Source organism: Streptomyces sp. MMS24-W38 (assembly GCF_059889265.1).
The window spans coordinates 4,054,171-4,166,270 of sequence record NZ_JCBCPP010000001.1 but is presented as its reverse complement, the minus strand read 5'-3'; the positions used below and the strand labels follow the sequence as shown (position 1 = coordinate 4,166,270).

Here is a 112,100-nt window from a genome sequence, read left to right as displayed (position 1 = left end):
GGCAGCGATCGTGGTCGGTCGGATACGGCTTTCGGCGAAGGCCAGATCTTCCGGAATCGACGGCTTCAGGTGATGGCACACCATGAGCATGTCGAGGTGCTCGTCGATCGTGTTCACGGTGTGCGGGAGGGTCGGGTTCGTCGACGACGGAAGGATGTGCGGCTCGGAGGCGATCCGGATGATGTCCGGTGCGTGCCCACCGCCTGCGCCCTCGGCGTGGTAGGCGTTGATCGACCGGCCGTTGATGGCCTCCAGGGTGGACTCGAGGAAGCCGGACTCGTTGAGGGTGTCGGTGTGGATCGCGATCTGCACACCGGTTTCCTCGGCGATGCGCAGGGCGTTGTCGATCACCGCGGGGGTGCATCCCCAGTCCTCGTGCAGCTTCAGGCCCCCGGCGCCCCCGCGCAGCTGCTCGGTCAGTGCTTCGCCGCGCATGGTGTTGCCCTTGCCGAGCAGCAGGACGTTCACCGGGACGCCGTCGAGGGCCTGCAGCATACGCCCGATGTTCCAGTCGCCCGGCGTCACCGTGGTCGCCCTGGAGCCGTCTGCCGGCCCGGTACCGCCACCGATCAGTGTCGTCGTTCCCGAAGCCAGCGCGACGTCGATCGATCGGGGATCGATGAAGTGGACGTGGCAGTCGACCGCCCCGGCGGTGAGGATCCGGCCGTTCCCCGTGATGATCTCCGTCGACGGACCGATCACCAGCGCCGGATCGATGCCGTCGGCGGCGTTCGGGTTGCCTGCCTTGCCGATGCCGACGATGCGTCCGTCGCGGATGCCGACGTCGGCCTTGACCACCCCCCAGTGGTCCAGGATCACAGCGCCGGTGATGACCACGTCCGCCGTGCCCTCGGCGCGGATCGCCATCGACTGCCCCATCGACTCGCGGACCACCTTGCCGCCGCCGAACACGGACTCGTCACCGGAACCGTGCGGCCCCAGGCAGCGATCCTCGGTGACCTCGATGAACAGGTCGGTGTCGGCCAGGCGTACCCGGTCACCGGTACTGGGGCCGAACAACTCGACGTAACGTGCACGGTCGATCCGCGGTGTGTTCTCGTCCGAGGTCATCGGTGCCCTTCACCCCTGCCTCCATAGACGAATTCGGTCGGCTGGTGGTCCCGGCTGTCCAGGTCACCGGCCCATTCCAGGCGCAGCCCCCGGATCCTGCGGAGCCCGGCGATGGGGACCAGCATCACCTCCCGCTCGACGCCGGGCTCGAAGCGCACGGCGGTACCGGCCGGAATGTCCAGTCGATGCCCCCACGCGGCCTGACGGTCGAACTCCAGCTCGGGATTGGTGGCGGCGAAGTGATAGTGCGAGCCGACCTGCACCGGCCGGTCCGCGCGGTTCACCACGCGGACCCGCGTGCGGACACGTCCGGGGTTCAACGGCACGGCTTCGTCCGCGGGAATGATCTCTCCTGGCAGCACGGGCCCTCCTAGGCGATCGGCGAGTGGACGGTGACCAGCTTGGTTCCATCCGGGAAGGTCGCCTCGACCTGCACGTCGTCGATCATCTCCGGGACACCGTCCATGACCTGCTCACGTCCGAGAACGCGGCGTCCGCTGGACATCAGCTCCGACACGCTGCGCCCATCACGGGCTCCCTCGACGACGTGCTCGGTGATCAGCGCGATCGCTTCCGGGTAATTCAGCCGCACCCCCCGCTCCAGCCGACTGCGGGCGAGTTGGGCGGCAACGCAAATCAGAAGCTTTTCCTGCTCCTGCGGTGACAGACGCATAGTTCCTTTGTAGTACTGCGAGAGACGATCGCAACTTGAGCTTGGCTCCCACACCGTTGCGTCACTGCCTTCGGCTCGTCAGGGCGAATCTCCGTGAGGCCCCCGAAGGGCTCGGGGCAGTGGCTGTATCCCGTGGTGGGTGAGGTATGCGGAGTGGTCCGGGGCCCGGAGAGAGCGGGCCCCGGAGTCGGCTGCTCGGCCCAGGACAGTTCCGCTCGGCCGAAGAGGAGGGCGTGGCCCGGGGGCAGTTGGTCCAGGATGCGGGTCACCAGGGCGTCACCGACCAGGGGCGGCAGGGCGCCCAGGACCGAGCCGGCGTCCCGGCGGGCGGTGGCCGGGGTCGTGCCCTCGATACGTGTGGCCACCGGGTCGACGAACTCCGCCGCCGTCACTTGACAACCCCGGACCCGACTCACGGCTCCGGCACCCACGGCCCCACTCACGGACTCGGCCCACCCCGGGCGCGGTGCGGCCGGTCCGGGAGTTAGCCTCGGAGTCCTGTGAAGGCTCGCCCTTCAGGCGCGGCAGCAGAAGGCAGGACAGGACATGGCGAAGGTTCCCGGCTCGGTACTGGCCGCGAGTGGACTGGTCGGCGGGTACGGCGTGGCCCGCTGGACGCGGAAGCGGGAGCTGGGCGGGGTCGTGCTCGCCGCCGCCGGGGCCGCCGCCGCGCGGCGGTGGCGGGAGCGGGCCGGAGGGACGGCCGCGGGGGCGCTGTCGGCGGCGTACGTCGCCGCCTTCGCCGGCTCGCATCCGCTCGCGAAGAAGGTCGGCGCCTGGCCGGCGGTGTTCGGAGCGGCGGGGGCGATGGCGCTCGCCTCGTGGGCGGTCGCCGACCGGCGGGGCTGAGTCCGCCGGGCACCACGAGCAGTACCGCGCCCCTACGCCCCCACCACCCGCGCCACCGTGTAGATGGCCAGGCCCGCCAGGGAGCCGACGACCGTGCCGTTGATGCGGATGAACTGGAGGTCGCGGCCGATGTTCGCCTCGATCTTCCTCGTGGTGTGCTCGGGGTCCCAGCTCGCCACGGTGTCCGTGATCAGGGAGGTGATCTCCTTGCGGTAGGTGGTCACGACGTACACCGCGGCGCTCTCCAGCCAGCCGTCGACCTTGCCCTGCATCTTGGGGTCGGCCGCCATGCGCGCGCCCAGCGACAGCAGCGAGGCGCGTACCCGCAGCCGCAGCTCGCTGCGCTCGTCCTCCGCCGCGGAGACGATCATGGAGCGTACGGCGGTCCAGGCGGAGGCGATCAGGTCCTGGACCTCGCCGCGGCCGAGGACCTCGCCCTTGAGGCGTTCGACCCGGGCGCGGGTGTCGGTGTCGGACTGGAGGTCGGAGGCGAAGTCGGCGAGGAAGCGGTCGAGGGCGCCGCGCGCGGGGTGGGTGGGCATGTCGCGCATCTCGGTGATGAAGCGCAGCAGCTCCTTGTAGACGCGTTCGCCGACCTTGCGGTCCACGAACCTCGGGGTCCAGCCGGGGGCCCCGCCGTGCACGGCGTCCATCACGTAGTCGCCGTGCAGCACGAGCCAGTCGTGGGCGCGGGCGACGACGACGTCGACGGCCTTCTTGTGACCGCCGTCGGCGACGATCCTGTCCAGCATCTTGCCCATGCCGGGCGCGATCTCCTGGGCGTTCGCTCGGCGCGTGACGGCCTCGCCGACCACCGCCTGGACGTCGGAGTCGCGCAGCACGGTCAGCGCGCCGCGCAGGGCGGCCGACAGCTCGGCGGTGACCCGGTCGGCGTGTTCGGGCACCGCGAGCCAGGCGCCGAGCCGGCTGCCGATGCCGACGGCGCGCAGCCGCCCGCGGACGACGTCCTCGGAGAGGAAGTTCTCGCCGACGAAGTCGCCCAGGGAGACACCGAGCTGGTCCTTCTTGTTGGGGATGATCGCGGTGTGCGGGATGCGCAGGCCCAGGGGGTAACGGAAGAGGGCGGTCACGGCGAACCAGTCGGCGAGCGCGCCGACCATGCCCGCCTCGGCCGCGGCGGCGACATAGCCCGCCCAGGCGCCGGCGCCCCGGTGGGAGGCCCATTCGGCGAGGACGTACACCACGGCGACGAACAGCAGCAGTCCGGTGGCGGTGAGTTTCATCCGGCGCACTCCGCGCTGCTTCTCCTCGTCCGCCGCGCTGAACGTCGTCATCGCGCGGTTCGTGGCGCCGCCGGGGCCAGGACCCGGAGCGGAGCCGGCACCGGGGCCCGCGCCGGGACCCGCACCGGCGTCCGTGGTGTCCGCCGCCCTCGTCCGCTCGGTCCGTTTCATCCGCTCCACTCGCTCCACCCGCTCCGGCCCGCTGCACCTGTTCGGTGATCCCTCACACATTGTCCCTTCCTGTCCGACTCCCGGAACGGAACAGGAGTTCCCGGCGTCTGTTCAACGGGGGATCCGCAGGAAGTCCTGCCGGGGATCCCCCTCGTCCATGACGCATCATGGGATCGTCCGAACGGAGCCTCGGGCTCCCACCGTCCGAGGAGAACAGAACAGCATGACCCGGGGACGTGACGGGGGCGCGGGGGCGCCGCCCGCGAAGTACCGCGCCCTGCTCGCCGCCATGGTCGCCGCGATCGTGGCCGTTTCCGCCGCCATCTACGTCACGGCTGCCTCCGACGACGGTACGCGACACCGCGGCACCCTCGCCGACGGCCACGGCGCTCCGCAGAACCCGGCCGCACCCGCCTCCACCGGCACCTGGGTCGGCACCTGGGCCGCCTCCCCCGTCGGGGGCGAACCCGGCACCGAGACGACCGGCCTCGCGGGCCGCTCGGTGCGCAACGTCGTGCACACCAGCGTCGGCGGCACCAGCGCCCGGATCACCCTGTCCAACCTCTACGGGCAGTCCCCGCTGACCGTCACCCACGCCTCGATCGCCGTCTCCGCCGGCCGGGGCACCGCGGCGGCGCTCGCCAACACCATGCGGCGGCTCACCTTCGGCGGCCACCCCGCCGTCGTCATCCCGGCCGGCGGCCAGGTGATGAGCGACGCCGTGCGCATCGCCGTCCCGTACGACGGGGACGTCCTGGTCACCACGTACTCCCCCAGCGTCTCCGGACCGGTCACGTACCACCCGCGCGCCCGCCAGATCTCCTACGCCGCCCGCGGCGAGCACACCCGCGACACGGCCGGCGCCGCGTACACCGAGGAGAGCGCCTACTGGCGCTACCTGACCGCGCTGGACGTGCTGAGCAACGAGGCCGACGGCACCGTCGTCGTCCTCGGCGACTCGCTCACCGACGGCGTCACCTCCACCACGGGCGGCAACAACCGCTGGCCGGACGTCCTGTCCGACCGGCTGCGCGCCGCGGCCCGGGCCGGGCGGGACGTGCCGCGCCACGGCGTCGTCAACGAGGGCATCAGCGGCAACCGCGTCCTCGCCGACGGCCTCGGCCGCCCCCCGGAGAACCCCAGCGGCCTGAACCGGTTCGACCGCGACGTCCTCGACCGTACGAACGTCAAGGTCGTCGTCATCGTCCTCGGCGTCAACGACATCCTGCGCGACCGGAACCTCGCCGACCCGGACGCGGTCGTCGGCGGCCTGAACACCCTCGTCGAGCGGGCCCACGTCCGCGGGCTGAAGGTCGTCGGCGCGACCCTGATGCCGTTCGGCGGCCACCGCGGCCACACCGGCCCGCGCGAGGTGGTACGGCAGCAGATCAACGCTCAGATCCGCGCGGGTCGCGTCTTCGACGCCGTCGTCGACTTCGACCGGGCCCTGCGTGACCCGTACGACCCGCGCCGGCTGCGCTCCGACTACGACTCGGGCGACCACCTCCACCCGAGCGACCGGGGGTACGCGCGGATGGCGGAGGTCTTCGACCTGGACGACCTGAAGGGCGGGGCACCGGCCCGGCTGTAGGGAGCGGGCGGCCGCCCGGTGCGGGCGGCGCGGTCCGGCCCGGCGCGGCCCGCTCAGCGGTCACCGTCGCGGCGGGGTTCGCGCTGCTCCTCGCCGTGGCGGCCGTGCAGGGATTCGAAGGAGCCGTACCCGTGCCCGGCCCCGAGGCCTCCGTGGCCCAGGGGTGCCTGACCGGACGAGGAGGGTCGAGCTCGCGGCTGTGTTCCTAGCGGTCCTTGCGTTCCTTGCGTTCCAGCTTCTCGCGGCGGCGCTCCTCGCGCAGCCGCTGCTTCTCCGCCCGGGCCAGCTTGCGCTGGACGCCGACGCCGCCCCAGAAGGCGAACCCCGTGACGATCACCCGCGGGGCCCCCGGATCGCCCGGCTCGCCCTCCTCACTGTGGTCGAAGCCGCCCATGAGGCCGAACCCTCGGACGACGACCTCGACACCTGGCGGGACGATGACGTCCACCCCGCCCATGATCGCGACCGCGTTGATCACGACCTCGCGGTCCGCGAAGTTCGCCTCCCGCAGATCGATCTGCCCGCCGCCCATGAAGGTGAAGCAGTTGAACCGTCGCGGCGCCGTCCAGCGGCCCTTGCGCTGGAACCCCGACATCACGGCGACGGCCCAGGTCGACGTCCCCTCGCTGCCCGGGACCATCCGGTCCGCCCAACTGCCTCCCTGCTCCGGGACCTTGGTCAGGGACACGGCGGGGGCCGTCACGCCCGGGGCGGGCAGATCGCGGGTGATCGGCTCGAGTTCCCGGTAGGTCCGCGCCTTGTACGTCGCCTCCAGCCGCTCCTCGAACTCATCCATGTCGAGGCGCCCCTCCGCGAGCGCGTCCCGCAGGACGTCGGCGACCCGCTCTCGGTCGGCATCGGAGGTGCGGAGGTCCGGGACCGCGTCGTCAGTCATACCCAGCAGCCTACGAGGTCCCCTGCTCGAGGGCTACGAGCGGCCGGGGGCTACGAGACCGCCTGCCCCGCCGCGTCCGCCCGCCCCGTCCCGTCCGCCCGCTCCATCCGCTCCGTCCGCTCCGTCCGCTCCGTCCGCTCCGCGTACATCTTCCCGATCACCGCCTCGATGTCCGGCTCCCGCACCGACAGGTCGACCAGCGGGTACTCCGCCGCGATCCGCGCCACCAGCGGAGCCGCCGACTCCGCCGCCGGGAACGCCAGCCACTGCCTCGGCCCCTCCACCCGCACCACCCGCGCGGGCGCCGGCACGTCGATCGGGGGCAACTCCCGCTCCAGGTCCACCACCAGGGTCCGCTCGCTCTCCCCCGCCCGGTGCAGCCCGGCGAGCGGGCCGTCGTACATCAGCCGGCCGTGGTCGATGACCATCACCCGCGAGCACAACTGCTCGATGTCCTGCAGGTCGTGCGTGGTCAGCAGCACCGTCGTGGCCCGCTCGGCGTTCAACTCCCGCAGGAACTCCCGCACCTTGGTCTTGGAGACGACGTCCAGACCGATGGTCGGCTCGTCCAGGTACAGCACCTCCGGGTCGTGCAGCAGCGCCGCCGCGATGTCTCCCCGCATCCGCTGCCCCAGGGACAGTTGCCGTACCGGGGTGTCCAACAGGGCCCGCAGATCCAGCAGTTCGACCAGCCGCTCCAGATTCGCGCGGTACCGCGCGTCGGGAATCCGGTACATGCGGTGCATCAACCGGTACGAGTCGACCAGCGGCAGGTCCCACCACAGCGTCGTCCGCTGCCCGAACACCACCCCGATACGGTGCGCCAGCCGCACCCGCTCCCGGGTGGGATCGATACCGGCCACCCGCAGCCGACCGCCGCTCGGGGTGAGGATCCCCGTCAGCATCTTGATGGTGGTCGACTTGCCCGCGCCGTTCGGCCCGATGTAACCGACCATCTCACCGCGGGCCACGGAGAACGAGAGCGAGTCCACGGCCCGCACCCGCCGCCGCTCCCGCTTCAGGAAGCCGGTCTTCTTCCGTACGTCGAAGACCTTCTCGACCCGGTCGAGAAGGATGAACCCGCCGCCACCGTCGTCCTTCTCGCCCTCGCGCCGCCCGCCGTCACCGTCGTCGTCCACCGGCTAACTCCCTGTACTCCGATACGAACGAAGCCCCGCCCGCCACGCCACCCCCGCCAGCGCGCAGCACACCGCCGCCACCACCGGCGACACGAACGCCACCCACCCCGGCAGTCCGAGCGGATACGGACGGCCCAACACATAGGAAGCGGGCACCCAGTTGACGAAGGCGAGCGGCAGCACGAAGGTCACCCCGCGCACCAGTTCCTGCGCGAACACCGTCGGCGGATACTGCAACAGCGTCTGCCCGCCGTAGGTGAACGCGTTCTGCACCTCGGACGCGTCCTGCGCCACGAACTGGAACGCCGCGCCCGCCACGAACACCGCGCAGAAGATCGCCGCCCCGCTCACCACCGTCACCGGCACCAGCAGCAGCTTCAACGGCGTCCAGTCCACGTCCAGCGAGACGAGGGCCCAGCACAGGACGATCAGCCCCTGCAACAGACGGGCGACCCGGCGCAGCGCGAAACGGTCCGCGGCCACCTGGGCGAGCACCGGCACCGGCCGCACCAGCAGCGTGTCGAGCGTGCCGTCACGCACCCGGCGCCCCAGCCGGTCCATCGAACCCAGCACCAGGTCCGCGGTCCCGAAGGACAGCATGGACAGGCCGTACAGGAACGCCACCTCGGCCAGGACGTGACCGGCCAGCACATCGACGTGCGAGAACATCAGCACGATGCCGACGAAGTCCAGCCCGGTCACCACCAGGGACCCGACGGTCGTCAGTACGAACGACGCCCGGTACGCCATGGTCGACCGGATCCACATCCCCGCGATCAGCCCGTACGCGCGCACCCCCTGAACCGGCCCGCCACCGTGCACCGGCCCGCCGCCGTCAGCCACCCTGGACCACCACCCGCCGCGTCGCCGCCGACTGCACCAGCCGCCCCGCCGCCAGCAGCACCACCGCCCACCCGCCCTGGAGCACGAAGACCCGCCACGCGCCCGTCTCGCCCATCAGGACGTCGGCCGGCCCCTGGAGGAGCGCCGCCCACGGCAGCACCCGCACGACCTCCCCGAACAGCCCGGGAAAGACGTTCAACGGCAGCACCATGCCCGAGCAGAGCAGCCCCAGGATCATCAGCATCTGCATCACACCCGTGCCGTCCAGCAGCCAGAACGTGCTCAGCGCCACCAGGTACCGGATCGCGAAACTGACCACCGTCGCGAGCAGCACCGTCAGCAGGAACGCCGGCCAGATCAGCGGATCGCCGGGCAGCGCCACCGGGAAGACCAGCACCCCGAACAGGAAGGGGACCACCCCCCGCCCCAGCAACTGGAACCCCGACCGGCCCAGATCGTGCGCCAGCCACCACCACTGCAGGTCGGCCGGCCGGTACAGATCGATCGCGACCTCACCCGTACGGATCCGTTCCATCAGTTCGATCTCGAAGCCGCCGCCCTGAACGGCCAGCGTCGCGTACAGCGCCTGCCCCAGCCACACGTACGTGACCGCCTGCGCCGGCCCGTACCCCCCGAGGTCCGGCCGCTCGTTCCACAACGCCAGATACGTGTACACGAGGATCAGCCCGAAAACGGTGTTGGTGAACACCCCGGCCACCGTCGCCACCCGGTACGTCGCATACCGCCGAAAGCCCCCGGCCACGACGGCCAGATACAACCGAACCGAGCCCCCACCTGCGCGTACGCCGGTACTCGCGGCCACGCCCACACCCGCGCCCCCGGCCGCGTCCACACCTCCGGCCTCGCCCACCACCGCCTCCCGACCGCTCCGCGTCCGACACCGAAGCGCAGGATCGTACTGCCCGCGCCTGACGCCCTGCCAGGCATTTTCCGGCGACCTCGCGGGCAGACGACCCCGCACCGGAACCGGCCGGCCCACGGCCCTGCCCCGCACCTCGAGGGCCATACGTGTGAGAAGCCGCATGCGAGGCCGAGACGCGCCGTCGACAGGGAAGTGAGCGCCGGATGCGACAGTCCTCTATAAGAGGAATGCACGACGCGAATGTGAACTCATCACGCTTACCGCAACGAACACGGCGAAACAGGAGGCCGCACTCGACATGAGCGACGAGCCGCAGCCACAGCAGCACGGCCAGGGCTGGGCACCGCGGGAGCCGCGGGCCGCCGGCACCCCGCAGCACGGAACCGGGACCGGAACCGGGAGCGGGAGCGGAACCGGGGGCAAGCGGGTGCGCACCGGATGGCGCCGGTTCGTCCCCACCTGGCGGACGGTGCTCGGCGGCCTCCTCGTCGCCGCCCTCCTGCTCGTCGGCGGGTTCTTCCTCGGCTACAGCCTGGTGCACATCCCGTCCGCCAACGCCCTCGCCACCAAAGAGGCCAACGTCTACCTGTACGCCGACGGCTCCGTCCTCGCCCGCGACGGCGAGGTCAACCGGGAGAGCGTCAACCTCGACCTGATCTCCGCAAAAGCCCAGCACGCCGTCCTCGCCGCCGAGGACCGCGACTTCTACACCGAGTCCGCCGTCGACCCCCAGGCGATGATCCGCGCCGCCTGGAAAACCGCCACCGGCAAGGGCAAACAGTCCGGCTCGACCATCACCCAGCAGTACGTGAAGAACTACTACCTGCGCCAGGAGCAGACCGTCACCCGCAAGGTGAAGGAGTTCTTCATCGCCATCAAACTGGAACGCGAACAGAGCAAGGACGAGATCCTCGAGGGCTACCTCAACACCAGCTACTTCGGACGCAACGCCTACGGCATCCAGGCCGCTGCCCAGGCCTACTACGGCATCGACGCACAGGACCTCGACGCCCCCCGCGCCGCCTACCTCGCCGCCCTCGTCAACGCCCCCAGCCAGTACGACGTCATCGCCCACCCGGAAAACCGGCCCGCCGTCGAGTCCCGCTGGAACTACGTCCTGGACGGCATGGTCCAGAAGGGCTGGCTGAGCGAGACGGAGCGCACCGGCCTGAAGTTCCCCGAGCCGAAGAAAACCACCACCTCCACCGGCATGTCCGGCCAGCGCGGCTACATCGTGCGCACCGTGAAGGACCACCTGATCCGGAACAAGATCCTCGACGAGGAGGAACTCGACGCCGGCGGCCACCGCATCACCACCACCCTGCACAAGGACAAGCAGGACGCCTTCGTCGACGCCGTCAACGACAACCTGATGGACCGGCTCGACCCGGAGAACCGCAAGATCGACACCTACGTCCGCGCGGGCGGCGCCGCCATCGACCCCCGCTCCGGCAAGGTCGTGGCGATGTACAACGGCATCGACTACGTCAAGCAGTACACCCCCAACGCCACCCGCAGGGACTACCAGGTCGGCTCCACCTTCAAACCGTTCGTGTTCGCCTCCGCCGTCGAGAACGGATCCACCACCCAGAGCGGACAGCCCATCACCCCGAACACCGTCTACGACGGCACCAACGAACGAACCGTCCAGGGCTGGCCCGGCGAACGCTACGCCCCGGCCAACGAGGACGACCGCTCCTACGGCCACATCACCGTCCGCGAGGCCACCGACAAGTCCGTCAACGCCGTCTACGCCCAGATGGCGGCCGACGTCGGCTCCGACAAGGTCCAGCAGACCGCCGTCGACCTCGGCATCCCCGCCACCACCCCCGAACTGACCGCCTCCCCCTCCATCGCCCTCGGAGTGGCCACCGCCAGCGCCCTGGACATGGCCGAGGCGTACGCGACCCTCGCCAACCACGGCGAGCACCGCGCCCACACGATGATCGAGAAGATCACCAAGGACGGGAAGAAGACGGTGCCGCTGCCCGAGCGGAAGACCCGCCGGGCCGTGAGCCGCGAAGCCGCCGACACCACGACCGCCATGCTGCGCGGCGTCGTCCAGAACGGCACCGCCTCCGCCGCCCAGGGCGCAGGGCGCCCCGCCGCCGGCAAGACCGGCACTGCGGAGGAGGACAGGGCCGCCTGGTTCGCCGGCTACACGCCCGAACTGGCCACCGTCGTCTCCGTCATGGGCCAGGACCCCGTCACCGCCGCGCAGAAGGAGCTGTACGGCGCCATGGGCCTGTCACGCATCAACGGCGGCGGCCCCCCGGCCGAGATCTGGGCCCAGTTCACCCGGGAGGCGCTCAAGGGCCGACCCGTCAGCGACTTCGACCTCCGGCTCCAGAGCGGCGCCGAGCACACCGCACCGCCCACCGCGAGCGCCGACCCGTCCTCGAGCACCACGGACGACGCGTCCCAGGAGCCCGGCACGGACGAGAGCGTGAACCGGAACCCGGGCCAGGACGAGGACGGCACCGAGGGCGGGACCCAGGGCCGGACCGACGAAGGCACCACCGGCGACATCCCCACCGGCGGCGGCACGTCGGACAGCGGTACCGCACCCGCCGGTGACACCACGAGCATCACCGGCGGCCCCACGGGCAACACGGGCAACGGCGGCGCCCACGGAGCCAACGGCACGGACGGCACGGGTCGGACGGGCGGACCCCCCGGAACCGGCACGGACACCGGCAGAGGCGACCAGGACAACCAGGGCAACCAGGACGGCCTCACCGGCTTCATCCCGCAGGGCACCCGCAGACAGTGAGCGACCGGGAGCAGGTCACCGGAAACAAGCAACCGGACTCAGTGCCCCGAGGTCACCTTCAGCCCCACCACGGCGACCACCAGGAGAGAGACGAAGAAGATCCGCGCGGCGGTCACCGGCTCCCCCAGCACCACCATGCCCAGCACCGCCGCACCGGCCGCACCGATCCCCACCCACACGCCGTACGCCGTACCGATCGGCAGCGTCTTCGCCGCGTACGACAACAGCACCATGCTCGCGACGATGCCGCCGCCGGTGAGAACACTCGGAACGAGACGGGTGAAACCCTCGGTGTACTTCATACCGATCGCCCAGCCCACCTCGAGCAGACCGGCGACCACCAACAGAACCCAGGCCATGACAGGCACCTCCGGGACACGAAAGGAAACGGGGGTGCGTCGTCTTTGCCTTCACCCGGTACGGCGCGTCTCGTCGGGGCCCGGCGGGCCTCGCCACCAGGTCCGCCCACTCTAGCCAAAAACAGGGAAAAGGGCTGGTGACGATGGTCACCAGCCCTTCTCACCCCAGATCTACAGGTACAGCCCCGTCGAATCCTCCGAACCCTCGAACCGGTCCGCGGCCACGGCGTGCAGATCGCGCTCCCGCATCAGCACATAGGCGGTGCCCCGCACCTCGACCTCCGCGCGGTCCTCCGGATCGAACAGCACCCGGTCGCCCGGCTCCACCGTCCGCACGTTCTGCCCCACCGCGACGACCTCGGCCCACGCCAGCCGACGGCCCACCGCCGCCGTCGCGGGAATCAGGATGCCGCCCCCGGAACGCCGCTCACCCTCGCTCGCGTCCTGCCGCACGAGTACGCGGTCGTGCAGCATCCGGATGGGCAGCTTGTCGTGCCGGGGGTCGTGCTCGTTTCTCTTGGCGCTCACACCTGAAACCTACCTGCCTCCACCACGGGCGCACGCCCTCGGGTCCGGGTCAGCGCCTGCGCCGACGCGTCCCCAGGGTCAGCAGCCCCACGACGCCCACCACCAGGACCGCCACCGGCACGACCCGCTCCAGCCGCGGTGCGCCGTCCTCGTCCACGAACTGCGCCTTCACATCGCTCACCACACGATTGACCCCGACGTACGCCCTGCCGAGCGTGTGGTCGATGTTGGAGGCGACCCTGGCCTTCGCGTCCCCGACGATCGTCTTCGGGTGCACCCGCACACCGATCTCGTCGAGGGTCTCGGCCAGCACCGCGCGACGGCGGCTGATGTCCGCCTCGATCTGCGCCGGGGTCCTGGTGTCCGCCGTGTCCGCCACCGTGTCGCCTCCGAAATCCGCTGAAACCCGTACCTGTGCCGGACAGTCTGTCAGCTTCACGCCGTGCCGTACCGGCAGGGCACCCGGTTACCCTCGATCCCGGCACCTGATCCACCCAGCGCGTACGTACGAGGAGACCAGACCGATGAGCGAACGCCTCCAGCCCTCCGACGTGGCCCCGGCCTTCACCCTGCCCGACGCCGACGGCAACGAGGTGTCCCTGGCCGACCACAAGGGCCGCAAGGTCATCGTCTACTTCTACCCGGCCGCGCTCACCCCCGGCTGCACCAAGCAGGCCTGCGACTTCACCGACAACCTGGAGCTGCTGGCCGGCGCGGGCTACGACGTCATCGGCATCTCGCCCGACAAGCCGGAGAAGCTCGCCAAGTTCCGCGAGAAGGAGTCCCTGAAGGTCACCCTCCTCGCCGACCCCGACAAGCAGGTCCTGGAGGCGTACGGCGCCTACGGCGAGAAGAAGCTCTACGGCAAGACGGTCGTCGGCGTCATCCGCTCCACGATCGTCGTCGACGAGGACGGCAAGGTCGAACGCGCCCTCTACAACGTCAAGGCCACGGGCCACGTCGCCAAGATCATCAAGGACCTGGCGATCTGAGCCGACGAACCCCGACGACGGCTCGTACCGGACCCCCGGTACGAGCCGTTCGCTTTCCACGCGTGACCGTCCGATAAACGGTTCGTTACTCCGTACGAGGCCACGAACGGGTGGCCGGGATCGGAGGGGAACCGATCGGGGCCAGTGCATACACCAAGGAACGCCTGGAAGAGGCGGCTCGGGGGGCGCGGACGTTGTCGGAGGCGCTGGTGCGGTTGGGGGTGGATCCGAGGAGTCCGACGCGGGCTTACATCCGGGGGCGGATGAAGAGATTGGGCGTGGACGTTTCGCACTTCGAGCCCGATGGAGTGCGATGGACCAGGGACATTCTGCAAGCGGCCGTATCCGTCTCGACCAGCATGTGCGAGGTGCTGCGCCGCCTCGGGCTCGAAGTCGTCGGCGGTCAGCACGCGCACATCAGCCGCCGCATCAAGGCGTACGGCATCGACACCTCGCACTTTGAAGTGCCGACCGCGCGCACCCGGACAGGGAGGAGCGTCCTCTTCGAGCAGCCACCCAGTCGGGCCAGAGGTCGCGTCGACGGCAGTCGCCTTAAGCGCGCGATGCTTGAAGCGGGAATGAATGAGCACTGCGCCCTGTGTGGGCTGGAAGCCCTGTGGTTGGGAGAGCCGCTGCCGCTCGAGGTCGATCACATCGACGGCAACTGGCGGAACAACCGGATCGAGAACCTTCGGCTTCTCTGTCCCAACTGCCACTCGACGACGGACAGCTACCGAGGGCGTGGCACGGGACGCGCAAGGAATGGCGCCTGATGGGCAGCGGCGTGCTGTACACCCGTGAGCGCATGGCTGAGGCGGCAGCGCAGTGCTCCGACATCGACGAAGTCATCGTCTTCTTCGGCACTCGGCCCTACGAAACACTTCGGCGATATCTGTACAAGCGCTTCGAGCACTACGACATCGACATCTCGCACTTCCGCCACCAGGGCAGACTCACCAAGGGCCGCACGAGGCCCACAAGCAACGAACTACGCGCGACCGTCACGGCATCCACTTCCATGGCTGAGGTCCTGAGACGCCTGGATCGCCCCGACAACACCAGCCAGCGCGCCATGATGCGGTCATGGATCGCGGAGGAGCAGCTTTCGACCGCGCACTTTCTGGGACAGGCGCACCGGCGGGGGAAGCCAAGCTCCAATCCTGTGAAGAGTGCTGAAGACATCTTGGTCCAGCACAGCAACAAGAACCGCACGAGAACACCACAGCTCCGCCGGGCCCTACGCGAGATCGGTGTACCCGAACGCTGCGCCACGTGCGGCATCGGGCCCACATGGCGCGGCATGCCGATGACCCTGGAGGTCGATCACATCAACGGCGACTGGCGGGACGACCGGCGCGAGAATCTGCGGTTGCTCTGCCCGAACTGCCATGCGATCACCGATACCTGGTGCCGAGGTGGCCAGCGGCGGCATACTTCCGCCCAGTAAGGTAGAGCGGAGCTGGCGCCCGTACGCCAACGGCTGAGCGGCGATCTTTAGGTGGTCGTGTCTGTCGGTTCGAATCCGACCGGGCGTACAGACGGAGCGGCCCTGCACCTCGCCAGAGGTGCAGGGCCGCTCCCGAATCAGCCCAACAGCTCCCGCACCACTGGCACCAGTGCCCGGAAGGCCTTGCCGCGGTGGCTGATGGCGTTCTTCTCCGCGGCGGAGAGCTCCGCGCAGGTGCGGGTTTCGCCGTCCGGCTGGAGGATCGGGTCGTAGCCGAAGCCGCCGGTGCCGGCGGGTTCGTGGCGCAGGGTGCCGCGGAGTTGGCCCTCGACGACGCGTTCGGTGCCGTCGGGGAGGGCGAGGGCGGCGGCGCAGGCGAAGTGGGCGCCGCGGTGGTCGTCGGGGATGTCGGAGAGCTGGGCGAGGAGCAGGTCGAGGTTGGCCCGGTCGTCGCCGTGGCGGCCGGCCCAGCGGGCGGAGAAGATGCCGGGGGCGCCGTTCAGGACGTCGACGCAGAGGCCGGAGTCGTCGGCGACGGCGGGGTGGCCGGTGGCCTGGGCGAGGGCGTGGGCCTTGAGGAGGGCGTTCTCGGCGAAGGTGGTGCCGGTTTCCTTGACGTCGGGGATGTCGGGGTAGGCGTCGGCGCCGACGAGGTCGTGGGGCAGTCCGGCGTCGGCGAGGATCGACCGGAGTTCGGTGATCTTTCCGGCGTTGCGGGTGGCGAGGATCAGGCGGGTCATGGGGCCCAGTATTCCGGGCCCCGTTCCCTCTGTTGACGGCCGCCTCGGGCTACGGCGTGCTACGGCGTGCAGACCTTCGTCAGTTCGCCGGCCGCGTCGGTGACGGGGCTGATGTCGGGGGTGCTGTCGCCGTCCTTGACGGAGGTGCGGACGTCGGCGGTGGCCTGTTCGAGGTCGTCGACGGCCTTGCCGACGTCGGCGTTGTCGGTCTTGTCGCTTATCTCGCCGAGGTTCCGCTCGATGGAGTCGAGGGATTCCTCGAGCTGGGTGACGTCGTCGGAGGCGTTCTCGACGGCTTGTTGGAGTTCGGTGACGCTGTCGGCGATGGCGTCGGCGGTCCGGACACAGTCGAGTGCCTTGTCGACGGCGCTGCAGCCGGTGGTGAGTCCGGCGGTCAGTGCGACGGCCGCCAGTGTGGCGGCGACGGCTGTGGTGCGGCGTCGGCGGCTCGCGGCCATGGAACGGTTCCTCCTTGTCGGGCCGGGCGGCCCTTGTCGCTGGCCGGGCGCCCGGTTCGGTCCGTGCGTCCGTACTCCTTCAGACGCGGCGGTGGCCGGCGCGGTTGCCCGCGTCGGCCACGTCCCTTGGTGCGTCTTTTACCTTTCGAGGACGCTGTCGAGCGCGGCCTGCTGGGCGGTGGTCAGGTCTGCGCAGCCGGCGACGGCGAGGTCGAGGAGGGTGTTGAGTTCGGTGCGGTCGAAGGGGGCCGCCTCGGCGGTGCCCTGGACCTCGACGAAGCGTCCGTCGCCGGTGCAGATGACGTTCATGTCGGTGTCGGCGCGTACGTCTTCCTCGTAGCAGAGGTCGAGGAGCGGGACGCCGTCGACGATGCCGACGGAGACGGCGCTGACGGTACCGGTGAGGGGCTGGCGGCTGGCGCGGATGAGCTTGTTGTTCCTGGACCAGTTGATGGCGTCGGCGAGGGCGACGTAGGCGCCGGTGATGGCGGCGGTGCGGGTGCCGCCGTCGGCCTGGAGGACGTCGCAGTCCAGGACGATGGTGTTCTCGCCGAGTTGCTTGTAGTCGATGACGGCGCGCAGGGACCGGCCGATGAGGCGGCTGATCTCGTGGGTGCGGCCGCCGATGCGGCCGCGGACGGATTCGCGGTCGCCGCGGGTGTTGGTGGCGCGGGGGAGCATCGAGTACTCGGCGGTGACCCAGCCCTCGCCGCTGCCCTTGCGCCAGCGGGGGACGCCTTCGGTGACGGAGGCGGTGCAGAGGACCTTGGTGTCACCGAAGGAGACGAGGACGGAGCCTTCGGCGTGCTTGCTCCAGCCGCGTTCGATGGTGACCGGGCGGAGTTGATCGGGGGTGCGGCCGTCGATTCGAGACATGGCGTCGAGCCTAGTCGCATGCGGGAAGGGCCCCTTCCGGGGTGGCGGGCTCGCCGCTGCCTGGATGGGGCCCTCGAGAATCTGGGGTCTACCGGTTTCCGGGTTCGCCGGGTGTCACATCATGTCTTCGATCTCGGCCGCGATCGGGTCGGCGTCGGTGCCGATGACGACCTGGATGGCGCTGCCCATCTTGACGACGCCGTGGGCGCCGGCGGACTTCAGTGCGGCGTCGTCGACCTTGGTGGGGTCGGTGACTTCGGTGCGGAGGCGGGTGATGCAGCCCTCGATCTCTTCGATGTTCTCGATGCCGCCGAGCCCGGCAACGATCTTCTCAGCCTTGGTGGCCATGTTCGCTCTCCCTGATCCGAACCGCTTTGTCGCAGTAACCCACAGTTGACACATCTTCGCGAGCGACCGTGCCGCCTGCGCCGAAGGATCGCGTCACGACAGCGGAACCGCCCTCGGCTGGTCTACACCACCGGGAGGGCCGCCGCCAAACCCCGCCGCGGACGCCTCCCGTACTCCCGGGTACTCCCGTTGAAGGGGGCCGATGCGTACGCGGAGTCCCGCCGGCGTCGAACCTCCGGTCGGCCCCCTCCGCGAACGCCGGAACCGCATCCTCCAGGGCCCGCAGAAGGCGGGCCGCAGCCCGCAGTCGCCGATCAGGGTGTTGTCGGCGGCGGCCCCCTTTAAAGTGGAGCCGGTCGTTCAGGCCCTCGGACCATGGTTCCGGGGGTCTTTCGGCACCCCCTCGGGGACGGTTCCGGGGGCCGCGGGGCGGGCACTGCGCGTAGTGCTCCGGTTGCGGAATTCGCGGGTTCCTTATGCAGCCTTCATCGTGCTACAACAGGTCTACACCACTGAGTGGTGTAGACCACCACCGACGGAGGAAGTATGAGCACCGCCACCGCATCGGCGGCTCCCGCAAAGAAGCGGGGATCCGGCCTGATCCAAGGCCTGCAGAAGGTGGGTCGCAGTCTCCAGCTCCCGATCGCCGTGCTGCCGGCGGCGGGCATCCTGCTGCGGCTCGGCCAGCCCGACGTGTTCGGCGCCGACGGTCTCGGCTGGGACAAGGTCGCGGCCGTGTTCGCCACCGCCGGTGGCGCGATCTTCGACAACCTGCCGATGCTGTTCTGCATCGGTGTGGCCATCGGCTTCGCCAAGAAGGCCGACGGCTCCACGGCGCTCGCCGCCCTGGTCGGCTTCCTGGTCTACAGCAACGTCCTGAAGGCGTTCCCCGTCACCGAGGCGAAGGTGCAGGCCGGCGAGGACATAGCCGCGACCTACAACAACCCCGGTGTGCTCGGCGGCATCCTGATGGGTCTGCTGGCGGCGGTCCTCTGGCAGCGCTACCACCGCAAGAAGCTGGTGGACTGGCTCGGCTTCTTCAACGGCCGCCGCCTCGTTCCGATCATCATGGCGTTCGTCGGCACCGCGATGGGCGTCTTCTTCGGTCTGGTCTGGGAGCCGATCGGCGACGGCATCTCGAACGTCGGTGAGTGGATCACCAGCCTCGGCGCCGTCGGCGCGGGTCTGTTCGGCCTGATCAACCGCGCGCTGATCCCGGTCGGCATGCACCAGTTCGTCAACACCGTCTCCTGGTTCCAGATCGGCGACTTCACCAACGCCGCCGGCGACGTCGTCCACGGTGACCTGAACCGGTTCTTCGCCGGGGACCCGGACGCCGGAATGTTCATGTCGGGCTTCTTCCCGATCATGATGTTCGGTCTGCCGGCCGCCGCGATCGCCATCGCGCACGCCGCCCGCCCGGAGCGCCGCAAGGCCGTGATGGGCATGATGGTCTCCCTCGCCCTGACCTCCTTCGTGACCGGTGTGACCGAGCCGATCGAGTTCGCGTTCATGTTCATCGCCCCGGCGCTGTACGTGATCCACGCGGTGCTCACCGCCCTGTCCATGGCGATCACCTGGGCGCTCGGGGTGCATGCGGGCTTCACCTTCTCGGCGGGCGCCATCGACTACGGGCTCAACTGGAACCTGGCGACCAAGCCCTGGCTGATCATCCCGATCGGTCTGGTCTTCGCGGCGATCTACTACGCGGTGTTCCGCTTCGCGATCGTCAAGTTCGACCTGCCGACCCCGGGCCGTGAGCCCGAGGAGGAGACCGAGGACACCACGAAGGCGTGAGTGGTCCTCGTCGTCCCCGTACGACAGCGTGACCGAGGCCCCGGAGCCGTCAGGGAGGACGGCTCCGGGGCCTCGGTCGTGCGCGGCCTCAGACGTGCGCGGGCTCAGATCACGTACGTCACGCCGGGCGCCGCCAGTTCCACCGGGCCGTCGTAGACGGCGCGGGCGTCGGCGAGGTTGACCTGGGGGTCGGTCCACGGGGCGATGTGGGTGAGGACCAGCCGGCGGGCGCGGGCGCGGGCCGCCGACTCACCCGCCTCGCGGCCGTTGAGGTGCAGGTCGGGGATGTTCTCCTTGCCGTGGGTGAAGGCGGCCTCGCACAGGAACAGGTCGGTGTCGTGGGCGAGTTCGTCGAGCGCCCGGCACACTCCGGTGTCGCCGGAGTACGTCAGCGACTTCCCTCCGTGCTCGAGACGGACGGCGTACGCCTCCACCGGGTGTGCGACGCGTTCGGTGTGCACGACGAACGGGCCGAGCTCGAAGGTGGAGGGCTTGACCGTGTGGAAGTCGAAGACCTCGCTCATGGAGGAGGCCGAGGGTGTGTCGGCGTAGGCGGTGGTCAGCCGGTGCTCCGTGCCCTCGGGTCCGAAGACCGGGATCGGGTCGCAGGGACCTCCGTACCGGTAGTAGCGCGCCACGAAGTACGCGCACATGTCGATGCAGTGGTCGGCGTGCAGATGGCTGAGGAAGATCGCGTCCAGGTCGTAGAGACCGCAGTGGCGCTGCAACTCGCCCAGGGCACCGTTGCCCATGTCGAGAAGCAGCCGGAAGCCGTCGGCCTCTACGAGGTAGCTCGAGCAGGCCGATTCCGTGGACGGGAACGACCCCGAGCAGCCGACGACGGTGAGCTTCATGAAGCAGAAACCTCCGCTGGCGGGGTGAGGAAAACGGGGGTCGTGCGGTTCGTCGAGCGTAAGACGCAAAACCTTTGGTCGCTCCTCCGCCAGGGGCGGTTGTGGGGGAACTCACCTGTGCTGTCACCGGTTCGGATGGCCGCGGGTCGCGCGAGGCGTGTGAGGGGGCGCACGCCCGCGGTTCACGCCGGTGCCGTCGGGTGCCCGGTACCGTCGGGTCATGGACACGTCGTGGTGGCTCGCACTCGTCGCGGTGGTACTGCTCGCGCTGGTCACCACGCTCGTCGACGGCTGGGGGCGGGGGCACCGGCCCCGCTCCGAACGCCGGTCCGGCGCGCGCCGGACGCGGGCCGTGACGGCGGCGACCCCGGCTGCCCCGGTCACGACCGCGGCGACGGCGGATGCGGACGCGGATGCGGGCGGTGGGCCGCGGCCCGCGGAGATCTGGTGGGCCGACGTGCCCTACGAGGACGGGCCGGCGGCGGGGGCCGGGGCGTCGAAGGACCGGCCGTGTCTGGTGCTGGCGGTGCGCGGGGAGCGGGCGACCGTCGCGAAGATCACGACGCGCTTCCGGGAGGGGCGCGGCGAAGTGATCCCGCTGCCGGTGGGGGCCGTGGGGGATGCCCGGGGGCGGGCGAGCTTCCTGGAGACGGACGAGTTGCGCGAGGTGCCGGTGCGGGGGTTCCGGCGCCGGGTGGGGGTCGTCGACCGGGCGCTGTGGGAGCGGGTACGGCATCTGGCCCGGTGACCTCGTGGCGGGCGGGACGTCAAGAGCGCCGAAGGCCCCGAAGACCCCAGCCCCCTGGAGCCCCCGAAAACACCGGAGCCCCCGGGAACCCCGAAGGGGCCGGAGTGGGTCTCCGGCCCCTTCGCACTGCCCTGGTGGGGGTCACGCCCAGAGCTGGCCGTGGAGCGTGTCGATGGCTTCCTCCGTCGTGGCGGCGGTGTAGACGCCGGTCGACAGGTACTTCCAGCCGCCGTCGGCGACGACGAAGGCGATGTCGGCGGACTCCCCCGCCTTGAGCGCCTTGTTCGCGACGCCGATCGCGGCGTGCAGGGCGGCGCCGGTGGAGACACCGGCGAAGATGCCTTCCTGCTGGAGGAGTTCACGGGTGCGGGTGACCGCGTCGGCGGAGCCGACCGAGAAGCGGGTGGTGAGGACGGAGGCGTCGTACAGCTCGGGGACGAAGCCCTCGTCGAGGTTGCGCAGTCCGTAGACCAGGTCGTCGTAGCGCGGTTCGGCGGCGACGATCTTCACGTCCGGCTTGTGCTCGCGCAGGTAGCGGCCGACGCCCATGAGGGTGCCGGTGGTGCCGAGGCCGGCCACGAAGTGGGTGATCGAGGGGAGGTCGGCGAGGATCTCCGGGCCGGTGGTCGCGTAGTGGGCGCCGGCGTTGTCGGGGTTGCCGTACTGGTAGAGCATCACCCAGTCCGGGTGTTCGGCGGAGATCTCCTTGGCCACCCGCACGGCGGTGTTGGAGCCGCCGGCGGCCGGGGAGGAGATGATCTCCGCGCCCCACATGGCGAGGAGTTCCCGGCGTTCCTGGGAGGTGTTCTCGGGCATCACGCACACCATGCGGTAGCCCTTGAGCTTGGCGGCCATCGCCAGGGAGATGCCGGTGTTGCCGGACGTCGGCTCCAGGATGGTGCAGCCCGGGGTGAGCCGGCCGTCCTTCTCCGCCTGCTCGATCATGAACAGGGCCGGGCGGTCCTTGATCGAGCCGGTCGGGTTGCGGTCCTCGAGCTTCGCCCAGATACGGACGTCGGCGGACGGCGACAGCCGCGGCAGGCCCACCAGGGGGGTGTTGCCCACCGCGGCCAGCGGCGAGTCGTAGCGCATCCGGGATCAGGCCGTACCGCCGGCCACGGCCGGCAGGATCGTGACGTTGTCGCCGTCGGACAGCTTGGTGTTGATGCCGTCCAGGAAGCGGACGTCCTCGTCGTTGAGGTACACGTTGACGAAGCGGCGCAGCTGGTCGCCGTTGCTGTCGTCGACGAGGCGGGCCCTGATGCCCGGGTGCCGGGTCTCGAGGTCGGCGAAGAGGTCGGTGAGGGTCTCTCCGGTACCCTCCACCGCCTTCTGACCGTCGGTGTACTGGCGGAGGATGGTCGGGATACGGACCTCGATGGCCATGGCAGGGGGCTCCTGTCGGTATGTCGTCTGGGCGGTGGGCGCGCGGCGGCGCGAAGGGGTGCGTGGGCATGCCCACGCGGTGGGACCGCCGGGGCTCACGGGCCGTGCGGCGGGAAGCTCGGTGTCAACAGATGGCGCTGGCGAGTCTGCACAGGTCGACGTGCAGCCGCGCCACGAGCAGCTTGCCCGGCGTCTTGTCGCTCACGTCGTGGAGAACCATGAGCTCATCGTATCGATTCCCGATGACGGGAACCGAATGCCGTCTCACACTGCGGATGACTGACGACCGGTATACGGGAACGCGCAGATCGGTGCGTCAGTACGCCTCGACGACCTTGACCTCTTCCTCGGTGACTTCGCCGCCCACGATGCGGAACGAGCGGAACTGAAACTCGCCGAGGCCGTCGAGGTCGGCGGTGGAGACCAGGACGTAGTGGGCGCCGGGCTCGCCGGCCAGGTCGATGTCGGTGCGGGAGGGGTGGGCCTCGGTCGCGGTGTGCGAGTGGTAGACGATCACCGGTTCCTCGTCGTTGTCGTCCATCTCGCGGTACAGCTTGAGCAGGTCCTTCGAGTCGAACTCGTAGAACGTGGGCGAGCGGGCCGCGTTCAGCATGGGGATGAAGCGCTCGGGGCGTCCGGAGCCCACGGGGCCCGCCACCACACCGCACGCCTCGTCGGGGTGGTCCTTGCGCGCGTGGGCGACGATCTGGTCGTACAGGGCCTGGGTGATGGTCAGCATGAGGCTCAGGATAAGCAGAGGGCCGTCCCGTACCGAGGGGTGGTACGGGACGGCCCGGATGCCGGACGCGAAGAGCGCGGGCGCCGGATGTCCGTGTCAGCCGTCGATCTTCTCGAACTCCGGCTCGCGGCGCTCGGTGATGCCCGGGTTGCGGTTCTTGAGGACCGCCCAGCCGATCGCCAGGGCGGCCGCCCAGCCGGCCATCACGTAGAGGCAGATCCTGGCGTCCGCGTCGATCGCGATGAGGGCGGTGACGAAGAGCAGGAACACGATGGCGATGTAGGAGCACACCGAGCCGCCCGGTGCCGGGAAGGAGGAGGCGGGCAGCCGGCCCGCGACCACCTGGCGGCGGTAGAGGACGTGACTGACCAGGATCATCAGCCAGGTCCAGATGCCCGCGGCGGTGGCGATCGACGTGACGTAGCCGAAGGCCTTCTCCGGGACGACGTAGTTCAGGACGACGCCGATGCCCATGAAGACCACGGAGGTGGTGATGCCGAGCGCCGGGGTCTTGGTGGAGGACAGCCGGCGGAAGACGCCCGGCGCCTCACCGTTGTCCGCGAGGGTGCGCAGCATGCGGCCCGTGGAGTACATGCCGGAGTTGCAGGAGGAGAGGGCGGCGGTCAGCACGACGAAGTTGACGATGCCGGCGCCGGCCGGGATGCCGATGACCGCGAACGCCTTCACGAAGGGGCTGGCGTCGGCGGAGAACTCGGTCCACTTCACCACGCACAGGATGACGGTGAGGGCGCCGACGTAGAACAGGGCGATCCGCCAGGGCAGGGTGTTGATCGCCTTGGGGAGCGTCTTCTCCGGGTTCTTGGACTCGCCGGCGGTGACGCCGACGAGTTCGACGGCGAGGTAGGCGAACATGACGCCCTGGAGGGTCATCAGGGACGAGCCGACGCCCTTGGGGAAGAAGCCGTCGAAGGCCCAGAGGTTGGAGACGGCGGCGGTGTCCCCGGCGGCGCTGAAGCCGAAGGTGAGCACGCCGAGCCCGATCACGATCATGCCGATGATGGCGGTGACCTTGACCATCGAGAACCAGAACTCGATCTCGCCGAACAGCTTCACCGAGATGAGGTTGGCCCCGAAGAGGAGGAGCAGGAACACCAGGGCGGTGACCCACTGCGGGATCTGGGGGAACCAGTAGTTGATGTAGATCGCGGCGGCCGTGAGTTCGGCCATGCCGGTGACGATCCACATCAGCCAGTACGTCCAGCCGGTGAAGTAGCCGAAGAAGGGGCCGAGGAATTCCCGTGAGTACTCGGCGAAGGAGCCCGAGACCGGGCGGTAGAGCAGGAGCTCGCCGAGCGCCCGCATGATGAAGAAGATGATCACGCCGGCGAGGGCGTACATGACGATCAGGCTGGGTCCGGCCTTGGCGATGTTCGCCCCGGCGCCCAGGAAGAGACCGACGCCGATCGCGCCGCCGATCGCGATCATCTGGACTTGACGGCTGTTGAGTCCGCGTTCGTACCCTTCGCCGGGTACGGACTCCGTGTCGACCTGCGGTGAGGCCATGTGTCATGCGCCTTTCTCCATGCCGGTCCGGGCCGCTGGTGGGCCCCGGATCGGGTCTCGGTCCCCCCCGGACTGATGGAGCTGAGCGGGTCCGCTCGCACCTGGCCGGCGGTTGCCGGCCCGGTGGCGCACCCGGCGGACGTACAGGTGGTGTTCGCCGGGCGGTCGTGCAGATTTAACACGGCGGCACTATTGACCGGCCGGCCGACCTGTGACGCACACCACAGGGAGAAGCGGGCAAACGGCACCTGAAAAGCGCATAGGCAGCGGATGTTTTGGCATGACCATTGCCCGGATTTGAGCGTCCTCTGAGCGAACGCGTCAACGGACTTTTCCGGACATCCCGACCGGTTGTCCGGCATGGGCGGCGCCGCGCCGCCGAAGGCGCGGGGCGCCCTGCGACGGATGCGCGGTGCGGCCCCGCGACGGGCGCGGCGCGCCCTGCGGCATGAGGGTCGAGCCCTACGGCATGAGGGTCGTGACGAGGGTTTCCTGGAGGCCGCCGAGCCACAGGTACGCCATCACCATGGGCTTGCGCGGGTCCTCGTCCGGGAGGCGGAAGAGGAGGTCGGTGTCGTCCTCGTCGTCGATCTCCAGCCGGGAGCCGATCGCCAGGCGCAGGTCGTTCAGTGCGCCGAGCCACTGCCGGGACCCCTCGGCCGAGAGCTTCAGCACCGCCCCGCCCTCACCGGCCGCGGTGAGCTCGTCCAGGGAGCGGATCACCGCGAGGGCGTTGTCGCGCTTGCCGGCCCGCAGGTCGTTCTCGGTGAAGCGGCGGAACTCCGCGGAGTGCGCCCGCTGCTCCTCGGTGTCCCTGGGGGAGGCGGGTTCCTCGGGGTCGCCGTAGGCGTCCGGGAAGAGCCGGCGCAGCACCGGGTCGGCGGGCGGCTCGCTCGGGCCCTCGGCGAAGAGTCTGGCGAGCGGGTCGCCGGGGGTCTCCTCGGCCGGGCCGGGGCCGAGGAGCTCCATGAGCTGCACGGCCAGGGAGCGGATGATGGAGATCTCGACGTCGTCGAGGGCGACGGCCGCGCCGCCGCCGGGGAGCGGTTCGAAGTGTCCTGACATGGAGGCGATTCGCTACTTCCGGTCACGCGGGCGGGGGCGGGTCATGTCCGGCGGGGTCACTTCCGGTCCTGCTGGAGGGTGGCCCACAGGCCGTAGCCGTGCATGGCCTGGACGTCGCGTTCCATTTCCTCGCGCGTGCCGCTGGAGACGACCGCACGGCCCTTGTGGTGGACGTCGAGCATGAGCTTGGTGGCCTTGTCCTTGGAGTAGCCGAAGTACGTCTGGAAGACGTACGTCACATAGCTCATGAGGTTGACCGGGTCGTTGTGGACGATGGTGATCCAGGGGACGTCTGGCTCGGGTACGGCGAAGGCGTCTTCCGCCGACTCGGTGCGTTCGATCTCCAGGGGTGCGGGTGACGTCACAGTGCCCATGCTGCCACCGGAAGGCGCCGGGAGCACAAACCGGCCCGCGCGGGCCGCCATACGTCCGGGTTTCACCCAAAATTACCCCCGGGGCCGCGTCCGGGGCCGATCTCGGGCCGGTCCGGGACGCGGATAGAAATCGTCAGAGTGACGAAATGGGGGTAGCATTCGTCTCATGAACACAGCGGACCTTGGGCTGCCGGTGACTGTTCCGTCCACGGCGCTCTTCACCGACCACTACGAACTGACGATGCTGCAGGCCGCCCTGAACGGGGGCACCGCCGACCGGCGCAGCGTGTTCGAGGTCTTCACCCGGCGCCTGCCGGACGGCCGCCGCTACGGCGTGGTGGCCGGCACCGGGCGGGTCCTGGACGCGGTGGAGAACTTCCGTTTCGACGGAGCCGTCCTCGACTTCCTGCGCGAGAAGGACGTCGTCGACGAGCGGACCCTCGACTGGCTGGCCGACTACCGCTTCTCCGGTGACATCTGGGGCTACCCGGAGGGCGAGGTGTACTTCCCCGGTTCGCCGATCATGCGGGTGGAAGGCAGCTTCGCGGAGTGCGTGCTGCTGGAGACCGTGGTCCTGTCGATCCTCAACCACGACTCGGCGATCGCCGCGGCGGCCTCCCGGATGTCGTCCGCCGCCGGGGACCGGCCGCTGATCGAGATGGGCGCCCGGCGCACCCACGAGCTGGCCGCGGTGGCCGCCGCCCGGGCCGCGTACCTCGGTGGCTTCACCTCCACCTCGGACCTGGCGGCCGGCTTCCGCTACAACATCCCGACCGTGGGCACCTCCGCGCACGCCTTCACCCTGGTGCACGACAGCGAGCGGGACGCCTTCCGGGCACAGGTCGCCTCCCTCGGCGGCGGCACGACGCTGCTGGTGGACACCTACGACGTGGCCGAGGCGGTCCGCGCGGCCGTCGAGGTCGCCGGGCCGGAGCTGGGCGCCGTACGGATCGACTCCGGTGACCTGCTGCTGGTGGCGCACCGGGTGCGGCAGCAGCTGGACGAGCTGGGCGCCACCGGTACGAGGATCCTCGTGACCTCCGACCTGGACGAGTACGCCATCGCCTCCCTGGCCGCCGCGCCGGTGGACGCGTACGGCGTCGGCACCCAGCTGGTGACCGGCTCCGGGCACCCGACGGCCTCCATGGTCTACAAGCTGGTCGCCCGCGCCGAGTCCGCCGACCCGAAGGCACCGCTGGTGCCGGTGGCGAAGAGGTCCACCGGCGGCAAGACCTCCGTCGGCGGCCGCAAGTGGGCCGCGCGGCGGCTGGACGAGTACGGCGTCGCCGAGGCCGAGGTGGTCGGCACCGGGCGGGTGCCCGACGCGCTGGCCGACCGGCAGCTGCTGGTGGAACTGGTCAAGGGCGGTGAGGTGACCGCGACCGCGCGCGAGCCGCTGGACGTGCTCCGTGAGCGGCACCGGGCGGCCCGCGCCAACCTGCCGCTCTCCGCGACCCAGCTCTCCCGGGGAGAACCCGTCATTCCGACGGAGTACGCGCACGAGGGCTCGGGTAGCTAGAACTGCGTGTCCCGCCGCACGCGCCGCACTCGCCGCGCGCACGGCTCCCCGGCCGGGACCCCGGCCCGGCGTGCCGCACCCCTGTCCGCACCGTTCCACAGCCGATTCCGCATTCGATCCGCACCGATCCGCATCCCATGGGCCCGGAGCCTCACCGGCCGGGTCCGCTTCCCACCCGACCCCACAGCCGAAGGACACCGACCATGCGCCGCGCCTTGATCGTCGTCGACGTGCAGAACGACTTCTGCGAGGGGGGCAGCCTCGCCGTCACCGGTGGCGCCGACGTGGCCGCCGCCATCACCGAGCTGATCGCGCAGGCCCCGGCACCGGCCGGCTACCGGCACGTGGTGGCCACCCGCGACCACCACATAGCCCCCGGCAGCCACTTCGCCGACAACCCCGACTACGTCAGCTCCTGGCCCGCGCACTGCGTCGCCGGGACGGAGGGCGTCGGCTTCCACCCGAACTTCGCCCCCGCGGTCGGCTCCGGCGCGGTCGACGCCGTCTTCGACAAGGGGGCGTACTCGGCGGCCTACAGCGGTTTCGAGGGGACCGACGAGAACGGCGTGGCGCTGGCCGACTGGCTGCGGGAGCGGCAGATCGACGAGGTGGACGTGGTGGGCATCGCCACCGACCACTGCGTGCGCGCGACCGCGCTGGACGCCTCCCGCGAGGGCTTCCGCACCCGGGTCCTGCTCGACCTCACCGCCGGGGTGGCCGCACGGACCACCGAGCGTGCGCTCGAGGAGCTGCGCGGAGCGGGTGTGGAGCTCTCGGGGAAGCCGGTCGTGCAGTAACCGGGACCGCAGGGTCAGGCGGAGGCCGTGGGGCTCCTGCGCAGTGCCCTGATCGGATGCCACAGCTCCACGGCCGGCGCGGTGCCGGGCAGGACGCCGCTGCCGGGTGCCGTGCGCCATATGAGCCCGTCGGGATGGTGCAGCACCGCGGTGATCTCGTCGGGGCTCGGCGGGGCCGCGTTGCCCCGCAGGTAGACGGCGCGCAGGCCCAGGTTGCGCAGCCTGGTCAGGGCGCGCGCCCGGTTGCCCGCGTGCACGAGGAAGCGCACCGAGCCGGCGGGGCCGGTGGCGGGGCTGGGCAGGTTCAGCGCCACCACCACGGTGCCGTTCGGCAGCTTGCAGAAACCTCCTGCGGCCATGGATGTCATACCCCCGTCGGACCAGGTGTCAATAAGAAAGCCACAGGACGCACCTAAACACGGATCGGCGGCAACCCGCCAGGGGGTTACCGCCGATCGCACTCTGACCTGCGAAAACGCTATTTACTTCGCCGCGCGGCCGACCTCGAGGTGGATCGTCGAGCCGTTTCCGGACTCCTTGACGATCTTGATCTTGGTGTTGGTGTCAGTGATCTGGACACCGCCGGTCGGGTTCGCCCCGTCGTAGTAGGTGTTCGTCCGGTCGTTGAAGACCGACACTCCCTTCGAGGAGGGGATCTTGGTCGCGACGCCGTTCTTGTGCAGCGTGATGCCGTCCGTGCGGAACGTGCTGAACGGCGCGTCGTACGTCTGGATGCGGTTGCGCATCAGCGTGCCGTCGGACCACTTCAGCGCGGACGGGTGCGAGTCGACCGGCAGGATCAGGCCCCTGCCCGGGTGGCGGCTGGTGTTGTTGTCGGCCTGGGAGGTGTCCCACTTCCAGATCAACAGGCCGTTCTGGTACGGGAAGTGCTCCACCCAGTCCGGACGGCTGTTCAGGAAGCCGAAGTTGTACGGGCCGACCTTCAACGTCTTGTCGTACGACACGTACTGGCGGTTCTCGGCGATGTAGTACTGCGCGTAGTCCTTGGTGAAGGACGCTCCGATGCGGGAGAAGCCCTTCGCCGTCCAGGCGGCGTCCGCGGTCTCCGCGTTGTCCGTGAACAGGGCGGCGCCGTCCGCCGTCACCGAGATCCGGTCGGCCGCGAAGCCCTTCATCGCCAGGCCGCCGTCGGTCTGGTAGCGGAAGCGCAGGTCGATCCGCTGACCGGCGTAGGCGTCCAGCGGGTACGCCAGCGGCTTGTAGCCGTCGACCGTGCCGTGCAGGGCCGGCTTGTCGCTGCCGTCGCGCGGGATCGGCCGGCCGTCCACCGTGCCGTCCAGGGCGGTCCAGTTGGCGCCGTCGTCGGTCGAGACCTCGGCGTAGAGGAAGTCGTAGTCGGACTCGATCTCGTACCAGCCGTCGAGGGTCAGCTCGGCCGACGCCTTGCCGGTGAGGTCCACCGGACGGGTCAGCGTGTTCCTCAGGTCGTCACCGCTGCCGCTCCACCACTGGGTCTCGCCCTCGGCCGGGACGACGACCTCGGTGGTGACCGCCTTCTCGGGCAGCGCGACCACGAGGGCCTGCTTGTCCCGGGTGTTGTACTCGGCGGGGCCCAGCTTGTGCTTCGACTTCGTCGCGGCCTTGGCCGTGTCGTAGTCCAGCCAGCCCAGCTGGAGCTTGTCCCAGGCGGTCATGTCGCCGGGCAGGTCACCGATCTCGTTCTTGCCGGTGCCGAGCCAGGAGCCGGAGGACATCAGGGTCCAGAAGCCGGTGGAGTTCTCACCGCCCGCGGTGTCGTAGTGGTCCGGCAGACCGAGGTCGTGGCCGTACTCGTGGGCGAAGACGCCGAGTCCGCCGTTCTCCGGCTGGATGGTGTAGTCGCCGACCCAGATGCCGGTGTCGCCGATCTGGGTGCCGCCGAGCTTGTTCTGCTCGGGTCCGGTGGCGCCGGCGTCGGTGCCGAAGGCGTACCAGCGGTGGGCCCAGATCGCGTCCTCGCCCTGGGCGCCGCCGCCGGCGGACTCGTCCTCACCGGCGTGCACGATCTGGAAGTGGTCGATGTAGCCGTCGGGCTCGTTGAAGTCGCCGTCGCCGTCGTAGTCGTAGCGGTCCCACTGGTCGTACCCGGCGAGATCGGCGCTGATCTCGGCGCCGGTCCGGCCGGCCGCCTTCTGGTCGTCGACCCAGGCGTTGACGCCGTCCTGCACCACGTACCAGGCGCAGTTGTCGGGAACGCACTCATTGGAGCCGTAACGGGCCTCGTTGTAGGGGACCTTGACCCAGTCGGAGACCTCGCCCTCGACCGAGTAGCGGCCCGAGGACTGCTTCTCGTAGTACGTCTTGAGCGACTCGACACCCTTGCCGGTGCCGAAGTACATGTCCTCGAAGTGCTTCTGGTCGTAGTCCGCCTGCCACGCGGTGGAGTTGTCCACCCTGCGGTCCGGCTCGGCGATCTCGTTGTGCAGCGGGCCGCGGGTGCCGCCGTAACGGCTGTCGATCTCGTCGCCGAACTCGACCAGGATCGTGAAGATCTTGTCGGTCTTCTCGCGGCCGAGCTCGACGTACTTGCCGGTGCCCTTCTTGCCCTTGCCCTTGAGCTCGACGACCTTCGAACCGTTCCGGTCCTTGACCGCCGCCTGGCCGGATATGACCTGGTTCAGGGCCTCTTCACGCTGCGCCGTCTGCGTCTTGGAGAGCGGCCCCGCGAGGTCGTGCTCCACGTGGTTGTACTCCGCCGGGTCCTGTCGGTCCACGGTGGCGGGCCGGTCGGCCCGGTCGGCCGTGTCGGCCTGGGCCACGGTGAACGCAGAGCAGGTGGCGGTGACCGCCGCGAGCGCCACGCCCGTCGCGGCCGCTCTGAACGTCCAGGGTCTACTGGTCACTTGAGATCCCCTCCCGCGTCCGTGCGCGCGAAAGCAGGGTCCGGGTGATGGATGGTCGCGCACACGTGATCAACGCGTGTAGTCAAGTGACCACATTTGACTAAAGGTTCAGCAGAAAAAACAGACCTTGACTTGAACAAGTCAACTGCATTATGCGGAGGCACGGTTCCCCTCGCGGACCCCTCGGGCGCGGCTTTGTGGACGGCATGACTCCGTGCGCCCCCTGTGCACCGGCCCTGTCGGTCAGGTCACGCTTACCGTGCGTTCCGCTCGGGCACTCTCGCGGTTAGAGTCGCTTGGCGGCACACCGTTGAGCCGGTGGAAAGCCAGGCCGACAGCCCCCCGACTTCCGAGGACACGATGGCCATGCCCCGTCCGACTGTCGCTCAGCTCGCCTACGGTTCGTGCACCGTGGTCTTCTCGACCTTCGTCATGCTGCTGTTGTCACAGACGAGTTCGGGCGTGGGTATCGCGTTCGTCGTCGTCGCGGCACTCGCCCTCGGACTGCTGGTGGCCATGACGGTGCCGCTCTCCGAGCCCGCCCGTCCCGCCCCCGTGACACGGCCCGCGCCGCAGCAGCCGGTACGGGCGACCGTGCCGTCACCGGCAGCCGCGCCGGCCCGCGAGGCGGTGCGGGAACGGGCCGTTTCCTGACACCGTGCCGGGCCGGCCTCCAGGCCTGTCCGGCGGATCAGGTCGCAGGATATCGACGGCGCCTCATCCGCGCTGATCCGCCGGACAGGCCCTGGTCGGCCCGGTGTCATCCTGTGCTCACCACGACCGTCTTGGCCGCCTTGTCGTGCAGGCCCTGCTTGTAGGGCCGGTCGAAGAAACTCCAGCCGCCCGCGATCACGGTCCAGACACAGGCACAGCAGAACGCGAACGGCAGCCAGAGCACGGCGGCACGGATCAGTGACGTCTGCGTGGACGGGGTCGCGCCGTCTGACAGGTCGGCCACCCTCAGTTTCAGCCACTTCTTGCCGAGGGTCTGACCCGTGCGGGCCGTCATGAACGTGTCGTAGGCGATGAAGAGGACCGCGGCGATGAGGGACTGGGTGAAGGACTTCCCCGCGTTGATCTGATCGCCGTTCATGGTGTACTCGCTCACCCCGAAGGGCCAGGTGAGCAGCCAGAGGACGATGCCCACGAGGATCATGTCGATGATGCGGGCGAGGGTGCGCCTGCCGCTGTCGGCGAGCGGTGGCATGCCTGCGAGGGGATCGGTGGGGCCGGGCCCGTAGGGGCTGCCACCGCCCTGGTCATCGCCACCGCCGTACGGGCTTCCGCCACCGCCACCGTACGGACCACCGCCACCACCGTACGGACCACCGCCGCCCTCACCCTGGTGCGGCGGGGGCTGGCTGCCGGGTGGGGGGTGTTTCTTGAACGGGTCGTCGTCCGGCGGCTGCTGACCGGAGCCGGGGGGCGGTTCGGTGCTCATGGCCCGAGTCGACCGCGAACCCCCCGGCATCGCATCCGGCGAGCCGCCGTCCGGAGTACCGGCGCCGGGACGAACCGTCAGAAAAGGTCTGGCGGAAAAGGTTCTAGCCCGCGACGAACGTGTGCGCGGCCTTGTCGTGCCAGCACTGCCGCCACGGCTTGTCGAACAGACACCACAGGACGCCCACCACACCGATGACGAGCAGTCCGGGGATGCTGTAGACCAGCCAACGGCGCAGGGCCGCACCCCACTCCGGCGCCTCGTGCCCCTCGATGTCCCGTACTTCGAGCCCCAGCAGCTTCTTGCCCAGGGTGCGGCCCCACTTGACGGTGGGCAGCACCTCGTAGAGGACACCGCCGACCAGGAGGACGGCGAGGACGATGCCGAGGTAGACCGACGTGGTGCCGTCGAGCAGCCACACCGTGACGGTCTCGCCGGACAGTTTGGCCGCGTCGATCTTCGCTTCGATGTGGTCCGCCGCCGCGATGCCGAGCGGCACGGCGGCCACCGCGGTGACCCCGCCGAGCAGGACCGTGTCCAGCAGCCGCGCGGCCAGCCGCTTGCCGAGCCCCGCGGGCCGGGCCGAGGCCTGGCGCCTGGCGGCGGCCTGGAACACGTCCTCGACCGGCGGCTTCCAGGGCGCGGGCGGCCGCTCGTCCCCGTCCGCCCGCCGGTGCACCTGCTGCGCCCAGGAGGACTGCCCCCCACCGGAGCCGCTCGACAACGGCCCGGCTGCCGGGGCGGGGGCGGGAGTCGGAGCGACGGTCTGCGGAGGGACGGCCGGGGTGGCGGCGGCCGAACTCCCGTTCTCCGCCTGGGCAGAGGCGGCACGGGCGGCGCGCGCTGCGGCCGCCTTGCCGGCCCCGAAACCGGGCCCCCCGGACGGACCCTTGCGCGGGCCGACGGCGCGGAAGGTCATGGTGCCCTCGTCCGCCGGAACACCGCCGGAGGACGGGGCAGACCCTGAAGAGGCGGCAGAGGCGGCGGGCGCGGCGGGCGACTTCGCCGTCGGCGGGCGGAACACGAACTCGTTGTCCGTGGGCGCCCCACCGGCGTCCGGACCGGCCGCCGGATCGGGGGCGTGCGGCACTCTCGGGTCCGCGCCCCAGGAGACCCGGCGGTCCTGGTCGCCGCCGAAGCCCGACTGGCGGGAGCGGTCGGCGCCCCAGGCGGAGGCGGGCTCGGGCCGGCTGCCGTGCTGGGAGTCGGCCGGGGAGGGAGCCGGGGAAGGGGAAGGGGACAGGGACGGGGACGGGGCCGGTTCGTCGGTCGGGTCCTCGTCGAAGAAGTGCGGGCCGGTCTCCTCGACGGAGGGCACTGCCGGGGCGGTGCCGGCAGCCGCCGTACCGGAGGACGCCGCCGGCGCGAGGGGCGCGCCGCCGCCCTCCGGAGCCGGACGGCTCGTGCCCGGCACCCAGGCGGCACCGTTCCAGTACCGGACATACCCGGGAATGGACGGGTCCGGGTAATAGCCTTCGCGCGGCGTGTCGTCGCCGGGGGCCGGGGTTGGGGCGCTCATGTCCGTCGTCCCGTATCTGCTCGGGGGTGGGTCGGGGGAACCACATCTATCAGACGGGCGCAAGCACCACCGCCCGTCCGGCCGGACCCACCCCTTTCGGGCGCCGATCTGGTATCGCGACGAAAAATCTTTCGTATCGGTGCGGTGGGGAAAGGCGGTGCGGGCAGCGGCCGTTCAGAAGAGCTTGCCCGGGTTCAGGAGGTTCAGCGGGTCGAAGGTCCGTTTGACGGCCCGCTGCATCTCCAGGCCCACCGGGCCGATCTCGCGCGCCAGCCACTCCTTCTTCAGGACGCCGACGCCGTGCTCGCCGGTTATGGTGCCGCCGAGTTCCAGGCCGAGGGCCATGATCTCGTCGAAGGACTCGCGGGCGCGGCGCGACTCCTCGGGGTCCTGTGCGTCGAAGCAGACCGTCGGGTGGGTGTTGCCGTCCCCCGCGTGGGCGACGACGCCGATGGTGAGCCGGTACTTCTCGGAGATCCGCTCGACGCCGTCGATGAGTTCGCCGAGCCGGGAGCGGGGCACGCACACGTCGTCGATCATCGTGGTGCCCTTGACCGCCTCCAGCGCGGGCAGGGACAGCCGCCGGGCCTTGAGCAGCAGTTCGGACTCGGCGGTGTCCTCGGCCGGCACGACCTGGGTGGCGCCGGCGGCCTCGCAGAGCGCGCCGAGGGCGGCGAGGTCGGCGGTGGGGTCGGTGGTGTCGAACGCGGCGAGCAGCAAGGCCTCGGTGCTCTCGGGGAGGCCCATGTGGGCCATGTCGTTGACGGCCTTGACCGTGGTGCGGTCCATGAGTTCGAGGAGCGAGGGGACGTGTCCGCCGGCCATGATGCGGCACACTGCGTCACAGGCGGCGGCGCCGGAGGCGAACTCGGCGGCCAGGACGAGCTGCTCGGGCGGTTCGGGCCGCAGGGCGAGGATCGCGCGCACGACGATGCCGAGGGAACCCTCGGAACCGACGAACAGGCGGGTCAGGTCGTATCCGGCGACGCCCTTGGCGGTGCGGCGGCCGGTGGACATCAGGCGGCCGTCGGCGAGGACCACGTCGAGGCCGAGTACGTACTCGGCGGTGACCCCGTACTTCACGCAGCACAGCCCGCCGGAGGCGGTGCCGATGTTGCCGCCGATGGTGCACGTCTCCCAGCTGGAGGGGTCGGGCGGGTAGTAGAGGCCGTGCTCGCCGACGGCCCGGGAGAGGGCGGCGTTGACGACGCCGGGTTCGACGACGGCGATCCGGTCGACGGGATTGATCTCCAGGATGGCGTCCATCCTGGTCAGGGAGAGCACGATGCATCCGTCGGTCGCGTTGGCGGCGCCGGACAGGCCGGTGCGGGCGCCCTGCGGGACGACCGGGACGCGCAGTGCGGTGGCGGTGCGCATGACGTGCTGGACCTGTTCGACCGTGCGGGGCAGGACGACCACCGCCGGGCTGCCGGCCGGGCAGAAGCTCGCCATGTCGTTGGCGTAGGAGGCCGTGATGTCGGGGTCGGTGAGCACCGCTTCGGGGGGCAGGCCACCGAGCAGGCGGTCGACGAGGGTGTCGGCCGGCACCGTGTCTTCATCGCGTCGCGCTTCGATACGGCTCATGATCACAGCGTGACACCCGGGGCCATCGGTGTGAACCCCGCGTACGGCACCCGGTGGTAAGCCGTTGTGAGCCGGAGCGTGGTTCTTCATATCGGAAGATGATGTGACGCACAGTGTGCGCCATGGACGACAAGCCACAAGAGACCCGCGAGCGGGACGAGACCCCTGGGCACGGCGGGACCCGTCGGTGGGTGAGCCGCCGGGTGCTGCTCGGCTCGGTGGCCGGGTGCGCCGTGATCGGCGGGGTGCTGGTGCTGCTGCCGTGGGGACACGGGGCGGACGGGCCTGTGGAGCCGGCGCCGGGGGCGCCGGTCCGGGCGGCGGTCGCTGGTGGCGTGTCCCTGTCGCTGTCCGGTCTGGAGAGCCTGATCGCGGAGCGGCAGCGGCATCTGAAGGAGCATCCGAAGGACGCGGAGGCCTGGGCGGTGCTCGGGACGGCCCGGCTGGAGCAGGGGCAGCGACTGGCGGACCCCGCGCACTACCCGCGGGCCGAGAAGGCGCTGCGCACCTCACTGAAGGTACGGGCGAAGGGCAACGCCGGGGCGCTGCGCGGGATGGCGGCGCTGGCGAACGCGCGCCGCGACTACCCCGCCGCACGTGAGTGGGGCGAACGGGCGCTGAAGCTGGAGCCGAAGCGGTGGACGACGTATCCGCCGCTGATCGAGGCGTGTGCCGGGCTCGGCGACGGCGAGGCGGCGGGCAAGATGCTGGACGGGCTGAAGGCGCTGCGGTCGGGACCGGTCGTGATGGCGCGGGCGGCCGCCCTGTACCGGGACAAGGGCCTGTGGGAGGACGCGGCGGCCCAGCTGTCCGACGCCGCCGCGGCGGCCGGGGAACCGGTCGAGCGGGCCGGCTATCTGGAGCGGGCCGGACAGCTGGCCTGGGAGCGCGGCGACCGGGAGGACGCGCTGCGGCACTTCCAGGAGGCGCTGCGGGTCGACCCGGACCAGCGGGCGGCGCAGGCGGGGCAGGGCAGGGCGCTGGCCGCGCTCGGGCGGACCACGGAGGCGATCGGCGCCTACCGGGCGGCGCTGGCCCGGCAGCCGCGGCCGGAGTACGCGCTGGAGCTGGGCGAGTTGTACGCGTCGCTGGGGCTGCGGCAGGCGGCCCGGGTGCAGTACGACCTGCTGCGCGAGCGGGTGCGGGAGGCCGCGGCGCACGGGGTCGACGAGGACCTGCTCCTCGGGCGGTTCGAGGCGGACCACGGGAACCCCGGAGCCGCGGTGCGGCTGCTGCGTGCGGAGTGGAGGCGGCAGCCGTCGACGGAGGTGGCCGACGCGCTGGGCTGGGCGCTGCACCGGGCGGGGGAGCACGAGGAGGCGCTGGAGTTCGCGGTGCGGGCGACGGAGAAGACGAAGGGCGGCGGGGTGCGCAGCGCCCTGTACGTCTTCCACCGGGGCATGATCGAGCGGGAACTGGAGAGGTACGGGCCCGCGCGGCGGCATCTGCGGGAGGCGATGACGATCAACCCGTACTTCTCCCCGCTCCGGGTACCACAGGCCGAGGCGGCACTGGAACAGCTGGGCGAACCACCCGTCGGAGACGGACCGCCCGCCTGGGCCGAGGAGGCCGAAAGGGCCAGGGAAGCCGCGAGGGCCGAGGAGGCCAAGAGGGCGGAAGAAGCCGAGAGGGCCAAGAGGACCGAGAGGACCGAGAGGACCGAGAGGACCGAGAGGGCCAAGGAAGCCGAGAGGACCGAGAGGGCCAAGGAAGCCGAAGAGGCCGAGAAAGCCAAGAGGGCAGAAGAAGCCGAAAGGGTCAAGGAAGCCGAAGAAGCCGAAAGGACCGAGAGGGCGGAGAGAGCGGAAAGGGTGGAGAGAGCAGAGAGGGCCGAAGAAGCCGAAAGGGCTGAGAGGGCTGAGGGGGCTGAGGGGGCGGAAGAAGCCGAGAGGGCCGAGGCGGCTGAAGCGGGCTGAGGCCGCCAAGGGAACCGAAAAGGCTCAAGCGGGCCGAGGGAGCCGAAGCAGGCCGAGGCGCACCGAAGAAACCGAGGCAGCCGAAACGGGCCGAAGAGGCGGAAACGGACCGAGGAAGCCGAAGCGCGGACGAGCCGAAGCACGGACGGGCTGAGGCGGGGTCGGCCGGTGGGGCGTCGGGTGCGGGCGTCCCGCGTCCGGCGCCCCGTCGGCCGACCCGACGGTCACAGGTTGCCGCGGCGTTCCTGCTCCCGCTCGATCGCCTCGAACAGGGCCTTGAAGTTGCCCTTGCCGAAGCCCATGGAGCCGTGCCGTTCGATGATCTCGAAGAACACGGTCGGCCGGTCCTGGACCGGCTTGGTGAAGATCTGCAGCAGATAGCCGTCCTCGTCCCGGTCGGCGAGGATCTTCAGCTCGCGCAGGGTCTCGACGGGCACCCGGGTGTCGCCGACCCACTCGCCGAGGGTGTCGTAGTACGAGTCCGGGGTGTCCAGGAACCGCACACCGGCCGCACGCATCTGCCGGACCGTCTGCACGATGTCGTCGGTGTTGAGCGCGATGTGCTGGACACCGGCGCCGCCGTAGAACTCCAGGTACTCGTCGATCTGGGACTTCTTCTTGGCGACGGCGGGCTCGTTGATCGGGAACTTGACCTTGAGCGTGCCGTCGGCGACCACCTTCGACATCAGCGCGCTGTACTCGGTGGCGATGTCGTCACCCACGAACTCCTTCATGTTCGTGAAGCCCATGACCTTGTTGTAGAACGCGACCCACTCGTTCATCCGGCCGAGCTCGACGTTGCCGACGCAGTGGTCGATGGCCTGGAAGGACCTCTGGGCGGGGGGTTCGACGATCGGGTCGGCGGTGACGTAGCCGGGCAGGTAGGGCCCGTCGTAGCGGGTGCGCTCGACCAGGGTGTGCCGGGTCTTGCCGTAGGTGGCGATCGCGGCGAGCACGACGGTGCCGTGCTCGTCCTTCAGTTCGTGCGGCTCGGTGACCGGGCGGGCGCCGTGCTCGACGGCGTAGGCGTACGCGGCACGCGCGTCGGGGACCTCGATGGCCAGGTCGACGACGCCGTCGCCGTGCGCGGCGACGTGCTCGGCGAGGAAGGTGCCCCACTCGGTGGACGGTTTGATCACCGAGGTGAGGACGAACCGGGCGGAGCCGCTCTCCAGGACGTAACTCGCGGTCTCGCGGCTGCCGTTCTCCGGTCCGGAGTAGGCGACCAGCCGCATGCCGAAAGCGGTGGAGTAGTAGTGCGCCGCCTGCTTGGCGTTGCCCACGGCGAAGACGACCGCGTCCATTCCCTTGACCGGGAAGGGGTCGGCCTGCCGGGTGGTCGCGTCGGGAGTGAGATGTGTGGTCTGCGTCATGAGGGCAGGGTGGTGCAGCCCTGCAAGGTGCGCAATAGTTCGCGTATCTGCTGGGCAGGTTGTCCGATCGGACGCGTGATTCATCGGACTTTCTGTACAGGATGACCACCACGCACCAGGAGGCAGCCGTGGCGATCGATCAGCTGGACGGCCGGATCATCGTGCTGCTGGCGCGGGAGCCGCGGACGGGGGTGCTGGAGATGTCCCGGCGGCTCGGGGTGGCGCGGGGGACGGTGCAGGCGCGGCTGGACCGGCTTCAGTCGAACGGAGTCATCCGCGGATTCGGCCCCCAGGTGGACCCGGCGGCCCTCGGCTACCCGGTCACGGCGTTCGCGACGCTGGAGATCCGGCAAGGTCAAGGTCCCGATGTCCGGGAGCACTTGGCGAGTGTGCCGGAGGTCCTCGAGCTGCACACCACCACCGGCAGCGGGGACATGCTGTGCCGGCTCGTGGCCCGCTCCAACGCCGATCTCCAACGGGTGATCGACCGGGTCGTCGGTTTTGATGGGATCGTCCGGGCCGCCACGGCGATCGTGATGGAGAACCCCGTTCCGCTGCGGATCATCCCCCTGGTGGAGCAGGCGGCGCTCCGCGAGCCGCCGAAGAGCGGCCGGGGCGCACCGGACTGACCGGACGGGCCTGGCCGAGCTGGGGTGAGCGGACGTGAACTTCTGGGAGTACCTGGGCAACCGCCACCAGCAACTGCTCGTCGACGCGTACCAGCACGCGAGTGTCGTCTTCCAGTGCATGGTGGCGGCGACCGTGCTCGGGGTGCTGATCGGGGTCGCGACGTACCGCAGTGACTGGGCGGGCAACCTGGCCACGACCACCACCTCGACCCTGCTGACCATCCCGTCGCTGGCCATGATCGGCCTGCTGATCCCGCTGGTGGGGCTCGGGGTGCCGCCGACGGTGATCACGCTGACGCTGTACGGGCTGCTGCCGATCGTGCGGAACGCGATCGTCGGCCTGCGCGGGGTCGACCCGTCGCTGGTGGACGCGGCCACGGGCATCGGCATGTCGCGGACGGCCCGGCTGGCGCGGGTCGAACTGCCGCTGGCCTGGCCGCCGATCCTCACCGGGATCCGGGTCTCCACGCAGATGCTGATGGGCATCGCCGCCATCGCCGCCTACGCCTCCGGTCCCGGTCTCGGGAACCTGATCTTCCGCGGGATCGCCTCGCTGGGCAGCAAGAACGCGCTCAACCAGGTCCTCGCGGGCACCCTCGGAATCGTCATCCTCGCGCTGCTGTTCGACGCCGCGTACGTCCTGCTCGGACGGCTGACCGTTTCCAGGGGGATCCGTGACTGAGCCACCGACGTCAGGGACCCCCGAGACGACCGGGGCGACCGGAACCGCTGCCGCACCGTCGGCCACCGGGGCGCCCATCGAGCTGGAGAACCTCACCAAACGGTACCCCGGCAGTGCGCAGCCGGCGGTCGACAACGTCAGCATGGAGATCAGGGCGGGCGAGATCGTCATCCTCGTCGGCCCGTCCGGCTGCGGGAAGTCGACCACGCTGAAGATGATCAACCGGCTGATCGAGCCGAGCGCCGGCCGCATCCGCATCGGCGGCGAGGACGTCACCGACATGGACCCGGTGCGGCTGCGCCGCAAGGTCGGGTACGCGATCCAGGCCAGCGGGCTGTTCCCGCACATGACGGTGGCGCAGAACATCGCGCTGGTGCCGAAGATGCTGCGCTGGCCGGCGGCCCGGGTGCGGGCCCGGGTGGAGGAGATGCTGGACCTGGTCGGTCTGGACCCCGGCGAGTTCCACGACCGCTATCCGCGCCGGCTCTCCGGCGGGCAGCAGCAACGGGTGGGGGTGGCGCGGGCGCTGGCGGCGGATCCGCCGGTGCTGCTGATGGACGAGCCGTTCGGGGCGGTGGACCCGATCACCCGGGACCATCTCCAGGACGAGCTGATCCGGCTGCAGCACGAACTGCACAAGACGATCGTCTTCGTCACCCACGACTTCGACGAGGCGATCAAACTGGGCGACCGGATCGCGGTGCTGCGCGAACGCTCGCACATCGCCCAGTTCGACACCCCGGAGGCGATCCTCACCAACCCGTCGGACGACTTCGTCTCGGGTTTCGTCGGCGCCGGGGCGGCGCTGAAGCGGCTGAACCTCACCCGGGTGCGGGACGTGGGGATCACCGACTATCCGACGGTGACCGTCGACGACCCGCTCCAGCAGATCTTCGACATGCTCCGTTCCAGCGGCTCGAACGAGATCCTGCTGCTCGACCGGCGGGGCCGCCCCTACAAGTGGCTCCGGCGCGGCGACCTGATGCGGGCCAAGGGCTCGCTGGCCCGCGCGGGCACCCTGGTGCAGGACACGGTGACCCGGGACGCGACCCTGCGGGACGCGCTGGAGGCCGTCCTCACCGACAGCTCGGGGCGGGTGGTGGTCACCGGAGGGCGCGGCACGTACGAGGGTGTCGTCGACGTGGAGACGCTGATGAACTCGGTGCACGAACTGCTGGAGGCCGACCGGCTGGAGGCGATGGAGGCCCGGCACGAGCTGGAGGGCCTGCGGAGCGGCCGGACGCACGCCGAGCAGGAGGGCGTGAGCGGGGAGGGGGACGCGTGAGCGCCTCTCCGCGGCGGCCCGACGACGAGGAGGAGGGCAGGGGGCTCGCCTTCCGGGACGAGGACCGGGACCGGAAGCACCACGACGGCCGGGGCGACGACGACGGCCGGGGCGGGGCCACGCGGGGTGCGGAGCCGGGGCCCCCGGGGTCCGGAGTCTCGACCGGGATCGCGCCCCGGGTGACCTGGCAGCAGCTGACGTTCCTGCCCACGGTGCTGGTCGCCCTGCTGCTCGCGACCTGGCTGTGGTTCGTCCAGGCCGATCTGGACACGCTGTCCCGGAACGCGCTGTCCGACGGGCAGGTGTCCAAGGCGCTCTGGCAGCACATCGAGCTGACCGTGATCTCGACGTTCTTCGTACTGATCATCGCGATCCCGCTGGGCATCCTGCTGACCCGGCCCACGTTCCACAGGGCCACCCCGGCCGCGATGGCGTTCGCCAACATGGGCCAGGCGACGCCCGCGATCGGTCTGCTCGCCCTGCTGGTGATCTGGCTGGGCATCGGCCGCAGGGCCGCCCTCATCGGCATCATCGCCTACGCCGTGCTGCCGGTGCTCTCCAACACCATCGCGGGCCTGCGGGCCAACGACCCGGCGCTGATGGAGGCGGCGCGCGGCATCGGCATGTCCCCGCTGGGCGTGCTGACCCGGGTGGAGCTGCCCCTGGCCGTCCCCCTCATCCTCGCCGGGGTGCGTACGGCACTCGTCCTGAACGTCGGCACGGCCACCCTCGCGACCTTCGGCGGGGGCGGCGGTCTGGGCGTGCTGATCACCACCGGCATCACCAGCCAGCGGATGCCGGTCCTGGTGCTGGGCTCGATCCTCACCGTCGCCCTGGCCCTGCTGGTGGACTGGCTGGCCTCGCTGGCCGAACTGCTGCTGCGGCCACGGGGGCTGGAGACGGACACATGAGGCGCCGCCTGTGCCCGCTGTTCGCCGGAATGCTGCTGGTGGGGCTCTCCTCCTGTGGGCTGACCAGCGGCTCCCCCATGGTCGACAACGTGGAACCGGGCTCGATCGGGAAGGGCAGGCCCCTCGAGGGCGCGAAACTCACCGTCACCTCGAAGGAGTTCACCGAGCAGCTGATCCTGGGCGCGATCATGGGCATCGCCTTCCAGGCGGCGGGCGCCGACGTCATCGACCGCACCGGCATCCAGGGCTCGGTCGGCTCCCGGGCGGCGGTCGTGAAGGGGGTCGCGGACGCCGCGTACGAGTACACCGGCACGGCGTGGATCACCTACCAGGGCAACAGCAAGCCCATCCCCGACCCGCGCGAGCAGTGGGAGGCGGTGCGAGAGGCCGACGTGAAGAACGGGGTGACCTGGCTGGAGCCGTCCTCGCTGAACAACACCTACGCCCTGGCCATGAACCAGGCGAACTTCAAGAAGTACGGCACGAAGTCGCTGTCGGACGTGGCCGCGCTGGCGAAGTCCGACCCGGCGGCGGTGACGCTGTGCGTGGAGGGCGAGTTCGCCAACCGGGCGGACGGGCTGCGGGGCATGGAGAAGGCCTACGGCATGAACGTGGGCGCGGGGAACATCACGCAGATGGACACCGGGATCATCTACACCCAGACGGCCAAGGGCGCCTGCACCTACGGCGAGGTCTTCACCACCGACGGCCGCATCAAGTCCATGAACCTGGTGGTGATGGAGGACGACAGGAAGTTCTTCCCCGACTACAACGCGGCGCCGATGGTCAACACCGGCACGTTCAAGAAGTGGCCGGCGATCGCGGAGGTCCTCGACCCGGTCACGGCGAGGCTGGACAACGACGTGGCACGGACCCTGAACGCCGAGGTGGACGTGGACGGGGAGGACCCCCACCAGGTGGCGCTGGACTGGATGGTGGGCGAGGGCTTCGTCAGGAAGAGGTAGCGGCGGTGCGGGGGCGCCGCCGCCCGGTCAGCAGCTGGGGACCTTGCCGGTGTCCTTCTGCAGGGAGACCAGGGCGTCCACGGTGCCCTCGAGGGTGGTGACCGGGATCAGGCGCAGCCCCTTCGGGAGTTCGGTCCGGGCCTGGCCGCATTCGGCCTCGGGCACCAGGAAGACGGTCGCGCCGTCCCGCCGGGCGGCCTGCGTCTTCAGCGGCACGCCGCCCACGGCACCGACCGTGCCGTCCGCGTCGATGGTCCCCGTACCGGCGATGATCCGGCCGCCGGTGAGGTCGCCGCCGCTGCCGTCGCCGTTCAGCTTGTCGACGATGCCGAGGGAGAACAGCAGGCCGGCGCTGGGGCCGCCGACGTCGGCTAGCTCCAGTTCGACCTTGACGCCCTTGCCGCCCAGGTCCAGGTAGCCCAGCGCGGCCCGGGTCGCCTCGTCCTGCGACTTCTTCATCTGCTTCTCGTTGTACCGCTCGATCTGCTCGACGTCGCCCCCGGAGGGGTAGACCGAGTCTCGGGGCATGACCGCCTGGTCGGTGCCGAACCAGCCGTCGACCACGTCGGGGAGGTCGACCCGGGTGTCCGGGGAGGTCGCCTCGATCGTCGTCATCCGCAGCTGACCGGTGGTCTCGCGGGTCTTCGCGCCGGAGATGGTGATGACCTGCGTGCCCTTGTTCTTGCCGAGCACGTCGGCCGTCAGCCCCGGCTGCGCCACCGAGAACGGCAGCGGCGCGAAGACCGCCGTGGCCAGCAGGGCGACGACGGGAGCGGCGCAGACGGCCAGGGCCTGGAGACGTGTGAGGCGAGAGAGCACGGGATCAATCTAACGCGGCGCCTTCGCCGCGATGCCCCCGCCGACCGTCGGCGCAGCGCCCCGCGGCTCTCGGCACGGCGTCCCGACCGTCGGCGCAGCGGCTCCGACCGTCAGCGCAGCGCCTCCGCGACCTCGCGGGCCGCGTCCACGACCCGGGGGCCGACCCGTTCGGGGACCACGTCGGCCAGCATCACCACGCCGACGCTGCCCTCGACCCCGGTGACTCCCAGCAGGGGCGCCGCCGCTCCGCACGCCCCGGCCTCCAGTTCGCCGTGGGTGAGGGTGTATCCGGGGTCGTCGGGCCGTTGCAGGCGGGCCGAGATGATCGCCTTGCCGGCGGCGCCCCGTTCCAGCGGGTGCCGGAACCCGGCGCGGTAGGCGACGTGGTAGTCCGTCCACGAAGGTTCCACCACCGCCACGGCCAGCGCCTCCGCCCCGTCGACCAGGGTCAGGTGCGCGGTCGCGCCTATGTCCTCCGCCAGCGACCTGAGGGCCGGCATCGCCGCCTCCCGTACCAGCGGGTGCACCTGACGGCCCAGCCGCAGCACGCCGAGCCCGACCCGGGCCCGGCCGCCGAGGTCACGGCGTACCAGCGCGTGCTGTTCCAGTGTGGCGAGCAACCGGTACACAACGGTCCGGTTCACGCCCAGCCTGTGGGAAAGCTCGGTGACGGTCAGGCCGTGGTCCGTGTCGGCCAGCAGCTTGAGGACCCGCAGTCCCCGGTCGAGCGTCTGAGAGGTCTCCGCGGTCACGACGCCCACTCCTTCGTGGTGAGGTCGACGGCCCTCTCGCGGCATATGCGTCACCGAGTCCCGTCGGCGACGCGCTTCAGAGGCCGCCGATCGGCCGGCGGCCCGGCCATGTCCCGGGCACGGTCGCTTCACGGCTGCGCTCCGCGGCGGCGCTGCCACGGGGCGTGTGCATAGCCGGACAGTAGCGAGCCGGTCCGGTCAGCGGAAGGCTTTGTCCAGAATCCGGGCACCCTCACCCCTGAACTGGCGCTTTTTGTCCTGATTCGACCACCAGGTGTGCGCCGGACGTGCACCGGCGGAGCGGGTCACCGCATGCGGGTGGCCCACTCCTGCACCTTGGCGATCCGCTGGCGCAGTTGACCCGGCGTGGCCTCCGCGGCGGGCGGCCCGCCGCAGACGCGGCGGAGCTCCGTGTGGATGACGCCGTGCGGTTTGCCGCTCTGGTGGACGTAGGCGCCGACCATGTTGTTGAGCTGCCGGCGCAGTTCCATCATCTCCTTGTGGGAGACCACGGGGCGCCGCTCGGCGGGCAGTTCGAGCAGGTCGGCCTCGCTGTCCGGCTTCTTGCGGCTGTGCGCGATCTGCCGGGCCTGCCGCTTCTGCAGCAGCAGCTTCACCTGGTCGGGTTCGAGGAGCCCCGGGATGCCGAGGTAGTCCTGCTCCTCCTCGCTGCCGGGGTGGGCCTGCATGCCGAAGTCGGCGCCGTTGTAGGTGACCCGGTCGAAGACGGCGTCGGACTCCAGTGCCTCGAAGGGCAGCATGTCCTCGCCGATGTCCTCGTCCTGCTCCCGGTTCGCCTCGTCCATCTCCTTCTCGGACTCGGCGTACGGGTCCTCCTCGCCGTCCTTCTTGGGCTTGTCGAGGACGTGGTCGCGTTCGCGTTCCATCTCGTTCGCGAACTCCAGCAGGTTCGGGATGGTCGGCAGGAACACGGACGCGGTCTCGCCGCGCCGCCGGGACCGTACGAAACGGCCGACGGCCTGGGCGAAGAACAGCGGGGTGGAGATGGTGGTGGCGTACACACCGACCGCCAGGCGCGGTACGTCGACGCCTTCGGAGACCATGCGGACGGCGACCATCCAGCGGTCGTCGTTGCCGCTGAAGTCGTCGATCCGTTTCGAGGCGCCGGTGTCGTCGGACAGGACGACGGTGGGCTTGCTGCCGGTGATCTCGCGGATCAGCTTGGCGTAGGCGCGGGCGGAGTCCTGGTCGGTGGCGATGACGAGGGCCCCGGCGTCCGGGACGGACTTCCTGACCTCGGTCAGCCGCTGGTCGGCGGCGCGCAGCACGGACGGCATCCACTCGCCGCGCGGATCGAGGGCGGTGCGCCAGGCCTGGCTGATCGCGTCCTTGGTCATGGGCTCGCCGAGGCGGGCCTCGATCTCGTCGCCGGCCTTGGTGCGCCAGCGCATGTTGCCGCTGTAGGAGAGGAAGATGACGGGGCGGACGACGTTGTCGCGGAGCGCGGAACCGTAGCCGTAGGTGTAATCGGCGGCCGACCGGCGGATGCCGTCGTCGCCCTCCTCGTACGCCACGAACGGGATGGGATTGGTGTCGGACCGGAACGGCGTACCGGTGAGCGCCAGCCTGCGGGTGGCCGGCTCGAACGCCTCCAGGCACGCCTCGCCCCAGGACTTGCTGTCACCGGCGTGGTGGATCTCGTCGAGGATGACGAGGGTCTTGCGCTGCTCGACGCGGTTGCGGTGCAGCATGGGGCGGACCCCGACACCGGCGTAGGTGACGGCGACGCCGTGGTAGTCCTTGCCGAGCGGGCCCGCGCTGTACTCGGGGTCCAGCTTGATGCCTATCCGCGCGGCGGCCTCGGCCCACTGCTTCTTCAGGTGCTCGGTGGGCGCGACGACGGTCACCTGCTGCACGACGTGGTGGTGCAGCAGCCAGGAGGCCAGCGTCAGCGCGAAGGTCGTCTTTCCGGCGCCCGGGGTGGCGACCGCCAGGAAGTCGCGCGGCTGTTCCTGGAGGTACTTCTCCATCGCCCCCTGCTGCCAGGCACGCAGTTTCCCGGCGGTGCCCCAGGGGGCGCGGCCGGGAAAGGCGGGGGACAGGTGGTGCGAGGCGGAAGCGGCGGTGGTAGTCACGGTCTCCGTGGGGGGACGGGGGCTGGTTCGGGCGGCTCGGCCGCCGATGACGACCGAGCCACCATATCCGCGCCCCGGCACCCTGATGACGCGGGCCGTGCCGGGTCACTCCCGGGTGGGACCGACGTCACAACCGCCGCAGCCGCGTCGTCACCCACACGCCCGCCAGGGCCACCGCCGCCATCGGCAGGAACACCGCGGCGAAGGCGGCCGGGTGGGAGCCGGTGGCCTGGGTCGCCCCATGGGCCACCGCGCCGCCGCCGAGGGCCGCGAAGGCGGCGCCGCCCATGGCCAGGAGGAGGACGTTGGAGAGGCCGTCGGAGATCTGGAGCGCGGCGGAGTTGGCGCCGGCCTCCTCGGGGGCGGAGAGCTGGAGCAGCAGCACACTGGTGGAGGAGACCACCAGGCCCATCCCGAGGCAGCCGAAGGCCCAGGCGACGGCCGTCGCCCAGGCGGGCACCGCGGGGATCAGCACGCTCGGGGCCCCCGCGATGGACGCCGCCACCAGCACCATCCCGAGGGTCATCAGCCGCTCCCGGTACGGCTCCAGCCGCGGTCGCGACTGGAGCCAGGAGCCCAGTGCCCAGGTCACACCGCCCGCCGCGAGCGAGAACCCGGCGAGCGTGGGGCTGAGTCCCCGCTGGGTGACCAGCATCAGCGGGACGAAGGACTCCGCGGCGATGAAGGACCCGGCCGCGACGCCTCGCAGCAGCACCACCGAGGGCAGTCCGCGGGCCGCCCGCCACGTGCCGTGCGGGAGCAGCCCCAGCACCGCGGGGACGAGCAGCGCCACGCCCGCCGCGCCCGGCAGCAGGGAGAGCCAGCGCAGGTCCTGGGCGGCGTACTGGAGCAGCCCGGCGCCGAAGGAGATCGCCAGGGCGAGCCGGATGCGGCGGCGGTCGAAGGAGGCCGGCACGTCCGCGCCGTGGCTCACCGGACCGGACGCCAGGCGGCGTATCTGCGGCAGCGCCAGGGCCAGCGGGAACACCACCAACGCCGGGATGCCGAGGAACACCCACCGCCAGCCGAGGTGTTCGGTCACCGTGCCGGAGGCCAGCGGGCCGACGATCGACGGTACGACCCAGCTCGCCGCGAACGCGGCCATGATCGCCGGCCGCAGCCGCTCCGGGTAGGCCCGCCCGACCACGACGTACAGCGCGACGATCACCAGCCCGCCGCCGAGCCCCTGCACGGCCCGCCCGAGGATGAACGGCCACATCGCGCCCGCCGTCCCGGAGAGCAGCAGACCGACGGCGAAGGAGGCGATGCCCCAGGTCAGCGGCGCGAGCGGGCCGCGCCGGTCCGCCCACTGGCCGGAGAGCACCATGCCGAACAGGCTCGTCGTGAAGTACCCCGAGAACGCGAACGCGTACAGGGACACCCCGTCCAGCTCCCGCGCCGCCACCGGCATCGCCGTACCCACCGCGGTCGCCTCGAAGGCGATCAGCAGCACCACGGAGACGATCCCGATGCTCAGCGCCCGGTAGGGGCCACTCAGCACGGTCTCGTTCGGCACGGTCCCGTCGCGTTCGAGGGGTGGGACGGGTGGGACGGGTCCGAGGGCATCGGGGGTCTCGGCGACCCCGGTGTCGCGGGGGTTCAGGGCGGTCATGACCGCCAGGGTAAGGGCCGCGGCAGGGCATTACCCCTGTCGGAGGTCGGTCCGGTACCGGGACCTTGGTCGTACTCCCCCGCCGACCGGACGGGGTTCATGAACGGCGTGTGGCAGTCCCGTTGCGGCGCACCGGAATTCCTTGAGCGCCGCTGCCGGCCCGCCGTACGGTCGGCGTACCGAGTTCACGGCGGCGGGGCACCGAAGGACACGCCCCGTCTCCGGCCCGGCCGTGTGCCCGAGTGGCCGAGGGGTTCGACTGCAAATCGAATGACGCGGGTTCGATTCCCGCCACGGCCTCCGGTGCGGGCGGGGTGTGTCACTCAGAGCACTCCGCCCGCTTCGTCCTGGAACAGCTCCGTCCAGTAGTGCCAGTCCGCGTCGGTCGTGGCGCCCGTGGGGTCGACGGCGGACAGGACCTGGATCATCGTCATGGCCAGCTGGTCGTACGTCTCGCTGGTCAGCGCGTGACCCGACTCCTCGTCGATGGCGTGCTCGCGGTGCAGCAGCCAGAGGGTGAAGGCGAGGGTCGAGATGTCCGTGTTCAGCGGGTACAGGACGGAGTCCGGCTCGCTCCAGTCCAGGACCGCGCCGGTGACGCCGTCGACGACCAGGCTGTGGTCCTCGATGAGATGGCCGAGGCGTATGAGGCGGTCGGCGTGGGCGGGGAGGCGGTCGGCCGGGAACCCGCCCTCGCCGTCGGCGTAGTACTCCGTGAGGGTCCGCAGCGGCAGGTCGGTGTCCAGCTGGAAGAGGAAGCCGTCCTCGGGCAGGCCCGTCTCGCACAGGAAGCGTCGGGTCGGGCCGTGTGTCAGCGTCGCGGGGAAGTCGACCTCCTCGAAGCGGACCACGCCCTTCCTGCCGAACTCCTGGTCCAGCAGCCGGACCGGGAGGTCCAGGGCGAGCCCCGAGGCCGTGCCCGGACCCGCCACCAGGGCCAGCGGCCGGATCAGCGCGGCCATCCGCCACAGCGGGGCCGGCTCGCCGTCGGCGCCCTCCTCGAACACCGCGAGCAGCTGCCGCGAGGCCTCGGCGACCGCCTTCGTGCCGTAGCGGCCCGCGTAGGCGGCGAACTGGCCGCGCAGTCCCGCCAGTTCGTCAGTCGCGGCGGCGAACCGCACCAGGGTCGGCAGCGACGGGGCGAGCGGGCGGACGTCCATCAGGTCGGGGTGGTCGGGGAAGTCCGGGCTGCCGGGGAAGAGGTACGTCGTCGAGACCTCGCCGGTGGCCCCGTCCAGCAGGACCGACTCGATCTCCGTACCGGCCGGGCCGAGCAGCCCGCCGATGACCAACTGGTCCCGCAGCTCCGCGGAGAGCCGGTCGCCCGCGTCCCCCGCGCCGCCCGTCGAGCCGGCGACGGTGCGCAGGCCCTCGGTCCGCAGCCGCGCGAAACTGAACAGGCCGCTGTCGCACGGCAGTCCGGGGCCGGTCAGCCAGCGGCGCGTGGACGCGTGCGTGACGAACGGGTCGAGGGCGTCCTCGGTCAGGGTGATCGCTGCCGCGACGTCCACGACATCCGTGGCAACGGTGTCGATCGTGCTCATGGCTCCCCCGCGCATTCGTGTGCTCAGTCCCGTGTCCCTGCTCCGCCGCTCCGGGCGGCTCCGCCCCGCCCTGGCAGGAGGGACCCCCGCGCCATCGGGTCGGCAGCCGTCCCCCACCACTCGGAAGGCTACGCGCCGCCACTGACAACGCCCCGGTCCACAACGGACGGACGGCCCGGCGGACGGCCGGACGGACAGGCGGCCGCCCACGGACACGGCCGCCCTCACCCCACAAGACGCGCGAACACCACTGTGCGTTGCCTTCGCGCGCGAATCAACCTGAAATACCTTCTCCGGCAACCGCCGTCAGCCGCTGGTCACCACCGCGGCCTGGGGGCGGATCGGCAGCCGGTTGACCGGGCGGCCGGTGGCGGCCCGGACGGCGGAGGCGATGGCCGCCGGGGAGGTCACCACCGGCACCGCGCTGACCGCCTTCGCGCCGAAGGGCGCGACCACGTCCCGCTCCTCCAAGAGCTTCACGATCCGGATGTCGGGTGCGTCCAGGGCGGTCGGGAGGGCGTAGCCGGTGAGGTCGGGGTGGCGGATCAGGCCGCGGGGCGTGCGCAGGTTCTCGGTGAGCGCGGCGCCCAGGCCCTGGGTCACCCCCGCCTCGATCCGGGCGGCCAGCTGGGCCGGGTTCAGCACCCGGCCCACGTCCTGGGCGACGGCCAGCTCCACGACCCGTACCGAGCCGATCTCGATGTCGACGTCGACCACCGCGCGGATCGCGCAGAAGGACATCCCGACGAAGGCGTCGCCCTGGCCGGATTCGTCCAGGGGTTCCGTGGGGTGCGGACGGCACTGGGCTGTGGCCCAGAGCTCCTTGCCCTCCAGGGCCTCGGCGACGGGCGTCGACAGTACCCCGTCGTACGAGGTGATCCTGCCGTCGGTGATCTGGAGCAGCTCGGCGGACATGCCGAACTTGTGGGCCAGGGGCTGGAGGAGCTGGGTGCGGACCATCTTCGCCGCGCGCTCCACCGCGCCGCCCGACACCCAGGTGTGCCGACCGCGGCAGCCCGCGCCCGCCGGGGGCTGGTCGGTGTCCACGGGGGCCACCCGCACCTCGTCGACGCCGAGGACCTCCTGGACGATCTGCCGGGCCAGTGTGGTGAAGCCCTGGCCGGTCTCGACGGCCGCGCACAGCACCGTCGCCACGCCGTCCTGGACCTTCACGGTGGCCGTGGACACCTCGTCCGCGCCCTCGCCGCCGAGCATGTGCACCATGCCGAGGCCGTAGCCCACACCGCGGCGCACCGCGCCCGGTTCCCCGGCGCCCTCGGGGCCGCCGGGCAGCAGCCACTCCTCCGTGGGGGTGTCCTTGGGCAGCGGCGGCAGCGGGAAGTCCTGTACCGCCTGGAGGAGTTCGGCGACCGGAGCGGGGCAGGTCACGGTCTGGCCGGTGGGCAGCACGTCGCCGGTCGCCATGACGTTGCGCAGGCGCAGCTCGGCCGGGTCGAGGCCGAGCTTCTTGGCCAGCTTGTCCATCTGCGCCTCGTGGGCGGCGCACACCTGCAGGGCGCCCTCGCCGCGCACATGGCCGGAGGGCGGGTTGTTGGTGCGGACCGCCCAGCCCTCGATGAAGGCGTTCGGGACGACGTAGGGGCCGCAGGCGAAGGCGACGGCGGCGGCCAGGGCCTCGGAGGAGGTGTCGGCGTAGGCGCCCGCGTCGAGCAGGATCTGCGCCTCGACCTTCACCAGCTTGCCCTCGGCGTCGGCGTGGTGGCGGTAGCGCAGCAGGGTGGGGTGCCGGTGGGCGTGGCCGAGGAAGGACTCCTCACGCGTGGCGGTGAGCTTGACCGGGCAGCCGGTCCGCAGCGCCAGCAGGCCGAGCGGCAGCTGGAAGCTCTGGTCCTCGCGGTCGGCGATGGCGCCGGGCACACCGGTGACGACGACCTTGACGCGGTCGGGTTCCAGGCCGAACGCGGCGGCGGCGGCGTCCCGGTCGCCGTGCGGGTCGGTGGAGGCCAGGTACAGCTCGACGCCCCCGTCGGGGCGGGGTACGGCGAGTCCGGCCTCGGCGCCGATGGGTGCGGGGTCCTGGCGGCCGATGCGGTACAGGCCCTCGACGACCAGGTCACCGACCGCGTCCGGGTCGCCGTGGCGCAGTGGGATGTGCCGGATCAGGTTGCCGTCGGGGTGCAACGGCTCGGCTTCGAAGGCCTGTTCGGGGTCGATCACCGGGTCGAGCACCTCGTACTCGACGATGACGGCGGCGGCGGCCAGCCGCGCGGTGTCCGGGTGGTCGGCGGCCACGGCGGCGATGGCCTCGCCGTGGTGGCGTACGACGTCGGAGGCGAAGACCGGGCGGTCGGCGCGGCCACGGCCGTACAGCGGGTCGCCGGGGACGTCCTCGTGGGTGACGACGGCACGCACCCCGGGCATCTCGCGCGCGTGGGTGGTGTCGATGGACACGATGCGCGCGTGCGGGTGGGGCGAGCGCAGCACGGCCGCCCACAACAGGCCCTCGGCCCACAGGTCGGCGGCGTACGGGAAGGTGCCCTCGGTCTTCGCGCGGGTGTCCGCGGCCGGCAGGGAGGTGCCCAGTCCGTGCGGGACCGGTTCCGCCCGGGGGGTGTCCTCCGCGGCCCGTGCGGCCTGCACGGTGGCGGCTTCGTCGCTCACGCCTGGCCTCCGTCCTGGCCGTGGGGCCGGTCGTGCGGTCCGGGGGGCGGGAACGCGGCGGGGTTGACGCCGCCGGCGCCCGGTCCGGCCTGGTGCGGGATGCGGGGCTCCTCCGGGCCCGTGCCCGGGTCCGGGTCCGGGTCGGATTCGGTGTACTCGGCGTATGCCTCGCGTTCGGCGACGACCTCCTGGACCGCCTCCACCACGCCCCGGTAGCCGGAGCAGCGGCACAGGTTGCCGCACAGCGCCTGGCGGGTCTCCAGCCGGCTGGGCGCCGGGTTGCCCTCCAGCAGGTCGTGCACGGTCATCGCCATGCCCGGCACGCAGAAGCCGCACTGCACCGCGCCGCACCGCGCGAGTGCCCGCTGCACGTCCGACGGCTGCCCGTCCTGGGCGAGGCCCTCGACGGTACGGACCTCACTGCCGGCCGTGGTGACGGCCGGGACCAGGCAGGACGCCACGAGCCGTCCGTCGACCTGCACGTTGCAGGCCCCGCACTCGCCCTGCGAGCAGCCGTCCTTGGCACCGGCGAGCCCGAGGCGCTCACGCAGCACGTAGAGCAGCGACTCGCCGATCCAGGCGTCGGTGACGGGCCGGTCGGTGCCGTTGACACTCAGCACGTAGGTGGCGAGGGGGTGGTCGTCGTGCGCGGCGCCGGGGAGCGGTTCGGGCCCGGCTGACGAGCCGTCCGGCGCGGGGGACTCCGGCGCCTCCGGGACGCCCGGACCGGCCGGGCCCTCCGCGGTGTTCCCGCTGTCCGGTGCGGCCTCGGGGGCGGTGGACGGCGCGGGGGCGGCGGTCGGAGCGGACGTGTCGTCACCGGCGGGGCGTTCCGGGGCTTCCCGGTCTCCGTGAGGGGCTTCGGGGCGCCGGACGTCCTCGGGTGCCCCGGCGGGTTCTCCGGGCCCGGGAGCGGGCCGTACGGCGCCCTCCGTGCCCGGTTGCGGGTGCTCGCGGAGCTCCGGGGCGGACGGCGCCCCGGCCGCCTCCTGGTAGGCCTCCGGATCGGCGCGCCAGTGGGGCTCGGCGGCGGTCGGCTGCGGCAGACCGGCCGACCGGGGCCCGGCGGGTGACGGCGGTTCGGAGGCGGGCTGCCCCGACGCGGGAGTGTCCCGGCCGTGCTCCGCTCGCCAGTCGGGTTCCGGGCCGTCCTGCTCCCGGCCGGAACCGGGCTCGGACCCGGTCTCGGGGTGGCTCGGGTCCACGCCCGGCACGCCGGGTCCCCACGGCTGTCCGATGGCCTGCGCGGCCCAGGGCGCGGGGGCGCCGCCCGGAAGGGTGGCGGGCGGGGTGACCGGTGGGGTGGCGCCCCACTGTTCGGCCAGGGCGGAGGTGGTGAACTCGCCGGACTCGTCCGGGAGATCGCCCTCGGCCACGGGGATCGACCACTGGCCGGTCACGTCGGAACCCGGTGCCGGGTTCCCGGCGGCGGGCGGCTCCTCGAAGGCCCACTGCCCGGAGGCCCCGGGGTCGTACGTGAACCGGTCCTGCCCGCTGTGCCCCCGCGCGGCTTGCGCCCCGGGGCCGCCCTGCCCGGACTGGTCGGCCTGCCCCGACGGGCCGCCCTGCGGGTCGTACGGGGACTGCGGGTCGTACGGGGCGTGCCACTGGGCGCCGTCGACGGGCGCACCCGGCACGGCGGCGCCCGGCACCGCCCAGCCGCCGGCGGCCGCCGGGTCGGTGCCCGAGGTGGCGGGGGTGACGGTGAGCGGCGGCGGCACATAGCCGTGGCCGGGCGCGGCGAGCGGGCTCTCCATCGAGTCCAGCAGGGCGTCGATGCCCCCCTCGGGGAGGTTCACGAAGGCCGTGGCGCCGTCGTCGTAGTCGCCCTGGGGCAGCGGGTCCCAGCGGCTTCCGCCGCCCTGGGGCGTGCCCTCTCCGTGCTGGTCGTCGGTCACGACAGCGCCCTCCCCAGTGCTCGTCGGGCCAGCGCGGCGACGGTGCGCCGCAGGTGCAGTACCGCGGGGGGCAACGGCGGGACGGAGCCGTCCTCCTCGGGGACCGGGTCGGGGATGCAGGCCGCGGCGACGTACTCCCCGAACGCGTTCAGCGCCTCCGGCACGATCGCGCGGTTGTTGTCCCAGTCGATGAGCTGGGCGACCCACTGCTCGGCCTCCAGGGGCCGCAGCGCCATCGGCGCTATGGCGCCCACCGCGCAGCGGACGCCGCGCCGGGCGGGGTCGAGCACCAGGGCGACGGACGCCATCGCGCGGCCGGGGCCGGTGCGGCCGGTGGCCTTGAGGAACACCTGCGGGGCGTGCAGCAGCGGCACGCGCACGTAGCCGATGAGTTCACCGGCGCGCAGCATGTCCATCCCGGCCAGCAGGTGCGACACCGGGATCTCCCGGCGGGCCCCGTCCGGGCCCGCGATGATCAGCGTCGCCTCCAGCGCGGCCAGCACGGGCAGCGAGTCACCGGTGGGGGCGGCGGAGGCGATGTTGCCGCCCAGGGTGCCAGCGTTGCGGATGTGCGGCGGTCCGGCGGCACGCGCGGAGGCGGCGAGCGCCGGGATGAGGGCGGCGAAGTCGGGACGGCCCATACGGGCGTGGGTGAGGCCCGCGCCGAGCAGCGCGTGGCCGTCCTGGTACTGCCAGCCGCGGATCTCGCTGATCTTGCCGAGGCCGACCAGCGCCGCGGGCCTGAGCTGCCCGGAGTTGACGGCGGCCATCAGGTCGGTGCCGCCCGCGACGGGCACGGCGGCGGGCACGGCGGTGAGCGCCGCCACCGCCTCGTCCAGCGTCGTGGGCAGCGTCACGGCCTGCGCCGCCTGCGGTGCGTGCGTGCTCAAAACCGGCTGCCCCTTCCCGCGGCCCCACCTGGTCCCACCTGTCGCAGCCGTACGGTACGACCTGACAGGGCGGACGTGGCAACTCTGGCACATCTTCGCGGGCGTCGAAGACAGGGGTCCACTAGGAGGCATTCGCCCACTTCACCCCGGGCATGGACCGATTTGGCAGGACATCGCCGTGCGATCGGATGACGCTCTTCGGTGACCCTTGTGCCCTTTTTCACGACCTGTTCTGAGTTGGGTGGACTTCATGGCACGGCCGGATCGCGTGCCCCGCACCGGCGGTGCGGGGGTACGCGCTACCGGTGCGGGGGCGGGCCGTCGAGGGGGCGGCCCAGCACTCCGGGACGCCGCTGCCAGGGGAGCGGTCCGGTGGGCGGGCGGTAGGCGACGCCGAGGGCGTCGAGGCGCCGGCGGTGGGCGGTCATCCGCCGTTCGAAATCGGCGAAGTCCCGTTCCGCGGGGGCCGGCAGCGCGCTCCAGGCGACCTCGGCGAAGGCGGCCAGCCGGGGAAAGACCTGGTAGTCCACCCGGCCCTGGTTCTCCATCACCTCGGACCACGCGTTGGCCTGGGTGCCCAGGACCCGCCCGGCCTCCTCGGCGGTCAGCTCCGGCGGTACGGGCTCGAACCGGTAGACGTCCTCCAGGGTGCGCACGTACCCGATCGGCACCGGCTCCTCGGGGCCCGCGTCCTGCCGGTGGTCCAGGTAGACGTGCTGCTCGGGGCACATGACCACGTCGTGCCCCACGCGGGCGGCGGCGACCCCGCCGGCGTAGCCGCGCCAGGACGACACGGCGGCGCCCGGGGCGAGACCCCCCTCCAGGATCTCGTCCCAGCCGATCAGCCGACGCCCCCGCGCGGCGAGCCAGGTGGCGAAGTGCCCGATGAACCAGGACTGGAGAGCGTCCTCGTCGGCCAGGCCGAGATCCCTGATCCGCTGCTGCGCGACGGCCGACGCACGCCACTGGTCCTTGGGGCATTCGTCGCCGCCGAGGTGCACGAACCCCGAAAAGGGGGTGCGGGGGACGGCGTCCGCGGGAAACAGTTCCAGGACTTCCTCGAGCACCCCTTCGTAGAAGCGCAGGGTGTCGTCAGTGGGGGCGAGTACGTTCGGATTGATCCCCCAGGTGTCCCAGGCGGTCAGGGAGGCGGTGTCGATGACATCGGTGTTGCCGAGTTCCGGATACGCGGCGATGGCGGCCTGCGAGTGCCCGGGTACGTCGATTTCCGGTACGACGCTGATATGCCGCTCGGCGGCGTAGGCGACGATCTCGCGGATGTCGTCCTGTGTGTAGTGGCCACCGTGCGGTGTGTCGTCCCACAGCGGTGACGCGCGGTGCCCGACTTTCGTACGGGCCCGCCAGGAACCGACCTCGGTCAGCTTCGGATACCGCTTGATCTCGACGCGCCATCCCTGATCGTCCGTCAGGTGAAAGTGGAGGACGTTGAGTTTGTGCGCCGCCATCAGGTCGAGATAGCGCAGCACGCCTTCCTTGGGCATGAAGTGCCGGGCGACGTCGAGCATGAGCCCGCGCCAGCGGAAGCGGGGGGAATCCTCGATCGTCACGTGCGGCACCGCCCACACCCGGTCGCGGCCGAGCGGGGCCCTGCGGTACGCGTCGGGACCCAGGAGCTGCCGCAGCGTCTGGGCGCCCCGGAAGACACCGGCCGCGCTGCCGCCCTCGACCAGGACACCTGTCCGGTCGCTGACGAGGCGGTACTCCTCGGGGCCGAGCCCGGGGTCGAGCCGGAGCCCGATACCGTCGCCGTCCGTATCGTCGAGCTCCCGCCCCTCGCGCAGCGGCAAGCCTGTCGCCTGCCAGAGGACGGCGCGCAGCCATCGGCCGACGCCCTCCGTCCCGGGACCGGAGCGAAGACGGGAGCGCGCCGTCAGCCGCACCTCGCCGAAGCCGGCGACGACGCTGCGGGGCGCTGGAATCAGTTCGGTCACATCAGTCCTTCACCGCACCGCCCAGTCCGGAGACCAGGCGCCGCTGTACGAGTACGAAGAAGACCAGCACCGGGATCGTCATCACCGTGGACGCCGCCATCACGCCGCCCCAGTCCGGCTCGTCCGGCTTGTAGAAGACCAGCAGGGCCATCGGCAGCGTCGACTGCGAGATGTCGCTGATGATGAAGGACTTGGCGAACAGGAAGTCGTTCCAGGTGGAGATGAAGGAAAACACACTCGTGGCCACCAACCCCGGCAGAACGAGCGGGAAAAGGATCTGCCACAGGAACCGCGCGCGGCTCGCGCCGTCGATGTACGCGGCCTCCTCCAGCGCCTCGGGAACGGCTTTCACGAACCCCCGCAGCATCCAGATCGCGAACGGCAGCGAGAACGCGATGTGCGGCAGGATCAGCGACCGCAGCGTGTTCAACTGACCGAAGTCCCGCATGAGGAAGAACAGCGGAATCGTCAGCGCCTCCACGGGCACCATCTGGGCCACCAGAAACATGATCAGCAGGGTGGTCCGCATACGGAACCTGAATCGCGTCACGGCGGTCGCCGCGAGAAAGGCGATCAGCGCCGAGGCGATCACCACGGCGACCGCGACGACCACGCTGTTGACGAAGTACCGGCCGAATTCCTGCTGCCCGAAGACCCGCCGGAAGGAGTCCAGGGTGGGTGTCAGGGTCCACGGCCGGGGCCGGTCCGACTCGATCTCGCCGGCCGGTTTGAAGGCGCCCAGCACCATCCAGTAAAGCGGGAAGGCCACCACCGCCGCGACGAGCAGCACCGTCGCCTCGGCCGCGAGCCGCCACGGCCGCCGTACGAACCGGCGCACAAGATTCACCCGGCGTGCCCCGTCCCGGCCCACGAGACTCACAGTTCCTCCCCCTGGCGGCGCAGCAGCCGCAGGTACACCAGCGTGACGGCGAGCAGGATCAGCAGCATCACCACGCCGATCGCGGCGCCGAGGCTGTACTGCGAGGACGCGAACGCCTTCTGGTAGGCGTAGACGTTCAGGACCAGGTTCTGGCCGGCGATGCCGCCGCCGCCCGTCATGACGTAGATCTGGGTGAAGACCTTGAAGTCCCAGATCACCGACTGGATGGTGACGACCACCAGGATCGGCCGGAGCACCGGGGCGAGCACCGAGCGCCAGACGCGCCACTGCGAGGCGCCGTCCAGGGCGGCGGCCTCCAGCACCTCGGCGGGTACGGCGCGGATGCCGGCGTAGACGGTGACCATCACGAACGGGAAGGAGCACCAGACCACTTCGAGCAGGACGAGGAAGAAGGCGCTGTACCGCCCGTACGTCCACGAGTGGTCGCCGAGGCCCAGCACCCGGTTCACCGGGCCGAAGTCGGCGTCGAAGAGGAACAGCCACACCGTGGAACCGGTGACGGCCGGGGTCGCCCAGGCGCCGAGCGCGGCCAGCATCAGGGCGAGCCGGGGCACGGCGCGCACCCGGGTGAGGAGCACGGCGAGCGCGCAGCCGACGGCCAGGGTGGACACCACGCAGGCCGCTGCGAACAGCAGGGTGGCCGGCAGCACCTGCCAGAACTGGTCGTCGGCGAAGAGCTCGGTGTAGTTGCCGAACCCCTGGAAGGTGGTCGGTTCGCCGCCGCTGACCTGTGCCTGGGTGTAGTGGAAGAGCGAGATCAGGCCGAGTTGGTAGACCGGATAGGCGAGCAGTCCCCCGAGGACGACGAGGGCGGGTGCGAGGTAGAGCCAGGGAGTGAGGCCGCCCCTGCGGCGCCGGGGGCCTCGTGGCTTGTGGGGGGCGGTGGCCGTGCGGAGCGCGGGGCGCTTCCGCACGGCCACCGTGTCCTGTACGGCCACTGGTTCAGCCCACCGAGCCGAACGCCTCGTTCATCTTCTTCGCGGCGCTCTCCGACGCGGCCGCCACGTCCTTCTTGCCGCTGACGACCTCCTGGAACATCGTCGGCAGTACCAGCGAGGAGTCGATCTGCGCCCAGGCCGGTGAGGCCGGCACGAACTTGGTGTCGGCGGCGAGGGTCTCGACGAACGGCTTCAGGAACGGTTCCTCGGCGGCCGCCTGCTGCCGCACGTCGGAGAAGGTCGGCAGGAAGCCCATCGCGTCGAACAGTTCGCCCTGCGCCTTCTTCGAGGCGAGCCGCCGCATCAGGTCGACGGCGAGGGTGCGGTGCGAAGTCGACTTCAGGACACCCAGGTTGTTCCCACCCGCGAAAGCGGGGGCGATGGACCCGGGCCGCACTCCCGGCAGCGGCACGACCGCGTACCTGCCCTTCACCTCGCCGGCCTCGACGGCCGCGTGGCTGAAGTCGCCGCCGATCGCCATGGCGGCCTTGCCCGCGGCGAAGGCGGTCACCGTGTCGTTGCCGCCCATGCCGGCGCACTTGGCGGCCGGGCAGTTGTCGTCGCCGAAGAGGGAGGTGTACGCCTCGATGCCCTTGCGGGCGGCGGGGGTGTCGATCGCGGAGGCGTACGAGCCTCCCTTGCCGGTGGCGAGTTCACCGCCGTGGGCCCAGATGAAGGGCATCGCGCCGTAGGTGTAGGCACCGCCGACGGCGATGCCGTACAACTCCGGCTTCGCAGCACGGATCTCCCGGGCCGTGGAGATCAACTCGTCCTGCGACGTGGGCGCTTCGAGCCCGAGTTTCTCGAAGACGTCGGTGCGGTAGTAGAGCGCGCGGACGCCGACGAAGTACGGCGCCCCGTAGACCCTGCCGTCGACGGTGACCGACTGCCGGGCGGTCGGATCGGTGTCCTTCGCCTCGTCCCAGGCACCGAACTCCTCGGTGACGTCGGCGAGTCCGCCGTCCTTCACATAGCCGGCGGTGTCCGTGTTGCCGTACTCGACGAGGTCGGGCGCGGACTTCGGGTCGTTGAAGGCGGCCTTGATGCGCTGGGCGCGGGTCTCGACCGGGATGTACTCGACGGTGACCTCGGTGCCGTCGTGCGCCTTCTCGAACCCGGCGACGACGGACTCGACGACCTCTTCCTTGGGCGCGTTGTTGACTTCCCGGAAGAGCCAGACCCGTAAGGTCCCGGTCTTCTCGTCCTTGGCCGAGGAGGAGCCCGAGGAAGTCTGGGGCGCGCAGGCGGCGGTGGCGAGGACGGCCGCGAGTGCGACCAGGCGGACGGACAGCTTCATGGACTGCTTCCTCCGGTGAGGTGTTGCACCATACGCAATGAGGATTTCGCCGTGCACAACAACAACGGAGGTTAGGGACTGGGTGAACCGGCCCACAAGAGGTCTCGACCACTCTGTGACCGGCAGACGCACTCCGCGCAACGCGCGGGCAGCACAAAGGACCCCAGGGTGCGCAAAACGCACCCGGGGGCCCTGGACGGTCCGGACCGCTCAGCCGTCCGGACGACTCCGCAGGAGGGCAGGGGGTTACTTCCCGCCCTTGCCCTTGCCGCCCTTGTCGTCGTCGCCGCCGCTCATGGACTCGTAGATCTCCTTGCACATGGGGCAGACGGGGTACTTCTTCGGGTCCCGGCCCGGCACCCACACCTTGCCGCACAGCGCCACGACGGGCGTGCCGTCGAGTGCGCTCGCCATGATCTTGTCCTTCTGGACGTAGTGGGCGTAGCGCTCGTGGTCGCCGTCGCCGTGGGAGGTCTGCGGCGTCGGCTCTACGAGGGTCCCCGTACCAGTCCCGCGCTCGGGCTCAAGAGTGCTCATGAAATAAAGAATACTGAAGCTCACGCGCATCAGTTGAGCGAAGGGTCGTCCGGATACGTGGCCACCATCGCCAGCTCACCCCGCTGGCGGCGCAGCACCTCGCGCCAGAGCCGCTCGGGCACCGGGGACGAGACGTCGCCGGGCTCCGACTCGACGACGTACCAGGCACCGTCCGCCAGCTCTTCCTCCAGCTGGCCGGGGCCCCAGCCCGCGTATCCGGCGAAGATGCGCAGCGAGCCGAGGGCGGAGGCGAGCAGCTCGGGCGGCGCCTCCAGGTCGACCAGCCCGATCGCGCCGTGCACCTGGCGCCAGCCCAGCGGTGCGGCCCGGTTCCCGGCTCCGCCGGGGACGACGGCGACGCCGAGGGCCGAGTCCAGCGACACCGGGCCGCCCTGGAAGACGACCCCCGGTTCGCCGGCCAGGTCCCCCCAACCCTCCAGGATGTCCGACACGTCCACCGGGGTCGGGCGGTTGAGGACGACACCCAGGGAGCCCTCCTCGTCGTGGTCGAGGAGGAGCACCACCGCACGGTCGAAGTTCGGGTCCGCCAGGGCGGGAGTGGCCACGAGCAGCCGCCCTGTGAGCGAGGACACCTCGGTCATGCCAGACATGATCCCGCATCTTCCCTTTCCGTGGGGAGGCAATCGGAGGTATGCGGGTGAACCGGGCCGCGCGGCGGCGGAGCCGCCAGGTGGAGCCGTGTTCCGAGCGGTCGGCGGCCGGGGGCCGGGGCCCGGCGGGCGTACGGGAGCACCCCCGGCGCACAGGACGACGGTGACCCCGAGTGGCCGCTGGGGGACTGCTCGTGTTGTGGGGCGGTGGGACGGCGGCCGGGTCGCACACGGGCTGACAGAGCCCGGGGTGAGGGCGACTACGCTTGCCTTTCTGGCCCCTGCCCCCCTCCACGGAACGCGAGATTCATGACCGTCAACGGAACTGAAGACGTACTGCTTGTCCACGGCGGAACCCCGCTGGAGGGTGAGATCCGGGTCCGCGGCGCGAAGAACCTCGTGCCGAAGGCCATGGTCGCCGCCCTGCTGGGCAGTGAGCCGAGCCGGCTGGGCAACGTCCCGGACATCCGTGACGTCCGGGTCGTGCGAGGGCTGCTGCAGCTGCACGGTGTGACGGTGCGTCCGGGCGACGAGCCCGGTGAACTGGTGCTCGACCCGACGCGGGTGGAGAGCGCCAACGTCGCCGACATCGATGCCCACGCGGGTTCGTCGCGCATCCCGATCCTGTTCTGCGGACCGCTGCTGCACCGTCTCGGGCACGCGTTCATCCCCGGTCTGGGCGGCTGCGACATCGGCGGCCGGCCGATCGACTTCCACTTCGACGTGCTGCGGCAGTTCGGCGCGACCATCGAGAAGCGGGCGGACGGCCAGTACCTGGAGGCCCCGCAGCGGCTGCGCGGCACGAAGATCGAGCTGCCGTACCCGTCCGTCGGCGCGACGGAGCAGGTGCTGCTGACGGCGGTCCTCGCGGAGGGCGTCACCGAGCTGTCCAACGCGGCGGTGGAGCCGGAGATCGAGGACCTGATCTGCGTCCTGCAGAAAATGGGCGCGATCATCGCGATGGACACCGACCGGACCATCCGCGTCACCGGTGTGGACAAGCTCGGCGGCTACAACCACCGCGCCCTCCCCGACCGCCTGGAGGCCGCCTCCTGGGCGTCCGCGGCGCTGGCCACCGAGGGCAACATCTACGTCCGCGGCGCCCAGCAGCGCTCGATGATGACGTTCCTGAACACCTACCGGAAGGTGGGCGGCGCCTTCGAGATCGACGACAAGGGCATCCGCTTCTGGCACCCCGGCGGGCAGCTCAAGTCCATCGCGCTGGAGACGGACGTCCACCCGGGCTTCCAGACCGACTGGCAGCAGCCGCTGGTGGTCGCCCTGACGCAGGCGACCGGGCTGTCCATCGTCCACGAGACGGTCTACGAGTCCCGGCTCGGCTTCACCTCGGCGCTCAACCAGATGGGCGCGCACATCCAGCTCTACCGCGAGTGCCTGGGCGGCTCCGACTGCCGTTTCGGCCAGCGCAACTTCCTCCACTCGGCCGTCGTCTCCGGCCCGACCCGGCTCCAGGGCGCCGATCTGGTCATCCCCGACCTGCGCGGCGGCTTCTCCTACCTCATCGCCGCCCTCGCCGCCCAGGGCACGTCCCGCGTCCACGGCATCGGCCTGATCAACCGCGGCTACGAGAACTTCATGGAGAAGCTGGTCGAGCTGGGCGCGAAGGTCGAGCTCCCGGGCAAGGCCCTCGGCTGATCCGCTCCCCGGCCCCCGGCCCCCGACCGGCTGGGGGCCCGGGGGTCACCCCCGGGCAGACACAGCATGGAGAAGCCCGTCGAGCTGGGCGCGAAGGCCGAGCTCCCGGGCAAGGCCCTCGGCTGACTTGATCAGGGCTTGCCAAAAGGGCGGCCACCCGTTCGGGTGGCCGCCCTTTTGGCGTCACTGTGCGTCGTACGCCGTCCCGGGACGTACGAACGGCAGGATCACTTGCCCTTGGCGGCTTCCTTGAGCTTCGAGCCCGCGGAGACCTTCACGCTGTAGCCGGCCGGGATCTGGATCGGCTCACCGGTCTGCGGGTTGCGCGCGGTGCGAGCGGCACGGTGGGTGCGCTCGAAGGTCAGGAAACCGGGGATGGTGACCTTCTCGTCCCCCTTGGAGACGATGTCGCCGACGACGTCGGCGAACGCGGCCAGCACGGCGTCGGCGTCCTTGCGGGTCACCTCGGCGCGGTCGGCCAGCGCGGCCACCAGCTCACTGCGGTTCATGTTGTTACTCCCGTGTTCTTCTTGCCGTTGAGGCGTGCCACGCGGCGGAGCCGCACGTAGGGCACGGTCAAGCCGATGCTGCCAGGGTCCTCGGTGAGGGCCCGGACCCGGGTCCGTGTCGGGCCCGCACGCCCCTGGAGGTGCTGCCCCCTGGACGTTGTCCTGGTGCAGCATCCTGCCTCTACCTGCGGCGGTAACGCCAATCCGGCACCCGCAGGAACCGTGAGAACACCCGTGGGAGTCACCCATGGGGGTCACCCATGGGGGTCACACGGGGAACGCGACGGCCTGATGTCGGTGACACTGCGTCCGCTTCCGGCAGCAGAGCGCGGGAGCCGGGGGCGGAACCCTTGGTGTACGGCCGCCACGATAGAGCGCGGCCGTACACCAAGGGTTCCACGACGCGCCGGGCGCACACCTACCGTGGTGATGGTCACAGCGGTGCCGTCCGGCCCCGGGAGGCCCTAGGAGGCGGAGGCCGAGCTCTGCGTCAGCTTCGCCGCGTCCCGCACGGCGTCGGCGACCGCACCCGCGACCCTGTCGTTGAACACGCTCGGGATGATGTAGTTCGGGTTCAGCTCGTCCTCGGTGACCACGTCGGCGAGGGCCTGCGCGGCGGCGAGCATCATCTCCGTGTTGACGGTGCGGGACTGGGCGTCCAGCAGGCCGCGGAACACGCCCGGGAAGACCAGCACGTTGTTGATCTGGTTCGGGAAGTCGGAGCGGCCGGTGGCCACCACGGCGGCGGTCTCGCGGGCGACGCCCGGGTCCACCTCGGGGTCGGGGTTCGCGAGCGCGAAGACGATCGCACCCTCGGCCATCGCGGCGACGTCCGCGCCGTCGAGGACGTTCGGGGCGGAGACGCCGATGAAGACGTCCGCGCCGCGCACGGCCTCCTTCAGCGTGCCCGTCAGGTTCTCCGGGTTGGTGTGGTCGGCGATCCAGCACAGCGGGGAGTCGGCGGGGGCGTCCACCAGGTCCGCGCGGCCCGCGTGCACCACACCGTGGATGTCGGCCACGACGGCGTTCTTCACCCCGGCCGCGAGCAGCAGCTTCAGGATGGCCGTGCCGGCCGCGCCGGCGCCGGACATGACGACCCGGACGTTCTCGATCGCCTTGCCGGTGACCCGCAGCGCGTTGGTCAGGGCCGCCAGGACGACGATCGCGGTGCCGTGCTGGTCGTCGTGGAAGACGGGGATGTCGAGGGCCTCGCGCAGCCGGGCCTCGATCTCGAAGCAGCGCGGTGCGGAGATGTCCTCCAGGTTGATGCCGGCGAACCCCGGGGCGATGGCCTTGACGATCTCGACGATCGCGTCGGTGTCCTGGGTGTCGAGGCAGATCGGCCAGGCGTCGATGCCGGCGAACCGCTTGAACAGGGCGGCCTTGCCCTCCATCACGGGGAGGGCGGCCTTGGGGCCGATGTTGCCCAGGCCGAGCACGGCGGAGCCGTCCGTCACTACCGCAACGGAGTTGCGCTTGATGGTGAGGCGGCGGGCGTCCTCGGGGTTCTCGGCGATCGCCATGCAGACGCGGGCCACACCCGGCGTGTAGACCATGGAGAGGTCGTCACGGTTGCGGATGGGGTGCTTGGACGCCATCTCGATCTTGCCGCCGAGGTGCATCAGGAACGTGCGGTCCGAGACCTTGCCCAGGGTGACGCCCTCGATGCCGCGGAGCTTCTCCACGATCTCGTCGGCGTGGGCGGTGGAGGTGGCCGCGATGGTGACGTCGATCCGGAGCCGCTCGTGCCCGGACGCGGTGACGTCGAGGCCGGTGACCGTGCCGCCGGAGGACTCCACCGCGGTGGTGAGCTGGGAGACGGAGGTCCCGCTCGACGGCACCTCCAGCCGGATGGTCATCGAGTAGGAGACGCTGGGCGCCGTTGCCATGGCCGACTTCCTCTGCTTTCACCGTGTCGCTATTCGTGCCGTCCGATCGTCGCACCTACCCCTGAGTACGCGGTAACCGCCTCCTATTGCGAACGTTTTGTTCGCACGGGAAGCGGGTATCTGCGACAGCTTTCGGAAAGTCTGTTCCACCATACGAGAGGCGAGGGGCAGCGCGTAAGTCGCTGCGCGGGGGCTGCCCCGGAGCCGGCACGGGAGCAGCGACGCGAGAGGCCCATGTCACCCGGAAGTGACATGGGCCTCTCGGTCGTTCAGTGACACCGGCCCGCCATGCTCGCCTCGCGGCAAGTGGTCGCTCGTAGCGACGAAGGTTGGGCCCGGGGGCTTGGATCGGGCCGGTGTCACTTGCCAGGCTAACAAACGGATGCCGCAGGGCCATTCCCCGAGAACCTTTTTCCGGGTTCAGTCCCGGAGCAGGTCCGGCACTCCGGCGGCGTCCGGCTCGTCCCGTTCCGTCGAGACGACGGTGAGCTGCTGGGTCGCCCGGGTCAGGGCGACGTACAGAACGCGCAGGCCGGCCGGGGACTCGTCGGCGATCTCGGCCGGGGAGACCACGATCGTCGCGTCGTACTCCAAACCCTTGGCCTCCAGGCTGCCGAGGGCCACCGCGCGGTCCCCCAGCCCGTCGAGCCAGCGCCGCGCCTCCTCCCGGCGTTGCATGGCGACGACCACACCGACCGTGCCGTCCACCCGCTCCAGCAGCCGGGCCGCCTCCGCGCGCACGGTCTCGCCCAGCGCGCCCTCCGCGACGACGAACCGCGGCTCGACGCCCGTGGAGCGCACCGCCCTCGGCGACTCGGCACCGGGCATGGCGAGCGCCAGCACCTTGGCGGCGAGGCCGGCGATCTCGGCCGGGTTGCGGTAGTTCACGGTGAGCTCGAAGCGGCGGCGGGGCCTGCTGCCGAGGGCCTCGTCGCGGGCCTGGGCGGCCTCGTCGGGGTCGGACCAGGAGGACTGGGCGGGGTCGCCGACGATCGTCCAGGTGGCGTGCCGGCCGCGCCGGCCGACCATGCGCCACTGCATCGGGGTGAGGTCCTGGGCCTCGTCGACGATGACATGGGCGTACTCGGTGCGCTCCTGGGCCAGGCGCTCGGCCCGCTCGCGCTGCGACTCCTCGCGCACCGGCATCAGCTCCTCGAGGCCGGTGAGCTGGTCCAGCGGGTCGAGCTCGCGCTTGCGCCGGGGCCGGGCGGGGGCGCCGAGGACGGCCTGGAGTTCGTCGAGCAGTGCGATGTCGTGCACCGAGCGGCCGTCCCGCCGCAGCGAACGGGCGACCCTGCGGACCTCGCCCGGGTTGAGGACCCGCCGGGCCCAGCGGCCGAGGCGCCGCTCGTCCGCCATGGCGTCCAGTACGGCGGCCGGGGTCAGCTCGGGCCACCAGGCGGCGAAGAAGGAGAGGAAGTCGTCCTCGGTGGTGATGTCCTCGTCGAAGGAGGAGCGCAGTTCGGCGGCGAGCTCCGGGTCGGTGTGCCGGCCGGCCGCGCCGGAGCGCTCCCACAGCGCGTCCAGCAGCAGCTTGCGGGCACGGGGGCGCAGCAGGTTCACCGGTGCGGTGCCGCCGAGGGCGGTGCGGCGGACGGCCGTCAGCTCGTCGGCGTCCAGCTCGATCCGCCGGCCGAAGGCGACGACCCGCAGCCGGGTCGGCGTGCCACCGTGCTCCAGCGCGCCGCGCGCGGCCTTCCTGAGCACCTTGAGCATGCGGTACGAGCCCTTGGCGCGGGCCACGGCCGGGGCGTCGTACAGGGTGGCCCCGGTGCCGGGCGCGTCGTCGGTCAGTGAGCCGATGGCGCGGATGGCGACCTGGCCCTCCTCGCCGAGGGAGGGCAGCACGCCCTCGGTGTAGGCGACCAGCAGCGGGGTGGGCGAGACGATCAGGATGCCGCCCGCGTACCGGCGCCGGTCCTGGTAGAGCAGGTAGGCCGCGCGGTGCAGGGCGACGGCGGTCTTGCCGGTGCCGGGGCCGCCCTCGACGTAGGTCACGGAGGCGGCGGGGGCGCGGATCACCAGGTCCTGCTCGGCCTGGATGGAGGCCACGATGTCCCGCATGCTGTGGGTACGGGCCTGGCCGAGCGCGGCCATCAGGGCGCCGTCGCCGACGGCGGGCAGCTCGTGGCCGTCCAGGGAGGCCGTCAGCTCGGGACGCATCAGGTCGTCCTCGACGCCGAGGACCCGGCGGCCCTTGGAGCGGATGACGCGCCGGCGCACCACCCGGCCCGGATCGACCGGGGTGGACCGGTAGAAGGGTGCGGCAGCGGGCGCCCGCCAGTCGATGACCAGCGGGGAGTACTCCTCGTCGAGGACACCGATGCGGCCGATGTGCAGGGTCTCGGCGATGTCGGCGGTGTTGTCGGGGCGGACGGCGCCCTCGGCGGGCTCGACGGCGGTGTAGGCGCCGTCGGGTCCCTTCTTGCCGTCCTTGCCCTGGAGCAGGTCGATCCGGCCGAAGAGGAAGTCCTCGAACTCGTTGTTCAGCCGGTTGAGGTGGACGCCGGCCCGGAAGACCTGGGCGTCCCGTTCGGCGAGTGCGCCGGGTGTGCCGACCTGGCCGCGCCGGGCGGCGTCGTGCATGAGGAACTCGGCCTCGTGGATCTTCTCCTCGAGCCGCCGGTACACCCGGTCCAGGTGTTCCTGTTCGACATTGATCTCCCGGTCGCGAACGGAGTCGTGAACCGGATCGACCGCGGTTTCCTGCTGTGCCTGAGCGGCCACCGGGCCCCCTTCTGACGTGCTGGGCAGCCGTCAACCGTACGCGAAGGGGGCCCGTGAGGCTACGCGTCGACCTCGACCAGCTTCTCGCCGCCGAAGGTGACGACCTCGAACTTGTCGATCTTGTTGAGATCCAGCGACGCGCCGCCCTGTACGTAGAGCGGCTGCTTGGCCTTGTCCGTCTTGGCGTCCGGCAGGCCGTAGCCCCACTCCGGGACGGACCAGGTGGTGACGGTCTCCCGCTCGCCGTTCTTGCCGATGGCGATCAGCACGCACTTCTCGGGGCCCTTGACGTTCGTCAGCTGTGTGACGACGCCGGTGCCCCAGTCCTTCTTCTGCAGCGCCAGGGTCACGGACACCTTGGTGCCCGGGTCGGTGGCCGTGATCTTGTCGGGGATCTGCTCGAAGAGGTCCTCCGCGGGGTTCGCGGAGAGGGTCTGGCTGGTGCCGTTGCTCCCGCCGCCCCCGCCGTCGTCGCCCCCGTTCGCCGCGACGGCCACGAAGGGACCGCTGACGATCAGGGCGCCGGCGGCGGCCACCATGTAGAAGTTGCGGCGGCGCTTCTTGGCGCGGCGCTCGGCGACCTCGTCGACCAGCTTCTCCACCACACGCGGCGCCGGCTTGGCCGACAGCGACTCGCCGAGCGACGGTGTGCCGGTGCCGGGCAGGTCCGCGAGGGCGGCCAGCATCGGCTCCATACCGGCGAGTTCGTCGAGCTGCTGGGCGCACCACTCGCAGCTCGCGAGGTGCGCCTCGAACGCGGTCGCCTCGGCATCGTCGAGGATGCCGAGAGCGTAGGCACCGACGGTCTCATGCTCGTTCGGCACCGGTGATCCCTGCATGACACCAGACATACCCGAACCACCCGCGCCGAATCCCTGGTTTCCCCCGTACCCACTCATCACGCCGTCACCCCCCGCTCCTCCAGTGCCAGCTTCATCGAACGCAGGGCGTAGAAGACCCTGGAACGGACCGTGCCGCTGGGTATCCCCAGTGTCTCAGCCGCCTCATTGACCGTACGTCCCTTGAAGTACGTCTCGACAAGCACCTCCCGGTGAGCCGGGGTCAGGTCGTCGAGTGCGTCCGACAGCGTCATCAGCCACAGCGCCTTGTCGATCTCGTCCTCCGCGGGGATGACCTCCAGCGGCGACGGATCGACCTCCTGCGGCCGGGCCTGCCGGCTGCGGTGGCCGTCGATGACGATGCGCCGGGCGACCGTCACCAGCCAGGGGCGTACCGAACCGGTGGCTCGATTGAGCTGACCGGCGTTCTTCCAGGCACGGATGAGCGTCTCCTGCACGACGTCCTCGGCGCGTTGCCGGTCTCCGGCGACCAGGCGCAGGACATAGGCGAGCAAGGGTCCCGCGTGCTCTCGGTACAGCGCACGCATCAACTCCTCGTCAGGCTCGTTCGACGAAGAAGACGATGGGGACGATGAGGACGCAGACATGCGATGTCGGGCCCTCGCTCCACGTTCATTGGCCACGGCCGCATCCTTGCGCACGCCCACCTCCGGTGTCCGGGGGATCCCCCAGTCGGTCGCTCGACAACCGGTACGGACGGGGTGGGTTGGGTGTTCAACGTGAGACGAGAGTTTTCTGCGGAGCAGGGTGAAGACCGGGACATGGGAGCACATTCCCCCCGCCTCTTCTTCACATTTCCGCCACAGCGACCAGGACGGCCTGGCTGCCCGCGCGACGCGGAGGCCAAACGGGGTGTAAGCGAAGTCACTTCGCGGAGCGGGGAACGAAAGCCGTATACGGGACAGCGGAGTTGGGGAGAAGGAGCGAAAGGGCCGGGGTGAGGGCGGGTCAGGCGCGGGTCAGGGCGGCGGCCCGGCGGCGGTGGCGGGCCACCCGTTCGCGGTTTCCGCAGATCTCGCTGGAGCACCAGCGCCTGCGGCGGCCGCGCGAGGTGTCCAGGTACACGATCGGGCAGTCGTCGCCCTCGCACTGCCGCAGGCTCGCGCGCGCGAGCGGGTCGGTGAGCAGATCCACGGCGTCCCTGGCGATCACCGCGAGCAGGGCCGCGCTGCCGGGCGGCCCGTCCAGCCGCCGCACCAGCGCCCCGTCGTCACCGGGCACCGCCCGCGGCGCCGGGGGCGCGGCGCGGGCGAGGTCGTTGACGCGGGCGAGCGCGCGGGCGTACGCGGGGGTGCCGGGCGCCGGGCGGCCGCGCACCAGGCGGGCGAGGTGCCCGCGCAGTTCGCGGAAGGCGGTCGGCCAGGAGCCGTCGGCGTGGGTCAGCGGGGTACCCGCCGGGACGAGTCCGGAGCCGGTGATCCAGGCGCGCAACACCTCGACGGAGCCGAGCCGTTCCTCGGGATGCGTGGTCGCGAGGAGATCCAGACAGATCCGCCCGGTGTCGAACCGCAGCTCGTGGGGTGCCGTGACCGTACCCAGTGCCATGTGCCTGTCACCGCCTAGGGTTCGCCCCGGTCGTGTGGGGGCCGGTGCGGAGCGGGTGAGGAATCCGTTCCGGAAACCCGCTCCCTCCTACAGTGCCTGCCCGTTTCCCCGCCAAAAACCCCTCGGCCTCAGTCGTCGGCCTCAGTCGTCGGCCTCGTCCGCGTACGTGGACTCCGCGTGCGGGTCCAGGGCGAGGCGGTAGCCGCGTTCGGCGACCGTCCGGATCAGTTCCGGGGCGCCGAGGGCGGTGTGCAGGCGGGCCGTCGCGGTCTCCACCGCGTGTGCGTCGCGGCCGGCGCCCGGCAGCGCGCGCAGCAGGTCCGCGCGGGCGCCGGCCCGGCCGGGCCGGCGGGCCAGCGCCCGCAGCAGCGACATCTCCGCGGGCGGTACGGGGCGCAGCTCGCCGTCCACCACGACCGCGTGCCCGCGGATCTCCACCCGGTGTCCGGCGACCGGCAACGAGCGGGCCCGACCGGGCAGTTCCCGGCAGAGCAGCTGGACGAGCGGGCCGAGCCGGAAGCGTTCCGGCTGGACGGTGTCGATGCCCCGGTCCTGCAGCGGCAGCGCGGTGACCGGGCCGACGCAGGCGGGCAGGACGTCGTGGCCCAGGGCGGCGAGGACGTCGTCGAGCATCCCGCGCCGCTCGGCCCGGGACAGCAGGGACACGACGGCGGGCGCGCTGGTGAAGGTGACCGCGTCCAGGGTCCGGGCGACGATCGCGTCCAGCAGCCGGTCGACGGGACCGATGTCCTCGGGCGGCATCCACCGGTACACCGGCACCCCCACCACCTCCGCTCCCTGGGCCCGCAGCGACTCCACGAACCCGGGCAGCGGTTCACCGTGCAGTTGGAGGGCGATCCGCAGTCCGTCGACGCCCTCCGCCAGGAGCCGGTCGAGCACCTCGGCCATCGACTCCGACGACGGCGACCACTCCTCGGTCAGCCCGGCCGCCCGGACCGCGCCCTTCACCTTCGGTCCGCGTGCCAGGATCCGCGCCCCGCGCAGCTTCGTCAGCAGCTCCTCTCCGAGCCCCCAGCCGTCGGCGGCCTCGACCCAGCCACGGAAGCCGATCGCCGTCGTGGCGATGGCGACGTCCGGGGCCCGTTCGACGATCTCCTTGGTGGCGGCCAGCAGCTCGCTGTCGTCGGCGAGCGGCACGATCCGCAGGGCCGGGGCGTGCAGCACGGCGGCGCCCCGCCGCTGGAGCAGCGCGCCCAGCTCCTCGGCCCGGCGCGCGGCGGTCACCCCCACGGTGAAGCCCGCGAGGGGCCCGTGTCCGGGGTCGGGTTTCGGCTCGGACGGCTGGTCCGGGTTCGGCTGTTCGTCGTACATGGTCCTCGTCCCGCACTCGAGTCGGTGTGCTGCGTGAGGCACGGCTCGACCTCCTGCCGACCGAGCCTTTGCCGCGCTCCCCGCCCTGTGGGACGGGGCTTCCCATGTTCTCCATGGTGCGGCGGACGGTTGCCTCGAGGTGCCGATCCCGAAGGCGGGGAGGAAGCGTTTCCGGGCTGTGGCGGCGGGCGACCGGAAGGAAACGTCGCCCTTTCCCATGGCGGGGCCGGGGTGAGAGGTGCCGGGCGCACCCGTCGGGTGTCAGTTGCGTGGGGGCTGCCAGTACGGGTTCTGCTGCGGGTACTGGGGTGCCTGCTGCTGGGGGTACGGAGGCTGAGCGGGCGGCTGCTGGGGCTGGTACGGGGTGCCGTACGGGCCGGGCTGGGCGGGCGGCGCGTACGCCCCGGGCGCGGGTTGGGCAGGCGGTGAGGCGTACTGGGTCTGCTGTCCGTAGGCGGCCGGTGCCGGTGTCGGCATGCCTGGGTGCGGGCCGGCATAGGGGCCGCCCCCGAAGGGGTTGCCGGGCCCCGGCATCCCGGGGCCCGGCGGCAGATAACGCACCCGGCCCGTCTCGTCCGTCACCGGAAAAAATCCGGCCGCCTGGAGCCGGGCCGCGAACTTGGCGTTGCGCCTGCGGTTGACGACGAGGCCGGTACCGAAGGCGGCCATGAGCACCAGCCAGATCACTCCCACCACGCCGGACGGCACGCCGTCGGCCCGGTAGGCGAGGACCGCGCAGCCCATGGAGCCACCGAGCACCCCGAGGCCCATCCGCTTCTCGGAACCCTTGCCGGTGAGGTCGAAGTTGATCCGGGCCTTGAGGAGTTCGAAGGCGTCCGGTGCCAGGGGCGGCAGCGAGACGCCGTCGCCCGCGTTCGGGTACCGCGCCCAGTTCTGCGCGGCCCGTGCCCGGGCCTGCGGGCTGGGATCGGGCACGATCAGCATCCTCAGCGCGCTGTTCCGCCCGCTGCCCTGCCGTGCGTCGGCGTACTCGTACCCGAACTGCTGGGCTGTGAAGGCGAGTCGGGCGAGCTTCTTCACGGACGCCATCGCGCTGGTGAGCTCGACCGGCTCCCCGCTCGCCATCAACCGCAGCATCTTCTGCGTCTGCCGCTTGCTCATCCGCTCCAGCTCCCCTGTTCACGGCCGCAACCGGGGCAGTCTCGCACGACCGTATGTCCTGTCCATCATGCCGGGCCCCGCCGTCCGCCCACCTCGAACCACAACAGCTTTCCCGCACTCCGCCCCGGCACACCGTCCCCGAGGGCCCATCCGCCCCAACTGTCCGCGTACTCCGTAACGAGGCGCAGCCCTCGTCCGGATTCGGCACCGGCCGGGGCGAGCGCGCCCCGGTCCCAGGGGAATCCGTCGAACGGCGCGGGAATGTACGGGTGGCTGTCCCACACCCCGACCCGCAGCCGGTCGTCGCGCAGGCAGGTGAGCCGTAGGGAGGAGGGCCCTTCGGTGTGCTGGTAGGCGTTGGTGACCAACTCGGACGTCAGCAACTCCACGACGTCGACGGCGTCCTGCATGCCGTGCCCGCCCAGCGCCGCCCGCACCGTCATGCGTGCGACGCGTACGGCGCGGGGATCATGGGGCAGGCGAAGGGCGTACGCCCAGGGGTGGGACGGGGCTACGGTGGCCATGAACGGCTCCAGGGAGAAAGGGGACTTGAGCTCGCTCAACGTCGACGTCAGGCGGTGGCGGTGCCGCGGTCACGGTGCGCTTCCGGCTTACAGAACGGGCGGTTGAGCGTTACGTGACCACCGTAGAGTGGACGGTTAGATGGATCCTACGAAAGTAGACGAATCCATCCACGTTTCACTCGTGTGAGGGAGAGAAGCGCCGCATTGCGGCCAGGAAGGACACTCTGTGCCGCCCACCAACAATCCGACGCTGCGGCAACGGAGACTGGGCGCCGAGCTGCGTAAACTCCGTGAGCGGGCCGGTCTCACCGCCACTGGCGCCGGCCGGCTCCTCGGCGTCAACCAGGCACGCGTCAGCATGATCGAAACGGGCCGCACACCCGTCAGCGCCGACCGGGTCCACTCCATGGCGCACACGTACGCCTGCTCCGACGCCGCGCTCGTCGACTCCTTGGCCGCGATGACCGGGCGACGATCGCGGGGCTGGTGGGAGGAGTACCGCGAGCACCTGCCCGTAGGCCTCATCGACCTCGCCGAGTTGGAGCACCACGCGGCAGCCCTGCGCGTGGCACTGGTCGTCCACGTCCCCGCCCTGCTGCAGACCACCGACCACGCCCGCGCCCTCTTCCGCGAGGCGGTGCCACCCTTGCGGCAGTACGAGATCGAGCACCGCGTAACCCATCGCATCAAGCGCCAGGCCATCCTTCACCGCGAGGATCCACCCCCTTACACGGCAGTGATCCACGAGTCCGCTCTGCACATGGGATACGGCGGCTCCGCGACCGTCCGCGCCCAGCTCCAGCATCTGCTGGACATGAGCGAGCTCGATCACGTCACCGTTCGGATCATCCCGTTCGGCAAGGGCTCCTTCCCCGGGACGGGACAGTCCATCGACTACCTGCTGGGAGCCGTCCCACAGCTCGACACCGTGCAGCTGGACACCCACCATGGGTGCGAATTCCTCGACGCGGAAGCGCAGTTGGACAAGTACCGTTCAGTGCTCGACCGTATGGAGGCAAACGCCCTCAACCCTGCCGAGTCCCGCGACTTGATCCGCCACATCGCCCAGAACACTTGAGAGAACCACGATGTCCGATTACCGATGGCGTAAGTCTTCCTACAGCCCTGATGCCTCCAACTGCGTTGAAGTGGCCACCACTCCCGCCACCGTCCTCATACGCGACTCGAAGGACACGTCCGGCCCCCGGCTCGGCTTCTCCCGTGCCACATGGGGCGCCTTCCTCCCGCACATCACGAAGTGAACGTCGGGGCCACTCGCTTCTCGGCCAGTGTCGTGCTTCCACGACCCGAGTAAAGGGCGCTCCGCTACCGCTCCGCGTCGCCTGCGGCGATGGCCCTCCGGGCCACCCTTGACTCGGCTCGCTCCAGCACGGGGGAGAAGCGAGCGAGCGGCCTGGAGGAACGGGTGGCCAGGCATGCCTGCGGGCAGCCGGCGGTTGCGCGGCTGCCCGGCGCTGACGGTACGCACGCGCGCCTCGCCCGCACGCCGGGAGGGTTCGGCGGCTGTCGGCGGGTGGGAGGTGGGCGGGACGCGGTGGTGGTACGCCGTCCGGGATCGTCGGCGGCTGCCGGACGGTGGCCGGCAGGAACCGAGACGCTGCCGCGCGGAACCCCGCACCGGGCCTTGGCAGAAGGGATGAGGTGTCCCGCCGGGTGGTGTGGGGGGGGTTCTGCGGCCCCGGAGCCGTGGGGTCGGAGACGGGTGCCTCGTGGAAAACCGTGAGCAATAGGCGGGCATGTGTCACTTAAGCGCTCAAATGAGCGGGATCAGGACAGTAGAGGCCAAAATGCTCACGGTTTTGGGGCGGTGTGTGTCCTCCTCGGGGCGTGGGCAAATGTTTCGGCATCGGCCGCGTCGAGGCCGCCGGGCGGCACGACCGGCCCCGACCGCCATCCTGGTACGCGACTCGGAGAACGCAGCAGGACCACTGGTCGACCTCTCCCGTGCCGCGTGGACCACCTTCCTCGTGTACGCCGACAAGATCGGGGAGTCGGAGTTCGGCGCTTGAGCCACCGGAGCTTTTCCGGTGACCATCGGGCCACTCGCTCCTTGGCCGGTGGGTCTTTTTCACCTGGCCGGGCACAGGAAGAGGCGAAGCCTCGGGTGGGCGGGTTGCCGATCAAGAGCAACCCGCCCACCCGGGGCTTCGCGTGCTTGTCCTAGAGCGAGCCGACGACCTTGCGTGGGGTGACCCGGACGACGACGCGTGTGGCGTCGTCGGCGGAGGCCGGGTTGAAGTCCGCGTAGGCCTTGCCCGTGTACTTGCGCGAGAGCTCCTCGATCAGCTCAGGGCCGCCGTCCGTGCCGAGCGTGGCCGTACCGCGCACCTCGGCGTAGGTGTACGGCGCGGTGGACGGATTGATCATCACGGTGATCCGCGGGTCGCGGCGCAGGTTCTGCTCCTTCCTGCGGCCCATGGTCGTGGAGATCAGCAGGTCGTCGCCGTCGCGCTTGATCCAGGTCACCGTCAGCTGCGGGCTGCCGTCGGGCTGGAGTGTGGCCACCGTCGCGAAGACAGGGGTGTCGTCGATGAGCTTCTTGAGGTCGTCGGAGAGTTCGGCAGACACAGGAACGGGCCCTTCCACGTGGACGTCCCGTACCCGCGGCACGGGACTCGACAACGGCTGGCACCGCCTCACGTTAGCTCCACAGCACGGCGTCCCGGGCTCAGGACACGGCACCCGGGCAGCCGGGGCTGGGTGGGCGGTCCTCGGCGTCAGCCTCGGTGTGCCGCCGCGCCGGCCCTGCTGCGGCGGCCGGTGGAGCGCTTCGTGCCGTTGGGCCACAGGCGGGGTTTCCGTTTCGCCGCGAGGTCCTCGACCCAGCCGACCGCGAGGACCGCCAGGCCGATGAGCGGCCAGATCAGGGCGAACATCCACAGCGTGTACGTGCTGCTGAGGGCCTCCGCCCCGCGCTCGCTCTGCATGAACGGGAGCCGGTACAGCAGGTCGACGAGCGGGACCGTCGCCATGATCAGCATGTTGTGCCACAGGTAGATGGTGACCGCGCGGTTGTTGGAGAGGGTCACCAGTTTGTCCCACTGCGCCAGGCGTCCCGGGAGTTCCTGCCACGACGGGGAGTACTGGAGCAGGATCACCACGAAGCCGAACGACCAGGTGGCCTGGGCCAGCGGGATGTCGTTGAGGTCCCAGCCGTCGGAGCCCAGGTGGTTCGACGCCCACCACAGGCCGAAGGCCATCACCAGGGACGCGCAGGAGACCGAGACATAGCGCGGGATCTGCTTCAGCAGGCCGTCGTGGTGGGCGAAGCCCAGCACCCAGCAGCCGCCGTAGACCGCGAAGTCGGTGATCGCGCGGCCCGTTTCACCGGGGATGGTCACCAGGCCCGTGCCGACGATCGCCGTCAGGCCCAGCGGGGCGAGCAGCGTCGGCCAGGGGGCTCGGCGGAACGCCCACAGCAGCAGCGGCGACGCGATGACGAACCACAGGTAGGCGCGCAGGTACCAGAGCGGGCCCGCGGCCTGCACCGCCCAGGTGACGTCCAGCAGGCCCGACGGGGAGCCGAGTTGCCACGGGTAGGGCGGGGCGCCGATCGGGATGATGTAGTTGACCAGCCCGATCAGGCCCCAGGTGCCGTCGTCCTTCGCGGGGTTCCAGCCGTTCACGAACATCATCGTCAGCACGATCGCGGCGAACGCCCACAGGGGCGGCAGGAGACGGCGGATCCGGCTGCGGATCACGCTCGCCGCCGGGCGCTTCAGGGAACGCGCCATCAGCGAACCCGCGAGCGCGAACATCACGCCCATCGACGGGAACAGCACCGTCAGCCAGGCCCAGCCGAACAGGTGGTAGACCACGACGCGGACCAGGGCGATGGAGCGCAGCAGGTCGAGGTACCGGTCGCGGCCCGGCTTCCCGGTGCCGGCGGCCTGGGCGGCGGGCTCCGGTACGGGTGCGGGCTCGGTCGTGCGCTGGGTCATGCCACGGGCCTCCGGTCATCGTTGCTCTGCGCACGCGGGCCGGGCACGGAGCCGCCGGGCGCCTCGACGACGCCGGTGCGCCGCAGCTTCTGCCAGCGCAGGCGGCCGCCGGTGAGCGCGGTGATCCAGGACTGGAGCAGCACGACGTACATGAGCTGGCGGTAGAGGACCTGCTGCAGCGGCAGCGAGATCAGATGGGTCATGCGTTCGCGGTCGAGGCGGAAGGCGAAGGCCGCGCAGACCGCCTGGATGGCCAGGACGCCCAGCCACGCCATGATCGTCTTCTGGGTCGGGCCGAAGACGATGCCGTAGAGCAGGAAGACGTCGATCAGGGGGGCCAGCAGCGGGGCCACGATCATGAACAGGGAGACGAAGGGCAGGCCCACGCGGCCGAAGCGGCCCGAGGAGCCCTTCTCGATCACGGAGCGGCGGTGCTTCCAGATGGCCTGCATGGTGCCGTACGACCAGCGGTAGCGCTGCGACCACAGCTGCTGGACGGTCTCCGGGGCCTCGGTCCAGGCGCGGGCGTTCTCGGCGTAGACCACGCGCCAGCCGGCGCGGTGCAGCGCCATGGTGACGTCGGTGTCCTCGGCGAGCGTGTCGTCGCTCATGCCGCCGATCGGGACCAGAGCCGAGCGGCGGAAGGCGCCGACGGCCCCCGGGATGGTCGGCATGCAGCCCAGGATGTCGTACATGCGGCGGTCCAGGTTGAAGCCCATCACGTACTCGATGTGCTGCCAGGCGCCGATGAGGCTGTCCTTGTTGCCGACCTTCGCGTTGCCCGCCACGGCTCCCACCTTCGGGTCGCCGAAGGGCTGGACGAGTTCGCGGACGGTGGACGGCTCGAAGACCGTGTCACCGTCCATCATCACGACGATGTCGTGACGGGCGTTGGCCAGGCCCCGGTTGAGCGCCGCCGGTTTGCCCGCGTTGAGCTGGCGGATCACCCGGACGTTGGGCAGGCCCATGGCCTCGACGATGCGGGCCGTGCCGTCGCTGGAACCGTCGTCGATGACCAGGACCTCGATCGGGTGGTCGCTGTCCATCAGGGAACGGACGGTGTTCTCGATGCACTTGGCCTCGTTGTAGGCCGGCACCAGCACGGTCACCGGTTCGGTGACCGGCGGACCCCAGCCGAAGCCCCGGCGGCGCACCCGGCGGGCGTGGACGCCGGAGAGGACGAGCATCAGCACGAAGCGGCCGATGACCAGGGTGCCGACGATCGCCAGGCCCGCCGCCAGACCGCCGGTGACCTTCTCCGAGGCATGGACCAGGAAGACCCACGCCTTGCCCTTCCACAGCTCGGAGCCGGTCACCGGGCTCATCGCGCTGGGCGCGTCCAGGGCCTCGGTGAGGTTGTGGAACTCGTAGCCCTGCTTCTTCAGGTCGGGCAACATCGTGTCCAGCGCCTTGACGGTCTGGCTGCGGTCGCCGCCGGAATCGTGCATCAGGACGATGGCGCCCTCGCCGTCCTCGGGCGTGGCACGGCGGATGATCTCGTCGACGCCGGGCCGCTGCCAGTCCTCGCTGTCGGTGTTGTTGACGACGGTGATGTAACCGCGGCTGCCGATGTACTCGGTGACCGGCCAGGACTTGTTGTCCATGGCGGCGGAGAAGGAGGAGTACGGCGGGCGGAAGAGCGAGGTGCGGATGCCGGCCGCGCCGGTGATCGCCAGCTGGTTCTGCGACAGCTCCCAGTCGATGCGCCTCTTGGACTGGAGGGAGAGGTCGGGGTGGTTGAACGTGTGCAGGCCGATCTCGTGGCCCTCGTCGACCATGCGCTGGACGAGGTCCGGGTAGCGGGAGGCCATGGTGCCGGTGACGAAGAAGACCCCGTGCGCGTCGTGCTTCTTCAGCACGTCCAGCACCCTCGGCGTCCAGACCGGGTCCGGGCCGTCGTCGAAGGTGAGGACCAGCCGGTGGTCGGGCACGCTCAGGCTCTCGGTACGGCCGCCGCGGGCGTCGATGACCGGGCCGCCCTCGAGGATCTTGTCCGGCACCTTGTCGGTGGGTGCGGGCGGCTGGACGCGGTGGTCGGCGAGGATCTCGCTGTGCGTGTATCCGCGCAGCATGAGCATCGCCGCCAGGGCGACGAGCACGAGCAGCGGAAGCAGCAGGCGCAGGGGCAGACGGCGACGCGTGGGCTGACTGCGACGCCGAGAGCCGCCTCGGGCTCCGGTCGCGGGCCCGGGGCGGCGGGAGTGGGATGCCATCAGAGGACGTGCTCCGGGGACGGTGCGGCGGGGTCGGTGGACGGGGCCGGCTGTGCGGCGGGGCTCTCGGCGGCCACGGCCGGTCGGCCGGCGGGCGCCTGGGCGAGTTTGTCGGTGCCGACGGGTTCCTCGTCGCCGGGGTCCTCCCCGGCGGGGGGCGGGGCCGGAGCGGTGCTGGTGCCGCCCGAGGGGGTCGTCGGGGCTGCGGGCTCCGACCCGGCCGGGGTGCCGGCCGGGGTGCTCGGGGAGGCGTCGGTGCCGGTGCCCGGCTTCGGGGTGGTCCCGGTCGACGGTGTCGGCGTCGGGGCGGCGGGCTCGACGGCTCCGTCCCCGGCGGCGGCCCCGCCGCCCGCGGGGAGGCCGGCGTCGGGCGGGGTGACGGGGTCGGGTTCGCCGGCGGTCGGCTCGGTGCCCGGCTCCGGTGTGGCATCGGCGTCGGGGGACGCGTCCGGTTCGGCGGGCTGGGGCGAGGTGTCGACCTTCTCGGCGGGCTGCTCCTGCTCCTGGCCGTGGACGGGCACCCAGGGGGCGTCGGAGTTGCCGGACAGCAGCGTGGCGACGATGACGACGGCGTACGCCGCGCAGGCGAGACCGACGACCAGGCCGATACGGCGGTAGCGGCGGACGCGGCGGCCCGACTCGTCGACGAAGACGGGCCCGTCGGAAGGCTCGTGCACTGCTCCGCCGCCCGGCCGGTTCGGTGTGCCGAGCAGCATCCCGTTCCCGATCTGCACGGCGTCGAGCTGGATCGTCACCTCGTGCGGATCATGGGTCTGCCCGGCGGAGTCGTCGGCGCCGGCTGCGTTGTCGACAGGCACGTCGGCGGTGGGCGCGTCGGCGGCGGGGACCGCGGGAGCGGGAACGGTGGGCAGGACGGCCGTCGCCGGGGCGTCCTCCTGCCAGGGGTCGCGCGGCATTCCTTCCGGTCCGCGCTGTGCGGGCATCCTGCGCGTGCCGTCCGCGGCGGGCGCGCCGTCCATCAGGCGCCTCGCGGCGCTCGTGTCGTACGGGTAGGGCCAGTCGTCCCTGGTGGAGGCGTAGGGTCTGTGCTCCGGCTCGGCGGCGTGGCCGGCCGCGCCCCGGGAGAACCAGTCCCCGTGGTCGCCCTTGGGCGCCGACGCGGTCTCGGACCGCTCCGGTTGGGCGTCTTCTCGCCACTTCTCCACGCGCACGCACTTCCCCCCACGGGCCTGTTCCGGGGTGCGCTCGCGGCCCGAGCACTCGCCGTCGGATCCGGGCCCCCCACCCGCTCCGAGCGCCCCGTCTATCACACCGTGCTCGAGCATCGAATGTAGCGCACGCGGAGGTTCTGTGTTTCCCCGGTGCCGTTTCGTGTCATTCGCGAGACATCCGAGACATCAGGGAGAACTCATGACAACAAGATCACCGTCCGAAACCCACCCGTTCACAGGGCGTCGCAGCCAGCCCTCCTCAGCGGCGATACCGGCCGCAGCCCTGCGAAGTCCGTCCAGAGCGGGGTGAATTCTCCCTTTCCGCCATATCAGCGACACCGGTGACAGCGGAACGGGGTCGACCAGCGGGCGCACCACCATCGAGGTCAGCGCGGGGAAGTCCACCACGGCGAGGATCGGACGACGCGTCCTGGCCATGATCCGCTCGAACTCCTCATCCCCGACGGCCAGGGGTTCCGGCGGCGCAAGGGCGATGTCCCGCCCCTCGAACAGCAGCAGGGCGAGGTCGGTCCACTCCGGTGTGCGCGGATTGCCCGCCCCGGCGTACACCGTCTCGCCGGCCATCGCGGCGAGCGGCACCTCCTCCAGTGCGGCCAGCCGGTGGTCCTCGGGCAGCACCACCGCCATCGGCTCGTACCGCACGGGCTGCTGGTCGAGCCCGGCCCGCAGCGCCTCGGGAAGCCCCGCGAACCGCCCGAACGACGCGTCCAGCCGCCCCGCGAGCACCTCGGCCGCGGCCCAGGTCAGGCCGCTCTCGTAGCGGGCCATCAGCTCGTGGTCGGGGGTGAGTTCGCGGGCCCGGTGCAGGACCCGGCGCGGGGTCGGCAGGCCCGGGGAGTTGAGGTCCACCAGCAGCGGGCGGGTCTGCCCTGCGGCGGCGATCAGGTCGTCCTGCGCCTGGAGGACGCGGCGGGCGTACGGCAGCAGGTGTTCGCCGTCGGCGGTGAGCGTCACCTGGCGGGTGGACCGCACGAACAACTCGCTGCCCAACTCCCGCTCCAGTCGCCGCACATCACGGCTGAGCGCCTGCTGGGCGACGTATAGGCGTGCGGCGGCGCGGGTGAAGTGCAGTTCCTCGGCGACGGTGACGAAGGCGCGCAGGAGGCGGGGGTCGAGGTGGGCGGGGGCGGACACCCGGTGAACCTACAACGCCGGTGCGTGAATCGGTACCGATCAGGTGTTGGACCGGTGCCGCGGGGGCGGGCGACGGTGAGTCCATGCCTCAGCCGACCTTCCGCAGCCGCCGTGCGGCCTCCCGGGACACCCCGCTGTTCACCGTCACGGCCGACACCCTGGTCGCCGTCGACTTCGCGCCGCGTGGGCGGCCGGACGGCTCCCGTGGCCGGGCGCCGGGCCCGTACCGCCGTCTGTTCGCCCTGCCCGGCGCCCGCGCGTTCACCGTCTGGAACCTCGTCGCCCGGCTGCCGATGGGCATGTTCAGCGTGAGCGCGGTCATGATGATCGCCGGGACGCGGGGTTCGTACGCCCTCGCCGGTGCCGTCGTCGCGACCGGTCTGGCGGCGACCGCGGTGGTCGCCCCGTGGACGGCACGGCTGGTCGACCGGTACGGGCAGGCCCGCGTCGCCCTGCCCGCGACGGTGTTCGCCGTGCTCGGCTCCCTCGCGCTGCTGCTCTGCGTGCGCCACGGCGCCCCCGCCTGGACCCTGTTCGCCTCCTACGCCGCCACCGCCACGACGCCCAACACCGGCGGGATGTCCCGGGCCCGCTGGGCCCACCTGCTGAAGGGCCGTACCGGGGCAGCCGGAGGGCTGCACACCGCGAACTCCTTCGAGCAGGCCGCGGACGAGCTGTGCTTCATGCTGGGCCCGGTGCTCGCGGCCTTCCTCTGCTCGGCGCTCTTCCCGGAGGCGGGCACGCTGGTGGGTGCGGTGCTGCTGCTGACGGGTGTGACCCTGTTCGTCGCCCAGCGCTCCACCGAGCCGCCGGCCGAGCGGCGCGCCCCGGGCCGGGCCCCCTTCCGGGCGCCCGGGATGCGCCCGCTGCTCGTCGTCTGCCTGGCGACCGGTGCGGTGTTCGGCTCGATGGAGGTCGTCACGATCGCGTTCGCGGACGCGCAGGGGCACCGCTCGGCGGCCGGAGCGGTGCTGGCCCTCCAGGCGGCCGGCTCCTGCGCGGCGGGCCTCGCCTACGGGGCGATGCGCCCGGCGGGGTCCGCCTGGTCCCGGCTGCCCCTGTGCCTGGCCGCGATGACCGCGCTGATGGTGCTGCCGCTGCTCGCGGCGGCCCTCACCGGCTCGCTCCTGCTGCTGGCGGGGGCGCTTCTGTCGGCCGGAACGGCCACGGCGCCGACGATGGTCACGACGATCACGCTGGTCCAGCGCTGCACCCCCGAGGGCCGGCTGAACGAGGGGATGACGCTCGCCGTGACCGGCCTGCTCGGCGGGATCGCCTGCGGCAGCGCGGCCGGCGGCTGGGCCGTGGAGCACCTCTCGGCGACGGCCGGGTACGGGGTTCCGGTTGCGGCGGCCGGGACGGCCCTGCTGACGGCGCTGGCCCTGTCCGGACCGCTGGGCCCCCGCTCACCGTTCGGGCCGTCGAACCGCTCCGCCGAATCCCGCCCGTCCCGTTGACGGCCCCCTGGCTCGCACACACCTTCACCCGTCGAAGCGCTTCGACACTCTTTCCCCACCCGTTCCCTCCCCCGCGAACCGTGTCTGCGGAGGACCCCCGATGTCGAAGATCGCGGATGCGGCCCGGCGCCGCGTCCGGAACGCCGTCCGCGAGCCTGGCTACCGGACGCGCCCGCCCGTGCCCTTGGCGCCACCGTCCGGGGCGGCTTCCGGGTCCTGGCGCCGGTGGCCCCGGTGCGCTCCGGAGAACCGTTCCCACAGCCATGCCCCGGCGAAAAGGACTGCCGAGCACGCGAACAGGGCCATGGCGTTGAATCTGTCCAACATGGCCCAGACCACGATCCCCGTCAGGAAGTCGACGCAGCCCAGGAAGGCGAACACGACCGAGTACCTTTTCGCCTCGCTCATCCCCACTCCTCATACTCTTGACGGGCCGTAGCCGGCGCCGTACCGCGACGGCGAAGGACCCGCTTCCCTCACGGACGGTCGCCGTCCTCCACCCGCGAGGCCAGGGCCTCGCGTGCGACCCATGGGGAGGCCGGCCGCGCACGACAAAGGCCCCGTCGCTGGTGCGACGGGGCCTGTGCCCACATGGGAATTGTGGAGATGGCGGGAATCGAACCCGCGTCCAACGGTGCGGAACCAGGGCTTCTCCGTGTGCAGTCCGCTGTGCTTTTCTCAGCCCCGGAGATCACGCGGACAAGTCTCCGACGGGCTCAGTCACTGTTAGGTTTCCCTCTTCACCCCGTGACCGGGATCAAGGTTTAGTCCCCTGAATGATGCCAGGATCCGGGTCGGGAACATCCCCGGGCTGACACTCCCTTTAGTAGGGGAGCCGCTGCTCGCTACCTGAGATCAGGCAGCGAGGGCGAGCTCGCCCTGGGAGATGGATCGCTTGGAATTGGCGATTATTTTTTTCGGCCTGTGGTTTACGAGATCATGGCCGCTTCCTCGACACGCTTCCCCTGCCTCGACAGCCGCTGTCGAAACCGATCATCCCCATGTTTTCTTCTCAAGGTGCGCACCCACTGTGGGGTGCTGTCGCCATCGTACGTGACCAACGCGGGTCGGTGCCAGCGTATTCCCGTGCGACGGGTCCGGACGGGTCCGGCCCCCTCACGCACGGCGGTCCGCCGCGGACGGGCGCTACGCCCGCTGCTTGCGGCGGACCGCCGAGATCGCCCGCTCGGTCTCGCGGCGGTCCTGCTTCTCGCGGAGCGTCTGACGCTTGTCGTACTCCTTCTTGCCCTTCGCCAGCGCGATCTCCACCTTCGCGCGGCCGTCCTTGAAGTACAGGGCGAGCGGCACGATGGTGTGCCCCGTCTCCTGTGACTTGGACTCCAGCTTGTCGATCTCCTCGCGGTGCAGCAGCAGCTTGCGCTTGCGCCGCGCGCTGTGGTTGGTCCAGGTGCCCTGGCTGTACTCGGGGACGTGCACGTTGTGCAGCCACGCCTCGTTGCCGTCGAGCTGGACGAAGCCGTCCACCAGCGAGGCCCTGCCCTGACGCAGCGACTTCACCTCGGTCCCGGTGAGGACCAGGCCGGCCTCGTAGGTGTCGATGATGAGGTAGTCGTGCCGCGCCTTCTTGTTCTGCGCGATCAGCTTGCGCCCTTTTTCCTTAGCCATAGTGCCGCCCATTTTGGCACTACGGAGGGGGTTTGCGGGAAACCGATTTCAGGGGCGGGGCGTGGGGCCCGGCCGACGGGCCGAAGGACTCCGGGCGCAAGGCGATGCACGTGCACGGCCGCACCGGCGAGGCATGCCCCGTCCGCGCGGACACCGTCCGGGATGTGCCCTTCGCGGACTCCTCGCTCCAGTACCGCCCCGCCCGCCGAGAGCCCGAGCCCTCCTGGCTCCAGCCGTCCCTGACCGGACGCCGTCCGTGATATCGGCGGCGTCCCCGCGTGGGAACGCGCGTTTCACGGACGGCGTTTCCGAGTGCCGACGCCGGGGAGCGGTGGCGCGGTGAAGCGGTGGGGGTACGAAGCGGGTGGCGCGGGCACCGGCCGTCCGGTGGAACGGCGCCTACGCCTTCGGCCCGCTGCCCACCGTCCTCGCACCGGCGTCGTCCTGCGGCTCCGCGGGCGCCACCACCGGGACGGCGCCCGTGGTGGTCACGACCGGCGGCGTGAGCACCGAGGCGTAGTCGTGCTGGGTGGAGTAGGTGAGGAAGCCCAGGTGCGCCTCGTAGCGGTCCAGGACGTCGTCGATCACCTGCTGGTGGGACAGGCCCATGAGGTCGTAGCCCTCGGAGCCGGTCTGGGTGAACACCTCGACCCGGTAGTAGACGTCCGTCTGGCGGGACATGCGTCCGCCGAACATCGGCACCGGGGCCTCGACGGCCTGCACCTGGTAGTGGAAGTCGCGGTGCTCGGGGATCGTGACCACCAGCGCGTGGCCGACGATGCCGGTGTCCTCGTTCGGGACCAGGTCCAGCGTGGCCTGGTAGCCCTGCTTCCCGAACTCGCGGACCACGTCGGCCAGCGCCGACTGTACGGTCCGCTCCATGAACTGGGCCACCTGCCTCTTCGAGGGGTAGGAGCGCATCCGCTCCAGCCGCTGGCGCCAGGTGCGCTCGGGCACGTGGCCGCCGTGCGCCGCCGTCGACTGCCGGCGCAGGACCCGGCCCTCGCGCTCGGCCCGCTCCATGCGCAGGACCTTGGAGAAGGAGGCCATCACCAGCCAGGCGATGATCGTCACCGGCAGGGCGAAGATGAGCGTCGCGTACTCCATGGTGGTGACCCCGCCGGCCACCAGCATCGCGATGGTCAGCAGCGCGGTGAGCACCGCCCAGAAGATGCGTAGCCACTTCGCCCCGTCCTGCGACGGCTTGGGGATCGAGGAGGAGAAGTTGGACATCACCATGGCGCCGGAGTTGGCGCTGGTGAGGTAGAAGAGCAAGCCGGACAGTGTGCCGAGGCCGATCAGGAAGCTGGCGCCGGGGAACATCTCCAGCAGCGCGTACCAGCCCTTCTCCGGGCTGTCCATGGCCTGTTGGGCGAATTCCTTGTTCCCGTTCAGGACCTGGTGCATGGCGCTGTTGCCGAAGATGCTCACGAGCAGGAAGTCGCAGAGCACCGGGGCGGTGATGGCGGCGATGACGAACTCGCGCAGCGTCCGGCCGCGGGAGATACGGGCGAGGAACAGGCCCACGAACGGGCCCCAGGCCAGCCAGAACGCCCAGAAGAACAGGGTCCAGCCGCCCATCCACTCGGAACCCCCCTCCTGGTAGGCGAAGGTCTGCAGGGTCCGGTCCGGCAGCGAGAAGACGAACCGGCCGATGTTCTCCACCAGGGCGTTGAGCAGGAACGCCGACTCTCCGGTCACCAGGATGTACAGCAGCATGGCCGCCGCGCCCCAGATGTTCAGCTCGGAGATCAGCCGGATCCCCCTGTCCATGCCCGAGGTGCAGGCGGCGATGGTCATGATCACGGCCACGACCACCAGCGCGATCTGCAGGGCCAGGCCCTGCGGGAGGCCGAACAGCAGGGAGAAGCCGACGTTCAGCAGCACGACGCCGATGCCCATGGAGGTGGCGACGCCGAAGACGGTGCCGACCAGGGTGACGATGTCGATGGTGTCGCCGATCCCGCCGCGGACGCGCTTGCCGAGCAGGGGGTACAGGGCGGCCCGGATGGACAGCGGCATGCCCCAGCGGTAGGCGAAGTAGCCCATGGCCATGCCGAGCAGCGAGTACATGGCCCAGCCGGCCACGCCGTAGTGGAACATGGTCCAGACCACGGCGTCCTGGGCTGCCGCCGCCGTCTGGCCCTCGCCCGTCGGTGGGGCCATGTACTGGGTGATGGGCCCGGTGACGGAGTAGAAGAGCATGTCGATGCCCACACCGGCGGCGAACAGCATGGCCACCCAGGTGAAGAGCTTGTACTGCGGCCGGGAGTGGTCGGGGCCGAGCCGGACGGAGCCCTGCTTGGACAGCGCGACCCAGAGGACGAACACGATCACCGCGGTGACGGTCAGGACGTAGAACCAGCCGAGGTTCTCCGCGATCCAGGCCACCATGCCCCGCATGGTGCCGGCGGCGTGCCCGGGCGCGAACATGGCCCAGAGGGAGAAGGCGACGATGATGGCCGAGGCGATGACGAAGACGCGCCAGTTGACCTTGGGGCCGGGCTCCTCGATGAGTTCCGCGGGGGCCTTGCTGAGCTCCTGGCGGGAGACGGGAGGACGGTTCTCGGTCTCCTGGCCGTGGCGCCGCCGTTCGGTGCCGCCGAGGTGACGGCGTTCGATCGGGGCCTTCGGCTGCTCGTTCCCGGGGCGGGGCGTGTCTACGGCTTCCGGCATGCGGTCCTGTTCCTATCGGCGACAAGTTCGGGCGGGCGTCAGCGTGAGCAGAGGTCCGCGGCCTCGATCCCGAAAGAAGGGGAGAGGCTGTGCACAGGGGGCACAGGGGGGCACTCCGTCGTACGCCCTATCTGGCCATGTTAGCCCCAATGCCGGATATGCCCCCGGGCGGCGGCTCACGGGGGCAGGGGACCAGGGCGCCGCGCGGGGTCCGCCGGAGGCCTGTCCGACACATACCCGTCGTCCGCCCGGAGGGCCGGTTCAACGGCGTGCCGGGGGTCGCCCCTCGCCCCTGCTCACAGGGGTCCCCCCTGTTCGAGCGGAGCCGAGAGGGAGAGGAGCCACATGGGCGTTTCGGCAACGCGGCTGGGGTCCCCCTGCTCGAAGAACTCGGGGGAGGACGTGCCGAACGTCACTGAGCAGGCGGGGGTCCGTCGGCCAGGGCCTGGCGGCCGAGGCCGGTGAGGACCGTGCCCGCCTGCTGGAGCGCTTGTTCCTCGGTCTCCAGGTCGGGGGTGATGCCCCGGCCGTCGACGCCCCGGCCGGACGGGGTGCGGTAGTGGCCGACGGTCAGTTCGGCGACCGAGCCGTCGGGCAGCCGGCCGGGCATCTGCACGGAGCCCTTGCCGAAGGTGCGGGAGCCCACCACGACCGCCCGGCCTCGGTCCCGGAGGGCGCCGGCGAGCAGTTCGGCCGCGCTCATCGTCCCGCCGTCGACCAGCGCGACCAGGGGTCTGGTGGTGTCGCCGCCGGGCTCGGCGTGCAGGGCGCGCTGCTCGCCCTCGACGTCGTAGGTGGCGACCAGGCCGCCGTCGAGGAAGGCGGAGGCCGCGGTGACCGCCTCGGCGACCAGGCCGCCGGGGTTGCCGCGCAGGTCGAGGACGAGGCCGGCGTCGGCCGGCGCCTCCTCCACGGCGGCCCGGACCTCGTCGCCGGAGCCCTTGGTGAAGGCGCCGACCTTGACGACGGTGATCCGGCCGGGGAGTTCGTCCACGGTGACGGTGTCCCGGGACAGCCTGGCCCGGCGCAGGGTCTTGCTCCACGTGCGCGTGCCGCGTTCCAGACCGAGGCGGACGGTGGTGCCGACGGACTCGGCCGCGTCGTCACCGCGGAGCAAGGAGACGACCTCGGTGACGGGCCGTCCGTCGACCCGCTCGCCGTCGACGCTGCGCAGCCGGTCGCCCACGCGGATACCGGCGTCGGCCGCGGGGGTGTCGCTGCCCACCCTGGTCACCTCGATACGGCCGGACCGTTCGCGGGCCCACAGGCCGACGCCGGTGTACCGGCCGTCAAGGGCGTCCTCGAACTCCTCGTACTCGTCCGGGGAGTAGACGGCGCCCCACCGGTCCCCGCTGCGGCTGACGGCGCGCTCGGCGGCCTCCACGGGGGACGTGCCGGTCGCCATGGCCTCCTCGGCCGCCTCGGCGACCTTCGCGTGACGTCCGGTGGGGGCGGCCGCCTGGGTGGGGCGCGCGGTGGGCTTCCGGTCGGTCGCGGGCAGACTGCCGGTGGCCGCGCCGGCCACGAGAACGCTCGCGAACACCAAGGTCAGGGCGGATCCGCGGCGGACGCGGCGGGGCTGACAGAACAGGGCACGACCTGACATGCCGGCGAGTCTAGGACAACGCGAAGGGGCGCACGGCCGGTTGACCGTACGCCCCCTCTTGGCAAGAGTCACACCTTCAGGTACTTGCGCAACGCGAAGAAAGCGGCCAGGGCAGGCATCAGCAGACTGGTGGCGAGGATCAGCGGAAGCTTCGTCAACACCGCGTCCCAGCCGATGAAGTTGATCAGATTCAGCTTCTCCGACAGCGCCAGTCCGTTGTCGATGATGAAGTACCGGCCGACCAGCAGGAATCCGCAGGCGAGGGTGCCGCCGATGAGTCCGGCGACCGCGGCCTCCATGATGAACGGCGCCTGGATGTAGAAGCCCGAGGCGCCGACCAGACGCATGATCCCGGTCTCCCGCCGACGGCTGAACGCCGAGACGCGCACCGTGTTGACGATCAGCATCAGGGCGACGACCAGCATGAGCGCCATCACCGCGCGGGCGGCCCAGTTCATGCCGTTCAGCAGCCCGAAGAGGTTGTCCAGGATGCCCTTCTGGTCCTGCACCGACTGCACCCCGTCCCGCCCGTCGAAGGCGGTCGCGACGACCTGGTACTTCTCCGGGTCCTTCAGCTTGATGCGGTACGACTCCTGCATCTGGTCCGGGGTGAGGGAGCTGGCCAGCGGGGAGTCGCCGAACTGCTCCTTGTAGTGCTTGTACGCCGCGTCCTGGGACTCGTGGGTGACCGAGTCGACGACCGACATCTTCTCCAGGTCGCCCTTGATCTGCCCCTTCTGGTCCTCGGTCACCGCGCCCTTGGCGCAGTTGGGGTCGGACTCGGCGTCGCTCTTGTTGCACAGGAAGATGGAGACGTTGACCTTGTCGTACCAGTAGCCCTTCATGCTGCTGACCTGGTCGCTCATCAGGAGCGACCCGCCGAACAGGGCGAGCGACAGGGCGACGGAGACGACGACGGCGAAGGTCATCGTCAGATTGCGGCGGAGACCGACACCGATCTCCGACAGAACGAACTGGGCGCGCATGGCGTGGGGTTAAGCCTTTCCGTTCCTCGTCAGTGCTGGTAGCCGTAGACGCCGCGTGCCTGGTCTCGGACGAGGCGGCCCTTCTCCAGCTCGATGACGCGCTTGCGCATCTGGTCCACGATGTTCTGGTCGTGCGTCGCCATCACCACGGTGGTGCCCGTCCGGTTGATGCGGTCGAGCAGCTTCATGATGCCCACCGAGGTCTGCGGGTCGAGGTTGCCGGTGGGCTCGTCGCAGATGAGCAGCTTGGGCCGGTTGACGAAGGCCCGCGCGATGGCGACGCGCTGCTGCTCACCGCCGGAGAGCTCACCGGGCATCCGGCCCTCCTTGCCGCCGAGCCCGACGAGGTCGAGCACCTGCGGCACGGACTTGCGGATCTCGCCCCGGGACTTGCCGATGACCTCCTGCGCGAAGGCCACGTTCTCGGCGACCGTCTTGTTGGGCAGCAGGCGGAAGTCCTGGAACACCGTCCCCAGCTGGCGCCGGACCTGCGGCACCTTCCAGTTGGAGACGCGTGCGAGGTCCTTGCCCAGGACGTGCACCTGACCGTGGCTGGCCCGCTCCTCGCGGAGGATCAGCCGCAGGAAGGTGGACTTGCCGGAGCCCGAGGACCCCACGAGGAACACGAACTCGCCCTTCTCGACCTCCAGGGAGACATCTCGGAGGGCAGGACGGTTCTGCTTGGGGTAGGCCTTGGAGACGTTGTCGAATCGGATCACGGGTGCACCACGGGTCGCCGGGGGTAGATGTGCGTGACCTTACGCGAAGCGGAAGCCCGACCGCAGTCACCGGAGTGGGTTGCGTGCCACTTGCGCGCTTTATGCCGGATGTGCGGCGGGCCCGCCGGCCCGGAGGCGGGGGCGGGCAGGATACGGGGGCCGCGCCGATTTCCGGGGAACCTGGCACAGTGGTGGGGGGAACGTTCGCGCCGCCGCGGGCGTTGTACTGACTGGAACCGGTGCGAGGAGGGAGAGCGGATGACGTACGACCGGCTGGTGTGCGCCAACTGCGCCGCACCCGTGAGCGAGGGCCGGTGCCCGGTGTGCCGCGCGAGCCGTGAGCGGATGCAGCAGGTGAACTTCTTCGCGGGCCTGAACCCCATGACGCTGATCGCGCTGCTGGCGGTCCTGGTCGCGGCGGTGGCACTGCTCGCCCACCAGACCGTCTGACCGTCGAGGATCCACCGTCCGGCACGGAGAACCCCGAGCATGCCCGAGGGGCCCGGAGCGCATGTGCGCTCCGGGCCCCTCGGCCTGTGTCCCTGCCCTGCGTACGGTGCGTACGCGCGGCGTCACCGTCAGGCGGTGGCGCCGCCGCGGCCGGTCATGAGGCGCGGCAGCACGCGGAAGCCGATGCCGCCGGCGATCATCGTGGCGGCGCCGATCACCAGGAAGGTCATCTCGGCGGCGCCGGTCTCGGCGAGCTCCTGGCCGTTGCCCTGGGCCGACGTGGCGGGCTCGTCGCCCGTGCCGGTGAGGGCCGAGGAGCCCTGCTCCTGGACGGAGACGTCGGAGCCCCCGGCGGGGTTGGCGGCGTTGCCGCCACCGCCGTTGCCCTTGTCGTTACCCGGGGCGCTCGGGTCCGTCGTCGGGTCCTCGGTCGGGTCCGGCGTCGGGTCCTCGGTCGGGTCCGTCGTCGGGTCCTCGGTCGGGTCCGGCGTCGGGTCCTCGGTCGGATCCGTCGTCGGGTCCTCGGTCGGATCCGGCGTCGGGTCCTCGGTCGGGTCCGGGTCGGTCGGAATGGTGGGCTCGGTCGGGTCCGGCTCCGTCGGGTCCTCGGCCGGATCCTCATCGAGGTTCACGTCGACGCCGACGTTGGCACCCTCGCTCCCGACACCGGCGTTCACGCCTATGCCGAGGGCGGAGGCCGCGCCGGCGGCGGTCAGCGAGGCGCCGCCCGCGATCACGGCAGCGGCCGCGATCCGTGCGACACGGATACGCGTCTTCTTGGTCATCTGGTTGCTACCCCCAGTAGCTCATCGTCAATGAGGCGGCGCTCGGGGCCGTGATCAACGGGGGTGACTGCGGTGAAACGCCCCCCGGTTCACATGCGCCCCAGAGATACGCATGCCGCGCCTCACCCTTCCCACTTTTCAAATCGACGTCAAGGCCGTTGCGTACGCGATGTCCACCTACGCACGGTTTGCCGGTCATCGAAGCTGTGAGTGTGATGCAAAACCCCGACATCCCCGGCATAAGAAAGGCAACTGCCGCCCTGAGGGCGGCAGTTGCCTTGTCGACAAAGCGCTGTCAGCGCGGGGATCACTTCTCCCGCTGCTTGCGCCAGCGAATTCCGGCCTCCAGGAAGCCGTCGATCTCACCGTTGAACACGGCCTCGGGGTTGCCGACTTCCTGCTCCGTGCGCAAGTCCTTGACCATCTGGTAGGGGTGCAGCACGTACGAACGCATCTGGTTGCCCCATGAGTTGCCGCCGTCGCCCTTGAGGGCGTCCATCTTGGCCTGCTCCTCCTGGCGGCGCCGCTCCAGCAGCTTGGCCTGGAGGACGTTCATCGCGGTGGCGCGGTTCTGGATCTGGGAGCGCTCGTTCTGGCAGGAGACCACGATGCCGGTCGGGATGTGCGTGATGCGCACCGCGGAGTCGGTGGTGTTGACACCCTGGCCGCCGGGGCCCGAGGAACGGTAGACGTCGACGCGCAGCTCGCTCTCGTCGATGTCGACGTGGTCGGCCTTCTCGACGACGGGGAGCACCTCGACGCCCGCGAACGAGGTCTGGCGCCGGCCCTGGTTGTCGAAGGGCGAGATGCGCACCAGTCGGTGCGTGCCCTGCTCGACCGAGAGGGTGCCGTAGGCGTAGGGCGCCTGCACGGCGAAGGTGGTCGACTTGATGCCGGCCTCCTCCGCGTACGACGTCTCGTAGACCTCGGTCTTGTAGCCGTGCTGCTCGGCCCAGCGCAGGTACATCCGCTGGAGCTTCTCCGCGAAGTCGGCGGCGTCGACGCCACCGGCCTCCGCCCGGATGTTGACGAGCGCCTCACGGGCGTCGTACTCGCCGGACAGGAGGGTGCGGACCTCCATCTCGTCGAGCGCCTTGCGGACGCCCGTGAGCTCGGCCTCGGCCTCCGCGCGGGTGTCCGGGTCGTCCTCCTCCTCGGCCATCTCGAAGAGAATGACGAGATCGTCGATCCGCCCGCGCAGCGTCTCCGCCTTCCTGACCTCGGCCTGGAGGTGGGAGAGCTTGCTGGTGATCTTCTGCGCCGCCTCCGGGTCGTCCCACAGGGAGGGCGCGGCCGCCTGCTCCTCGAGCACGGCGATGTCTGCCCTCAGCCTGTCGAGGTCCAGAACGGCCTCGATCGACTCCATGGTCGAGGAGAGGGACTTGAGCTCTTCGGATACATCGACGACTGCCACACCCCCAGCGTAACGGCTCGCTCGAGCCGCCCATACCGAACACCGGGGCCGGAATCCCACCGGCGGCGTCAGTACTGGTCACGCGTGGGGCGGGTGCGGCTCAAGGGGTGGCTGGGGCCGAGTTGTTGCTGTCGTTGTCGTCCTTGGGGTTTTTTCCCGGCTCGTCGTTCGAGGTGGCCAGCCATGCGCCGACGCCCACCGCGGCCAGCAGGGTCACCGCCAGCACGGCCAGGGTCAGCCGGCGCCGGCGGGCGAGCGCGCGGTTGCGGGCCGAACCGGGACGGCGGGCGCCGCTCGCGCGGGGGGCACGGGCCGTGCCGCGGGCGCCGCCGGCCAGCTCGTCGGGGCTCGGTACCCGCATCGAGGTGTGGGTGTCCCGGTTGGAGTCGGCCGGCTTCGCGCCCGGCACCAGCGGGACCGCGCCGCGCCGCCGCACGGGCACCCCGGTGCCCGGTGCCGGGCCGGAGGCCGGGATGTCCCCTCGATCCGGCCTCTCCGTCCTGTCCGGCCTCTCCGGCTCCACCGGATCCGTGTCCGGCTCGTCCACGTCCAGCGGCGGCATCCCCGCCAGCATCGGCAGCAGCTCCCGCAGCCGTGCCCCCAGCTCTGAGGCCCGCAGCCGCGAGGCCGGCGCCTTGGCCAGGCACTGCACGAGCAGCTGCCACAGCTCGTCGGGGATGCCGGGGAGCGGGACCACCGACTCGGTGACGTGGCGGCGCAGCACCGCCCCGGGGTGTCCGCCGCCGAACGGCGTGAAGCCCGCGAGCAGCTCGTACAGGACCGTGGCGAGCGCGTAGATGTCGACCGACGCGCGCGGCGGCAGGCCCTCCACGATCTCCGGCGCCAGGTAGTCCGGCGTCCCGATGATCTTCGTGGCCCGGGTGCGGCGCGGGGTGTCGATGAGTTTGGCCACGCCGAAGTCGGTCAACAGGGCGCGGTGCGAGCCGCCGGGGCCGAGCGGGCCCTGCATGTCCAGCAGCACGTTCTCCGGTTTGACGTCCCGGTGCACGACCCCCGCCGCGTGCGCCGCCGCCAGGCCGTCCGCGATGTCGGCGACGATCGCCACCGCGGCCTCCGGCGCGAGCCTGCGCTCCCGGTCGAGCCGGGTGCGCAGATCCGTGCCGCGGACCAGGTCCATGACCAGGGCGAGATCGTTGCCGTCGACCACCAGGTCGCGCACCGAGACGACGTGCGGGTGCTCCAGGCCGAGCAGCGCCGTCCGCTCCCCCACGAAACGCCCGACGAGCTCCTGGTCGGAGGAGAGGTCCTCGCGCAGCAGCTTGATGGCGACGGGTCCTCGCGGCCCTTCGCCGAGCCACACCGTGCCGGCGCTGCCCCGGCCCAGGATCTGGTGGGCGGTGTACCGGCTGCCGATCTTCCGTGCCAAGACTGCTCCTACCGACGCGTGTTGCCGCCAAAGCTACGCGCCCCGAAAGCCGACGTTCACCGGGGACGGCGAATTCACCCGCCGGGTGTCGACAAATCAGCAAACAAGTCGGAACCGCCCCCGGAAGGGGGCGGGCGTCCCTTTCGGTCGGGGCTCTAAGGCGCCCCGGGTCCGCCCAGGTCCTGGATCCAGTCCGTCGCCGTGCCGAACCAGTCGGTGAGCTGGTCCCAGTAGCCCTTGCCGCTGCCGATCCAGCCCTGCAGCGGACTCAGCTCCCAGATCAGCCAGCCCGCGACGAACAGGATGATGATCGTGAACAGACAGCCCTTCAGACAGCCGAGACCGGGGATGCGCATCGGGTTGGCGCTGCGCTGCCGCTGTCGGGGCTCGCGCGCGGGACGCCGCGGCTCCGGCGGCGGGGTGTACCGCTGCGGCTCCGGCTGCCGCGGTCGCTGCGGCGGTGGCGGGGCGTACTGCTGCGGCTGCTGTCCGTAGCCGGGAGCGGGCTGAGGCTGCGGACGGCGTTGCTGCGGCTGCTGCGCCGGCTGCGGCGGCCGGGCGACCTGCCGCTGGGGACGGCGGCGCAGCGGGTCCTCGCCCGGGTCGAGGTACTGGACCTGCGTCTGCTCGTTGCGGTCGCGGGCCGCGCGCAGCTGGTTCTGCCAGGGGTGCGGATCGTCGGGGCCGCCCTGTCCCTGGCCGCCCTGGCCGGGCGGGCCCGGTGGCACCGGGGGCATGACGGCGGTCGGGTCGGCGGCGCCGGAGGGCCCGCCGGTGTGGGCACCGGCGTGCGGCAGGACGCTGGTCGCGCCGTTGGGGTCGTACGCGCCCCCGGTGTGCGGCAGTACCTGCGTCGGGTCGGCGGCACCGGGCGCGCCCGGTGTGCCGGGCACGGGTGCGGGCGCGGGGTCGGGCATGAGGAGCACGCCGACGTTCTCCGCGGCGGCGATCTGGGCGGAGTTCACGTGCACGCCGATTCCGTCGGCGACGACGCGCAGGCCGCGTGCGAGGTTCTCGGCGCTGGGCCGGTGCCCGGGATCCTTGCTGAGGCAGCGCTCGATGACCGTCCACAGCGGGTCCGGGACCGTGGAGGGGCGGCGCGGTTCGGCGCTCAGGTGCTGGTGCAGCACCTCCAGGGCGGAGCCGCCGGAGAACGGCGGGCGGCCGGTGACCAGCTCGTACAGCAGGATGCCGGCGCCGTAGATGTCGACGGCGGAGGTCTGCGGGCGGCCCTCGGCGGACTCGGGCGCGATGTACGCGGGCGTGCCGACGAACTCGTGGGTGCGGGTCAGGCCCGGGGAGTCGGCCAGCCGGGCGATGCCGAAGTCGGTCAGCATCGGGTGCATCGCGCCGCCGTCCTGCTTGAGCAGGACGTTGGCGGGCTTCAGGTCGCGGTGCACCACGCCGTCGGCGTGGCTGGCGGCGAGCGCGTCGGAGATCTGGGCGGTCAGCAGCGCGGCGGCGACGGGGGTGAGAGGGCCGTTCTCCCGCAGATAGCGGTGCAGGTCGGGGCCCTGGACGAGGTCCATGACCAGAGCCAGCAGATCGCCCTCGACGACCAGGTCGCGGACCCGGACGATGTTGGGGTGGGTCAGCCTGAGCAGGACGGAGCGCTCCCGCAGGAACCGCGTCACGATGTCCGTGTCGCTCGCGAGCTCCTCCTTGAGGACCTTGATCGCGACGGTCTCCCCCGGCTGGCCGGGCACCGCCGCCTCGGCCCCCGCGGTCTCCCTCTGACGGCCCCGCCAGACGGTGCCCGTGGCGCCGCGTCCGATCTGCTCCTCGAGCAGGTACTTGCTCCCTACCGGCCGCACGTCATGCGCTCCCTGCTGCTTGCTCGGCTGGCGTACACCGTGGTTCGTCGTACCGCGGAACGGAATTGCTCCGCCCCACTGTAGTGCCGCCGCACGGGACACCGGCCTGTCGACTTCGACGTCTTCCCGGCTCTTCCTGTCGGGTCCTTGTCGGGTCCGTGCCGGCTTTCCGCCCCGTGTCGGGTTCCACGGGGCAGTGGGGTTTCCTCCGTACGGTTCCCCCTCCGTGTTCGACGAAAGACGCTCGACTCGGTCCGTTTGGTTGCCGGACACCGGACGTGACCGATCTCAAGTGACGCTGAAACGATCACCCGCGGCGCATTGGGCAGGCACTTTTGAGGGCAGAGCCGACCAATCAAGATCATTCGATGCCGGGGGGCGGGCATGTTGCCGGTGTCAGGTGCGAGGATGCCTGCAGTACTGGCCGTACGTGCGCGTGTGGTGGTGGGGGAAGTCCGCGGTGGGGGACCGCGGGGCCGTTTCGTCCCCCTGTGCCGCGGGCGCCCGCGCAGAAGGGACCGCTCCCGGCGATGCAGATCCGGCTGACCGTCGTAGACCCGCTGGGCCCGCCCTCCCCCACGCGGGGCCACGTGGTCGTCACCGCCCCCGCCGGTACGGCCCTGGCGGCGGTGGCCGCCGCACTGGTCTCCGCGGTGTCCGGCGGCGACGGGGGATCCGGCTCCTCCTCGGGCTCGGGCGCCCCGGTGCTGTACGCCGGTGACCAGCGGCTGGACGCCCAGCGCTGCACCCTCGGCGAGCCTCCGCTGATCGACGGCGCGGTGCTGGCCGTGGGCGCCCCGGGTGAACCCGAGCCGCATCCCGAGCTGGACGACACCCCGACCAGGCTCCATGTCGTCGCCGGTCCCGACGCGGGTGGCGTCCATCTGCTGCACGGCGGCGAGATCCGCATCGGCCGCTCGGCCGACGCCGATGTGTCGCTCGACGACCCGGACGTCTCCCGGCTGCACTGCGCGGTGACGGTCGGCCCGGACGGCAGGGTCTCGGTCGCCGACCTCGGTTCCACGAACGGCACGACCCTGGACGGCCGGCGGGTGGGCCCCCGCCCGGTCGCTCTGGCACCGGGCGCGCTGCTGCGGATCGGCGAGTCGGCCCTGCGCCTCACCCCGGCCGCCGGACCGGGGGCGTGCGCGCGGACGACCCCGGACGGGGAGGGGCACGTACGCGTGCCGGATCCACGCGCGGGCGAGGACCGTGTCGGCGGTGGTGGCAGCGGGGAGCCGGCCGGGACGACGTCGGGGACGGGGACGTTGGGGCCGGGGTACGCGCGGGTACCGGCCGCGCATCCGGCGCAGCCGGGTCGTCCGACCCACCACGGCTACGGTTCCGCACCCTGGGCCACCGCCTCCGGCGGGTACGGGGCGGGCGCGGGAGAACGCCCGCTGGTCCCCGGCCAGGGCGGCGCACCGGGGATCGAGAACCGCGAGGCGGACCCCTCCGGTCCCGGCGGGCGCACGGTGCACGTCGCTTCCCGGGGCGAGCTGCCGCGGGTCCCCAAGGGACGCCGGGTGTCGCAGCCGAGGCCCGCCGACGGCGACCCGGACACCGGGCGCCCGGGCGACACGTACGGCGACCCGTACGACGGGGCGGCCCCAGAACCCCCGGCGCCCCCCGCCGGGGTCACCCACTCGGGCACCGGCGGCCCCGGGGCCCCTGCCCCCACCAGCCGTAAGGGCACCCCGCTGCGCGGCACCGACCTGGACGGCACCGGACTCACGCAGCAGCCTTCCGGCGCCCGCAGGCGCGGCGGGCTCTCCGCCTGGGCGCGGCGCCTGGCCGGAGGACGCCAGGGACCGGAGAGCGCCGGGGCGGACGGGCCCGGCGGGGAGGCGGCCGGCGCCGTCCCGCCCGGACGGGCCGTGGCCGCGCCGGGCCCGCCCGAGACCTGGCCCGACCCCGCCGCCCTGCTGCTGACCGCGCTGGGCCCCGGGCCCCGGCTGTGGGAGCGCGGGCCCGGTCATCCGGAGACCCTCGCGATACGCCTCGGCACGGCCGACCGGGCGGTGCCGGGCGGCTCGGGTCTGCTGCCCGCCGTACCGATGACCTCGGGACTGCGCGAGGTGGGCTCGCTGGGCCTGGCCGGTCCGCGCGAGCGGCTCACCGGGCTGGCCCGCGTGGTGCTGGCCCAGCTCGCCGCCCTGCACTCCCCCGACGCGCTGGAGATCGTCCTGATCACCGCGGACCGCTCCCGCCCCCTGGAGGAGCGGACCGCCGAATGGGCCTGGCTGGGCTGGCTGCCGCACGTGCGCCCGGGGCACGGCCAGGACTGCCGGCTGCTCCTCGCCCACGACCGCGAACAGGCCGCGGCCCGCACCGAGGAACTGCTGCGCCGCCTGGCGGACCACGACCACGCGGCACGGACCTCGCCCACCCGACCGGCCCCGGCCGCCCCGCTCATCCCGGAGCAGCCCCGGCCCGCCGACGCCGACTGGAGCGAGCCCCGGCGCCCCTCCTGGGCCGTGGGCGGCGGCGCCGGTTCGGCGGACGGCTTCGCGGGGCCGTACACCGTGGTCGTCGTGGACGGCGATCCCGATGACTCCGGCGCCTCCGGTGCCCCCGAGGTGCGCGACGCGCTGGTGCGGCTGGCCGTGGAGGGGCCGCGGGCCGGGATCCACCTGGTGTGTCTCGCCGAGACGTCCGCCGCCTCCGCCGCGTCCCCGGTCACGCGGACGTACGAGGCGGCCTGCGCGGTGACCCCGGCGTTCCGGGAGTGCGGTGCCGTCGCCCTGCTCAGCGGGGACGTGGCGACCACCCTGCGGCTGCTGCGGGTGGCCGGCACCGGTACGGGGACGGCACCGGGCCCGGTCGGTCACGGCACGGTCGCCACGGTCGACGCGGTCTCCCCGGCGTGGGCCGAACGCTTCGCGCGGGCGCTGGCACCGCTGCGCCCGGAGGGCGTCCCCGGCGCGGTGCACACGCGCGTGTCGGCGCCACTGCCCCAGTCGGCGCGGCTGCTGGACGAGCTGGGGCTGGCCCGCGCCACCCCGGCCTCGCTGATGGCCCGCTGGGCGGACGCGGCCGACGACAGGGAGAGCATCGGCGGCCGGGTGTCCGCGGTGCTGGGTGCCGGTCCCCGCGGCCCGGTCGCCGCCGACCTCGCGGCCGAGGGGCCGCATCTGCTGGTGGAGGGGCCGTCCGGCAGCGGCCGTACCGAACTGCTCCGGGCCGTCGTCGCCTCCCTGGCCGCGGCCGAACGGCCGGACCGGCTGGGCATCGTCCTGGTGGACGGCCGGTGCGCCGCCGCGTCGGGCGGCGGGCCGGGCGACGGACTGCGGATGTGTACGGACGTACCGCACGTCACCACGCACCTCAGCGCCAACGACCCGGTACGGATGCGGGAGTTCGCCCAGTCGCTGAGCGCCGAGCTGAAGCGGCGTGCCGAACTGCTCGGCCGGTCGGACTTCGTGGAGTGGCACACCGGGCGTGAGCTGTCGGACCGTATGGTCGCCCAGCGCACGACCGCGCCCCGCGGCCAGGCGGCCGCCGGCGGTGAGCACTTGGGGGACCTGGACGCCCCGCCCAGTTCGACGCTGCGGCTGCGGCCCGGGACGGCGCGGCGCAGGACCGAGGCCCCGCCTCCGCTGCCCCGGCTGGTGGTGGTCGTGGACGACCTGGACGCGCTGGTCTCCCCCGCGCTCGGCTCGCCGGGGCGGCCCGCCGCCGGTTCGGTGCTGCGGGCGCTGGAGGCGGTCGCGCGGGAGGGCGAGCGGCTGGGCGTGCACCTGGTGGCCGCCACCGGCCCCTGCGCCCGCACGGCGGAGACCGAGCCGGCGAAGCGGGCGACCCTGCGCGTGACACTCGACCCGCCCGCGCCGGGCGGCCGTGGGGACACCTCCCCGTTCGAGCAGGGCCGGGACAACGGAGGGGAACCGGCGGCGGGACGCGGGCAGTTGGCCCACCCGGACGGCACGGTGACCGCGTTCCAGGGCGGACGGGTGACCGGCCGCATCCCGCGCACGGCGACGCTGCGGCCCACGGTCGTACCGCTGGAGTGGCACCGCATGGGCGATCCGCCGGCCCGCCGCCCGGTCCGGGAACTCGGCAACGGCCCGACCGATCTCGCGCTGCTCGCCAGCGCGCTGGAACGCGCGGCCCGCCAGGTCTCGGCCACCGAGGTGCCGTCCCTGCTCTGACCTGATCCCGAGTCGGCTGACGCCACGTCACCCCGCATACTGCACGGACACGCCCCGCCCCGGCATGCTCCGCTCCGGCACCCCACGGTCCCGGAGAGTCACGACGCGGTCACGATCCCGGACTTGACACACGACGCGGTCTTGCCGCCCCGTCCTCCCGGGCGTACACAGGGCCCACGGGACAGTGCTCGACGTTCGACGAGGTGCGAAGAACGGGGCAGTGATGCGCAGGACGAGCAGAATCATCCGGATACGCAGGTCACCCGGCACACCCACGGAAACGACGACTCCCCGCACCCGCAGGGCCGCGAGAACCTCGGCCGCCGTCGTCGCGGGTGTCCTCGCGGTCTCGCTCACCGCGTGCGGAGGAGCCGCTGACGACAACGACGGCACCGACGACGGCGCGGGCGGCACCGCCGACGAGACCGCCGCCACCGTCACGCTCCCCCGGCTGGACGGTGAGAGCCTCGAGGTCGCCGCCGTGTGGACCGGCACCGAACAGGCCAACTTCAAGAAGGTCCTGGCGGAGTTCGAGAAGCGCACCGGAGCCAAGGTGACCTTCGTTCCCGCCCAGGATCCCATCATCAACTTCCTCGGTTCGAAGATCGCGGGCGGCGCCCCGCCGGACGTGGCGCTGCTGCCGCAGCCGGGCGCCATCAAGCAGGCCGTCGACAAGGGCTGGGCCAAGCCGCTCGGCGCCGAGGCGACCAAGAAGCTCGGCGAGAACTACTCGCAGGGCTGGCAGGACATCGGCAAGGTCGACGGCAAGCAGTACGGCGTCTACTACAAGGCCGCCAACAAGTCGCTGATCTGGTACAACGCCCGGGTCTTCGAGAACGCGGGAGCGGCCGAGCCCAAGACCTGGGACGAGCTGCTCACCGCCGCGCAGACCGTGTACGACTCCGGCGTCACCCCGTTCTCGGTCGGCGGCGCCGACGGCTGGACGCTGACCGACTGGTTCGAGAACGTCTATCTCTCCCAGGCGGGCCCGGAGAAGTACGACCAGCTCGCCGCGCACGAGATCAAGTGGACGGACCCGTCCGTCAAGGAGGCGCTGACCACCCTCGCCGAGATCTGGGGCAGGAAGGAGTACGTCGCGGGCGGCCCGTCCGGCGCGCTGCAGACGGAGTTCCCGGCCTCCGTGACGCAGACGTTCACCGGCGGCGACCAGCCCAAGGCGGGCATGGTCTACGAGGGCGACTTCGTACAGGTCAACATCGGTGAGACCAAGGCGAAGGTCGTTACGGACGCGAAGGTGTTCCCGTTCCCCGCGGCCGGTGACACCCCGCCCGTGGTGTCCGGCGGCGACGCGGCCGTGATCCTGAAGGACTCCGAGGCGTCGCAGGCCCTGGCGACCTTCCTGGCCTCCCCGGACGCGGCCGGCATCCAGGCGAAGCTGGGCGGCTTCCTCTCGCCGAACAAGGGCATCGACCCCTCGACGTACCCGAACGCCGTGCAGAAGAAGATCGCCGAGGCGCTGATCGCATCCGGTGACGACTTCCGCTTCGATATGTCCGACCAGGCTCCGCAGGCGTTCGGCGGCACCCCCGGCAAGGGCGAGTGGAAGGCTCTGCAGGACTTCCTGAAGAACCCGAAGGACATCGCGGGAACGCAGGCCCGGCTGGAGGCCGACGCGGCCGCGGCGTACGGGGACTGAGCCGGCGATGGCGTCGGACACGGCGGCAGGGGGCCCCGAGGTCCCTGCCGCTCCCCAGTCGCGCAGGAGCGTCACCGGCACCCGCAGAACCGTCGCGGCGCTGTTCCTGCTGCCCGCGCTGCTGCTGCTCGGTGCGCTCGTGGTCTACCCGATCGGGTATTCCGTCATCCGCAGCTTCTACGACCAGTCCGGCGACGGCTTCGCCGGATTCGACAACTACCGGGCCCTGTTCACCGACGACGGCATCCGCACCGCCCTGAAGAACAACGTCGTCTGGGTGGTGTTCGCGCCGACGGTCGCGACCGCGCTCGGTCTGGTCTTCGCGGTGCTGACCGAACGGATCCGCTGGGGCACGGCGTTCAAGCTGGTCGTCTTCATGCCGATGGCGATCTCGATGCTGGCGGCGGGCATCATCTTCCGCCTGGTGTACGACCAGGACCCGGACAAGGGCGTCGCGAACGCGGTGTGGGTGGGGGTGCACGACACCTTCGCCGAGTCGTCGGCGTACCCGAAGGCGCATCCGGGCCGCGAGTCGCCGCTGGAGGCGGCCGGCGGGGGCGCCTTCGTCACCAAGGGGACGGTGCGCGTCGGGGACACCGTCACGCTGCCGCTGGTCGGTGTCGCCCCGGACCTGATCCCGGAGGAGGCCGAACGGGCGGCCGCGCCGAAGCCGGAGCCGGACCGGATCACCGGCACGACCTGGCAGGACTTCACCCGCGGCAAGGGCGTCGGCACGCTGAACGGCGTCGACGCCGACGAGTTGGGCTACCCCGGCATGAGGATCGAGGCGGTCAGGGACGGCACGGTGGTGGAGACGGCCACAGCGGGAGCCGACGGCACGTTCTCCCTGTCGTCCAAGGCGGACGGGGCGCGACTCCGGCTTCCGGCGAGCAACTTCAAGGAGCCGTACAACGGCCTGGACTGGCTGGGACCGTCGTTGGTCACGCCCGCCGTCATCGGCTCGTACATCTGGATGTGGGCGGGCTTCGCGATGGTGCTGATCGCGGCCGGACTCGCGGGCATGCCAAGGGAGTTGCTGGAGGCTGCGCGGGTCGACGGTGCGGGCGAGTGGCAGGTGTTCAGACGGGTCACGGTGCCCCTGCTGGCGCCGGTGCTCGCGGTCGTCACCGTCACCCTGATGATCAACGTGCTGAAGGTGTTCGACCTGGTCTTCATCATCGCCCCCGGCTCCTCCCAGGACGACGCAGGCGTCCTCGCGCTGGAGCTGTACCGCAAGGGCTTCTCCGAGGACCAGCCGGGCATCGCCAGCGCGATCGCGGTGTTCCTGCTGCTCCTGGTGATCCCGGTGATGTGGTTCAACGTGCGGCGGCTGAGGCGGGAGGCCAGGCGATGAGCCAACGTCTGCTCAAGGCACGGCCACCGGTCAAGTCTCTTCCGCCGGGCTCCCGTTCGCTCGCCTCCCGGCTCGCCGACCGGGTCGGCGGGGGGCTGGTCCAGGCGTTCCTGATCGTCGTCGGGATGTTCTGGCTGGTCCCGACGATCGGGTTGCTGCTGGCCAGCCTGCGCACTCCCGAGGACATGGCCGCCGACGGCTGGTGGACGGTGTTCACCGAGCCCTCGCAGCTCACCTTCGGCGCCTACGAGACCCTGTTGGAGAACGGCGACATCACCGGCTCCCTGCTGAACACGGCGTACATCACCGTCCCGGCGACGGTACTGGTGGTGGTGATCGGTTCGCTCGCCGGATACGCCTTCGCGTGGATGGAGTTCCCGGGCCGGGACTGGTGGTTCCTCGGTGTGGTGGGGCTGCTGGTGGTGCCGGTGCAGGTGGCGCTGATCCCGATCGCCGAACTCTTCGGCAGCCTCGGCATCTTCGGCTCGCTGGCCGGGGTGGTGCTGTTCCACGTCGGCTTCGGTCTGCCGTTCGCGGTGTTCCTGCTGCGGAACTTCTTCGCGGAGATCCCGAAGGAGCTGCTGGAGGCGGCCCGGCTGGACGGCGCGGGTGAACTGCGCCTGTTCGCCCGGGTGGTGATGCCGCTGGCCGGGCCGGCGATCGCCTCGCTGGGCATCTTCCAGTTCCTGTGGGTGTGGAACGACATGCTGGTCGCGCTGATCTTCACGGACTCCGGGAGCCAGCCGATCACGGTCGCCCTGCAGACGCAGGTACGGCAGTTCGGCAACAACATCGACGTGCTGGCGCCGGGCGCGTTCATCTCGATGGTGATCCCGCTGGTCGTGTTCTTCGCCTTCCAGCGGCAGTTCGTCTCCGGCGTGATGGCGGGCGCCGTGAAGTGAGCTGTACGGAGGCAGAGTTGGCGGGCAGGCCCGGGGCTCCGCACAAAGGGCCCCGGGTCCGCCCCTTCGGGTGACGGATGCCCCGGATGCCGCACACGGCGTAACCCGGGCGGCCCGGCGGCCGTTCCCGGGCCGAACCCCCGTGCCGGCCGTTGGATGTCCCTTGCCCAGGTTCCGTGTCACCGTCCCCGCGCGCCCGGGGTGGGCGCACCCGCCGCACCGGGCCCGGGTGTACCGGGCCGTCCGCCCGGCGCGGCCCGCTCCGACCCGGCCACCCACCTGGCGGCCCCCGGGACGGCCTTCGGGACGACCCGGCCGGTGAGCCCGGGGCGGCTGTTCGGTTACTCGGCTACTCGGCTACTCGGCTACTCGGCTACTCGATTACTCGATGACAAGGTCGACCGGGACGTTGCCGCGGGTGGCGTTGGAGTAGGGGCAGACCTGGTGGGCCTGCTCGACCAGCTTGCGGCCGGTCTCCTCGTCCACGGTGTCGGGGAGCTCGACGCGCAGCGTCACGGCGAGCGCGAAGCCCTCGCCCTGCTTGCCGATGCCGACCTCTGCGGTCACCGCGGCCTCGCTGACGTCGACCTTCGCCGCCCGGCCGACCAGGCCGAGGGCGCTGCCGAAGCAGGCCGCGTAACCGGCGGCGAACAGCTGCTCCGGGTTGGTGCCCTCGCCGCTGCCGCCCAGCTCCACGGGGGCGCTGAGACCGAGGTCCAGCTTGCCGTCGGAGGTGACGGCGCGGCCCTCGCGGCCGTGGGTGGCGGTGGCGACGGCGGTGTAGAGCGCGTCCATGGGAAACCTTCCCTCTCGAGTCGTGACCGGGCGGCCGGCCCTCTGACTTCGGGGCTCCGGCCGCCGCACGACCGCAAGTAGAGCACACAATTCAATTGCACACAACCAAATGGCCCGAAAGAGCTACCCTGGAGCCATGACACCGCCCCCGAACCCCCCGCCGGCCGCGTCCCCGGCGTCGGCCACGGACCCGGCCGGTGCCCCGCCGCCCGGTTCCGCCGACGACTGGCTCCGCCTCGACCGGCAGATCTGCCTCTCCCTGCACGCCACCTCGCGCGCCTTCAACGGCGTGTACCGCGTGGTCCTCAAGGACCTCGGCCTCACCTACCCGCAGTATCTGGTGATGCTGGCCCTCTGGGAGCACGGCACCCTGCCCGTCAAGAAGCTCGGCGAACACCTGCGGCTCGACTCCGGCACCCTGTCCCCGCTGCTCAAACGGCTGGAGACGGCCGGCCTGGTGCGCAGGGAGCGCAGCACGCTCGACGAGCGCTCGGTGGAGGTGCGGCCCACCGAGGAGGGCACCGCGCTGCGCGAGCGGGCCGTGGACGTCCCGCGCCGGATCGTCGCCGCGACCGGCTTCGAGATCGACGAGATCCAGTCACTGCGGGCCCGCCTCGACCGGCTCACCGCCGCACTGGACACGGCGGCGGCGAACGGCGCCTGACGGCTGTCGCGGCGCCGCCGCAGCGAACACGGGGGTACGAAGTACCCATTAGCGGGCAAAAGGCCAGTAATCCATTCACCTGAGCCCCAGGGGACGCCTATGCACCCCCACAGCCCCCAAGCCGCCGGCGGCGCCACCGGCATCACCGTCGTGGTGATAGGCCACGACGACGCCGCCCATGTGACCGACGCCGTGCGCTCGGCGCTCGAGCAGGGACCGGCCGTGCGCGAGGTCGTGGCCGTCGACGACTGCTCGACGGACGGCAGCGCGGGCCTGCTCGCCCGGCTGGCCGGGACCGAGCCCCGCCTCCGGGTGATCCGGCACCGCGCCAACAGCGGCGGCTGCGGCTCCCCGCGCAACACCGGGCTGGACGCGGCGACCTCGCCGTACGTGATGTTCCTGGACAGCGACGACGTCCTGCCGGCCGGTGCCGTGGGCGCGCTCCTCGGCGCGGCGGGCGCGGCGGACGCGGACGTCACCGGCGGGCTGTGCGTGCGCCGCGAGCTGCCGTCGGGGCGCGAGGTCCCGTGGCAGCCCGGCCTGTACGCGGCGCCCCGGGTGCTCGCGCACCCCTCCCGGCGCCCCCGCCTGGTGCACGACACCCTCTGCGTCAACAAGCTCTACGCGACGGCCTTCCTGCGCGCGCACGGCATCCGCTTCCCCGAGGGGCGCTTCCCCTACGAGGACTTCGTCTTCACCGCACGCGTGTGGGCCGCCGCCCCGCGCGTCGCCCTGGTCCCGGACCGGGTCTACGTCTGGCAGGTGCGCCGGTCCGCCCGGCGGCTGTCGATCTCGCTGGACCGCGCGGGCCTCGACAACTGGCAGGACCGCACGCGCGCGTGCCGCACGGCGTACGAGATCCTGCTGGCCGCAGGGCAGAAGGAACTGGCACGGGCGGCGCGGGCCAAGTTCCTCGACCACGAGCTGCGCATGTACGTGCGGGAGCTGCGGCTGCACGACGCGGACTACCGGCACGCATGGTGGGCGCACACCCGCGCGTTCCTCGCCGACTACGACGCGGCCGACTGGGCCCGCGACCCGGTCGCGCCCGGCCGGCTGATCGGGCGGGTCCTGCTGGCCTCCCCCGAGCCGCGCGACCTGCCCCGCCTCCAGGAACTGGCGGGCCGCCCGGCGCGGCTGCGCCCGCCGTACCCCCGCGCGGCGGACGGTACGCCCTGCTGGTCCGCCGACCTGCCCGGGGTCACCCTGGAGCCCCTGCTGGCCCGTCCCGTGACCCGGCTGCCGCTCGCCGTCGACGCGGAACTGCGCCCCCGCACCCGTGCCACCCGGCTGCGCCTGCGCCTGCACGAGCTGTACGGCCTGCTGGAGCGGGCGCACCCGGCGGAGCTGGAGATCGAGTGGCGGCACCGGGACGGCGGCGGCCGGAGGGTGTGCACGGTGCCGCTGCGGGCGGCTGCCGGGGGCGGCTGGTCCGCGGAGACGACCGTACGGCCGGCCCGGCTGGCCGCGCTCGGCGCGGGCGCCTGGGACCTGCGCCTGCGGGTGCGCTTCGGCGACGGCTCGAGCCGCGAGGTCACCGCGCACGCGTGTGCGGGCCCCGGTCTGCTGCGCCGCCGCGCGGTGCCGAGCGTCCGGCACGGCGTGGTGCTGGTCCGGCCGTACGCCACCCACTCGGGCGCGCTGGCGCTGCGGGTCGCGCTCGGCGTACGCGGTGCCGCCTCCGTCGTACGCGGGAGACTGTGGCGCCTGCTTCACTAGGATCTGGGAGAGCCGGTGGGGACCGACCACTCACCACGGCCGACGAACGACGAGGGGACGTCCGCACATGACCTGGTTGATCACCGGCGGCGCCGGCTACATCGGGGCGCACGTCGTACGGGCGATGACCGAGGCGGGCGAGCGGACGGTGGTGTACGACGACCTGTCCACCGGCATCCCCGACCGGGTGCCGGACGGAGTGCCGCTGGTGGTCGGCTCGACCCTGGACGGCGAGCGGGTGGCACGCGCCCTCGCCGACCACGAGGTCACCGGCGTCGTCCACCTGGCGGCGAAGAAGCAGGTCGCCGAGTCGTTGGAACTGCCCCTGCACTACTACCGGGAGAACGTCGAGGGCCTGCGCGTCCTGCTGGAGGCGGTGGCGGCGACCGATTCCGTGTCGGCCTTCGTCTTCTCGTCCTCGGCGGCGGTGTACGGCATGCCGGAGACCGCCGCCGAACTGGTGACCGAGGACACTCCCTGCGCGCCGATGTCCCCGTACGGGGAGACGAAGCTGGCCGGCGAGTGGCTGGTCCGCGCGGCGGGCCGGGCCACCGGTCTGTCCACGGCCTGCCTGCGCTACTTCAACGTGGCGGGCGCCGCGAGCCCGGAGCTCGCCGACACGGGCGTCCACAACCTCGTCCCCATGGTCTTCGAGAAGCTCACCGAGCAGGCGCCCCCGCGCATCTTCGGCGACGACTACCCGACCCCGGACGGCACCTGTGTCCGCGACTACATCCACGTGGTCGACCTGGCCGAGGCCCACGTGGCCGCGGCCCGCGCCCTGCGCGCCGACCCAGGCCGGGACCTCACCCTCAACATCGGCCGCGGCGAGGGCGTCTCCGTCCGGGGCGTGATCGACCGCATCAACGCCCTCACCGGCCACGACCTGCCGCCCACGGTCGCCCCCCGCCGTCCCGGCGACCCGGCGAGCGTCGTCGCCTCCGCCGACCGCGCCGCCACCGAACTCGGCTGGAAGGCCCGCCACACCGTCGACGACATGATCACCTCAGCCTGGAAGGGCTGGCTCCGCCTCCACCCGTCGGCGTGACCGCGCCCGCTCACAGCGCCTTCAGCGCCGCCGTCGTGGCTCTGGCCAGGGCGGGCAGGTAGCCCTTCGGCAGTTTCGGGTTGCGGATGACCACCGAGCGCCAGTACAGGGGGCCGGAAATCAGGTCGAGGGCCAGGGCGTGGTCGACGCCGGGGCGTACCTCGCCCCGTTGCTGCGCCGCCGTGACGACGCCCCTGGCCACCCCGTCCTGGCCCTCCCGCAGCGCCTTGCGGAGTGCCTCGGCGATGTCGGGGTTGCGGGCGGCCTCGGCCTGGAGGTCGGGGAGGATCTGCGAGGCGACGGGGTGGCGCAGGGCGCGTGAGGTGACCTCGTACAGCAGCCGCAGGTCCTCCTCCAGGGAGCCGGTGTCCGGTGCGGGCAGCCCCTGCACGGCGATGGCGGAGACCAGGTCGAGGACCAGGTGCAGTTTGGAGCGCCAGCGGCGGTACACCGCGGTCTTGCCGACGCCCGCGCGGCGCGCGATCCCCTCGATGGACATCCGCGCGTAGCCGACGGCCGCGAGTTCCTCGAAGACGGCCGCCCGGATGGCCTCCGTCACGTCCTCCCGCAGTACGGCGGCCCCGGCGGGGGCCCTGCGGCGCGGACGCGGCTGGGGCTCGTCGGCGTTGGTCGTCATGCGGCTCAGCATAGGGCGTGACGACGATACGGGCCCGTTCTGACGCCGACATGTACACCGATCCGGCACAGACCGGCACCGCCCGCCTCGGTCGTCGCGACGGAACGGTTGCGTTCCGACGCGCGTTCACCCTACGCTCACGTTGCGACGATACGGTGCCGTCCCGACGTAAATGAACGCGCGAAGACACGCGGGAAACACCGGGCGGAACACGGCATCGCACCACCCCGCCGCCACCCCACCTCCTAGCGAAAGAAGCGGATGTGAGTCAGGCCCTCCACACACCGCCTTCCCCACCGGTCCGCCCGGTCCCGGTCGAGGACGACCTCCCGGCGCTCGCCGCCCGGTACGGGCTGACGGTCAGCGGCGCCCGGCCGTCGCTGCCCGAGTACGTCCGCCGGCTGTGGGCGCGCCGGCACTTCATCCTGGCCTTCTCCCGGGCGAAGCTGACCGCGCAGTACAGCCAGGCCAAACTGGGCCAGCTGTGGCAGGTGGCCACCCCGCTGCTGAACGCGGCCGTGTACTTCTTCATCTTCGGGCTGCTGCTGGGCGCCCGCCGGGGCATCCCGCACGAGATCTACGTGCCGTTCCTGGTGACCGGGGTGTTCGTGTTCACCTTCACCCAGAGCTCGGTGCTGGCCGGGGTGCGGGCCATCTCCGGCAACCTGGGGCTGGTGCGGGCGCTGCACTTCCCGCGGGCGGCGCTGCCGGTCTCCTTCGCGCTGCAGCAGCTGCAGCAGCTGCTGTTCTCGATGGTCGTCCTAATCGTGGTGGTGCTGGCGTTCGGCAGCCTGCCCGCGCTGTCCTGGCTGCTGGTGGTGCCCGCGCTGGGGCTGCAGTTCGTCTTCAACACCGGGCTGGCGCTGCTCTTCGCGCGCCTCGGCAGCCGGACGCCGGACCTGGCCCAGCTGATGCCGTTCGTGCTGCGCACCTGGATGTACGCCTCGGGGGTGATGTTCAGCCTGCCGGTGATGCTGGCCGAGAAGGACGTGCCGGGCTGGCTCGCCGACGTGCTGCAGTGGAACCCGGCCGCGGTCTACATGGACCTGGTGCGCTTCGCGCTGATCGACGGTTACGGCTCCTCGTATCTGCCGCCGCATGTGTGGGCGGTCGCGGGGGGCTGGGCGCTGCTGGCCGGGGTGATCGGTTTCGTCTACTTCTGGAAGGCCGAGGAGACCTACGGTCGTGGCTGACAACGCTGCTGAGAAGATCCCCACCGTCATCGCCGACGGCGTCGACATCGTCTACCGGGTCAACGGCACCGGCGCCGGACGCGGCTCCGCCACC

At 71.5% G+C, this 112,100-nt stretch carries 100 protein-coding genes, 2 tRNA genes, 1 other RNA gene, 3 pseudogenes and 1 riboswitch (2 of these 107 only partly in view); of the genes and pseudogenes, 35 read left to right on the top strand and 71 right to left on the bottom strand.

Annotation, left to right across the window (positions count from 1 at the left end; genetic code table 11):
- The 4 genes and pseudogenes from AC6F7H_RS17925 to AC6F7H_RS17910 all read right to left on the bottom strand — a co-directional run.
- Positions 1-1,071 carry the 5' portion of an urease subunit alpha gene (locus AC6F7H_RS17925; protein ID WP_500757958.1) on the bottom strand. 669 nt of this gene lie to the left of the window's left edge, so the window shows 1,071 of its 1,740 coding nt (coding positions 1-1,071); it begins with the start codon at positions 1,069-1,071; its stop codon lies beyond the left edge, outside the window.
- Positions 1,068-1,433 (bottom strand): urease subunit beta, encoded by a 366-nt coding sequence (locus tag AC6F7H_RS17920; RefSeq protein ID WP_500757957.1) that lies wholly within the window; start codon positions 1,431-1,433, stop codon positions 1,068-1,070. The genes AC6F7H_RS17925 and AC6F7H_RS17920 overlap by 4 nt, the downstream gene beginning before the upstream one ends.
- Positions 1,434-1,441: 8 nt before the next feature.
- On the bottom strand, positions 1,442-1,744 hold the full coding sequence (locus AC6F7H_RS17915; protein WP_500757956.1) for an urease subunit gamma: 303 nt from the start codon (positions 1,742-1,744) through the stop codon (positions 1,442-1,444).
- Between the two features lie 203 nt (positions 1,745-1,947).
- A pseudogene (locus tag AC6F7H_RS17910) lies at positions 1,948-2,136 on the bottom strand (DUF2267 domain-containing protein); the annotation flags it as partial.
- Between the two features lie 154 nt (positions 2,137-2,290).
- Here AC6F7H_RS17910 and AC6F7H_RS17905 point away from each other — a divergent pair.
- On the top strand, positions 2,291-2,593 hold the full coding sequence (locus AC6F7H_RS17905) for a hypothetical protein (RefSeq protein ID WP_500757955.1): 303 nt from the start codon (positions 2,291-2,293) through the stop codon (positions 2,591-2,593).
- A gap of 32 nt (positions 2,594-2,625) precedes the next feature.
- Here the strand turns inward: AC6F7H_RS17905 and AC6F7H_RS17900 are convergent, their stop codons facing one another.
- A complete protein-coding gene (locus tag AC6F7H_RS17900; RefSeq protein ID WP_500757954.1) occupies positions 2,626-4,008 on the bottom strand; it encodes a DUF445 domain-containing protein in 1,383 nt (460 codons plus the stop codon).
- A 223-nt stretch (positions 4,009-4,231) separates the two neighbouring features.
- Between AC6F7H_RS17900 and AC6F7H_RS17895 the strand changes: the two genes are divergently transcribed.
- Positions 4,232-5,599, top strand: a complete 1,368-nt coding sequence (locus AC6F7H_RS17895; RefSeq protein ID WP_500757953.1) for an SGNH/GDSL hydrolase family protein — start codon at positions 4,232-4,234, stop codon at positions 5,597-5,599.
- Positions 5,600-5,813: 214 nt separating this feature from the next.
- On the opposite strand, the pseudogene AC6F7H_RS17890 reads toward AC6F7H_RS17895, so the two are convergent.
- The 4 genes and pseudogenes from AC6F7H_RS17890 to AC6F7H_RS17875 all read right to left on the bottom strand — a co-directional run.
- Positions 5,814-6,494: pseudogene (locus tag AC6F7H_RS17890) on the bottom strand (DUF1707 SHOCT-like domain-containing protein); the annotation flags it as partial.
- Positions 6,495-6,544: 50 nt separating this feature from the next.
- Positions 6,545-7,633: an ABC transporter ATP-binding protein gene (locus tag AC6F7H_RS17885; protein ID WP_500757952.1), complete on the bottom strand. Its 1,089-nt coding sequence runs from the start codon at positions 7,631-7,633 to the stop codon at positions 6,545-6,547.
- A 3-nt stretch (positions 7,634-7,636) separates the two neighbouring features.
- On the bottom strand, positions 7,637-8,401 hold the full coding sequence (locus AC6F7H_RS17880; protein WP_500761896.1) for an ABC transporter permease: 765 nt from the start codon (positions 8,399-8,401) through the stop codon (positions 7,637-7,639).
- A gap of 67 nt (positions 8,402-8,468) precedes the next feature.
- Positions 8,469-9,254 carry an ABC transporter permease gene (locus tag AC6F7H_RS17875; RefSeq protein ID WP_500761895.1) on the bottom strand — a complete coding sequence of 262 codons (786 nt, stop codon included), beginning with the start codon at positions 9,252-9,254 and terminating at the stop codon, positions 8,469-8,471.
- Positions 9,255-9,657: 403 nt separating this feature from the next.
- On the opposite strand from AC6F7H_RS17875, the gene AC6F7H_RS17870 reads away from it, so the two are divergent.
- Complete coding sequence (locus AC6F7H_RS17870; RefSeq protein ID WP_500757951.1) at positions 9,658-12,132, top strand: transglycosylase domain-containing protein; 2,475 nt, start codon at positions 9,658-9,660, stop codon at positions 12,130-12,132.
- Between the two features lie 38 nt (positions 12,133-12,170).
- Here AC6F7H_RS17870 and sugE read toward each other — a convergent pair whose 3' ends face one another.
- From sugE to AC6F7H_RS17855, 3 genes are all read right to left on the bottom strand, one after another.
- Positions 12,171-12,491: a quaternary ammonium compound efflux SMR transporter SugE gene (gene sugE / locus AC6F7H_RS17865; RefSeq protein WP_500757950.1), complete on the bottom strand. Its 321-nt coding sequence runs from the start codon at positions 12,489-12,491 to the stop codon at positions 12,171-12,173.
- A gap of 33 nt (positions 12,492-12,524) precedes the next feature.
- Positions 12,525-12,592, bottom strand: a riboswitch (guanidine-III (ykkC-III) riboswitch).
- Positions 12,593-12,662: 70 nt separating this feature from the next.
- Positions 12,663-13,019 carry a GroES family chaperonin gene (locus AC6F7H_RS17860; RefSeq protein WP_202277633.1) on the bottom strand — a complete coding sequence of 119 codons (357 nt, stop codon included), beginning with the start codon at positions 13,017-13,019 and terminating at the stop codon, positions 12,663-12,665.
- Between the two features lie 49 nt (positions 13,020-13,068).
- Positions 13,069-13,398, bottom strand: a complete 330-nt coding sequence (locus AC6F7H_RS17855; RefSeq protein ID WP_500757949.1) for a DUF3618 domain-containing protein — start codon at positions 13,396-13,398, stop codon at positions 13,069-13,071.
- 145 nt (positions 13,399-13,543) lie between these two features.
- Here AC6F7H_RS17855 and bcp point away from each other — a divergent pair, with 145 nt between their 5' ends.
- The 4 genes from bcp to AC6F7H_RS17835 all read left to right on the top strand — a co-directional run bounded on the left by bcp (position 13,544) and on the right by AC6F7H_RS17835 (position 15,546).
- Positions 13,544-14,011: a thioredoxin-dependent thiol peroxidase gene (gene bcp, locus AC6F7H_RS17850; RefSeq protein ID WP_500757948.1), complete on the top strand. Its 468-nt coding sequence runs from the start codon at positions 13,544-13,546 to the stop codon at positions 14,009-14,011.
- Positions 14,012-14,145: 134 nt separating this feature from the next.
- Complete coding sequence (locus AC6F7H_RS17845; protein WP_500761893.1) at positions 14,146-14,784, top strand: HNH endonuclease signature motif containing protein; 639 nt, start codon at positions 14,146-14,148, stop codon at positions 14,782-14,784.
- A complete protein-coding gene (locus AC6F7H_RS17840) occupies positions 14,784-15,458 on the top strand; it encodes an HNH endonuclease (protein ID WP_500757947.1) in 675 nt (224 codons plus the stop codon). Before AC6F7H_RS17845 ends, AC6F7H_RS17840 begins: the two co-directional genes overlap by 1 nt.
- A gap of 15 nt (positions 15,459-15,473) precedes the next feature.
- Positions 15,474-15,546: transfer RNA gene (locus tag AC6F7H_RS17835), tRNA-Leu, on the top strand.
- Between the two features lie 49 nt (positions 15,547-15,595).
- On the opposite strand, the gene rdgB is transcribed toward AC6F7H_RS17835, so the two are convergent.
- The 4 genes from rdgB to AC6F7H_RS17815 form a co-directional block, all read right to left on the bottom strand.
- Positions 15,596-16,198, bottom strand: a complete 603-nt coding sequence (gene rdgB, locus AC6F7H_RS17830; protein ID WP_500757946.1) for an RdgB/HAM1 family non-canonical purine NTP pyrophosphatase — start codon at positions 16,196-16,198, stop codon at positions 15,596-15,598.
- 59 nt (positions 16,199-16,257) lie between these two features.
- On the bottom strand, positions 16,258-16,656 hold the full coding sequence (locus tag AC6F7H_RS17825; RefSeq protein WP_500757945.1) for a hypothetical protein: 399 nt from the start codon (positions 16,654-16,656) through the stop codon (positions 16,258-16,260).
- Between the two features lie 138 nt (positions 16,657-16,794).
- Positions 16,795-17,532: a ribonuclease PH gene (rph, locus tag AC6F7H_RS17820; protein ID WP_500757944.1), complete on the bottom strand. Its 738-nt coding sequence runs from the start codon at positions 17,530-17,532 to the stop codon at positions 16,795-16,797.
- A gap of 114 nt (positions 17,533-17,646) precedes the next feature.
- Complete coding sequence (locus AC6F7H_RS17815; protein ID WP_363035727.1) at positions 17,647-17,880, bottom strand: PTS sugar transporter subunit IIB; 234 nt, start codon at positions 17,878-17,880, stop codon at positions 17,647-17,649.
- Between the two features lie 546 nt (positions 17,881-18,426).
- Here AC6F7H_RS17815 and AC6F7H_RS17810 point away from each other — a divergent pair.
- On the top strand, positions 18,427-19,677 hold the full coding sequence (locus tag AC6F7H_RS17810) for a PTS transporter subunit EIIC (RefSeq protein WP_500757943.1): 1,251 nt from the start codon (positions 18,427-18,429) through the stop codon (positions 19,675-19,677).
- Between the two features lie 104 nt (positions 19,678-19,781).
- On the opposite strand, the gene AC6F7H_RS17805 is transcribed toward AC6F7H_RS17810, so the two are convergent.
- Positions 19,782-20,531, bottom strand: a complete 750-nt coding sequence (locus AC6F7H_RS17805) for an MBL fold metallo-hydrolase (RefSeq protein WP_500757942.1) — start codon at positions 20,529-20,531, stop codon at positions 19,782-19,784.
- Between the two features lie 220 nt (positions 20,532-20,751).
- On the opposite strand from AC6F7H_RS17805, the gene AC6F7H_RS17800 reads away from it, so the two are divergent.
- The gene (locus tag AC6F7H_RS17800; RefSeq protein ID WP_500757941.1) at positions 20,752-21,279 is read left to right on the top strand and encodes a type II toxin-antitoxin system PemK/MazF family toxin; all 528 of its coding nucleotides are present in this window, start codon (positions 20,752-20,754) and stop codon (positions 21,277-21,279) included.
- Between the two features lie 141 nt (positions 21,280-21,420).
- On the opposite strand, the gene AC6F7H_RS17795 is transcribed toward AC6F7H_RS17800, so the two are convergent.
- The 7 genes from AC6F7H_RS17795 to clpS form a co-directional block, all read right to left on the bottom strand.
- Positions 21,421-22,371 (bottom strand): PLP-dependent cysteine synthase family protein, encoded by a 951-nt coding sequence (locus AC6F7H_RS17795; RefSeq protein ID WP_500757940.1) that lies wholly within the window; start codon positions 22,369-22,371, stop codon positions 21,421-21,423.
- A gap of 6 nt (positions 22,372-22,377) precedes the next feature.
- Complete coding sequence (locus AC6F7H_RS17790) at positions 22,378-22,665, bottom strand: MoaD/ThiS family protein (RefSeq protein ID WP_500757939.1); 288 nt, start codon at positions 22,663-22,665, stop codon at positions 22,378-22,380.
- Between the two features lie 124 nt (positions 22,666-22,789).
- On the bottom strand, positions 22,790-22,885 hold the full coding sequence (locus AC6F7H_RS17785; RefSeq protein ID WP_323056066.1) for a putative leader peptide: 96 nt from the start codon (positions 22,883-22,885) through the stop codon (positions 22,790-22,792).
- A gap of 96 nt (positions 22,886-22,981) precedes the next feature.
- Positions 22,982-23,404, bottom strand: coding sequence for a M67 family metallopeptidase (locus AC6F7H_RS17780; protein ID WP_500757938.1), 423 nt, complete (start codon positions 23,402-23,404; stop codon positions 22,982-22,984).
- Between the two features lie 96 nt (positions 23,405-23,500).
- Positions 23,501-24,928, bottom strand: coding sequence for an amino acid permease (locus AC6F7H_RS17775; RefSeq protein ID WP_500757937.1), 1,428 nt, complete (start codon positions 24,926-24,928; stop codon positions 23,501-23,503).
- 462 nt (positions 24,929-25,390) lie between these two features.
- Positions 25,391-25,993, bottom strand: a complete 603-nt coding sequence (locus tag AC6F7H_RS17770) for a DUF2017 domain-containing protein (RefSeq protein WP_500757936.1) — start codon at positions 25,991-25,993, stop codon at positions 25,391-25,393.
- Between the two features lie 56 nt (positions 25,994-26,049).
- Positions 26,050-26,367 (bottom strand): ATP-dependent Clp protease adapter ClpS, encoded by a 318-nt coding sequence (gene clpS / locus AC6F7H_RS17765; RefSeq protein ID WP_109378457.1) that lies wholly within the window; start codon positions 26,365-26,367, stop codon positions 26,050-26,052.
- Between the two features lie 166 nt (positions 26,368-26,533).
- Between clpS and AC6F7H_RS17760 the strand changes: the two genes are divergently transcribed.
- Positions 26,534-27,886 carry a nicotinate phosphoribosyltransferase gene (locus tag AC6F7H_RS17760; protein WP_500757935.1) on the top strand — a complete coding sequence of 451 codons (1,353 nt, stop codon included), beginning with the start codon at positions 26,534-26,536 and terminating at the stop codon, positions 27,884-27,886.
- 203 nt (positions 27,887-28,089) lie between these two features.
- On the top strand, positions 28,090-28,683 hold the full coding sequence (locus tag AC6F7H_RS17755; RefSeq protein ID WP_500757934.1) for a nicotinamidase: 594 nt from the start codon (positions 28,090-28,092) through the stop codon (positions 28,681-28,683).
- A gap of 14 nt (positions 28,684-28,697) precedes the next feature.
- On the opposite strand, the gene AC6F7H_RS17750 is transcribed toward AC6F7H_RS17755, so the two are convergent.
- Positions 28,698-29,042: a hypothetical protein gene (locus AC6F7H_RS17750; RefSeq protein ID WP_500757933.1), complete on the bottom strand. Its 345-nt coding sequence runs from the start codon at positions 29,040-29,042 to the stop codon at positions 28,698-28,700.
- A gap of 123 nt (positions 29,043-29,165) precedes the next feature.
- Positions 29,166-31,526 carry an immune inhibitor A domain-containing protein gene (locus AC6F7H_RS17745; RefSeq protein ID WP_500757932.1) on the bottom strand — a complete coding sequence of 787 codons (2,361 nt, stop codon included), beginning with the start codon at positions 31,524-31,526 and terminating at the stop codon, positions 29,166-29,168.
- A 360-nt stretch (positions 31,527-31,886) separates the two neighbouring features.
- Here AC6F7H_RS17745 and AC6F7H_RS17740 point away from each other — a divergent pair, with 360 nt between their 5' ends.
- On the top strand, positions 31,887-32,180 hold the full coding sequence (locus AC6F7H_RS17740; RefSeq protein ID WP_500757931.1) for a hypothetical protein: 294 nt from the start codon (positions 31,887-31,889) through the stop codon (positions 32,178-32,180).
- Positions 32,181-32,286: 106 nt separating this feature from the next.
- On the opposite strand, the gene AC6F7H_RS17735 is transcribed toward AC6F7H_RS17740, so the two are convergent.
- The 3 genes from AC6F7H_RS17735 to AC6F7H_RS17725 form a co-directional block, all read right to left on the bottom strand.
- Positions 32,287-32,967, bottom strand: a complete 681-nt coding sequence (locus tag AC6F7H_RS17735) for an RDD family protein (protein ID WP_500757930.1) — start codon at positions 32,965-32,967, stop codon at positions 32,287-32,289.
- A 103-nt stretch (positions 32,968-33,070) separates the two neighbouring features.
- Positions 33,071-34,486 carry an RDD family protein gene (locus AC6F7H_RS17730; protein ID WP_500757929.1) on the bottom strand — a complete coding sequence of 472 codons (1,416 nt, stop codon included), beginning with the start codon at positions 34,484-34,486 and terminating at the stop codon, positions 33,071-33,073.
- A gap of 174 nt (positions 34,487-34,660) precedes the next feature.
- Positions 34,661-36,076 (bottom strand): FAD-binding oxidoreductase, encoded by a 1,416-nt coding sequence (locus tag AC6F7H_RS17725; RefSeq protein ID WP_500757928.1) that lies wholly within the window; start codon positions 36,074-36,076, stop codon positions 34,661-34,663.
- A gap of 116 nt (positions 36,077-36,192) precedes the next feature.
- On the opposite strand from AC6F7H_RS17725, the pseudogene AC6F7H_RS17720 reads away from it, so the two are divergent.
- Positions 36,193-37,620 (top strand): annotated as a pseudogene (locus AC6F7H_RS17720) (tetratricopeptide repeat protein); the annotation flags it as partial.
- Positions 37,621-38,210: 590 nt separating this feature from the next.
- On the opposite strand, the gene hppD reads toward AC6F7H_RS17720, so the two are convergent.
- Positions 38,211-39,359, bottom strand: a complete 1,149-nt coding sequence (gene hppD, locus AC6F7H_RS17715; protein ID WP_500757927.1) for a 4-hydroxyphenylpyruvate dioxygenase — start codon at positions 39,357-39,359, stop codon at positions 38,211-38,213.
- A gap of 128 nt (positions 39,360-39,487) precedes the next feature.
- Here hppD and AC6F7H_RS17710 point away from each other — a divergent pair, with 128 nt between their 5' ends.
- From AC6F7H_RS17710 to AC6F7H_RS17690, 5 genes are read left to right on the top strand one after another with little or no spacing between them, the layout of a single operon-like run.
- Positions 39,488-39,988, top strand: coding sequence for an Lrp/AsnC family transcriptional regulator (locus AC6F7H_RS17710; RefSeq protein ID WP_500757926.1), 501 nt, complete (start codon positions 39,488-39,490; stop codon positions 39,986-39,988).
- Positions 39,989-40,022: 34 nt separating this feature from the next.
- Positions 40,023-40,670 carry an ABC transporter permease gene (locus tag AC6F7H_RS17705; protein ID WP_500757925.1) on the top strand — a complete coding sequence of 216 codons (648 nt, stop codon included), beginning with the start codon at positions 40,023-40,025 and terminating at the stop codon, positions 40,668-40,670.
- Entirely contained in the window at positions 40,663-41,955 is a 1,293-nt protein-coding gene (locus AC6F7H_RS17700) for a betaine/proline/choline family ABC transporter ATP-binding protein (protein ID WP_500757924.1), read from the top strand. Before AC6F7H_RS17705 ends, AC6F7H_RS17700 begins: the two co-directional genes overlap by 8 nt.
- Positions 41,952-42,866 (top strand): ABC transporter permease, encoded by a 915-nt coding sequence (locus AC6F7H_RS17695; RefSeq protein ID WP_500757923.1) that lies wholly within the window; start codon positions 41,952-41,954, stop codon positions 42,864-42,866. The genes AC6F7H_RS17700 and AC6F7H_RS17695 overlap by 4 nt, the downstream gene beginning before the upstream one ends.
- Positions 42,863-43,831 (top strand): glycine betaine ABC transporter substrate-binding protein, encoded by a 969-nt coding sequence (locus AC6F7H_RS17690; RefSeq protein WP_500757922.1) that lies wholly within the window; start codon positions 42,863-42,865, stop codon positions 43,829-43,831. Before AC6F7H_RS17695 ends, AC6F7H_RS17690 begins: the two co-directional genes overlap by 4 nt.
- Before the next feature lie 27 nt (positions 43,832-43,858).
- Here AC6F7H_RS17690 and AC6F7H_RS17685 read toward each other — a convergent pair whose 3' ends face one another.
- The 4 genes from AC6F7H_RS17685 to AC6F7H_RS17670 all read right to left on the bottom strand — a co-directional run bounded on the left by AC6F7H_RS17685 (position 43,859) and on the right by AC6F7H_RS17670 (position 49,110).
- On the bottom strand, positions 43,859-44,650 hold the full coding sequence (locus AC6F7H_RS17685) for a hypothetical protein (RefSeq protein ID WP_500757921.1): 792 nt from the start codon (positions 44,648-44,650) through the stop codon (positions 43,859-43,861).
- Between the two features lie 110 nt (positions 44,651-44,760).
- Positions 44,761-45,402, bottom strand: coding sequence for an IclR family transcriptional regulator (locus tag AC6F7H_RS17680; RefSeq protein ID WP_500757920.1), 642 nt, complete (start codon positions 45,400-45,402; stop codon positions 44,761-44,763).
- 305 nt (positions 45,403-45,707) lie between these two features.
- Entirely contained in the window at positions 45,708-47,498 is a 1,791-nt protein-coding gene (locus AC6F7H_RS17675) for a DEAD/DEAH box helicase (protein WP_500757919.1), read from the bottom strand.
- A gap of 127 nt (positions 47,499-47,625) precedes the next feature.
- The gene (locus AC6F7H_RS17670; RefSeq protein WP_500757918.1) at positions 47,626-49,110 is read right to left on the bottom strand and encodes an MFS transporter; all 1,485 of its coding nucleotides are present in this window, start codon (positions 49,108-49,110) and stop codon (positions 47,626-47,628) included.
- 228 nt (positions 49,111-49,338) lie between these two features.
- Between AC6F7H_RS17670 and AC6F7H_RS17665 the strand changes: the two genes are divergently transcribed.
- A tRNA-Cys gene (locus AC6F7H_RS17665) sits at positions 49,339-49,410 on the top strand.
- Between the two features lie 23 nt (positions 49,411-49,433).
- On the opposite strand, the gene AC6F7H_RS17660 is transcribed toward AC6F7H_RS17665, so the two are convergent.
- The 10 genes from AC6F7H_RS17660 to AC6F7H_RS17615 all read right to left on the bottom strand — a co-directional run bounded on the left by AC6F7H_RS17660 (position 49,434) and on the right by AC6F7H_RS17615 (position 62,291).
- Positions 49,434-50,654, bottom strand: coding sequence for an SUKH-4 family immunity protein (locus AC6F7H_RS17660; protein WP_500757917.1), 1,221 nt, complete (start codon positions 50,652-50,654; stop codon positions 49,434-49,436).
- Between the two features lie 306 nt (positions 50,655-50,960).
- Positions 50,961-53,276 carry a xanthine dehydrogenase family protein molybdopterin-binding subunit gene (locus AC6F7H_RS17655; RefSeq protein ID WP_500757916.1) on the bottom strand — a complete coding sequence of 772 codons (2,316 nt, stop codon included), beginning with the start codon at positions 53,274-53,276 and terminating at the stop codon, positions 50,961-50,963.
- Complete coding sequence (locus AC6F7H_RS17650; protein WP_500757915.1) at positions 53,273-55,174, bottom strand: 2Fe-2S iron-sulfur cluster-binding protein; 1,902 nt, start codon at positions 55,172-55,174, stop codon at positions 53,273-53,275. The genes AC6F7H_RS17655 and AC6F7H_RS17650 overlap by 4 nt, the downstream gene beginning before the upstream one ends.
- Complete coding sequence (locus tag AC6F7H_RS17645) at positions 55,171-56,064, bottom strand: FAD binding domain-containing protein (RefSeq protein ID WP_500757914.1); 894 nt, start codon at positions 56,062-56,064, stop codon at positions 55,171-55,173. The genes AC6F7H_RS17650 and AC6F7H_RS17645 overlap by 4 nt, the downstream gene beginning before the upstream one ends.
- Positions 56,065-56,363: 299 nt before the next feature.
- Positions 56,364-58,016 carry a beta-N-acetylhexosaminidase gene (locus AC6F7H_RS17640; RefSeq protein ID WP_500757913.1) on the bottom strand — a complete coding sequence of 551 codons (1,653 nt, stop codon included), beginning with the start codon at positions 58,014-58,016 and terminating at the stop codon, positions 56,364-56,366.
- Between the two features lies 1 nt (position 58,017).
- The gene (locus tag AC6F7H_RS17635) at positions 58,018-58,863 is read right to left on the bottom strand and encodes a carbohydrate ABC transporter permease (protein ID WP_500761891.1); all 846 of its coding nucleotides are present in this window, start codon (positions 58,861-58,863) and stop codon (positions 58,018-58,020) included.
- A gap of 29 nt (positions 58,864-58,892) precedes the next feature.
- Complete coding sequence (locus tag AC6F7H_RS17630) at positions 58,893-59,855, bottom strand: carbohydrate ABC transporter permease (RefSeq protein ID WP_500757912.1); 963 nt, start codon at positions 59,853-59,855, stop codon at positions 58,893-58,895.
- A 4-nt stretch (positions 59,856-59,859) separates the two neighbouring features.
- Complete coding sequence (locus AC6F7H_RS17625) at positions 59,860-61,152, bottom strand: extracellular solute-binding protein (RefSeq protein WP_500757911.1); 1,293 nt, start codon at positions 61,150-61,152, stop codon at positions 59,860-59,862.
- A gap of 246 nt (positions 61,153-61,398) precedes the next feature.
- Positions 61,399-61,689 carry a DUF3039 domain-containing protein gene (locus AC6F7H_RS17620; protein ID WP_500757910.1) on the bottom strand — a complete coding sequence of 97 codons (291 nt, stop codon included), beginning with the start codon at positions 61,687-61,689 and terminating at the stop codon, positions 61,399-61,401.
- Positions 61,690-61,718: 29 nt separating this feature from the next.
- Complete coding sequence (locus tag AC6F7H_RS17615) at positions 61,719-62,291, bottom strand: YqgE/AlgH family protein (RefSeq protein ID WP_500757909.1); 573 nt, start codon at positions 62,289-62,291, stop codon at positions 61,719-61,721.
- Between the two features lie 318 nt (positions 62,292-62,609).
- Between AC6F7H_RS17615 and murA the strand changes: the two genes are divergently transcribed.
- Positions 62,610-63,956, top strand: coding sequence for a UDP-N-acetylglucosamine 1-carboxyvinyltransferase (gene murA, locus AC6F7H_RS17610; RefSeq protein ID WP_109378326.1), 1,347 nt, complete (start codon positions 62,610-62,612; stop codon positions 63,954-63,956).
- A gap of 227 nt (positions 63,957-64,183) precedes the next feature.
- On the opposite strand, the gene AC6F7H_RS17605 is transcribed toward murA, so the two are convergent.
- From AC6F7H_RS17605 to AC6F7H_RS17565, 9 genes are all read right to left on the bottom strand, one after another.
- On the bottom strand, positions 64,184-64,465 hold the full coding sequence (locus AC6F7H_RS17605; protein ID WP_003990598.1) for an HU family DNA-binding protein: 282 nt from the start codon (positions 64,463-64,465) through the stop codon (positions 64,184-64,186).
- Positions 64,466-64,929: 464 nt separating this feature from the next.
- On the bottom strand, positions 64,930-66,354 hold the full coding sequence (locus tag AC6F7H_RS17600; RefSeq protein WP_500757908.1) for an NAD-dependent malic enzyme: 1,425 nt from the start codon (positions 66,352-66,354) through the stop codon (positions 64,930-64,932).
- A 420-nt stretch (positions 66,355-66,774) separates the two neighbouring features.
- The gene (locus tag AC6F7H_RS17595; protein WP_500757907.1) at positions 66,775-69,081 is read right to left on the bottom strand and encodes a HelD family protein; all 2,307 of its coding nucleotides are present in this window, start codon (positions 69,079-69,081) and stop codon (positions 66,775-66,777) included.
- Positions 69,082-69,140: 59 nt separating this feature from the next.
- Positions 69,141-69,905: an anti-sigma factor family protein gene (locus AC6F7H_RS17590; RefSeq protein WP_500757906.1), complete on the bottom strand. Its 765-nt coding sequence runs from the start codon at positions 69,903-69,905 to the stop codon at positions 69,141-69,143.
- A gap of 74 nt (positions 69,906-69,979) precedes the next feature.
- The gene (locus AC6F7H_RS17585) at positions 69,980-70,588 is read right to left on the bottom strand and encodes a sigma-70 family RNA polymerase sigma factor (protein ID WP_500757905.1); all 609 of its coding nucleotides are present in this window, start codon (positions 70,586-70,588) and stop codon (positions 69,980-69,982) included.
- A gap of 301 nt (positions 70,589-70,889) precedes the next feature.
- On the bottom strand, positions 70,890-71,486 hold the full coding sequence (locus AC6F7H_RS17580; protein ID WP_500757904.1) for a CGNR zinc finger domain-containing protein: 597 nt from the start codon (positions 71,484-71,486) through the stop codon (positions 70,890-70,892).
- A 141-nt stretch (positions 71,487-71,627) separates the two neighbouring features.
- Entirely contained in the window at positions 71,628-72,818 is a 1,191-nt protein-coding gene (locus tag AC6F7H_RS17575; RefSeq protein ID WP_500761889.1) for a uroporphyrinogen-III synthase, read from the bottom strand.
- A gap of 261 nt (positions 72,819-73,079) precedes the next feature.
- On the bottom strand, positions 73,080-73,940 hold the full coding sequence (locus AC6F7H_RS17570) for a hypothetical protein (RefSeq protein ID WP_500757903.1): 861 nt from the start codon (positions 73,938-73,940) through the stop codon (positions 73,080-73,082).
- Positions 73,941-74,005: 65 nt separating this feature from the next.
- Complete coding sequence (locus AC6F7H_RS17565) at positions 74,006-74,464, bottom strand: ATP-binding protein (protein WP_500757902.1); 459 nt, start codon at positions 74,462-74,464, stop codon at positions 74,006-74,008.
- Between the two features lie 226 nt (positions 74,465-74,690).
- Here AC6F7H_RS17565 and AC6F7H_RS17560 point away from each other — a divergent pair, with 226 nt between their 5' ends.
- The 3 genes from AC6F7H_RS17560 to AC6F7H_RS17550 all read left to right on the top strand — a co-directional run bounded on the left by AC6F7H_RS17560 (position 74,691) and on the right by AC6F7H_RS17550 (position 76,494).
- Complete coding sequence (locus AC6F7H_RS17560; protein ID WP_500757901.1) at positions 74,691-75,542, top strand: helix-turn-helix domain-containing protein; 852 nt, start codon at positions 74,691-74,693, stop codon at positions 75,540-75,542.
- A 10-nt stretch (positions 75,543-75,552) separates the two neighbouring features.
- Positions 75,553-75,726 carry a DUF397 domain-containing protein gene (locus tag AC6F7H_RS17555; protein WP_500757900.1) on the top strand — a complete coding sequence of 58 codons (174 nt, stop codon included), beginning with the start codon at positions 75,553-75,555 and terminating at the stop codon, positions 75,724-75,726.
- 495 nt (positions 75,727-76,221) lie between these two features.
- Positions 76,222-76,494: a DUF397 domain-containing protein gene (locus AC6F7H_RS17550; RefSeq protein ID WP_500757899.1), complete on the top strand. Its 273-nt coding sequence runs from the start codon at positions 76,222-76,224 to the stop codon at positions 76,492-76,494.
- A 151-nt stretch (positions 76,495-76,645) separates the two neighbouring features.
- Here the strand turns inward: AC6F7H_RS17550 and AC6F7H_RS17545 are convergent, their stop codons facing one another.
- From AC6F7H_RS17545 to AC6F7H_RS17525, 5 genes are all read right to left on the bottom strand, one after another.
- Positions 76,646-77,053: a PPOX class F420-dependent oxidoreductase gene (locus tag AC6F7H_RS17545; protein WP_500757898.1), complete on the bottom strand. Its 408-nt coding sequence runs from the start codon at positions 77,051-77,053 to the stop codon at positions 76,646-76,648.
- A 149-nt stretch (positions 77,054-77,202) separates the two neighbouring features.
- The gene (locus tag AC6F7H_RS17540; protein WP_500757897.1) at positions 77,203-78,426 is read right to left on the bottom strand and encodes an acyltransferase family protein; all 1,224 of its coding nucleotides are present in this window, start codon (positions 78,424-78,426) and stop codon (positions 77,203-77,205) included.
- A complete protein-coding gene (locus AC6F7H_RS17535; RefSeq protein ID WP_500757896.1) occupies positions 78,423-80,639 on the bottom strand; it encodes a bifunctional polysaccharide deacetylase/glycosyltransferase family 2 protein in 2,217 nt (738 codons plus the stop codon). Before AC6F7H_RS17535 ends, AC6F7H_RS17540 begins: the two co-directional genes overlap by 4 nt.
- A complete protein-coding gene (locus AC6F7H_RS17530; protein ID WP_500757895.1) occupies positions 80,639-81,805 on the bottom strand; it encodes a hypothetical protein in 1,167 nt (388 codons plus the stop codon). The genes AC6F7H_RS17535 and AC6F7H_RS17530 overlap by 1 nt, the downstream gene beginning before the upstream one ends.
- A gap of 192 nt (positions 81,806-81,997) precedes the next feature.
- Complete coding sequence (locus AC6F7H_RS17525) at positions 81,998-82,966, bottom strand: LysR family transcriptional regulator (RefSeq protein ID WP_500757894.1); 969 nt, start codon at positions 82,964-82,966, stop codon at positions 81,998-82,000.
- Between the two features lie 83 nt (positions 82,967-83,049).
- Between AC6F7H_RS17525 and AC6F7H_RS17520 the strand changes: the two genes are divergently transcribed.
- Positions 83,050-84,423 carry an MFS transporter gene (locus AC6F7H_RS17520; RefSeq protein ID WP_500757893.1) on the top strand — a complete coding sequence of 458 codons (1,374 nt, stop codon included), beginning with the start codon at positions 83,050-83,052 and terminating at the stop codon, positions 84,421-84,423.
- 159 nt (positions 84,424-84,582) lie between these two features.
- Here the strand turns inward: AC6F7H_RS17520 and AC6F7H_RS17515 are convergent, their stop codons facing one another.
- The 3 genes from AC6F7H_RS17515 to smpB form a co-directional block, all read right to left on the bottom strand.
- Positions 84,583-84,831: a hypothetical protein gene (locus AC6F7H_RS17515; protein ID WP_500757892.1), complete on the bottom strand. Its 249-nt coding sequence runs from the start codon at positions 84,829-84,831 to the stop codon at positions 84,583-84,585.
- Between the two features lie 190 nt (positions 84,832-85,021).
- Positions 85,022-85,424: a transfer-messenger RNA gene (ssrA, locus tag AC6F7H_RS17510) on the bottom strand.
- A gap of 145 nt (positions 85,425-85,569) precedes the next feature.
- Positions 85,570-86,049, bottom strand: a complete 480-nt coding sequence (gene smpB / locus AC6F7H_RS17505) for an SsrA-binding protein SmpB (protein WP_030834350.1) — start codon at positions 86,047-86,049, stop codon at positions 85,570-85,572.
- A gap of 32 nt (positions 86,050-86,081) precedes the next feature.
- Here smpB and AC6F7H_RS17500 point away from each other — a divergent pair, with 32 nt between their 5' ends.
- Positions 86,082-86,309, top strand: coding sequence for a hypothetical protein (locus AC6F7H_RS17500; protein ID WP_500757891.1), 228 nt, complete (start codon positions 86,082-86,084; stop codon positions 86,307-86,309).
- A gap of 139 nt (positions 86,310-86,448) precedes the next feature.
- Here the strand turns inward: AC6F7H_RS17500 and betT are convergent, their stop codons facing one another.
- From betT to ftsE, 4 genes are all read right to left on the bottom strand, one after another.
- Complete coding sequence (gene betT, locus AC6F7H_RS17495) at positions 86,449-88,725, bottom strand: choline BCCT transporter BetT (RefSeq protein WP_500757890.1); 2,277 nt, start codon at positions 88,723-88,725, stop codon at positions 86,449-86,451.
- Positions 88,726-89,137: 412 nt separating this feature from the next.
- Complete coding sequence (locus AC6F7H_RS17490; protein WP_500757889.1) at positions 89,138-90,331, bottom strand: S41 family peptidase; 1,194 nt, start codon at positions 90,329-90,331, stop codon at positions 89,138-89,140.
- A 68-nt stretch (positions 90,332-90,399) separates the two neighbouring features.
- Positions 90,400-91,317, bottom strand: coding sequence for a permease-like cell division protein FtsX (gene ftsX, locus AC6F7H_RS17485; protein WP_500757888.1), 918 nt, complete (start codon positions 91,315-91,317; stop codon positions 90,400-90,402).
- 29 nt (positions 91,318-91,346) lie between these two features.
- The gene (ftsE, locus tag AC6F7H_RS17480) at positions 91,347-92,036 is read right to left on the bottom strand and encodes a cell division ATP-binding protein FtsE (RefSeq protein ID WP_500757887.1); all 690 of its coding nucleotides are present in this window, start codon (positions 92,034-92,036) and stop codon (positions 91,347-91,349) included.
- Positions 92,037-92,294: 258 nt separating this feature from the next.
- Here ftsE and AC6F7H_RS17475 point away from each other — a divergent pair, with 258 nt between their 5' ends.
- Positions 92,295-92,486, top strand: coding sequence for a hypothetical protein (locus AC6F7H_RS17475; RefSeq protein WP_109378301.1), 192 nt, complete (start codon positions 92,295-92,297; stop codon positions 92,484-92,486).
- Between the two features lie 128 nt (positions 92,487-92,614).
- Here AC6F7H_RS17475 and AC6F7H_RS17470 read toward each other — a convergent pair whose 3' ends face one another.
- From AC6F7H_RS17470 to AC6F7H_RS17455, 4 genes are all read right to left on the bottom strand, one after another.
- Positions 92,615-93,271: an LPXTG cell wall anchor domain-containing protein gene (locus AC6F7H_RS17470; protein ID WP_500757886.1), complete on the bottom strand. Its 657-nt coding sequence runs from the start codon at positions 93,269-93,271 to the stop codon at positions 92,615-92,617.
- 307 nt (positions 93,272-93,578) lie between these two features.
- The gene (gene prfB, locus AC6F7H_RS17465) at positions 93,579-94,685 is read right to left on the bottom strand and encodes a peptide chain release factor 2 (protein WP_500757885.1); all 1,107 of its coding nucleotides are present in this window, start codon (positions 94,683-94,685) and stop codon (positions 93,579-93,581) included.
- 100 nt (positions 94,686-94,785) lie between these two features.
- Positions 94,786-96,072 (bottom strand): serine/threonine-protein kinase, encoded by a 1,287-nt coding sequence (locus AC6F7H_RS17460; protein WP_500757884.1) that lies wholly within the window; start codon positions 96,070-96,072, stop codon positions 94,786-94,788.
- A 155-nt stretch (positions 96,073-96,227) separates the two neighbouring features.
- Entirely contained in the window at positions 96,228-97,886 is a 1,659-nt protein-coding gene (locus AC6F7H_RS17455; protein ID WP_500757883.1) for a serine/threonine-protein kinase, read from the bottom strand.
- Positions 97,887-98,416: 530 nt separating this feature from the next.
- On the opposite strand from AC6F7H_RS17455, the gene AC6F7H_RS17450 reads away from it, so the two are divergent.
- The 4 genes from AC6F7H_RS17450 to AC6F7H_RS17435 all read left to right on the top strand — a co-directional run bounded on the left by AC6F7H_RS17450 (position 98,417) and on the right by AC6F7H_RS17435 (position 105,950).
- Positions 98,417-102,037 carry an FHA domain-containing protein gene (locus AC6F7H_RS17450; RefSeq protein ID WP_500757882.1) on the top strand — a complete coding sequence of 1,207 codons (3,621 nt, stop codon included), beginning with the start codon at positions 98,417-98,419 and terminating at the stop codon, positions 102,035-102,037.
- A gap of 223 nt (positions 102,038-102,260) precedes the next feature.
- Positions 102,261-103,694, top strand: a complete 1,434-nt coding sequence (locus AC6F7H_RS17445; RefSeq protein WP_500757881.1) for an ABC transporter substrate-binding protein — start codon at positions 102,261-102,263, stop codon at positions 103,692-103,694.
- Between the two features lie 7 nt (positions 103,695-103,701).
- Positions 103,702-105,048, top strand: a complete 1,347-nt coding sequence (locus AC6F7H_RS17440; protein WP_500757880.1) for a carbohydrate ABC transporter permease — start codon at positions 103,702-103,704, stop codon at positions 105,046-105,048.
- Positions 105,045-105,950, top strand: a complete 906-nt coding sequence (locus AC6F7H_RS17435; RefSeq protein WP_500757879.1) for a carbohydrate ABC transporter permease — start codon at positions 105,045-105,047, stop codon at positions 105,948-105,950. The genes AC6F7H_RS17440 and AC6F7H_RS17435 overlap by 4 nt, the downstream gene beginning before the upstream one ends.
- Before the next feature lie 381 nt (positions 105,951-106,331).
- On the opposite strand, the gene AC6F7H_RS17430 is transcribed toward AC6F7H_RS17435, so the two are convergent.
- Positions 106,332-106,745: an organic hydroperoxide resistance protein gene (locus AC6F7H_RS17430; RefSeq protein WP_457459405.1), complete on the bottom strand. Its 414-nt coding sequence runs from the start codon at positions 106,743-106,745 to the stop codon at positions 106,332-106,334.
- A gap of 136 nt (positions 106,746-106,881) precedes the next feature.
- On the opposite strand from AC6F7H_RS17430, the gene AC6F7H_RS17425 reads away from it, so the two are divergent.
- The 3 genes from AC6F7H_RS17425 (at position 106,882) to galE (ending at position 110,176) form a co-directional block, all read left to right on the top strand.
- The gene (locus tag AC6F7H_RS17425; RefSeq protein ID WP_500757878.1) at positions 106,882-107,409 is read left to right on the top strand and encodes a MarR family winged helix-turn-helix transcriptional regulator; all 528 of its coding nucleotides are present in this window, start codon (positions 106,882-106,884) and stop codon (positions 107,407-107,409) included.
- Between the two features lie 99 nt (positions 107,410-107,508).
- Entirely contained in the window at positions 107,509-109,128 is a 1,620-nt protein-coding gene (locus AC6F7H_RS17420) for a glycosyltransferase family 2 protein (protein ID WP_500757877.1), read from the top strand.
- A gap of 67 nt (positions 109,129-109,195) precedes the next feature.
- Entirely contained in the window at positions 109,196-110,176 is a 981-nt protein-coding gene (gene galE / locus AC6F7H_RS17415) for a UDP-glucose 4-epimerase GalE (RefSeq protein WP_500757876.1), read from the top strand.
- 10 nt (positions 110,177-110,186) lie between these two features.
- Here the strand turns inward: galE and AC6F7H_RS17410 are convergent, their stop codons facing one another.
- Positions 110,187-110,825 (bottom strand): TetR/AcrR family transcriptional regulator, encoded by a 639-nt coding sequence (locus AC6F7H_RS17410; RefSeq protein ID WP_500757875.1) that lies wholly within the window; start codon positions 110,823-110,825, stop codon positions 110,187-110,189.
- A gap of 251 nt (positions 110,826-111,076) precedes the next feature.
- Between AC6F7H_RS17410 and AC6F7H_RS17405 the strand changes: the two genes are divergently transcribed.
- Both AC6F7H_RS17405 and AC6F7H_RS17400 read left to right on the top strand, forming a co-directional pair.
- Positions 111,077-112,006 carry an ABC transporter permease gene (locus tag AC6F7H_RS17405; protein ID WP_500757874.1) on the top strand — a complete coding sequence of 310 codons (930 nt, stop codon included), beginning with the start codon at positions 111,077-111,079 and terminating at the stop codon, positions 112,004-112,006.
- Positions 111,999-112,100: the beginning of an ABC transporter ATP-binding protein gene (locus AC6F7H_RS17400; protein WP_500757873.1), read on the top strand. The gene runs 858 nt beyond the window's last position; 102 of the gene's 960 nt are visible here — the first part of the coding sequence; it begins with the start codon at positions 111,999-112,001; its stop codon lies off the right edge, out of view. Before AC6F7H_RS17405 ends, AC6F7H_RS17400 begins: the two co-directional genes overlap by 8 nt.

Excerpts from the sequence above, each read along its gene's own strand:
- AC6F7H_RS17915 (WP_500757956.1), bottom strand. The coding sequence starts at position 1,744 with ATGCGTCTGTCACCGCAGGAGCAGGAAAAGCTTCTGATTTGCGTTGCC.
- AC6F7H_RS17905 (WP_500757955.1), top strand. The coding sequence starts at position 2,291 with ATGGCGAAGGTTCCCGGCTCGGTACTGGCCGCGAGTGGACTGGTCGGC.
- AC6F7H_RS17900 (WP_500757954.1), bottom strand. The coding sequence starts at position 4,008 with ATGAAACGGACCGAGCGGACGAGGGCGGCGGACACCACGGACGCCGGT.
- AC6F7H_RS17895 (WP_500757953.1), top strand. The coding sequence starts at position 4,232 with ATGACCCGGGGACGTGACGGGGGCGCGGGGGCGCCGCCCGCGAAGTAC.
- AC6F7H_RS17880 (WP_500761896.1), bottom strand. The coding sequence starts at position 8,401 with ATGTGGATCCGGTCGACCATGGCGTACCGGGCGTCGTTCGTACTGACG.
- AC6F7H_RS17870 (WP_500757951.1), top strand. The coding sequence starts at position 9,658 with ATGAGCGACGAGCCGCAGCCACAGCAGCACGGCCAGGGCTGGGCACCG.
- sugE (WP_500757950.1), bottom strand. The coding sequence starts at position 12,491 with ATGGCCTGGGTTCTGTTGGTGGTCGCCGGTCTGCTCGAGGTGGGCTGG.
- bcp (WP_500757948.1), top strand. The coding sequence starts at position 13,544 with ATGAGCGAACGCCTCCAGCCCTCCGACGTGGCCCCGGCCTTCACCCTG.
- AC6F7H_RS17840 (WP_500757947.1), top strand. The coding sequence starts at position 14,784 with ATGGGCAGCGGCGTGCTGTACACCCGTGAGCGCATGGCTGAGGCGGCA.
- rdgB (WP_500757946.1), bottom strand. The coding sequence starts at position 16,198 with ATGACCCGCCTGATCCTCGCCACCCGCAACGCCGGAAAGATCACCGAA.
- AC6F7H_RS17825 (WP_500757945.1), bottom strand. The coding sequence starts at position 16,656 with ATGGCCGCGAGCCGCCGACGCCGCACCACAGCCGTCGCCGCCACACTG.
- rph (WP_500757944.1), bottom strand. The coding sequence starts at position 17,532 with ATGTCTCGAATCGACGGCCGCACCCCCGATCAACTCCGCCCGGTCACC.
- AC6F7H_RS17815 (WP_363035727.1), bottom strand. The coding sequence starts at position 17,880 with ATGGCCACCAAGGCTGAGAAGATCGTTGCCGGGCTCGGCGGCATCGAG.
- AC6F7H_RS17810 (WP_500757943.1), top strand. The coding sequence starts at position 18,427 with ATGAGCACCGCCACCGCATCGGCGGCTCCCGCAAAGAAGCGGGGATCC.
- AC6F7H_RS17805 (WP_500757942.1), bottom strand. The coding sequence starts at position 20,531 with ATGAAGCTCACCGTCGTCGGCTGCTCGGGGTCGTTCCCGTCCACGGAA.
- AC6F7H_RS17800 (WP_500757941.1), top strand. The coding sequence starts at position 20,752 with ATGGACACGTCGTGGTGGCTCGCACTCGTCGCGGTGGTACTGCTCGCG.
- AC6F7H_RS17795 (WP_500757940.1), bottom strand. The coding sequence starts at position 22,371 with ATGCGCTACGACTCGCCGCTGGCCGCGGTGGGCAACACCCCCCTGGTG.
- AC6F7H_RS17790 (WP_500757939.1), bottom strand. The coding sequence starts at position 22,665 with ATGGCCATCGAGGTCCGTATCCCGACCATCCTCCGCCAGTACACCGAC.
- AC6F7H_RS17785 (WP_323056066.1), bottom strand. The coding sequence starts at position 22,885 with ATGGTTCTCCACGACGTGAGCGACAAGACGCCGGGCAAGCTGCTCGTG.
- AC6F7H_RS17780 (WP_500757938.1), bottom strand. The coding sequence starts at position 23,404 with ATGCTGACCATCACCCAGGCCCTGTACGACCAGATCGTCGCCCACGCG.
- AC6F7H_RS17775 (WP_500757937.1), bottom strand. The coding sequence starts at position 24,928 with ATGGCCTCACCGCAGGTCGACACGGAGTCCGTACCCGGCGAAGGGTAC.
- AC6F7H_RS17770 (WP_500757936.1), bottom strand. The coding sequence starts at position 25,993 with ATGTCAGGACACTTCGAACCGCTCCCCGGCGGCGGCGCGGCCGTCGCC.
- clpS (WP_109378457.1), bottom strand. The coding sequence starts at position 26,367 with ATGGGCACTGTGACGTCACCCGCACCCCTGGAGATCGAACGCACCGAG.
- AC6F7H_RS17760 (WP_500757935.1), top strand. The coding sequence starts at position 26,534 with ATGAACACAGCGGACCTTGGGCTGCCGGTGACTGTTCCGTCCACGGCG.
- AC6F7H_RS17755 (WP_500757934.1), top strand. The coding sequence starts at position 28,090 with ATGCGCCGCGCCTTGATCGTCGTCGACGTGCAGAACGACTTCTGCGAG.
- AC6F7H_RS17750 (WP_500757933.1), bottom strand. The coding sequence starts at position 29,042 with ATGGCCGCAGGAGGTTTCTGCAAGCTGCCGAACGGCACCGTGGTGGTG.
- AC6F7H_RS17740 (WP_500757931.1), top strand. The coding sequence starts at position 31,887 with ATGGCCATGCCCCGTCCGACTGTCGCTCAGCTCGCCTACGGTTCGTGC.
- AC6F7H_RS17735 (WP_500757930.1), bottom strand. The coding sequence starts at position 32,967 with ATGAGCACCGAACCGCCCCCCGGCTCCGGTCAGCAGCCGCCGGACGAC.
- AC6F7H_RS17730 (WP_500757929.1), bottom strand. The coding sequence starts at position 34,486 with ATGAGCGCCCCAACCCCGGCCCCCGGCGACGACACGCCGCGCGAAGGC.
- hppD (WP_500757927.1), bottom strand. The coding sequence starts at position 39,359 with ATGACGCAGACCACACATCTCACTCCCGACGCGACCACCCGGCAGGCC.
- AC6F7H_RS17690 (WP_500757922.1), top strand. The coding sequence starts at position 42,863 with ATGAGGCGCCGCCTGTGCCCGCTGTTCGCCGGAATGCTGCTGGTGGGG.
- AC6F7H_RS17670 (WP_500757918.1), bottom strand. The coding sequence starts at position 49,110 with ATGACCGCCCTGAACCCCCGCGACACCGGGGTCGCCGAGACCCCCGAT.
- AC6F7H_RS17660 (WP_500757917.1), bottom strand. The coding sequence starts at position 50,654 with ATGAGCACGATCGACACCGTTGCCACGGATGTCGTGGACGTCGCGGCA.
- AC6F7H_RS17625 (WP_500757911.1), bottom strand. The coding sequence starts at position 61,152 with ATGAAGCTGTCCGTCCGCCTGGTCGCACTCGCGGCCGTCCTCGCCACC.
- AC6F7H_RS17620 (WP_500757910.1), bottom strand. The coding sequence starts at position 61,689 with ATGAGCACTCTTGAGCCCGAGCGCGGGACTGGTACGGGGACCCTCGTA.
- AC6F7H_RS17615 (WP_500757909.1), bottom strand. The coding sequence starts at position 62,291 with ATGACCGAGGTGTCCTCGCTCACAGGGCGGCTGCTCGTGGCCACTCCC.
- murA (WP_109378326.1), top strand. The coding sequence starts at position 62,610 with ATGACCGTCAACGGAACTGAAGACGTACTGCTTGTCCACGGCGGAACC.
- AC6F7H_RS17605 (WP_003990598.1), bottom strand. The coding sequence starts at position 64,465 with ATGAACCGCAGTGAGCTGGTGGCCGCGCTGGCCGACCGCGCCGAGGTG.
- AC6F7H_RS17600 (WP_500757908.1), bottom strand. The coding sequence starts at position 66,354 with ATGGCAACGGCGCCCAGCGTCTCCTACTCGATGACCATCCGGCTGGAG.
- AC6F7H_RS17580 (WP_500757904.1), bottom strand. The coding sequence starts at position 71,486 with ATGGCACTGGGTACGGTCACGGCACCCCACGAGCTGCGGTTCGACACC.
- AC6F7H_RS17575 (WP_500761889.1), bottom strand. The coding sequence starts at position 72,818 with ATGTACGACGAACAGCCGAACCCGGACCAGCCGTCCGAGCCGAAACCC.
- AC6F7H_RS17570 (WP_500757903.1), bottom strand. The coding sequence starts at position 73,940 with ATGAGCAAGCGGCAGACGCAGAAGATGCTGCGGTTGATGGCGAGCGGG.
- AC6F7H_RS17565 (WP_500757902.1), bottom strand. The coding sequence starts at position 74,464 with ATGGCCACCGTAGCCCCGTCCCACCCCTGGGCGTACGCCCTTCGCCTG.
- AC6F7H_RS17555 (WP_500757900.1), top strand. The coding sequence starts at position 75,553 with ATGTCCGATTACCGATGGCGTAAGTCTTCCTACAGCCCTGATGCCTCC.
- AC6F7H_RS17550 (WP_500757899.1), top strand. The coding sequence starts at position 76,222 with ATGTGTCACTTAAGCGCTCAAATGAGCGGGATCAGGACAGTAGAGGCC.
- AC6F7H_RS17540 (WP_500757897.1), bottom strand. The coding sequence starts at position 78,426 with ATGACCCAGCGCACGACCGAGCCCGCACCCGTACCGGAGCCCGCCGCC.
- AC6F7H_RS17535 (WP_500757896.1), bottom strand. The coding sequence starts at position 80,639 with ATGGCATCCCACTCCCGCCGCCCCGGGCCCGCGACCGGAGCCCGAGGC.
- AC6F7H_RS17520 (WP_500757893.1), top strand. The coding sequence starts at position 83,050 with ATGCCTCAGCCGACCTTCCGCAGCCGCCGTGCGGCCTCCCGGGACACC.
- AC6F7H_RS17515 (WP_500757892.1), bottom strand. The coding sequence starts at position 84,831 with ATGAGCGAGGCGAAAAGGTACTCGGTCGTGTTCGCCTTCCTGGGCTGC.
- smpB (WP_030834350.1), bottom strand. The coding sequence starts at position 86,049 with ATGGCTAAGGAAAAAGGGCGCAAGCTGATCGCGCAGAACAAGAAGGCG.
- betT (WP_500757890.1), bottom strand. The coding sequence starts at position 88,725 with ATGCCGGAAGCCGTAGACACGCCCCGCCCCGGGAACGAGCAGCCGAAG.
- AC6F7H_RS17490 (WP_500757889.1), bottom strand. The coding sequence starts at position 90,331 with ATGTCAGGTCGTGCCCTGTTCTGTCAGCCCCGCCGCGTCCGCCGCGGA.
- ftsX (WP_500757888.1), bottom strand. The coding sequence starts at position 91,317 with ATGCGCGCCCAGTTCGTTCTGTCGGAGATCGGTGTCGGTCTCCGCCGC.
- AC6F7H_RS17475 (WP_109378301.1), top strand. The coding sequence starts at position 92,295 with ATGACGTACGACCGGCTGGTGTGCGCCAACTGCGCCGCACCCGTGAGC.
- AC6F7H_RS17470 (WP_500757886.1), bottom strand. The coding sequence starts at position 93,271 with ATGACCAAGAAGACGCGTATCCGTGTCGCACGGATCGCGGCCGCTGCC.
- AC6F7H_RS17450 (WP_500757882.1), top strand. The coding sequence starts at position 98,417 with ATGCAGATCCGGCTGACCGTCGTAGACCCGCTGGGCCCGCCCTCCCCC.
- AC6F7H_RS17445 (WP_500757881.1), top strand. The coding sequence starts at position 102,261 with ATGCGCAGGACGAGCAGAATCATCCGGATACGCAGGTCACCCGGCACA.
- AC6F7H_RS17440 (WP_500757880.1), top strand. The coding sequence starts at position 103,702 with ATGGCGTCGGACACGGCGGCAGGGGGCCCCGAGGTCCCTGCCGCTCCC.
- AC6F7H_RS17435 (WP_500757879.1), top strand. The coding sequence starts at position 105,045 with ATGAGCCAACGTCTGCTCAAGGCACGGCCACCGGTCAAGTCTCTTCCG.
- AC6F7H_RS17430 (WP_457459405.1), bottom strand. The coding sequence starts at position 106,745 with ATGGACGCGCTCTACACCGCCGTCGCCACCGCCACCCACGGCCGCGAG.
- AC6F7H_RS17425 (WP_500757878.1), top strand. The coding sequence starts at position 106,882 with ATGACACCGCCCCCGAACCCCCCGCCGGCCGCGTCCCCGGCGTCGGCC.
- AC6F7H_RS17420 (WP_500757877.1), top strand. The coding sequence starts at position 107,509 with ATGCACCCCCACAGCCCCCAAGCCGCCGGCGGCGCCACCGGCATCACC.
- galE (WP_500757876.1), top strand. The coding sequence starts at position 109,196 with ATGACCTGGTTGATCACCGGCGGCGCCGGCTACATCGGGGCGCACGTC.
- AC6F7H_RS17410 (WP_500757875.1), bottom strand. The coding sequence starts at position 110,825 with ATGCTGAGCCGCATGACGACCAACGCCGACGAGCCCCAGCCGCGTCCG.